Origin of the sequence: Pseudomonas entomophila (genome assembly GCF_013523125.1) — a bacterium.
Taxonomy (GTDB): domain Bacteria; phylum Pseudomonadota; class Gammaproteobacteria; order Pseudomonadales; family Pseudomonadaceae; genus Aquipseudomonas; species Aquipseudomonas entomophila_B.
The window spans coordinates 1-106,198 of sequence record NZ_JAAMQJ010000011.1 but is presented as its reverse complement, the minus strand read 5'-3'; the positions used below and the strand labels follow the sequence as shown (position 1 = coordinate 106,198).

95 protein-coding genes, 1 pseudogene and 1 riboswitch are annotated in these 106,198 nt (G+C 65.3%); of the genes and pseudogenes, 51 read left to right on the top strand and 45 right to left on the bottom strand.

Annotated elements, in window-relative coordinates:
* Nucleotides 1-168: 168 nt before the first annotated feature.
* The gene (locus G7007_RS08785; protein WP_181100857.1) at nt 169-1,485 is read right to left on the bottom strand and encodes an ATP-binding protein; all 1,317 of its coding nucleotides are present in this window, start codon (nt 1,483-1,485) and stop codon (nt 169-171) included.
* Nucleotides 1,486-1,491: 6 nt separating this feature from the next.
* Nucleotides 1,492-2,193 carry a response regulator transcription factor gene (locus tag G7007_RS08780; protein ID WP_181100854.1) on the bottom strand — a complete coding sequence of 234 codons (702 nt, stop codon included), beginning with the start codon at nt 2,191-2,193 and terminating at the stop codon, nt 1,492-1,494.
* Between the two features lie 236 nt (nt 2,194-2,429).
* Here G7007_RS08780 and G7007_RS08775 point away from each other — a divergent pair, with 236 nt between their 5' ends.
* From G7007_RS08775 to mobA, 3 genes are all read left to right on the top strand, one after another.
* Complete coding sequence (locus G7007_RS08775; RefSeq protein ID WP_181100851.1) at nt 2,430-3,599, top strand: efflux RND transporter periplasmic adaptor subunit; 1,170 nt, start codon at nt 2,430-2,432, stop codon at nt 3,597-3,599.
* Between the two features lie 11 nt (nt 3,600-3,610).
* A complete protein-coding gene (locus tag G7007_RS08770) occupies nt 3,611-6,736 on the top strand; it encodes an efflux RND transporter permease subunit (protein ID WP_181100848.1) in 3,126 nt (1,041 codons plus the stop codon).
* A 61-nt stretch (nt 6,737-6,797) separates the two neighbouring features.
* On the top strand, nt 6,798-7,361 hold the full coding sequence (gene mobA, locus G7007_RS08765; protein ID WP_181100844.1) for a molybdenum cofactor guanylyltransferase MobA: 564 nt from the start codon (nt 6,798-6,800) through the stop codon (nt 7,359-7,361).
* Between the two features lie 131 nt (nt 7,362-7,492).
* Here the strand turns inward: mobA and G7007_RS08760 are convergent, their stop codons facing one another.
* The 6 genes from G7007_RS08760 to G7007_RS08735 are packed head-to-tail and all read right to left on the bottom strand — an operon-like array spanning nt 7,493 to nt 12,914.
* Nucleotides 7,493-9,439, bottom strand: coding sequence for a response regulator (locus tag G7007_RS08760; RefSeq protein WP_181100841.1), 1,947 nt, complete (start codon nt 9,437-9,439; stop codon nt 7,493-7,495).
* Nucleotides 9,429-10,301: a sensor histidine kinase gene (locus G7007_RS08755; protein ID WP_181100838.1), complete on the bottom strand. Its 873-nt coding sequence runs from the start codon at nt 10,299-10,301 to the stop codon at nt 9,429-9,431. Before G7007_RS08755 ends, G7007_RS08760 begins: the two co-directional genes overlap by 11 nt.
* On the bottom strand, nt 10,294-11,304 hold the full coding sequence (locus G7007_RS08750; protein WP_181100885.1) for an ATP-binding protein: 1,011 nt from the start codon (nt 11,302-11,304) through the stop codon (nt 10,294-10,296). The genes G7007_RS08755 and G7007_RS08750 overlap by 8 nt, the downstream gene beginning before the upstream one ends.
* Nucleotides 11,301-11,705: an anti-sigma regulatory factor gene (locus tag G7007_RS08745; RefSeq protein ID WP_181100835.1), complete on the bottom strand. Its 405-nt coding sequence runs from the start codon at nt 11,703-11,705 to the stop codon at nt 11,301-11,303. Before G7007_RS08745 ends, G7007_RS08750 begins: the two co-directional genes overlap by 4 nt.
* The gene (locus G7007_RS08740) at nt 11,702-12,064 is read right to left on the bottom strand and encodes an STAS domain-containing protein (RefSeq protein WP_181100832.1); all 363 of its coding nucleotides are present in this window, start codon (nt 12,062-12,064) and stop codon (nt 11,702-11,704) included. The genes G7007_RS08745 and G7007_RS08740 overlap by 4 nt, the downstream gene beginning before the upstream one ends.
* Nucleotides 12,065-12,068: 4 nt before the next feature.
* The gene (locus G7007_RS08735) at nt 12,069-12,914 is read right to left on the bottom strand and encodes an STAS domain-containing protein (RefSeq protein WP_181100830.1); all 846 of its coding nucleotides are present in this window, start codon (nt 12,912-12,914) and stop codon (nt 12,069-12,071) included.
* A gap of 219 nt (nt 12,915-13,133) precedes the next feature.
* Here G7007_RS08735 and yghU point away from each other — a divergent pair, with 219 nt between their 5' ends.
* The gene (gene yghU / locus G7007_RS08730) at nt 13,134-13,973 is read left to right on the top strand and encodes a glutathione-dependent disulfide-bond oxidoreductase (RefSeq protein WP_181100827.1); all 840 of its coding nucleotides are present in this window, start codon (nt 13,134-13,136) and stop codon (nt 13,971-13,973) included.
* A 430-nt stretch (nt 13,974-14,403) separates the two neighbouring features.
* Here the strand turns inward: yghU and G7007_RS08725 are convergent, their stop codons facing one another.
* On the bottom strand, nt 14,404-16,374 hold the full coding sequence (locus G7007_RS08725) for a BCCT family transporter (protein WP_181100824.1): 1,971 nt from the start codon (nt 16,372-16,374) through the stop codon (nt 14,404-14,406).
* A 510-nt stretch (nt 16,375-16,884) separates the two neighbouring features.
* Here G7007_RS08725 and G7007_RS08720 point away from each other — a divergent pair.
* Nucleotides 16,885-19,041, top strand: coding sequence for a GAF domain-containing hybrid sensor histidine kinase/response regulator (locus tag G7007_RS08720; protein ID WP_181100822.1), 2,157 nt, complete (start codon nt 16,885-16,887; stop codon nt 19,039-19,041).
* On the opposite strand, the pseudogene G7007_RS08715 reads toward G7007_RS08720, so the two are convergent.
* A pseudogene (locus tag G7007_RS08715) lies at nt 19,038-21,552 on the bottom strand (PAS domain S-box protein). The gene G7007_RS08720 and the pseudogene G7007_RS08715 sit on opposite strands and share 4 nt — an antisense overlap.
* Before the next feature lie 157 nt (nt 21,553-21,709).
* On the opposite strand from G7007_RS08715, the gene G7007_RS08710 reads away from it, so the two are divergent.
* Nucleotides 21,710-22,108: a heme-binding protein gene (locus G7007_RS08710; protein WP_181100819.1), complete on the top strand. Its 399-nt coding sequence runs from the start codon at nt 21,710-21,712 to the stop codon at nt 22,106-22,108.
* 10 nt (nt 22,109-22,118) lie between these two features.
* Here G7007_RS08710 and G7007_RS08705 read toward each other — a convergent pair whose 3' ends face one another.
* The 6 genes from G7007_RS08705 to G7007_RS08680 are packed head-to-tail and all read right to left on the bottom strand — an operon-like array spanning nt 22,119 to nt 29,242.
* Nucleotides 22,119-22,700 (bottom strand): flavin reductase family protein, encoded by a 582-nt coding sequence (locus G7007_RS08705; protein WP_181100817.1) that lies wholly within the window; start codon nt 22,698-22,700, stop codon nt 22,119-22,121.
* A 35-nt stretch (nt 22,701-22,735) separates the two neighbouring features.
* Complete coding sequence (locus G7007_RS08700; RefSeq protein ID WP_060394135.1) at nt 22,736-23,113, bottom strand: response regulator; 378 nt, start codon at nt 23,111-23,113, stop codon at nt 22,736-22,738.
* Nucleotides 23,114-23,158: 45 nt separating this feature from the next.
* Nucleotides 23,159-24,385, bottom strand: coding sequence for a hybrid sensor histidine kinase/response regulator (locus G7007_RS08695; protein ID WP_181100814.1), 1,227 nt, complete (start codon nt 24,383-24,385; stop codon nt 23,159-23,161).
* The gene (locus tag G7007_RS08690; protein WP_181100813.1) at nt 24,379-24,954 is read right to left on the bottom strand and encodes a chemotaxis protein CheB; all 576 of its coding nucleotides are present in this window, start codon (nt 24,952-24,954) and stop codon (nt 24,379-24,381) included. Before G7007_RS08690 ends, G7007_RS08695 begins: the two co-directional genes overlap by 7 nt.
* On the bottom strand, nt 24,951-25,772 hold the full coding sequence (locus G7007_RS08685; RefSeq protein ID WP_181100810.1) for a CheR family methyltransferase: 822 nt from the start codon (nt 25,770-25,772) through the stop codon (nt 24,951-24,953). Before G7007_RS08685 ends, G7007_RS08690 begins: the two co-directional genes overlap by 4 nt.
* Nucleotides 25,769-29,242: a response regulator gene (locus G7007_RS08680; RefSeq protein ID WP_181100808.1), complete on the bottom strand. Its 3,474-nt coding sequence runs from the start codon at nt 29,240-29,242 to the stop codon at nt 25,769-25,771. Before G7007_RS08680 ends, G7007_RS08685 begins: the two co-directional genes overlap by 4 nt.
* A 256-nt stretch (nt 29,243-29,498) precedes the next feature.
* On the opposite strand from G7007_RS08680, the gene G7007_RS08675 reads away from it, so the two are divergent.
* The gene (locus G7007_RS08675) at nt 29,499-29,846 is read left to right on the top strand and encodes a response regulator (RefSeq protein ID WP_181100805.1); all 348 of its coding nucleotides are present in this window, start codon (nt 29,499-29,501) and stop codon (nt 29,844-29,846) included.
* Nucleotides 29,847-29,873: 27 nt separating this feature from the next.
* On the opposite strand, the gene cobF is transcribed toward G7007_RS08675, so the two are convergent.
* Nucleotides 29,874-30,620: a precorrin-6A synthase (deacetylating) gene (gene cobF / locus G7007_RS08670; RefSeq protein WP_181100802.1), complete on the bottom strand. Its 747-nt coding sequence runs from the start codon at nt 30,618-30,620 to the stop codon at nt 29,874-29,876.
* 226 nt (nt 30,621-30,846) lie between these two features.
* Here cobF and G7007_RS08665 point away from each other — a divergent pair, with 226 nt between their 5' ends.
* The 3 genes from G7007_RS08665 to G7007_RS08655 all read left to right on the top strand — a co-directional run bounded on the left by G7007_RS08665 (nt 30,847) and on the right by G7007_RS08655 (nt 32,295).
* Nucleotides 30,847-31,221: a histone-like nucleoid-structuring protein, MvaT/MvaU family gene (locus G7007_RS08665; RefSeq protein ID WP_181100800.1), complete on the top strand. Its 375-nt coding sequence runs from the start codon at nt 30,847-30,849 to the stop codon at nt 31,219-31,221.
* A 221-nt stretch (nt 31,222-31,442) separates the two neighbouring features.
* Nucleotides 31,443-31,964, top strand: coding sequence for a lactoylglutathione lyase (gene gloA, locus G7007_RS08660; protein WP_181100797.1), 522 nt, complete (start codon nt 31,443-31,445; stop codon nt 31,962-31,964).
* Between the two features lie 91 nt (nt 31,965-32,055).
* Complete coding sequence (locus tag G7007_RS08655; RefSeq protein ID WP_181100795.1) at nt 32,056-32,295, top strand: hypothetical protein; 240 nt, start codon at nt 32,056-32,058, stop codon at nt 32,293-32,295.
* Nucleotides 32,296-32,315: 20 nt separating this feature from the next.
* Here G7007_RS08655 and G7007_RS08650 read toward each other — a convergent pair whose 3' ends face one another.
* Complete coding sequence (locus G7007_RS08650; RefSeq protein ID WP_181100793.1) at nt 32,316-33,140, bottom strand: shikimate 5-dehydrogenase; 825 nt, start codon at nt 33,138-33,140, stop codon at nt 32,316-32,318.
* Nucleotides 33,141-33,283: 143 nt separating this feature from the next.
* Here G7007_RS08650 and G7007_RS08645 point away from each other — a divergent pair, with 143 nt between their 5' ends.
* The 3 genes from G7007_RS08645 to pvdM all read left to right on the top strand — a co-directional run bounded on the left by G7007_RS08645 (nt 33,284) and on the right by pvdM (nt 36,531).
* The gene (locus G7007_RS08645) at nt 33,284-33,661 is read left to right on the top strand and encodes a hypothetical protein (protein ID WP_181100779.1); all 378 of its coding nucleotides are present in this window, start codon (nt 33,284-33,286) and stop codon (nt 33,659-33,661) included.
* Between the two features lie 321 nt (nt 33,662-33,982).
* Nucleotides 33,983-34,912 carry a D-alanyl-D-alanine endopeptidase gene (pbpG, locus tag G7007_RS08640; RefSeq protein ID WP_181100776.1) on the top strand — a complete coding sequence of 310 codons (930 nt, stop codon included), beginning with the start codon at nt 33,983-33,985 and terminating at the stop codon, nt 34,910-34,912.
* Between the two features lie 266 nt (nt 34,913-35,178).
* A complete protein-coding gene (gene pvdM, locus G7007_RS08635; RefSeq protein WP_181100774.1) occupies nt 35,179-36,531 on the top strand; it encodes a pyoverdine-tailoring dipeptidase-like protein PvdM in 1,353 nt (450 codons plus the stop codon).
* A gap of 158 nt (nt 36,532-36,689) precedes the next feature.
* Here pvdM and G7007_RS08630 read toward each other — a convergent pair whose 3' ends face one another.
* Nucleotides 36,690-38,027, bottom strand: coding sequence for a lysine N(6)-hydroxylase/L-ornithine N(5)-oxygenase family protein (locus G7007_RS08630; protein ID WP_181100772.1), 1,338 nt, complete (start codon nt 38,025-38,027; stop codon nt 36,690-36,692).
* Between the two features lie 406 nt (nt 38,028-38,433).
* On the opposite strand from G7007_RS08630, the gene G7007_RS08625 reads away from it, so the two are divergent.
* The 10 genes from G7007_RS08625 to G7007_RS08580 all read left to right on the top strand — a co-directional run bounded on the left by G7007_RS08625 (nt 38,434) and on the right by G7007_RS08580 (nt 47,435).
* Nucleotides 38,434-39,588 carry a membrane dipeptidase gene (locus tag G7007_RS08625; RefSeq protein ID WP_219859004.1) on the top strand — a complete coding sequence of 385 codons (1,155 nt, stop codon included), beginning with the start codon at nt 38,434-38,436 and terminating at the stop codon, nt 39,586-39,588.
* Nucleotides 39,589-39,609: 21 nt separating this feature from the next.
* On the top strand, nt 39,610-40,884 hold the full coding sequence (pvdN, locus tag G7007_RS08620) for a pyoverdine-tailoring periplasmic protein PvdN (RefSeq protein ID WP_181100769.1): 1,275 nt from the start codon (nt 39,610-39,612) through the stop codon (nt 40,882-40,884).
* Between the two features lie 455 nt (nt 40,885-41,339).
* On the top strand, nt 41,340-42,530 hold the full coding sequence (locus tag G7007_RS08615) for a PepSY-associated TM helix domain-containing protein (protein ID WP_181100766.1): 1,191 nt from the start codon (nt 41,340-41,342) through the stop codon (nt 42,528-42,530).
* The gene (locus tag G7007_RS08610; RefSeq protein ID WP_181100763.1) at nt 42,527-43,066 is read left to right on the top strand and encodes a thiamine pyrophosphate-binding protein; all 540 of its coding nucleotides are present in this window, start codon (nt 42,527-42,529) and stop codon (nt 43,064-43,066) included. The genes G7007_RS08615 and G7007_RS08610 overlap by 4 nt, the downstream gene beginning before the upstream one ends.
* Entirely contained in the window at nt 43,063-43,383 is a 321-nt protein-coding gene (locus tag G7007_RS08605) for a hypothetical protein (RefSeq protein WP_181100761.1), read from the top strand. The genes G7007_RS08610 and G7007_RS08605 overlap by 4 nt, the downstream gene beginning before the upstream one ends.
* Nucleotides 43,380-43,949 carry a DUF6162 family protein gene (locus G7007_RS08600; protein WP_181100759.1) on the top strand — a complete coding sequence of 190 codons (570 nt, stop codon included), beginning with the start codon at nt 43,380-43,382 and terminating at the stop codon, nt 43,947-43,949. Before G7007_RS08605 ends, G7007_RS08600 begins: the two co-directional genes overlap by 4 nt.
* Nucleotides 43,950-43,964: 15 nt before the next feature.
* Nucleotides 43,965-44,882 carry a metal ABC transporter substrate-binding protein gene (locus tag G7007_RS08595; RefSeq protein ID WP_181100756.1) on the top strand — a complete coding sequence of 306 codons (918 nt, stop codon included), beginning with the start codon at nt 43,965-43,967 and terminating at the stop codon, nt 44,880-44,882.
* On the top strand, nt 44,879-45,637 hold the full coding sequence (locus tag G7007_RS08590; protein ID WP_181100753.1) for a metal ABC transporter ATP-binding protein: 759 nt from the start codon (nt 44,879-44,881) through the stop codon (nt 45,635-45,637). The genes G7007_RS08595 and G7007_RS08590 overlap by 4 nt, the downstream gene beginning before the upstream one ends.
* A complete protein-coding gene (locus G7007_RS08585; RefSeq protein WP_181100752.1) occupies nt 45,637-46,536 on the top strand; it encodes a metal ABC transporter permease in 900 nt (299 codons plus the stop codon). Before G7007_RS08590 ends, G7007_RS08585 begins: the two co-directional genes overlap by 1 nt.
* Nucleotides 46,533-47,435 (top strand): metal ABC transporter substrate-binding protein, encoded by a 903-nt coding sequence (locus G7007_RS08580; protein ID WP_181100748.1) that lies wholly within the window; start codon nt 46,533-46,535, stop codon nt 47,433-47,435. Before G7007_RS08585 ends, G7007_RS08580 begins: the two co-directional genes overlap by 4 nt.
* A gap of 507 nt (nt 47,436-47,942) precedes the next feature.
* On the opposite strand, the gene G7007_RS08575 is transcribed toward G7007_RS08580, so the two are convergent.
* From G7007_RS08575 to G7007_RS08555, 5 genes are all read right to left on the bottom strand, one after another.
* Nucleotides 47,943-49,001 (bottom strand): DUF1615 domain-containing protein, encoded by a 1,059-nt coding sequence (locus G7007_RS08575; RefSeq protein ID WP_258198520.1) that lies wholly within the window; start codon nt 48,999-49,001, stop codon nt 47,943-47,945.
* 20 nt (nt 49,002-49,021) lie between these two features.
* A complete protein-coding gene (locus tag G7007_RS08570) occupies nt 49,022-49,573 on the bottom strand; it encodes a hydrolase (RefSeq protein ID WP_181100742.1) in 552 nt (183 codons plus the stop codon).
* 95 nt (nt 49,574-49,668) lie between these two features.
* The gene (locus tag G7007_RS08565; protein ID WP_181100739.1) at nt 49,669-50,388 is read right to left on the bottom strand and encodes a thioesterase II family protein; all 720 of its coding nucleotides are present in this window, start codon (nt 50,386-50,388) and stop codon (nt 49,669-49,671) included.
* 5 nt (nt 50,389-50,393) lie between these two features.
* Entirely contained in the window at nt 50,394-50,618 is a 225-nt protein-coding gene (locus tag G7007_RS08560; protein ID WP_181100736.1) for an MbtH family protein, read from the bottom strand.
* A gap of 124 nt (nt 50,619-50,742) precedes the next feature.
* Entirely contained in the window at nt 50,743-51,147 is a 405-nt protein-coding gene (locus G7007_RS08555; protein ID WP_181100867.1) for a hypothetical protein, read from the bottom strand.
* Nucleotides 51,148-51,452: 305 nt separating this feature from the next.
* Here G7007_RS08555 and G7007_RS08550 point away from each other — a divergent pair, with 305 nt between their 5' ends.
* The 6 genes from G7007_RS08550 to csgH all read left to right on the top strand — a co-directional run bounded on the left by G7007_RS08550 (nt 51,453) and on the right by csgH (nt 55,370).
* Complete coding sequence (locus G7007_RS08550; protein WP_181100734.1) at nt 51,453-51,896, top strand: CsgE family curli-type amyloid fiber assembly protein; 444 nt, start codon at nt 51,453-51,455, stop codon at nt 51,894-51,896.
* 11 nt (nt 51,897-51,907) lie between these two features.
* Entirely contained in the window at nt 51,908-52,336 is a 429-nt protein-coding gene (locus G7007_RS08545) for a curli assembly protein CsgF (protein ID WP_181100731.1), read from the top strand.
* Between the two features lie 123 nt (nt 52,337-52,459).
* Complete coding sequence (locus G7007_RS08540) at nt 52,460-53,608, top strand: hypothetical protein (protein ID WP_181100728.1); 1,149 nt, start codon at nt 52,460-52,462, stop codon at nt 53,606-53,608.
* A 70-nt stretch (nt 53,609-53,678) separates the two neighbouring features.
* On the top strand, nt 53,679-54,545 hold the full coding sequence (locus G7007_RS08535) for a CsgG/HfaB family protein (protein WP_181100726.1): 867 nt from the start codon (nt 53,679-53,681) through the stop codon (nt 54,543-54,545).
* 16 nt (nt 54,546-54,561) lie between these two features.
* Nucleotides 54,562-55,071 (top strand): curlin-associated protein, encoded by a 510-nt coding sequence (locus G7007_RS08530; RefSeq protein ID WP_181100723.1) that lies wholly within the window; start codon nt 54,562-54,564, stop codon nt 55,069-55,071.
* Nucleotides 55,068-55,370: a curli-like amyloid fiber formation chaperone CsgH gene (gene csgH / locus G7007_RS08525; RefSeq protein ID WP_219859003.1), complete on the top strand. Its 303-nt coding sequence runs from the start codon at nt 55,068-55,070 to the stop codon at nt 55,368-55,370. Before G7007_RS08530 ends, csgH begins: the two co-directional genes overlap by 4 nt.
* 277 nt (nt 55,371-55,647) lie before the next feature.
* Here csgH and G7007_RS08520 read toward each other — a convergent pair whose 3' ends face one another.
* Both G7007_RS08520 and G7007_RS08515 read right to left on the bottom strand, forming a co-directional pair.
* A complete protein-coding gene (locus tag G7007_RS08520) occupies nt 55,648-56,574 on the bottom strand; it encodes a bestrophin family protein (protein WP_181100721.1) in 927 nt (308 codons plus the stop codon).
* Nucleotides 56,575-56,667: 93 nt separating this feature from the next.
* Entirely contained in the window at nt 56,668-57,378 is a 711-nt protein-coding gene (locus tag G7007_RS08515; RefSeq protein ID WP_181100718.1) for an NUDIX hydrolase, read from the bottom strand.
* Between the two features lie 131 nt (nt 57,379-57,509).
* Between G7007_RS08515 and G7007_RS08510 the strand changes: the two genes are divergently transcribed.
* Nucleotides 57,510-58,160: a nicotinamidase gene (locus G7007_RS08510; protein WP_181100716.1), complete on the top strand. Its 651-nt coding sequence runs from the start codon at nt 57,510-57,512 to the stop codon at nt 58,158-58,160.
* The gene (gene pncB, locus G7007_RS08505) at nt 58,157-59,356 is read left to right on the top strand and encodes a nicotinate phosphoribosyltransferase (RefSeq protein WP_181100713.1); all 1,200 of its coding nucleotides are present in this window, start codon (nt 58,157-58,159) and stop codon (nt 59,354-59,356) included. Before G7007_RS08510 ends, pncB begins: the two co-directional genes overlap by 4 nt.
* A gap of 126 nt (nt 59,357-59,482) precedes the next feature.
* On the opposite strand, the gene arfB is transcribed toward pncB, so the two are convergent.
* Nucleotides 59,483-59,896, bottom strand: a complete 414-nt coding sequence (arfB, locus tag G7007_RS08500) for an alternative ribosome rescue aminoacyl-tRNA hydrolase ArfB (protein WP_181100711.1) — start codon at nt 59,894-59,896, stop codon at nt 59,483-59,485.
* 193 nt (nt 59,897-60,089) lie between these two features.
* On the opposite strand from arfB, the gene G7007_RS08495 reads away from it, so the two are divergent.
* Nucleotides 60,090-61,304, top strand: coding sequence for an aldose 1-epimerase family protein (locus tag G7007_RS08495; protein ID WP_181100709.1), 1,215 nt, complete (start codon nt 60,090-60,092; stop codon nt 61,302-61,304).
* A gap of 48 nt (nt 61,305-61,352) precedes the next feature.
* Here G7007_RS08495 and G7007_RS08490 read toward each other — a convergent pair whose 3' ends face one another.
* Nucleotides 61,353-61,586, bottom strand: coding sequence for a hypothetical protein (locus G7007_RS08490; RefSeq protein WP_181100706.1), 234 nt, complete (start codon nt 61,584-61,586; stop codon nt 61,353-61,355).
* A gap of 120 nt (nt 61,587-61,706) precedes the next feature.
* Nucleotides 61,707-62,486 carry a helix-turn-helix transcriptional regulator gene (locus tag G7007_RS08485; protein ID WP_181100704.1) on the bottom strand — a complete coding sequence of 260 codons (780 nt, stop codon included), beginning with the start codon at nt 62,484-62,486 and terminating at the stop codon, nt 61,707-61,709.
* 185 nt (nt 62,487-62,671) lie between these two features.
* Here G7007_RS08485 and G7007_RS08480 point away from each other — a divergent pair, with 185 nt between their 5' ends.
* Nucleotides 62,672-63,496 (top strand): carbon-nitrogen hydrolase family protein, encoded by an 825-nt coding sequence (locus tag G7007_RS08480; RefSeq protein ID WP_181100701.1) that lies wholly within the window; start codon nt 62,672-62,674, stop codon nt 63,494-63,496.
* 95 nt (nt 63,497-63,591) lie between these two features.
* Nucleotides 63,592-64,914, top strand: a complete 1,323-nt coding sequence (locus G7007_RS08475) for an APC family permease (RefSeq protein ID WP_181100698.1) — start codon at nt 63,592-63,594, stop codon at nt 64,912-64,914.
* A 193-nt stretch (nt 64,915-65,107) separates the two neighbouring features.
* On the opposite strand, the gene G7007_RS08470 is transcribed toward G7007_RS08475, so the two are convergent.
* The gene (locus tag G7007_RS08470; RefSeq protein ID WP_181100696.1) at nt 65,108-66,520 is read right to left on the bottom strand and encodes an amino acid permease; all 1,413 of its coding nucleotides are present in this window, start codon (nt 66,518-66,520) and stop codon (nt 65,108-65,110) included.
* Nucleotides 66,521-66,974: 454 nt separating this feature from the next.
* Here G7007_RS08470 and G7007_RS08465 point away from each other — a divergent pair, with 454 nt between their 5' ends.
* Nucleotides 66,975-68,411: an aminotransferase-like domain-containing protein gene (locus G7007_RS08465; protein WP_181100695.1), complete on the top strand. Its 1,437-nt coding sequence runs from the start codon at nt 66,975-66,977 to the stop codon at nt 68,409-68,411.
* A gap of 128 nt (nt 68,412-68,539) precedes the next feature.
* On the opposite strand, the gene G7007_RS08460 is transcribed toward G7007_RS08465, so the two are convergent.
* Nucleotides 68,540-69,193, bottom strand: a complete 654-nt coding sequence (locus G7007_RS08460) for a TenA family protein (RefSeq protein WP_181100693.1) — start codon at nt 69,191-69,193, stop codon at nt 68,540-68,542.
* A 3-nt stretch (nt 69,194-69,196) separates the two neighbouring features.
* Nucleotides 69,197-69,844, bottom strand: coding sequence for a TenA family protein (locus tag G7007_RS08455; RefSeq protein ID WP_181100691.1), 648 nt, complete (start codon nt 69,842-69,844; stop codon nt 69,197-69,199).
* A 79-nt stretch (nt 69,845-69,923) separates the two neighbouring features.
* Nucleotides 69,924-70,029, bottom strand: a riboswitch (TPP riboswitch).
* Nucleotides 70,030-70,199: 170 nt separating this feature from the next.
* Between G7007_RS08455 and G7007_RS08450 the strand changes: the two genes are divergently transcribed.
* The 5 genes from G7007_RS08450 to G7007_RS08430 all read left to right on the top strand — a co-directional run bounded on the left by G7007_RS08450 (nt 70,200) and on the right by G7007_RS08430 (nt 73,790).
* Nucleotides 70,200-70,760, top strand: a complete 561-nt coding sequence (locus G7007_RS08450) for a WYL domain-containing protein (protein WP_181100690.1) — start codon at nt 70,200-70,202, stop codon at nt 70,758-70,760.
* A 193-nt stretch (nt 70,761-70,953) separates the two neighbouring features.
* On the top strand, nt 70,954-71,595 hold the full coding sequence (locus G7007_RS08445) for a hypothetical protein (protein ID WP_181100689.1): 642 nt from the start codon (nt 70,954-70,956) through the stop codon (nt 71,593-71,595).
* Nucleotides 71,595-72,023, top strand: coding sequence for a phage holin family protein (locus G7007_RS08440; RefSeq protein WP_181100688.1), 429 nt, complete (start codon nt 71,595-71,597; stop codon nt 72,021-72,023). Before G7007_RS08445 ends, G7007_RS08440 begins: the two co-directional genes overlap by 1 nt.
* Nucleotides 72,020-72,943, top strand: a complete 924-nt coding sequence (locus tag G7007_RS08435) for a DUF3618 domain-containing protein (RefSeq protein ID WP_181100687.1) — start codon at nt 72,020-72,022, stop codon at nt 72,941-72,943. Before G7007_RS08440 ends, G7007_RS08435 begins: the two co-directional genes overlap by 4 nt.
* A gap of 670 nt (nt 72,944-73,613) precedes the next feature.
* Entirely contained in the window at nt 73,614-73,790 is a 177-nt protein-coding gene (locus G7007_RS08430) for a hypothetical protein (RefSeq protein WP_181100685.1), read from the top strand.
* Between the two features lie 46 nt (nt 73,791-73,836).
* On the opposite strand, the gene G7007_RS08425 is transcribed toward G7007_RS08430, so the two are convergent.
* A complete protein-coding gene (locus G7007_RS08425; RefSeq protein ID WP_181100684.1) occupies nt 73,837-74,583 on the bottom strand; it encodes a hypothetical protein in 747 nt (248 codons plus the stop codon).
* Between the two features lie 220 nt (nt 74,584-74,803).
* Here G7007_RS08425 and G7007_RS08420 point away from each other — a divergent pair, with 220 nt between their 5' ends.
* The 4 genes from G7007_RS08420 (at nt 74,804) to G7007_RS08405 (ending at nt 78,537) form a co-directional block, all read left to right on the top strand.
* Entirely contained in the window at nt 74,804-75,463 is a 660-nt protein-coding gene (locus tag G7007_RS08420; protein ID WP_181100683.1) for a DUF2238 domain-containing protein, read from the top strand.
* Nucleotides 75,464-75,580: 117 nt separating this feature from the next.
* The gene (locus G7007_RS08415) at nt 75,581-76,102 is read left to right on the top strand and encodes a DUF4142 domain-containing protein (RefSeq protein WP_181100682.1); all 522 of its coding nucleotides are present in this window, start codon (nt 75,581-75,583) and stop codon (nt 76,100-76,102) included.
* 83 nt (nt 76,103-76,185) lie between these two features.
* Nucleotides 76,186-77,493, top strand: coding sequence for an APC family permease (locus G7007_RS08410; RefSeq protein WP_181100681.1), 1,308 nt, complete (start codon nt 76,186-76,188; stop codon nt 77,491-77,493).
* 126 nt (nt 77,494-77,619) lie between these two features.
* Complete coding sequence (locus G7007_RS08405; protein ID WP_181100860.1) at nt 77,620-78,537, top strand: alpha/beta hydrolase; 918 nt, start codon at nt 77,620-77,622, stop codon at nt 78,535-78,537.
* A 210-nt stretch (nt 78,538-78,747) separates the two neighbouring features.
* On the opposite strand, the gene G7007_RS08400 is transcribed toward G7007_RS08405, so the two are convergent.
* Both G7007_RS08400 and bla read right to left on the bottom strand, forming a co-directional pair.
* Entirely contained in the window at nt 78,748-80,601 is a 1,854-nt protein-coding gene (locus G7007_RS08400) for an ABC transporter ATP-binding protein (protein ID WP_181100679.1), read from the bottom strand.
* Nucleotides 80,602-80,886: 285 nt separating this feature from the next.
* Complete coding sequence (gene bla, locus G7007_RS08395) at nt 80,887-81,759, bottom strand: class A beta-lactamase (protein ID WP_181100677.1); 873 nt, start codon at nt 81,757-81,759, stop codon at nt 80,887-80,889.
* Nucleotides 81,760-81,913: 154 nt separating this feature from the next.
* On the opposite strand from bla, the gene G7007_RS08390 reads away from it, so the two are divergent.
* Nucleotides 81,914-82,672: a class I SAM-dependent methyltransferase gene (locus G7007_RS08390; protein WP_181100675.1), complete on the top strand. Its 759-nt coding sequence runs from the start codon at nt 81,914-81,916 to the stop codon at nt 82,670-82,672.
* A 58-nt stretch (nt 82,673-82,730) separates the two neighbouring features.
* Here the strand turns inward: G7007_RS08390 and G7007_RS08385 are convergent, their stop codons facing one another.
* The 4 genes from G7007_RS08385 to G7007_RS08370 form a co-directional block, all read right to left on the bottom strand.
* A complete protein-coding gene (locus G7007_RS08385; RefSeq protein ID WP_181100673.1) occupies nt 82,731-83,813 on the bottom strand; it encodes an aldo/keto reductase in 1,083 nt (360 codons plus the stop codon).
* A 287-nt stretch (nt 83,814-84,100) separates the two neighbouring features.
* Entirely contained in the window at nt 84,101-85,345 is a 1,245-nt protein-coding gene (locus G7007_RS08380; RefSeq protein WP_181100671.1) for a lipoprotein-releasing ABC transporter permease subunit, read from the bottom strand.
* Between the two features lie 71 nt (nt 85,346-85,416).
* On the bottom strand, nt 85,417-86,100 hold the full coding sequence (lolD, locus tag G7007_RS08375) for a lipoprotein-releasing ABC transporter ATP-binding protein LolD (RefSeq protein WP_181100670.1): 684 nt from the start codon (nt 86,098-86,100) through the stop codon (nt 85,417-85,419).
* Nucleotides 86,101-86,107: 7 nt separating this feature from the next.
* Nucleotides 86,108-87,358, bottom strand: coding sequence for a lipoprotein-releasing ABC transporter permease subunit (locus tag G7007_RS08370; protein WP_181100668.1), 1,251 nt, complete (start codon nt 87,356-87,358; stop codon nt 86,108-86,110).
* A 94-nt stretch (nt 87,359-87,452) separates the two neighbouring features.
* On the opposite strand from G7007_RS08370, the gene G7007_RS08365 reads away from it, so the two are divergent.
* Nucleotides 87,453-88,040: a PilZ domain-containing protein gene (locus G7007_RS08365; RefSeq protein WP_181100666.1), complete on the top strand. Its 588-nt coding sequence runs from the start codon at nt 87,453-87,455 to the stop codon at nt 88,038-88,040.
* 34 nt (nt 88,041-88,074) lie between these two features.
* Entirely contained in the window at nt 88,075-88,797 is a 723-nt protein-coding gene (locus tag G7007_RS08360; RefSeq protein ID WP_181100664.1) for a glycerophosphodiester phosphodiesterase, read from the top strand.
* Nucleotides 88,798-88,839: 42 nt separating this feature from the next.
* On the opposite strand, the gene sthA is transcribed toward G7007_RS08360, so the two are convergent.
* Both sthA and G7007_RS08350 read right to left on the bottom strand, forming a co-directional pair.
* The gene (gene sthA, locus G7007_RS08355; RefSeq protein ID WP_060394202.1) at nt 88,840-90,234 is read right to left on the bottom strand and encodes a Si-specific NAD(P)(+) transhydrogenase; all 1,395 of its coding nucleotides are present in this window, start codon (nt 90,232-90,234) and stop codon (nt 88,840-88,842) included.
* 401 nt (nt 90,235-90,635) lie between these two features.
* A complete protein-coding gene (locus G7007_RS08350) occupies nt 90,636-92,099 on the bottom strand; it encodes a glyceraldehyde-3-phosphate dehydrogenase (RefSeq protein ID WP_181100663.1) in 1,464 nt (487 codons plus the stop codon).
* Nucleotides 92,100-92,266: 167 nt separating this feature from the next.
* On the opposite strand from G7007_RS08350, the gene mfd reads away from it, so the two are divergent.
* From mfd to G7007_RS08335, 3 genes are read left to right on the top strand one after another with little or no spacing between them, the layout of a single operon-like run.
* On the top strand, nt 92,267-95,716 hold the full coding sequence (gene mfd, locus G7007_RS08345) for a transcription-repair coupling factor (RefSeq protein WP_181100661.1): 3,450 nt from the start codon (nt 92,267-92,269) through the stop codon (nt 95,714-95,716).
* Between the two features lie 9 nt (nt 95,717-95,725).
* Nucleotides 95,726-96,298 carry a CsiV family protein gene (locus G7007_RS08340; protein ID WP_181100660.1) on the top strand — a complete coding sequence of 191 codons (573 nt, stop codon included), beginning with the start codon at nt 95,726-95,728 and terminating at the stop codon, nt 96,296-96,298.
* A gap of 1 nt (nt 96,299) precedes the next feature.
* The gene (locus G7007_RS08335) at nt 96,300-99,611 is read left to right on the top strand and encodes a DEAD/DEAH box helicase (RefSeq protein ID WP_181100658.1); all 3,312 of its coding nucleotides are present in this window, start codon (nt 96,300-96,302) and stop codon (nt 99,609-99,611) included.
* A gap of 569 nt (nt 99,612-100,180) precedes the next feature.
* On the opposite strand, the gene G7007_RS08330 is transcribed toward G7007_RS08335, so the two are convergent.
* The gene (locus G7007_RS08330; RefSeq protein ID WP_181100656.1) at nt 100,181-100,906 is read right to left on the bottom strand and encodes a dienelactone hydrolase family protein; all 726 of its coding nucleotides are present in this window, start codon (nt 100,904-100,906) and stop codon (nt 100,181-100,183) included.
* A gap of 86 nt (nt 100,907-100,992) precedes the next feature.
* Entirely contained in the window at nt 100,993-102,900 is a 1,908-nt protein-coding gene (gene htpG, locus G7007_RS08325; protein WP_181100655.1) for a molecular chaperone HtpG, read from the bottom strand.
* 295 nt (nt 102,901-103,195) lie between these two features.
* Here htpG and G7007_RS08320 point away from each other — a divergent pair, with 295 nt between their 5' ends.
* Complete coding sequence (locus G7007_RS08320) at nt 103,196-103,471, top strand: hypothetical protein (protein WP_181100653.1); 276 nt, start codon at nt 103,196-103,198, stop codon at nt 103,469-103,471.
* Nucleotides 103,472-103,549: 78 nt separating this feature from the next.
* Here the strand turns inward: G7007_RS08320 and G7007_RS08315 are convergent, their stop codons facing one another.
* Together G7007_RS08315 and brnQ are read right to left on the bottom strand one after the other, a co-directional pair.
* Nucleotides 103,550-104,290, bottom strand: a complete 741-nt coding sequence (locus G7007_RS08315; protein WP_181100651.1) for a DUF599 domain-containing protein — start codon at nt 104,288-104,290, stop codon at nt 103,550-103,552.
* Between the two features lie 173 nt (nt 104,291-104,463).
* Entirely contained in the window at nt 104,464-105,777 is a 1,314-nt protein-coding gene (gene brnQ / locus G7007_RS08310) for a branched-chain amino acid transport system II carrier protein (RefSeq protein ID WP_181100650.1), read from the bottom strand.
* Between the last annotated feature and the right edge of the window lie 421 nt (nt 105,778-106,198).

The window sequence follows — 106,198 nt, the reverse complement described above, 5'->3', positions numbered from 1 at the left end:
ATTTTATGTTCTATGAGAGCGGGCTTGCCCGCGATAGCGTCCGGTCCATCACCGCCTGCATCGCGGGCAAGCCCGCTCCCACACAGGAGTGAACCGCTCTGCCAGATCGGCATGTGATCTACATCGTGTTAGTTAAAGACGTTGAAAGGCCTGCTTTGCACGCCTCGTTCATGCCGGTGCGACACCTCTGGCCACCGGCAGGCGGATGCAGAAGCACGCGCCGCCAAGTGTCGAGGGCGTGACGTTCAGGGTCCCGCCCTGACCTTCGATCGCCCGTCGGCTGATCGCCAGACCCAGGCCGAAGCCACCCGTGGCGCGGTCACGGCTGCGGTCGAGCCGGTAGAACGGTTGAAAGATCCGTTCGCATTCCTCCATCGGTATTCCGATGCCGTCATCCTCCACCGTCAGGCGACACGCGCCATCGGTCTCCAGCGCCAGGCTGATGCGCAGGTAGCGATCGCAATAGCGCATGGCGTTGCGCACCAGGTTCTGCACGGCACGGGCAGTCAGCCGCGGGTCGAGCACGAAGGGCCGCAGGTCGTCGCCCAGGCACACGTCCCACTGCACACCCCGGTTGTCCAGCTCCTCGGCGAAGGCACCGAGCACGCTGTCGAGAAACGCTGGCAGCTCGACCTCGACCTGCTCGCGCGCCTGTTCGGCGTCGTGCAGGCGGCTGTAGGACAGCAGCTCCAGCACCAGCGCGTCCAGTTCGCGCACGTGCCCGACCATTTCCAGCAGACGCTTGCGACTGCTGGCGGGTACTTCGTCGAACAGCAGCACCAAGCCGAAGTCCAGCCGCGCCAGGGGGGTGCGCAGTTCATGGGAGACCGCGTCGAGCAGCTCGCGCTGGTGGTTCAGGTGCCGCTCCAGGTCGCTGGCCATGGTGTCGAACACGCCGGCCAGTTCGCCGATGTTGGAATGCCCGCCGATCCCGGTGCGCGCGGCCAACTCCCCACGCCCCAGGCGCCGCGCGGTGTTCTTCAGCCGCTCCAGGTCGCGCCAGTGCGGCCAGACCCAGATCAGCAGCCCGCCGAGCAGCACGGCGCCGATCAGCACCGTGACGCCCCAGGACAGCAGGTTGATGTCCAGTGGGTCGGGCGGTGAGTGCAGTTGCACCAGCCAGGTGTCGTTCAAAGGCGCCAGCACCGTCTCGTAGTAGCCCCACTCGCCGATGCGCACGGTGAACAGCCCCTGGTCCAGCCGCGCGCGCTCGGCGGCCGACAGTGCGGCCTGATCACGCCGGATCAGGTGCAACTGCAAGGGTGCGAAGTCCTCGGCCAACTGCCGCTCGACCTCCGGCCACTGGGCGTCGGACACCTGCTTGAACTGCCTGACCACCAGCGCCTGCACGCCCTTGGCCTGGTCCAGGTTGTAGGCCATGAAGCGCGCCTGAAACGCGCCGAAAATCGCCTCGGGCACCAGCAGCAAGGCCCCCGCATAGGCGACGATGATCAACAGGTACAGGCGCACCAGCAGCTTGAACATGGCCGGTCAGCACTCCCACTCGCTGCGACTGAACAGGTAGCCCTTGCCCCACACCGTCTTGATCTTGCGCGCCTCTTCGGCATTGTCGTCGAAGCGCCGACGCAACTTGGAGATCGCCACGTCCACCGAGCGGTCAGTGCCGTTGAACTCGATGCCCCGCAACTGCTGGAGGATCCTGTCCCGGCTGAGCACCTCACCGGCATGCCGGGCCAGCACCACCAACAGGTCGAACTCGCCCCGCGACAGGTCCACCGCTGCACCACCCCACGTCACCTGGCGTTCGGTCAGGTCCAGGCACAGGCCGCCGATGACGATGCGCAGGGGGTCCAGGCGTGGCTCGTGGATGTTGCTGCGACGCAGCAAGGTGCGCACGCGCGCCAGCAGCACACGCGGCTCGCAGGGCTTGGTCACGTAGTCGTCGGCGCCGAGTTCGAGCCCCAGCACCTGATCATGGCTGTCGTCCTGGGCGGTCAGCATGAGGATCGGCAGGGTTTGCGAGGCCTGGCGCAGCTGGCGACAGACCTGCAGACCATCGAGCCCCGGCAGCATGAGGTCGAGAATGACCAGGTCGGGCGGGTCGCAACGCACGTCGTCCAGCACCTGGTCGCCGCGTGCCAGGCAACGGACCTGGAAGCCGTTGCGGTGCAGGTAACGGGCGATCAGCTCGGACAGCGCGCTGTCGTCCTCGACCAGGAGCAGAGTGGGCATGGTGGCGGTCACGTGGCGTCGAAGGCAGCCAGGATAAAGAATCCTACAGGTGAGCCGGATATTTCTTCACAATTTTTCACACATGACCTACAGAGGTTCACAGGCCTGATGGGGCGTGGTGACGTAGCATGGCAGCGTTGCACAGGCAGGCAGCCACGGTCATCGACACGCCGCTGCCCGTGCTCATCCACGCCGTCCTGTTTCGGCGATTCGCATGACCTTTTCGGACCCCTTCTATGTTGCCCTCCCCCTGCACCTTGCGCACCTGCACCTTGGCCCTGTCGGCCCTGCTGTGGCTGACCGGTTGCGACGACGCCGCCGAGCCGACGCCGCCCACCCCGCCTGCCGAGGTACGCGTCGAAACCCTTCATACCCAGCCGTTGGCCGTCAGCAGCGAACTCAGCGGCCGCCTGCTGGCGCCTCGGGTTGCCGAAGTACGAGCCCGAGTGGCCGGTGTGGTGCTCGAACGGGTGTACCGCGAGGGCAGTGACGTCAAGGCCGGCGACGTGCTGTTCCGCATCGATCCGGCGCCGTTCAAGGCCGACCTCGACAGCGCCCAGGCAGCCGTGAAGCGCGCCGAGGCGACGCGCTACCAGGCCCGCCTGCAGGCACGCCGCTATGGCGAACTGAGCGAGATCGAGGCGATCAGCCGACAGGAATACGACAATGCCCGTGCCACCTTGATGCAGGCCGATGCCGCCGTGGCCGAGGCCAAGGCCGCGTTGGAGCGGGCCCGGCTGAACCTGGGCTATGCCACCGTCACCGCACCGATCGCCGGACGCATCGGCCGTGCCCAGGTCACCGAAGGCGCGCTGGTCGGCCAGGGCGAGACCACGCCGCTGGCGACCATCCAGCAGCTCGACCCGATCCATGCCGACGTCACCCAGTCGCTCGGCGAGCTGACCGCCCTGCGCCAGGCCCTGCGTGCCGGTGAACTGCGCCAGACGGGCGAGGCGGCAGCCACGGCCACGTTGGTGCAGCCCGATGGCAGTGTCTACCCGCACAGCGGCACGCTGCTGTTCACCGACCTGCGGGTCGACCCGAGCACCCAGCAGGTGACCCTGCGCAGCGCCTTTCCCAACCCGGACCTGGACCTGCTGCCCGGTGGCTACGTGCGCGTACGCCTGGCCCAGGCCGTGCAGCCCGAGGGGCTGAGCGTGGCGCAGCGGGCGATCCTGCGCGACAGCGCCGGGGTACCGAAGGTGCTGGTGGTGGACGCCGACGACAAGGTCAGCGAGCGCACCCTGGTGCTGGGCAGTGTCCAGGGCGATCGCTGGGTGGTGCTCGACGGCCTGGCAGCCGGCGAGCGCGTGGTGGTCGAGGGCCTGCAGCACGTCAAGCCCGGCGACCCGGTCCGGATCGCCCCCGAGCCGACGTCGTCGGCATCCGCCGCCAGCGCACCCTGAGGACCTGAGCCATGCCGCATTTCTTCATCGACCGCCCGGTCTTCGCCTGGGTGGTGGCCTTGTTCATCCTGTTGGCCGGCGCGCTGGCGCTGCCGCAGTTGCCCGTGGCCCAGTACCCCGACGTGGCGCCGCCACAGATCGAGATCTACGCCGTCTACCCAGGCGCCTCGGCGGCGACCCTGGACGAAAGCGTGGTCAGCCTGATCGAGCAGGAACTCAACGGTGCCGACCACCTGCTGTACTTCGAGTCGCAGAGCAGCCTGGGCAGCGCCACGATCAAGGTCAGCTTCGCGCCCGGCACGAACCCCGACCTGGCTCAGGTCGACGTGCAAAACCGATTGAAGGTGGTGGAGTCACGCCTGCCCCGCCCGGTGACCCAGCAAGGCCTGCAGGTGGAGAAAGTCTCCACGGGCTTTCTGTTGCTGGCGACCCTGACCTCCGAGGACGGCCGCCTGGACGAGATCGCCCTGAGCGACTATCTGGCACGCAACGTGATGAACGAGGTGCGCCGCCTGGAGGGGGTCGGCAAGGCGCAGTTGTACGGTTCGGAGCGGGCCATGCGGGTCTGGATCGACCCGCGCAAGCTGATCGGCCTGGGCCTGACGCCCACCGACGTGGTCGACGCCATCACCGCGCAGAACGCCCAGGTGGCACCGGGCAGCATCGGCGATCTGCCCGGGCGTGCGACCCAGGAAATCACCGCCAACGTCATCGTCAAGGGGCAGTTGAGCGACCCTGCCCAGTTCGCCGCCATCGTCCTGCGGGCCAGCCCGGACGGTGCGGTGGTGACCCTGGGGGATGTCGCCCGCGTCGAGATCGGCGCCCAGGAATACCAGTACGGCACCCGCCTCAATGGCAAGCCCTCCAGCGCCTTCGCCGTGCAGCTGTCGCCCGGCGCCAATGCCATGGACACCGCAACACGGGTGCGCGCGACGCTGGAGCAGTTGTCGCGCCAGTTCCCAGAAGGCGTGAAATACGACATCCCTTACGACACCTCGCCCTTCGTCAAGGCCTCGATCAAGCAGGTGATCATGACCCTGTTCGAGGCCATGGTGCTGGTGTTCGCGGTGATGTACCTGTTCCTGCAGAACCTGCGCTATACGCTCATCCCCACCCTGGTGGTGCCGGTGGCCCTGGCCGGCACCTTCGCCCTGATGCTGGCGCTGGGGTTCTCGGTCAACGTGCTGACGCTGTTCGGCATGGTGCTGGCCATCGGCATCCTGGTCGACGACGCCATCGTGGTGGTGGAGAACGTCGAGCGCATCATGGCCGAGGAAGGTCTGGGCCCGCGGGAGGCGACGCGCAAGGCCATGGGCCAGATCAGCGGGGCGATCATCGGCATCACCCTGGTGCTGGTGGCGGTGTTCCTGCCGATGGCCTTCATGAAGGGCTCGGTGGGGATCATCTACCAGCAGTTCTCGGTGTCCATGGCCGTGTCGATCCTGTTCTCGGCCTTCCTCGCCCTGAGCCTCACGCCGGCCCTGTGCGCGACCCTGCTCAAGCCGATTCCGGCCGACAGCCATGGTCGCCGCGGCGGCCTGTTCGGGGCGTTCAACCGCGGCTTCGAGCGCATGAGCGACGGCTACCAGCGCTGGGTCGGCCAGGCGCTGGCGCGCAGCGGGCGTTACCTGCTGGTGTACGGCGTGCTGCTTGCGGTGCTGGGGTATGGCTTCAGCCAGTTGCCCAGTGCCTTCCTGCCGACCGAAGACCAGGGCTACACCATCACCGACATCCAGCTGCCGCCGGGCGCGAGTCGCCTGCGCACCGAGCAGGTGGCCGCGCAGATCGAGGCGCACAACGCAGGCGAGTCTGGGGTGGGCAACACCACGGTGATCCTGGGCTTCAGCTTCTCCGGCAGCGGCCAGAACGCTGCGCTGGCGTTCACCACCCTCAAGGACTGGGCCGAACGCGGCGCGGCGGATGGCGCCCAGGCCATCGCCGACCGTGCCAACCAGGCCTTCGGCCAGCTCAAGGACGCGGTGGCCTTCTCGGTGCTGCCCCCGCCGGTCGACGGGCTGGGCGAATCGGGCGGCTTCGAATTCCGCCTGCAGGACCGCGGCGGGCTGGGCTACCAAGGGTTGATGCAGGCCCGCGACCGCTTGCTGGCGCAGACCCGGGACAACCCCCTGCTGACCAACGTGCGTGAAGCGTCGCTGGCCGAAAGCCCCCAGGTCGAGCTGGAGATCGACCGCCGTCAGGCCAATGCCCTGGGCATCGCCTTCAGCGACATCGGCGCGGTGCTCGACACGGCGGTCGGCTCGACTTACGTCAACGACTTCCCCAACCAGGGTCGCATGCAGCGGGTGGTGGTGCAGGCCGAAGGCGATCAGCGCAGCCAGGTCGAGGACCTGCTGAAGATCCACGTGCGCAACGCCAGTGGCCAGATGGTGCCGCTGGCCGCGTTCGTCCAGGCGCGCTGGGTCAGCGGGCCGGTGCAGTTGACCCGGTACAACGGCTACCCGGCCGTGTCGATTTCCGGCGAACCGGTGGCCGGGGTGAGTTCCGGGCAGGCCATGGCCGAGATCGAACGCCTGGTGGTCGCGTTGCCGGCGGGCGTCGGCCTGGAATGGACCGGCCTGTCGTTGCAGGAGCGACTGTCGGGCAACCAGGCGCCGCTGCTGATGGCGCTATCGTTGCTGGTGGTGTTCCTGTGCCTGGCGGCGCTGTACGAAAGCTGGTCGATTCCGACGGCCGTGCTGCTGGTGGTCCCGCTCGGGATCCTCGGTGCGATGCTGGCGGTCAGCCTGCGCGGTCTCCCCAACGACGTGTTCTTCAAGGTCGGCCTGATCACCTTGATCGGCCTGTCGGCGAAGAACGCCATCCTGATCATCGAGTTCGCCAAGCACCTGCTCGACCAGGGCCACAGCCCGGCCGAGGCGGCGCTTCAGGCGGCCCGTCTGCGTCTGCGGCCGATCGTGATGACCTCGCTGGCCTTCATCCTCGGGGTCGTACCCCTGGCCATCGCCAGCGGTGCAGGGTCGGCCAGTCAGCAGGCGATCGGCACCGGCGTGATCGGCGGCATGCTCAGCGCCACGTTGGCGGTGGTCTTCGTGCCGGTGTTTTTCGTGGTGGTGATGCGCCTGGCACGGCGGCGGCCCGTCGAGGCACCTTCGGTGGCGTCACCCGATGAGCGCTGACCTGGACAAGCCGGGCCGGGCGTGGGAGGGTCTGGGCAGTCATCGCTCAGGAGTCCGCCCCATGTCCCCGCCCCTTTATTCAGTGCTCATCCTGGCCGGTGGTCGCGGGCAGCGCATGGGTGGACGTGACAAGGGATTGGTCGAGTGGCAGGGCGAACCGCTGGTGGCGCACCTGCACCGTGTGGTGCGTCCGCTGACCGATGACCTGGTGATTTCCTGCAACCGCAACGCCGCTCGCTATGCCCGCTATGCCGACCGTTGCGTGGCCGATGCCGAGACCGACTTCCCTGGCCCGCTGGCAGGCGTCATCGCCGGGCTGACTGCCGCGCGGCATGCCTGGGTGGTCTTGCTGGCCTGCGACGCACCGCGCCTGGATCGAGCCTTGGTCGAAGCGCTGGTGCAGTTGGCGGTGACCCATGATCAGCCGGCCATGGTGCGCCAGGACGGGTATTGGCAGCCGATGTTCAGCGTGTTGCCGCGCGCGCTGCTGCCCCAACTGGAGCGCGCGTGGACAGAGGGCGAACGAAGCCTGCAACGGATCCTGCGGCAGATGCCCTTGCAGGCGCTGGAGTGCGCCGAGGGCGATGCGCGGCTGGATAATTTCAACAGCCCGGCGTGGTTGTAGAACATCGTGGGGCGGGTTGGGCGTGGTACAGGCTGCGTCGTGTGAGGGCGGGTTTTATGGGCCCTGCGGGCCCATGAAATCAGCCCCGCCGTATGTCAGGCAAGCATGAACTTACCGCCCCCCCGGAACACTCATCCCGCGCGCATCATCCCCTGCCCCACCTTCTCCAGCAGCTCTCCAACCTGGAACGGCTTGATCAGCATGTCCATGCCCTCGCCCAGGAACGCCTGACGATCCAGGGCGGTTTCGGCGTACCCGGTCATGAACAGCACCGGCAAGGCCGGCTGCAAGGCCCGGGCGCGGTCGGCCAGTTCGCGACCACTCAGCACCGGCAATCCGACGTCGGTGAGCAGCAGGTCGATGCTGTGATCGGCCTCCAGGTGCGCCAAGGCCTGGGCCGCGCTTTCGGCGAGGGTGCAGCGGTAGCCGGCATCGCGCAGCACTTCGGCTACCGACAACCGCACCGAGGCCATGTCTTCGACGATCAGTATGTGCTCGCCCGACCCGCAGTGGTCGGGTAATGGCTCAGGGCGTGTTTCGGCCGCAGGCTGCGTACTGGCCGGCAGCAGCAGCGTCACCTCGGTGCCGCGTCCGATGGCACTGCGGATGGCCACGTGACCGCCGGATTGACGGGCGAAACCGTAGATGGTCGACAATCCCAGCCCGGTCCCCTGTCCCAGGGGCTTGGTGGTGAAGAACGGGTCGAACACCTTGTCCAGCACGCCCGGGTCTATCCCCGTGCCGTCGTCGCGCACGGTCACCGTGACGTACGTGCCGTCCGCCAGGTTCGGGTCGCCCAACGCGCGCGTGGTTGCGGTCTGTACCCAGATCCGCCCGCCTCGGGGCAAGGCATCGCGTGCGTTGATGACCAGGTTGAGCACCGCGCTTTCCAGCTGCACCGGATCGACCAGGGCCACCACCGGCTGGGCACTCAACTGCAGCCGGAGCTCGACACGTTCGCCGATGGTGCGGCCCAGCAACTCCTCCAGCGATTGCACGTGCTCGTTGACGTCCACCGGTCGGGTATCGAGCGGTTGCTGACGGGCGAACGTCAGCAGGCGGTGCGTCAGGGCAGCGGCGCTCTTGGCCGAATTGAGGGCCGCTTCGGTGTACATCGGCACCCGTTCGCTGCGGCCATCGGCCAGGCGTTTGCGAATCAGCTCCAGGCTGGTGATGATGCCGGTGAGCAGGTTGTTGAAGTCGTGGGCGATGCCGCCGGTCAGCCGACCCAGGCCATCCATCTTCTGCACTTGCAGCAGTTGCGCCTCGGTCCGGGCTCGCTCGGCCACTTCATGGGCCAGTTGGGTGGCGGCGTCATCGAGCTGGGCCAGGTGCGAGCGCTCGCGGTGGCGATGCTCGGTGACGTCCTCGATGAACGCCAGGCTCAGCCCCTGCTCGCGGTAGGGCGACAGTTGCCATTCGGCGTCACGCTGTTCGCCCTGCACGTTCATCACCAGGGTGCCCTTCCACCGCGTGCCCTGCAACAGGTGCTCGCGCAGTTCTCCGAGCATGGCGTCCTGGCCCACCACGAAGCACGCCTCGAGTCGTTCGTACCCCTGGTTGTCCTGGATCATCTCGGCGAAGGCCTCGTTGCACTCGTGGACCTTGAAGTCGGCATCGAGCACGGCGATCGGCGCCGAGACATGGGTGAAGATCTCGCGAAAGCGCGCTTCGCTTTCACGTAGCGCCCGTTCGGTGTCACGCACCCGCAACAGCGTACGCAAGGTCGCCAGCAGCACGTCCGCATCCACCGGATGCACCAGGTAGGCATCGGCGCCGGCGTTCAGGCCGGTGATGATGTCACCGGTCATGATCGAGGCCGCCGACACATGGATCACCGGCAGCAGCGCGGTACGGCTGTCGGCGCGCAGACGGCGGACGATGTCGAAGCCGCTCATGTCGGGCAGGTTGACGTCGAGGATCAGGGCATCGATCGGCTGACTGTCGAGCAGCGCCAGGCCTTCGGTGCCGGTGGCCGCCTCGAGGATATGGTAACCATGCTGGTCCAGCCGGCGACGCAAGGCGTAGCGAGTGGCCGCATTGTCATCGACGATCAGCAGGCGAACGTCAGAGACCATCGGCACCCTCCTGGGCCAGCGCCAACGGGATGATCACCGAGAAGGTCGAACCGACACCGGGCATGCTCTCGACCCGGACGCTGCCGCCGAGCAGCGCGGCGAACTGCTTGCACAGCGACAGCCCCAGGCCGGTGCCGCGCAGTTTCTTCTGCAAGGGCGAGTCGACCTGGGCGAAGTCTTCGAACAAGGTGCCGTGCAGCTCTTGGGCGATGCCGATGCCGGTATCGCTGACGGCGAAGCGGACTCGGTCGGTGCCTTCGAGCTGGGCCGAAATGCGTACCTCGCCACGCACGGTGAACTTGACCGCGTTGGAAATGAAGTTGCGCAGGATCTGCGCCAGCTTCTTGTCGTCGGTGTACAGCCGTGGCAGGCCCACGGGCTCCTCGAAGATCAGGTCGACCGCCTTGGTGTCGACGATCGGCCGGAACATCCCGCGCAAGGCGGCGAACAGGTCGAACATGTCGAACCAGGCCGGCGAGATGGTGATGCGCCCCGCCTCGATCTTGGCCAGGTCGAGCAGGTCGTCGACCATGTCGCTGAGCTCGCGCGAGGCATTGCTGATGAACGCCACCTGCTTGTGCTGCTCGGGGCTCAGCGGCCCGTCGAGTTCGTCGGCCAGCAGGCTGGTGATGCTCAGGATCGAGCCCAGCGGCGTGCGGAATTCGTGGCTCATGTAGGAGAGGAAACGGCTCTTGAGGTCCGAGGCCTGGCGCAGGTGCTCGGCCTGGGTGTCCAGCTCGGCATACAGCGCCAGCACGCCCTGGTTGGTTTCGTCGAGTTCGGCGCGCAGGGCCGCGTTCTCGGCCAGCAGGCGCTGGTTCAGCAACGCCTGTTCGGCGGCGTTCGCGCAGGGCTCAGCCATGGGGGCTCTCCAGGTCGATGACCACCACCGTCACGTCATCCCGCCCTCGGCAGAAGTCGCGGTGCAACACGGCAGCGATCACGGCCGGATGGCAGTGCACCAGGCCAGGGTAGTCGTTGAGGGTCCAGCGCGACTGCAAGCCGTCGCTGTGCAGGATCAGCCAGCGCGCGCTGGGGTCAGCGTAGTCGAACACGTGGGCCTTGCGGTAGTGCCCACCGACGATCCCTGGGTGCGAGGCCAGTCCCTGGCTGCGGGTGCCGTCGATCAGGCTGGCGCTGATGTTGCCGATCCCGACGAAGCTGAAGTGCCGGTGCGCCCGCTCGTAGCGCGCCACGGCCACGGCGCCGCCCCGGGTACCGGTCATGGCTTGGTGCATCGCGCCGATGGCGTCCTGCAGGTTGGCGAACGGCGCCGCCTCGAACACGCGTGCACCGGCGCGCGCCGCTTCTTCGGCGCCCTCGCCGTGGCCTAGCCCATCGATGACCAGCGCGGCGACGCCTTGCTCGGTCAATGCCAGGGCCCAGGTATCGCCACAGGCCGGGTCGTCGTACAGCGAATGCTGGCTGACGCCGAAACGCAGGTCGACACGAGGGCTGGCACGGGGGTACAGGCGCGCCAGCACGACGGTGCCGCGGGCGTCGCTGTAGTGATCGCAGACCTGGGTCAGGCGCGAAATGCTGCCCAGGCCCAGGCCTTGGGTGCCACAGGTGGAGTAGCCGTCGGTCATGCACACGGCGGCGTCGAACCCTTGACCGCGGTCGATGGCCAACAGCTCGAGGCCACTGCCCAAGGGCCCTGGCAAGGTACGCACATGCAGCACACCCTGGCCGGCGTGCTTGAGCAGGTTGGTGGCCAGTTCGGTGGCGACCAGCGCCGCACGGCCGGCATCCACCTCGTCGAAGCCCTGCTGCTCGGCCAGACGCTGCACGCTGCGCCGGGCATGGCCGACCTGGCTGTCGTCGTCGATCGGCAGCACCTGGGTCAGGGAAGCCGAAATGATCATGTCCATCGGGTGATCGTGATCCGGGTGCCTGCGCCAGGCGTGGTGTCGAGTTCGAACTCATCGACCAGACGGCGTGCGCCGGTCAGGCCCAGGCCCATGCCGTTGCCCGAGGTCCAGCCGTCGGTCAGGGCCAGCTTGAGGTCGGGGATGCCAGGGCCTTCGTCGCGGAACAGCAGCCGCACACCGACCTGCACACCGTCGTCCAGCACGCTCCAGTCCATGTCGCCGCCCCCGCCGTAGACGACCGTGTTGCGGGCCAGCTCGCTGACCGCCGTCACCAGTTTGGTGAGGTCGACCAGGCGCATGCCGGCCTCGCTGGCCAGCTTGCGCACCAGTTGCCGGGCCAGCACTACATCCTGTTCGAGACGCACCGGCAGCGTCCCGCTGTCACGCACGTTCATCGCGCGTTCACTCGCAGCCGCAGTTGCGCCATGCCACGCTCGACGTTCAGCGCCGTGCTCACGCCCGGCAGGGTCAGGCCCAGTTCGACCAGGGTGATGGCCACCGCCGGTTGCATGCCGACCACCATGGTCTCGGCGTCCATGATGCGCGACAGTGCGGACATGTTGGCGATCATCCGGCCAATGAACGAATCGACCATGTCCAGTGCGGAGATGTCGATCAGCACACCACGCGCACCCGTATGGCTGATGCGCTCGCTCAGGTCGTCCTGCAGGCGCAGCGCCAGTTGGTCGTACATGTCGACCTGGATGGTCACCAGCAGGAACTCGCCCATCTGCAAGATCGGGATACGTTCCATGCGGTTACGCCCGCCTGCCGATGTCGACGCCCAGACGGCCGAGTGCCAGCCTCAGGGCGTCGGCCAGGTTGGCCTTGGTGGTCAGGGTGCCGAGGTCGAGCCCCAGGTGCACGATGGTCTGGGCGATCTGCGGCCGCACGCCGCTGATGATCGCGTCGGCGCCCATCAAGCGGATGGCCGTGACGGTCTTGAGCAGGTGCTGGGCGACCAGGGTATCGACCGTGGGCACACCAGTGATGTCGATGATGGCGATTTCCGCGCCGGTGTCGACGATGCGCTGGAGCAGCGATTCCATCACGGTCTGGCTGCGCTGCGAATCGAGGGTGCCGATCAGCGGCAGGGCGAGTACGCCATCCCAGAGCTTGACGACCGGCGTCGACAGTTCGAGCAGTTCTTCCTGCTGGCGCTTGATCACCCCCTCGCGGGACTTCTGATAGGTGCGCACGGTATGCAGACCGAGGCTGTCGAGCAGTTCCGACAGGCTGAGCAGCTGACTGGCCAGCTCGGCCGGCTGCTCGCGCAGGGTGTGCTGCAACAGGCGGAACAGCGGGCCTTTCAAGGCGAAGATGAACGAAGCGGCCTGGTGCGAATCCTGCCCTTGTTGCGCGCGTGACGCCGACAGCTTCTCGAGGAAGCGCCGCGTCTGTTCCCACTGGACGGCGCCGATGTCGGTCTCGCCGCTCAGGCCTTCGAGCAACAGCTGCAGAAATTCGGTGGTCTGCTGACGAATGTCGTGCTCTCTGAGGTTGCGGGTCGCGCCGGTGGCCTCAAGGTCCGTGACCCATTCGCTCAGCAGTTGCGCCTGATGCTGCTTGAGGGTGTGCAACGTGCTGTCGTGCAGTACTGCCATGGTGCGCTCCTGAAAGGTGATGTGACCGGTGCCGAGGGACACGGGTCAACGTGCTGACAGTGACCACCGCGCGGCCGAATAGTTGTGCGCGGGGATAAATAATTGCAGTGTGCCATCCTAGCGCAAGACGCCACGCCGCGCTGCCCTTCACGAACCCCTGGCCTACCTGCGCGGTCCACCGTTTCACGCGACCTTTTTCGATCACAGGAGACCGAGTGCATGAGCGACCACGAGTATGTCCCACCACGCGTCTGGAAAGCGCCCTCTTCACCCGATGGCAAGTTCGCCAGCACCAACCGCGCCGTCGCCGGCCCGACCCACGACAAGACGCTGCCGACCGGCGAGCATCCGTTGCAGCTGTACTCGCTGGCCACGCCCAATGGTGTGAAGGTCACCATTGCCCTGGAGGAGCTGCTGGCCCTGGGGCATGAAGCGGCCGACTACGATGCCTGGCTCATCCGTATCGGCGAGGGCGACCAATTCTCCAGTGGTTTCGTCGGCGTGAACCCCAACTCCAAGATCCCGGCCCTGCTCGACCGCAGTGTCGAGCCGCCGGTGCGGGTGTTCGAGTCCGGTTCGATCCTGCTGTACCTGGCGGAGAAGTTCGGCGCCCTGTTGCCCCGCGAGCACGCGGCACGCACCGAAACCCTGAACTGGCTGTTCTGGCAGATGGGCTCGGCACCTTACCTGGGCGGTGGCTTCGGGCACTTCTACGTCTATGCGCCGCAGAAGATCCAGTACGCCATCGATCGCTTCAGCATGGAGGCCAAGCGTCAACTGGACGTGCTGGAACGACGGCTGGCCGAAAGCGCCTACCTGGGCGGTGACGACTACAGCATCGCCGACATCGCGGTCTGGCCGTGGTACGGGCAACTGGTGCTGGGCAACCTGTATGGGGCTGCGACCTTCCTGTCGGTGCAGGAGTACCCGAACGTGCAGCGCTGGGCCAAGACCATCGCCGAGCGTCCGGCGGTCAAGCGGGGGACGCGGGTGAACCGGGTGTGGGGCGAGGACGGCAGCCAGGTGCCGGAACGGCATTCGGCGGCGGATCTGGATTGATCGACGGTTGACCGTGAGGATGACCGCAGTGTCGGCTTGCCCGCGATGGCGGTAGTAGCACCGACCAAGACCGACAGGCCAAACACTGGCCTGTCAGCCCAGAGGTGAATGCACAGGCCCCATCGCTGGCAAGCCAGCTCCCACAGGTACCCATTTCAAGCAGGCAGCAGCACGATGGCGACGCCACCTGTGGGGCTTGCCCGCGATAGCGGTGCTCGCACCGGCCCATGACCGACAGCTGAACACTGGCCTGCCAGCCCTGAGGTGAATGCGCAGGCCCTATCGCTGGCAAGCCAGCTCTCATAGAACATAAAGTATGTTGTTGATTTTAAAGCAAATAACTTAAGGACTTTGTGGGCCCTGCGGGCCCACCGAGCAGGTGTCCACACTCTCCCGGCAAGCCCCATACAAGCGACTCGCCGGGATGCTATCACCCCACCAGGTGCAGGTAATGCATGTGCCGCTCGAAGTGATCGAGGATGTCGCCGATCACCTCATCCTTCGACCAGCCCATCACATCGTGGTCCTGCCCGCCTTCGCGCAGGTGCACTTCGGCGCGGAAATACTTGCGCTCCTCGTTCGGCGTGTCGCTCATCACGAAGCTCGGCATGGCGTAGGCATGAGGACGGATCTCGTAGAGGAACGGATCATCGATGGGACCGACCTTGAGGATCACGCTGCCCTCCTCACCCTCGTCCACGCTGCACTCGTACCCCTGACGACGCCATTCCTCGGCGACCGATTCGCAGGCCGGGCGACCGACGTCGGCGATGAAGCGCTGCACGTGCGAACGACGTGGGAACATCGCCAGGGTGCGCAGACGGCGCTGCCAGTTGCCGGCATTGCGCGAGGCCGTTGGCGAGATGGCCAGGGCCTGGTGACGCAGGCCCCGCTTGGTGGCATCGAGTTTGAGCGCCTTGAGCAGGCCACGCATGCTGAACAGCAGTGCGATGGTGAACGGCAAGGCACTGGCGATGGTGGCGGCCTGCAGCGCCTTCAGGCCATCGGCCAGCAGCAGCGCGATGGCTACCAGGCCCATGCTGGAGGCCCAGAAGATGCGCTGACGAATGGGTGTGTTGCCCTGTCCGTTGGATGCCAGCATGTCGACCACCATGGCCCCAGAGTCGGCCGAAGTGACGAAGAACACCACGACCATGACGATGGCCAGTGTGCTGATGACGGACGCGAATGGGAAGTGTTCGAGGAAGGCGAACAGTGCCAGCGATGTATCGGTGTCCACGGCCTGTGCCAGGTCGGTCAGCCCCTGGTCAAGGATCATGTGGATCGCGGTATTGCCGAACACCGTCATCCACAACAGGGTGAAGCCACTAGGTACGAGCAACACGCCGGTGACGAATTCGCGGATGGTACGACCACGGGAGATCCGCGCGATGAACAACCCCACGAACGGCGACCAGGCCAGCCACCAACCCCAGTAGAACAGCGTCCAGCCACCGATCCAGTCGCTTGGCTGATAGGCGTAAAGGTTCAGGGTACGGCTGACGATCTCGCTCAGGTAACCGCCGGTGTTCTGCACGAAGGTCTGCAGGATCAGCACGGTCGGGCCGAGCACGATCACCATCAGCATCAATAGCACCGCCAGCCCCAGGTTCAGCTCGGACAGTCGGCGTACGCCTTTGTCCAGACCGGACACCACCGACAAGGTCGCCAGGAACGTGGTGCCGATGATCAGCACGATCTGGATCGGCGTCGACACCGGTATCCCGAACAGGGCATTGAGGCCAGTGTTGATCTGCGCCACGCCGAAACCCAGGGATGTGGCCACCCCCAGCACCGTGCCGATGATCGCGAAGATGTCCACCGCATGACCGATTGGTCCGTAGATACGCTCACCGATCAGCGGATAGAGCGCCGAACGCAGGGTCAACGGCAGCCCGTGGCGGTAACTGAAGTACCCCAGGATCAGCGCCACGATGGCGTAGATCGCCCAGGCGTGCAGCCCCCAGTGGAAGAAGGTGATGCGCATGGCCTCACCGGCCGCCTGGACCGTTCCGCCGTCCCCGAAGGGGGGTTTGGCGAAGTGCATGACCGGCTCGGCGACGCCGAAGAACATCAGGCCGATGCCCATGCCGGCCGAGAACAGCATGGCGAACCAGGTGGTGCTGCTGTAGTCGGGCGTACTGTGGTCAGGCCCGAGCTTGATGTCGCCATAGCGACTGACCGCCAGGAACACCACGGTGCCCAGGATCACGGCGACGGCGAGAATGTAGAACCAACTGACGTTGCCGATGATCCAGCCCTGGATCGTGGCGAACAGGTTTTGCGCATGGGTATGAAAGAGGCTGGCGTACAGCACCAGGACTAGCAAGAGGATCGCCGAGATCCAGAAGACCGGCGGGTTGACTTTGGCAAGTTCAGCGGGTTCGTTCTTCTTGTTCATTAATAGGCAACTCCTTGATGCGACGGCAACGCTTTATGCTTGCGCTAACACTCCGACCGACGGCATGGTAGGACGTTCGCCCCCAGGAGGCGGGACGGTGGACGACGTCTGATGCACTGCGAAGCCGCTCGACAAACGTCGAGCGTGCGTTGCCCTGGGTACAATTCACCACGTCCGTGGCCTCCCGAGGGGGTGGCATGAAAACACAGGATGCCGTTGCAGGGCCACCCGCAGAGCAGTCGCAAGCCGATCGGCCCACGCCCGAAGGTCATGCTGCCGAGCGGACGAGCCAGGTGCGACACGGCGTCGCAGACGAGCGGAAAAACGCGTGCGCAATCGTTGTCGATGCGTGGAATAGAGCGGCCGAACCGCTGGCTGGGCACTGCGTCTCCGACGAAAACCACTCGCTTTGAGCAGGCCTCTCGGTGCACCCTATGGTTTGGTCAGTAGACGATTGAGCAAGCAGGAATCTTGATGTACAGGGCACGATGGCTGGAAGGTGGCGGTTTCATGGCGGACCGCATCGCGAATCACGACTGGACCGATTCCCCTCTCGGGCCGCTCGAGCACTGGCCGGACACGCTCAAGACCACTCTGGCACTGTGCTTGGCTTCCCGCTTTCCGCAAGCAGCGTTATGGGGGCCGGACCTGCTGACGTTCCACAACGATGCCTTCGCCACCATCCTGGGTGACAAGCCTTCCGCACTCGGCCGACCCTTCCGCCTGGTATGGGAGGAGGCCTGGAGCGAAATCGGCGACATGGCCCAGCGCACCCTGCAGGGCGAGGCGTTCTACATCGAGGACTTTCCGCTGGTCATCGACCGCAGCGGCAGCCCCGAACAGGCGTACTTCACGTTCTGCTACAGCCCCATCCGCGATCGCGAAGGTCACGTGGTCGGCCTGCTCGATACCGTCACCGAGACGACGGCGACCGTCATTTCCAACCAGCACCTGCGCTTTCTCGACACCTTGGGTCGGGCCGTTGCCAGCGCCACGGATCCGGCGCTGATCATGGCCATCACCACGCGCATGCTCGGCGAGCACCTGGGCCTGTCCAGCTGTGGCTACGGCATGATGGAGCCCGACCAGGACAGTTTCAGCATCGATGGCGACTGGGTGGCGGACGATGCACCACGCCTGGTGGGTCGCTATCACCTGTCGCATTTCGGCAGCCTGGCAATGAATCGTCTGCGCACCGGCGCACCCCTGGTGATCAACGCGCCTGGCGAGCTGCCTCCTGCGGATTTCGCCAGTTACCAGCGGCTCGGCATCTGCGCCTCGGTGTGCATGCCGCTGTACAAGGACGGTCGTCTGATCGCACTGATGGCCGTCAACGATCACACGCCACGTCGCTGGAGCCTGTCCGAGCAGACGCTGATCCGTGAAGTCACCGAACGCTGCTGGGCGCATATCCAGCGCGTGCAGTCCTTCTCCGAGGCACGCGCCGCGGCCACGGCCCTGGCCACGCTCAACGCCACCCTCGAACAGCGTGTCGGCGAGCGCACCGCGCAGCTGCAACACGCCGAGGCCGCCCTGCGCCAGTCACAGAAACTCGAGGCCATCGGCCAGCTGACCGGTGGCGTCGCGCACGACTTCAACAACCTGCTGACCATCATTCGTTCGTCGATCCACTTTCTCAAGCGGCCCGACCTCGACGAAGGGCGGCGTGCGCGTTACATCAAGACCATGGCCGATTCGGTCGACCGCGGCGCCAAGCTGACCGGGCAACTGCTGGCGTTCGCACGCCGTCAGGCACTGGTGCCGGAAACCTTCGCCGCCGCACCGCGTCTGACGGCGATCGCCGACATGCTCGACACCACCATCGGTTCGCGGCTGCGGGTCGAACTGGAGCTGCCCGATACGCCCTGCTACATCCATGCCGATCTGGCCCAGCTGGAAACCGCCATCGTCAACCTGGTGCTCAATGCCCGCGACGCCATGGGCGGCGAAGGCGTGCTGCGTCTGCGCCTGCAACCCGACCATACGGTATCCGGTGTCGGCGAACACCCACCGCTGCTCGGGCGTTTCGCGGCGATTTCGGTGATCGACAGCGGGACTGGCATTGCCCCGGAACTGCTCGAGCGCATCTTCGACCCTTTCTTCACCACCAAGGTCTCCGGCCAGGGCACCGGCCTGGGTCTGTCCCAGGTCTTCGGTTTCGCCAAGCAGTCGGGCGGCGAGGTGCAGGTACGCAGCGAGCCGGGACAGAGCACGACCTTCACCCTGTACTTGCCACAGGTCACTTCGCCAGCGCTTCTGGCGCCTGCGCAGGCCAGCGCTGCCGAACGCTCACCGCACGCGGCAGGCAGCCGTCATGTGCTGGTCGTCGAGGACAATCTGGACATTGGCAGTTTCGCCGAGCAGATCCTTCAGGACCATGGCTACCAGGTCAGCTGGGCACGTGACGGCGAAGCCGCGCTGGTGCTGCTGGACAGCCGCGTCAGTGAGGTGAACGTGGTGTTCTCGGACGTGATGATGCCAGGCATGAACGGCCTGGCGCTGGCCAAGGCGATCGGTCAGCGTCACCCGCAGCTGCCGGTGATCCTGACCTCGGGTTACAGCGATGTCATCGCCGAGCGCGGCGTGCAGGGCTTTCCCTTCATTGCCAAGCCTTATTCGGCCGAGCAGGTGTGCGCGATGCTGGAGAAGGCGCTGGATCGAGCCTAGGACATGACCGACAGGGTCGTCGTCAGGCGGGCCACGCTCTGCGCCAGTTCGGCCCGGCGGAACGGCTTGCGCAACACCTCGAAGTCCTGCAGTTCGTCAGGCGACAGGTTGGCGTAGCCGGTGATGATCAGCACCGGCAGCTCCGGTCGCTGTTGCCGTAACAGACAGGCCAGACGCGCGCCGGTCATGTCCGGCATGACGTGGTCGGTGACCAATACGTCCACCTCCAGCCCTTGTTCGATCCGCTCGCGTGCGCAGGCCGCGCTGGCGACCTCGGTGACGTCATAACCCAGGGTGCGCAGTTGCAGGCAGGTGGCGTGACGCACGATGTCTTCGTCGTCGACCAGCAATACACGGGTCGCCCGACGGGCCATGGGTGTGTCGCTGGACGGCTCGCACGCGTTGGCGCACTCGGCCTGGCTGACCGGCAGCCAGAGGGTGACCTCGGTGCCCTGCCCCTGCGTGGAGTGGATGCTGAAGTCGCCCTGGGATTGCAACGCCAAGCCTTGCACCATGGGCAGGCCCAGGCCTGTGCCCTTGCCAACGGTCTTGGTGGAATAGAAGGGCTCCATGCAGCGACCCAGCACCTCTTCGCTCATGCCGATGCCCGTGTCCGCAACGCGCAGCCAGACGCTCGGTGCGCCCTCCGTCGCCCCCTGTCTCCACGCCAGCGCTGAGGGTCAGCCGGCCGCCTTGAGGCATGGCATCGCGCGCATTGACCACCAGGTTCAGGATGGCCAGTTCCAGCTGGTGCGGGTCGACTATCACCGAGGGCAGGCAGGCATCGATGGCCAGACCGACCTCGATGGTCGGGCCCAAAGAGCGCCCGATCAGCTCACGCATGTCGCCGATGAGCGTGGCCAGGGAAACCGGCTGAGGCTTGAGCGTCTGGCGCTGGGCGAAGCTCAGCAGGCGACCGACCAGGGTGCGCGCGCGATCGGCGGCCTGCAGCGCGCCGTCGGTCAGCCGGGTGCTGCGCGCGTCGTCATGGCGCAGGCGCAGCAACTCCAGGGAGGCGATGATGGGCGTGAGCATGTTGTTGAAGTCATGGGCGATGCCGCCGGTCAGCTGGCCGACCATCTCCATCTTGCGGGTTTCGTGCAACTCGGCCAGGGTGGCTTCGCGCTCGGCCAATGCAGTGGCCACCCGTTCTTCCAGGCTTTCGTTCAAGGCCAGCAGTTCGGCCTGGGCCTGGACACGTGCCGTGACGTCGATACACATGCACAGCATGCCGGCCAGCTCGTCCTGCTCATGGAGCAGCCGCGTGACCTGCAGCTGCACCCACACCGGCTGACCGTCGGGACGCAACACGCAGCGCGTGACCTGTCGGGGGGCTGCCTGCCTCGCCATGCCCAGATCGGTCATCCAGGCATCGGGAAGGTCTTGGAGACGGGTACCGAGCACGTTGGCGCGGGTGCGTCCAAGCATGTCGCAGTAGCGATCGTTGGCCCGCGTGATGGTCCAGGTGCGGTCACACAGGACGATGCCCGCACTGGCCTGCTCGAACATGGCCGCCAGCTGCGCGGAACTGGCCTTGAGCGCCTGCTCGGCACGCGCATGCACAACGGCCGCCCAGAGGTGCTTGCCCGCCTCGTCCAACAGTTGCAATTCCTGCTCGCGTACCAGACGCGTATCGCGCAGGTGCACCACGAGCACGGCCTCCAGCCCCTCGGCGCGAATGATCGGTACGTACAAGGCCGTTGCGCGACGCCCCTGGCAGGTCACCTGGCCCTGAACCACGCGATCCTGATGCAGGGCCTCGAGCGTCGCCTCGTCGAACGCTGGGCACAATGGGATCTCGACTGGCCACACGTTCGCTTCGGCCCATACCTCGCACACGTGCCATGGCACATCGCGGGCGTCGCACCGCAGCAGGCTCAGGCGCGCGGCGCCCAGGTCCACACCCAGCTGACGCAGGCCGGCCTGCTGGATCTGCTCCGGCTCGCTCAGGGTAGGCAGCAATCGGCCCAAGGCCAGGAGCGAGGCCTGGCGTCGTTGAAACCGCACCCGTTCGGTGGTTTCGGTGACGATGCACAGCACCCCGCCGACGTCGCCGTGCTCATCGTGCACAGCGGAATAGGACACGTCGAACCAGACCGTTTCACCCAACCCGTGGCGCTCGATGTAGAACGGTCGGTCGGTGGCCGAGAACGTCTCGCCCGTCTCGCGCACCCCCCTCAGCAGTGGCTCCAGGTCGTCCCACAGCTCGTGCCAGTGCTCGATCGCCGGACGACCCAGGGCATGGGGGTGTTTCGCACCAATGGTCGGCGCATAGGCATCGTTGTACAGCGCGAGGTAGTCCGGCCCCCAGAACAGCACGATCTGTGCCTTGGACGGCAATAGCGTGGCCATGACGGTCTTGAGCGCCATGGGCCATTCGCGCGGCGCGCCAAGCGGCGTCGCCGCGGGATCCTGGTGGCACAACAAACGCGCGACCTCGCCACCGTGGCGCAGGAACCCCGGTTGCTCGTGATTGGTGCAGGTCATGCCTGAGGTAATGGATCGTGTCATGTCAGCGTGCCCGGCATGCTTCGGTCTGGACATCTGATGGCCGTCTGTGCATAGGAGCGTATTGTTGGCGGGACGTTCAATCCATCGGCACGTTGCCGTGCGACAGACCGTCGCGGGTGCGATACTGCCCTTCTTTTCCTGCGACACGGAGTGCGTCATGCACAGCAAATCGGTACTGGACCACAAGGACATCCTGCGCATGCTGCAGGCCGCACGCCAGCATGCCAGCGACCACCACTGGCCGGTGTGCATCGCCATCGTCGACGACGGCGGCCACCCCCTGGCCCTGGACCGGCTCGACGGCTGCGCCCCGGCCAGCGCCTACATCGCCCTGGAAAAGGCACGCAGCGCCGCCCTCGGTCGACGCGAGACGGTGCAGTACGAACGCATGGTCAACGAGGGCCGCACGGCCTTCGTGACCGCGCCTCAGTTGACCTCCCTCGAAGGAGGCGTGCCGGTGCTGGTCGATGGCTTGGTCATTGGCGCGATCGGTGTGTCGGGCGTGCAGGCCGCCCAGGATGCCGAGATCGCCAAGGTCGGCGTCGGCGCGCTGTAGGCCTGTCGGCTCACGCCTGCGGATCGACCACCACAGGCTCGCCAATGGCGTAGAACTGCCCGCCCGCCACATAGTGCAGGCTGCGCCAGACAGGCGAGGCCTGCTCGAACAGCCAATGCCCGTCGCAAAAGGCACGGTCGTCGGCCCAGGCCGCCACCACCTCGGCGATGAACAGGTCGTACGTCTGCTGGTTGTGCGGCTCGTCGATCACCCGACACATCAGCCAGGCCGAGCAGCCTTCGACCAGCGGCACCGGATAGTCTTCCACGGTGTGCAGCACCACGCCACTGGCGACCAGCTTGTCCGGTCGATCATGCAGGCTGTGCGTGCCGACCTGGTGGGTCAATGCCGCCTGCCCGACCGTCGGCACCTGGATCGCCAGCCAGCCGCTGGCCTCGACCAAGGCGCGCGTATGGGCGATCTTGTCGAGCACGATGGAGACCTTCGGCGGGGCAAAGTCCAGGGCACACGCCCAGGCAGCGGCCATGACGTTGTCGACGCCGCCGTGGCGGGCCGAGACCAGCACGGTCGGGCCGTGGTTGAGCAGGCGGTAGGCTTTTTCCAGCGCTACCGGTCGAACGTGTTCATTCATCGATCAGGCTCTGCCTCTCACCGACGCACGGGGCATCAGCGCAATTGGTCGTGGATCTTGCTGCGCAGCGTGTCGAGGTCGAACGGCTTGGCCAGGATCGGTGCCTTGCGAGTGATCGGGCTGTTGGACTCGAGGATCTCGGCCGGATAGCCACTGATGAAGATCACCTTCAGGTCAGGGCGCAACTTGACCGCAGGCTCGGCGATCTCCACCCCGGAAATGCCACCGGGCAAGCGGAAATCGGTGACCATCAGGTCGAGGTGCGGCTTGCTCGCCAGGATAGCGAACGCCTGTTCGCCGTTTTCCGCCACCAGCACGTGATACCCCTCGCCGGCAAGGTAATCGCGCAAGATCATGCGGATCGCCTCCTCGTCCTCGACGATCAGTACGACATCTTGTGCATCTTCACTCATTTCAAAACCTAGATATTCGACAGGATTGGCCATACGACCTTGGCGTCACGCAGAGGTTGCCTGCACCTGACCAGTTTCATGAAGGGTTTTCGGCAGCGGCAGCCAGATGCTGAACTGCGAGCCCTGGCCTTCTTCGCTGTGGACCTCGATGCGCCCGCCGTGGGCCTGAACGATCTGGTCGGAGATGTACAACCCCAGCCCCAGCCCGGCCACCGAACGGCTCTGGGCCACGCGCTCGAACTGCTGGAAGATCCGCTGCTGGTTGGCCAGGCTGATGCCGATGCCCTGGTCCTGGACCTGCACGCAGGCCATGCCGTCCTGTTCGAAGACGCGGACCTGCACGGGGCGTTGCTCGCCATAGCGCAGGGCGTTCGACAGCAGATTGGCCAACACCTGCTCGATGCGCAGCGCATCCCAGCAGCCGCACAGGGTTTCGCACGGCTCCAGTTCGATGGTCGTGCCGAGCGCTGCGGCCTGGGCTTCGAAGTTCTCCACCAGCGCCCGCACCACGCGGTCCAGCTCACAGGTGTCAGGCTTGATCGACAGCTTGCCGGTGCGGATGCGCGACACGTCGAGCATGTCGTCGATCAACCGGATGAGGCTGTTGATCTGACGCTCGTCCCGTTCGGTCATCGCTTTGAGCTTGTCGAACGAAAACGCCTCCAGATTGCCGTTGGTCAAGTGCATCTTGCGCAGTTGGGTTTCGAGGATCAGCCCATTGAGCGGTGTGCGCAGCTCATGCGAGACGATGGACATGAAGTCGTCGCGCATGCTGACCGCGCGCTCCAGCTCGGTCTGGGTGACTTGCAACTGCTCCAGCAAGACAGCCTGCTCCTGCCGGCTGCGCTCGATCGCCTCGAGTTGGCGCCCGAGAATCTGCCGCTGGCAGTACAGGTCGACGAACACCGAGACCTTGCTCTTCACCGCCTGGGTATCCAGCGGCTTGTGCAGGAAGTCCACTGCACCGCTTTCATAGCCCTTGAAGGCATAGTTCATCTCGCGCCCGGCGGCGCTGACGAACACGATCGGAATGTGCTTGGTCTTTTCCGCACCGCGCATCAGCTCGGCCAGTTCGAAGCCGTTCATGCCCGGCATCTGCACGTCGAGGATGGCCAGGGCGAACTCGTGCTCGAGCAGCAGCATCAGCGCCTGCTCGGCGGACAGCGCCTGATGGACCTCGCGGCCGTCGCCCCGGATCAAGGCGTCGAGTGCCAGAAGGTTCTCCGGCAGATCGTCGACGATCAGTAGCTTGGCAGTGATGTTGTTCAGCATGCGCTCGATTCCAGGGTAGCGAGCAACTGCCCGATACCGCTCAGGGTAAGAATATGATCAGGCTGGTGCCGGGCCAGTGCGGCCTCGGGCATCAGACTGACCTCGGCATCACGGGGGTCCTGGACCACGGTTCGCCCCCCGTTACGCTTGATGCAGGCCAGGCCATGGGCGCCGTCCTCGTTGGCCCCGGTCATCACGACCCCCAGCAAACCCTCGCCATAGGCATCGGCCGCCGACTCGAACAGCAGATCGATGGCCGGACGCGAGTAATGCACCGGGGGTTCCTGGCTCAGCGACAGGCTGAAATCACGCTCGACCGACACGTGATACCCCGGTCCTGCCACGTAGATCCAGCCGGCTTCGATCGTGGCCTTGTCCAAGGCTTCGCAGACCGGACGAGAAAAGCGCCGTTGCAGGACTTCGGCCAGGTGGCTGGGCCGCCCTTCGGGCAGGTGCAGCACGCACACCACCGGCAGGGCGAAGGCCGGCGGCAGTGCGCCGAGCACCTGGAACAGCGCCGAGACGCCGCCCGCCGAGGCACCGATGACGATGGCTCGTATGGCACTCATGACTTGCGGTAGATCCGTTCGGGCTTGACCAGCTGCGTGAAGCGATCGCCATAAGCCGAGAAGTCGACCGACTCCTTGCTGCCGAGCAACAGGAAGCCGCGATGGCACAACGAGTCATGAAACAGGCCGAAGGCGCGGTCTTGCAAGCTTTTATTGAAATAAATCAGCACATTACGGCAAGACACCAGCTGCGTTTCGGAAAACACGCTGTCGGTGGCCAGGCTGTGATCGGCGAAGGTGACGTTCTCGCGCAGGCTGCCATCCATGATCACGTGATCATAGGCCGCCGTGTAGTAGTCGGCGAAATCGCGTCGACCGCCGGCCAGGCGATAGTTGTCGGCGTACTGCTCGATGTCGTTCAAGGCATAGATGCCCTGCTTGGCCTTTTCCAGCGAGCTGGGGTTGATGTCGGTGGCATAGAGGATCGTGCGCTCGAGCAGCCCTTCCTCGCGCAACAGGATGGCCATCGAATAGACCTCCTCGCCCGTGCTGCACCCGGCGATCCACACTTTGATCGATGGCCAGGTGCGCAGCAGCGGCACCACCTCGTTGCGCAGCGCCAGGAAGTGCCCCGGATCGCGGAACATCTCGCTGACCGGAATCGTCAGGTATTGCAGCAACTGCATGAACATCGCCGGATCGTGCAGCACGCGCTCCTGCAGGGCCGAGACCGTGCGGCATTCGAACTGGCCAAGCGCGTGCTGAATGCGTCGCTTGATCGACGCACCGGAGTAGTCGCGAAAATCGTAGCTGTACTTGAGGTAGATCGCCTCGATCAGCAGCCGGATCTCGATATCGGTATTGCTGTGGGTACTCAAATTCGCTCCAGTTGCGGTAGCCAGACGCGGATCAGGGAGAACAGGCGGTCAAGGTCGATCGGCTTGGCCAGGTAGTCGTTGGCACCGGCCTGCAGGCAGCGCTGCTGGTCGTCCTTCATGGCCTTGGCCGTGACGGCGATGATCGGCAGCTTGCGCCACTCGGGCCGCTGGCGGATCAGGCGGGTGGCCTCGTACCCGTCCATTTCCGGCATCATCACGTCCATCAGCACCAGGTCGATGTCATCATGCTGCTCGAGGCGCTCGAGGGCTTCGCGACCGTTGCGTCCGATCTCCACGCGAGCTCCCTTGTGCTCCAGCGCGCTGGTGAGCGCGAAGATGTTGCGCACGTCATCGTCGACCAGCAGGATCTTGCGCCCCTCGAACACCTTGTCGCGACTGCGGGCGGTCTTGAGCATGCGCTGGCGTTCGTGAGACAGCTGCGACTCGACTTTGTGCAGGAACAGCGTGACCTCGTCGAGCAGCCGCTCGGGCGAGCGGGCGCCCTTGATGATGATCGAGCGCGAGTACTTGAGCAGGTCGGTTTCTTCGTCGCGGGTCAGGTTGCGCCCGGTGTAGACGATCACCGGCGGGAATACGCGGATGTCCTCGGTGGTCATGCGCTTGAGCAGCTCGTTGCCAAGCATGTCCGGCAGCTTGAGGTCGATGATCATGCAATCGTAGACATGGTCGCGGAGCAGTTCCAGGGCTTCGCCGGCCGTCCCCACCGCCGTGATTTCGACGTCCTCGTCGCCGATCAGCATGGCGATGCTTTCGCGCTGCAGCGCGTCGTCTTCCACCAGCAGGATATGCTTGAGCTTCTGCGTCAGCTTGGCCTCGAGACGACCGAACACCTCCTTGAGCTGCTCGCGGCTGGCCGGCTTGACCGCGTAACCCACCGCTCCCATGTGCATGGCCGCCTCGACGCGGTCCTCGACCGAGATGATGTGCACCGGAATGTGTCGGGTGCTGGCCTGTTCCTTGAGGCGTTGCAACACGGTGAGGCCGGAATGGTCCGGCAGACGCATGTCCAGCAGGATGGCATCGGGCACGTAGCGAGCGGCCAGCTCGAAGCCGTCATCGGCGGCATGGGCGACCAGGCAGTGGTAGCCCAGTTCGTGGGCCAGGTCATACAGGATGCGGGCAAAGTTCGGCTCGTCCTCGACCACCAGAATGCACCGCTTGTCGAACGGTGCCTGCTGACGGTCATCGCTGAAGGTCGGCGCGACCCGCACCGCTGGCGCCTGTGGCAACGCCGCGGGCAGCACCGGTGCGGGGGGCAGGGCCGCAGGCACGGGCACATCTTTCTTGGGCGCGGCCGCTTCGTCGGGCTCGTAGTGCTCCGGCAACGTCAGGCTGAACAGGCTGCCCTCGCCCGGCGTACTGCTGACCTGGATCTGCCCGCCGAGCAGGCGTGCCAGGTCGCGGGAAATGGACAACCCCAGACCGGTACCGCCAAAGCGTCGATTGCTGGTGCCATCGACTTGGTGGAAGGCACCGAAGATGGCCTCTTGCTGATCGGCGGGAATGCCGATGCCGCTGTCACGCACGGCGAACACCAGGCCCTGGCCAGGCGCCGGGCTGACCGTGAGGCTGACGCGCCCCTTGTCGGTGAACTTGATGGCGTTGGACAGCAGGTTCTTGAGGATCTGCTCCAGGCGCTGGCGATCGGTGAACAGCGCCGCGGGCAGGTTCGGTTCGAGGACGACCTCGAAGGTCAGCCCCTTGTCCTGGGCCAGCGGTTCGAACATCGACTGCAAGCCGCCCACCAGGCGCGTCACCGGCGTGTGCTCCGGGCGCATGTCGAGCTTGCCGGCCTCGACCTTGGCGATGTCGAGGATATCGTTGATCAGGTTGAGCAGGTCATTGCCGGCCGCATAGATCGACTCGGCGAATTTCACCTGATCCGCACTGAGGTTGCCTTGGCCGTTCTCGGCCAGCAGTTTGGCCAGGATCAACGAGCTGTTGAGCGGCGTGCGCAGCTCATGGGACATGTTGGCGAGAAACTCGGACTTGTAGCGGCTGGACTGCTGGAGGGCATCGGCCCGGGCCTGCAGCTCGACCTGCGCCTGGTTGAGCTCGTTGTTCTTGAGGTCGAGCGCATCGGTGCGTTCGGCGAGCTGTTCGTTGGTCTGCTCCAGCTCGGCTTGCTGGGTCTCCAGGTAGGCCTGGGACTCCTTGAGCACGCGCGACTGCTCTTCGAGCTCTTCGTTGGCGGTCTTGAGTTCTTCCTGCTGGACCTGCAACTCTTCGTTGAGTTGCTGGGTCTCGGCCAGCACTTCCTGAAGACGCTGGCGGTAGCGGGCGGTCTCGATCGACAGGCCGAGGTTGTCGGCCACCTGCTCGAGCAACTCTGCGTCGCGCTCCGACAATGGACGCAGGAAGCCGAGTTCGAGTACGCCGTTGACCTGGCCATCGTCACGGGTCGGCACCAGCAGCGCACTGCGTGGCAGGCCTTCGCCGATGCCGGAGCTGAGCCGGTAGTAATCCGCCGGCAGCGTGTCGAGCCGCAGCAGGCGCTCCTGCCCCACGACCTGGGCCAACAGGCCCTCGTGGCCTTGGAACACCTGTTCGCGTGCCTGGGCCTCGGCGCCCAGGCCATAACTGGCCACGCGTGTCAGTTGGCCATGCTGGTTGCGCACGTAGAAGGCGCCGACCACGCTGCCCAGGTAACTGGCAAAGAAGCGCAGCGTGTTGTCCCCGAGCATTGCCAGGGTGAGCTGGCCAAGCACCTGCTCGGCCAGTTGCGTCTGCCCGTTGCGTAGCCAGGCCTGGTGCTCCAGGCGTTCGGCAGCACGCTGCTGAGCCTGCAGGTTGGCGACATAGCTGTCCGACAGGGCCAGCAGATCGCGGCGCCCCAGGTAAGCCAGCAGGCCGCTGAGCGAGACCAGCAACAAGATGAAGGTAGTGATGCCGGTCACGGTGGCTGTGCTGACCGTGTCGTGCCGCGTCGTGCGCAGTTGCTGCTCTTGGGTGATGAAGGCGTCGAATTCGCGGCGAATCTCATCGGTCAGGCGCTTGCCACGGCCATTGCCGATCGCCTGCTGGTAGTCGCCCTGGCTGCGGCGCAGCGCGATCATCTCGCTGGCGAACTGGGTCCAGGCGTTCTGCAGCGCGATCAGGCGATTGACCCGATCGACCTGCTGCGGGTTGTCGTCGACCAGCTCACGCAGGTCCTTGAGCCCCTCGAGCACGCGCGGCTTGGCCACTTCGTACGGGTCCAGGAAGCTTTCATTGCCAGTGATCAGGAAGCCGCGCATGCCGGTTTCCAGGTCGATCGACAGCTTGACCGCCTCGTTGGCGTTACCGATGGTGCGGTCGGTGTGCTCGACCCACTGCATGGCGGACAACAGGTAGGCGACGACACCGACGAAGACGATCGTGCCGAGCAGGCCGAGGCCCAGCGGCAGTCCGACGTTACGCGCCAGCAGCTTGCGGAAACTGCGCTGGTCCATGGAAGCGGCTTGAATCATGTAGTGAGGCCCGAACGAAAGATCCAAAAGAGAAATGAAGCATGATCGAACTGCGTGCGCCTGACGCCCTCTAACGCTGGCGTCGACACCTGCCCGACCGCCCGGCCAGACGCGTGCCATCGGGCTGCCCTCGACCGGAATCAGAAACCCACGTGCGACAAACGTTCCCTCGCTGCGACGGCAACGTTATGCTGACGGAACTTCTGCCTCGTCGCGGGGCACAGAATATAGATTATTTGCGCACAGGATCCTAATGATGCCCACCCTGCTCGTCGTCGAAGACGACGATATCGTCCGCATGCTGACGGTCGAAGTGCTCGACGAACTGGCCTATTCCGTCCTCGAAGCCGAGGATGCCGCCACGGCGCTGAAGATCCTCAGCGATCCTGGGACGGTGGTCGACTTGATGATGACCGATGTCGGCCTGCCCGACATGAACGGTACCGACCTGGCCCGCCGGGTACGTGACGAACGCCCTGATCTGCCCATCCTGTTTGCCAGCGGCTATGCCGACAGCCTCGAGGTGCCCGAGGGCATGCACTCGATCGGCAAGCCCTATAGCATCGACGCCTTGCGCGACAAGGTGCAGAGTATCCTGGCCTGACGTAGCGCGCCTGACGGATGGCCCTGCTCAGATCCGCCTGAGCAGGTAGATGTCCATGATCCAGCCTTTCTGTTCCCGCAGGCGCTTGCGGACGTCGAGAATACGCTCGCGGACCTCGAACAACGGGCCGGCAATGAGTACCTCGTCTGCGCTGCCCAGGTAAGCCCCCCAGTAGATGAGCAGGCCAGGCTCGTCGAGTTCGGCGAAGGCGCACTGCCCATCGAGCATCACCACCCGGTCGTCATCCGATGGGTACCGCGCCAGCTGTCGGCCAGGCAGAATCGTCAACGGTCGGCCCAGACGGGTCAAGGGTACCCGGTGGCGCGCCGCCAGGGCCTGGACGCTGCTGATGCCGGGGATGATCTCCAACGTGTACGTCCCGCAGTGGCGGGCAACCGCCTCGAGCACGCGCAGCGTGCTGTCGTACAGCCCTGGATCACCCCACACCAGGAATGCGCCGACCGACTCCGTCATCAGTTCGTCCTCGAGCGCCTTCGCATACAGGACGGCGCGCTGGCGGTGCCATTCGCGTACCGCGCCGGGGTAATCGTCCACAGGCGTTTCGCGTTGCGGATCCTGAAGCTCGACCACGCGGTACCGATCGGGCTCCAGGTAGCGACGCAGCATCTCGTGGCGAACCTGAAGCAGCTCTGCGGTCCGCGGCCCTTTGTCGTGCACGAAGAATACCGAGGCACGACGCATCGCATCGACCGCTTCAAAGGTGATCTGTCGTGGGTCGCCAGGTCCCATGCCGATGAGCAATAGATGTTTCATGAAGGCGTTTTCCTCAAAGAGGGAGAAGCACTCGCCCGCCCCGACAAGTGTGCAGGCTAGTGCATTACACAGCGCACGTATGAAAGTTCCTTTCAGACACACAGCATGTTTTAGTTTACCTGGCGTATTGGCGCTACTACACTCGATGTTGTCCACGCGTTTGAAGTAGCGTGCCTTCACTGTCTTCGTACTTCATCTTATTGATCGACGCCCAGGAGTATCCCTCGTGTCCAGACTTGTCGAGTTCCGTGCTGCCGAAAAAGCCCTGCAGGCGCAAATTGCGCAACTTGAATCGATGAAACAAGACAGCAGCCTCAAACGCGAAATCGAGTTCGAAGAAAAACTGCTGGACCTGATGAAGGCCTACAAGAAAGGCCTGAACGACATCGTCGACATCCTCGACCCGCACCAGCGCGAGCAGGCGTCGACTCGGTCCGGCAGCGCGCCCAAGAAAGCCACACGCCGCGCCCGTCAGGTCAAGGTCTACGAAAACCCGCATTCCGGTGAGTTGATCGAGACCAAAGGGGGCAACCACCGAGGCCTGAAAGCCTGGAAACAGGAATATGGTGCCGACACCGTAGAAAGCTGGGTTCGCTCATGATTCATCGACGCAGGCTTCACACTTTTTTCACAGCGCCTCTTTCATCATTGAGCCAGCTAACGGATTAGCGACCCCATCACGCGCCCGCACACGCGGGCCTCTCTTCCGGCGCCCTGCTCCTCTCGAGCAGGGCGCTTTCATTTGCGCAATCGATTCACTGCCGTATCATGAACGCTCGTCTGACTGCCGGACACGTCGTCCGGCCTAGCCCTGGAGCCTCCATGAGCCTGCAAACCCTCGCCACCCTGCCTGGTGTCACCGCGCAACCGGATGCCGCCACTGCGAAGTTCGTCTTCAACCACACCATGTTGCGGGTCAAGGACATCACCCGTTCGCTGGACTTCTACACGCGCGTGCTGGGGTTCACCCTGGTCGAGAAGCGTGATTTTGCCGAAGCGCAGTTCAGCCTGTACTTCCTGGTACTGGCAAACGCCTCTGACATTCCGCAAGACGATGCCAAGCGCACCGAGTGGATGAAGTCGATTCCGGGCGTACTGGAACTGACCCACAACCACGGTACCGAGAATGAAGAAAGCGCCGTGTACCACGACGGCAACAGCGATCCGCGTGGTTTCGGCCACATCTGCGTCTCCGTGCCGGACATCAAGGCTGCATGCGAGCGTTTCGAAGCACTCGAGGTGCCTTTCCAGAAGCGCCTGACCGATGGCCGCATGAAGAGCATCGCCTTCATCAAGGACCCGGATGGCTACTGGGTCGAAATCATCCAGCCTACCGCACTGTAAGCACGTTCGTCGGGCCAGGCTTCCCTGGCCCCGTTCGCGTGGTATATCGAGGAGACCGCACTTCCCGACCATCTTTCACGAGGTAAGGACGATGCACACTCTACGTTGCCACTACCGCGACCATCTGATCACCGCACGCGTCGAGACTCACCCTGGGCTCATCACCCCGTACGCAGGCGGCTGCGCCATCACCGATCCGGACGGCCATACCAGCCGACGTATGCCCTTGCCCTACAGCGGTCATTTCATGGCCGACCTGGACAATGCGCAACACGCCTCCCTGGCCCACGGCCGCTGGTTGGTGGACCAGAGGCTCGACCGCCCTCACTGACGCTGACCACTTCTGCTAGGTCAGGCCTGTCGCGCATAGGCCACGGCGGCGGCCACCTGATCGTCGGTCGGGCGAATGCCGGTGTAGAGCACGAATTGCTCCAGCGCCTGCAAGGCGATCACGTCGAGCCCGGTGATGACCGGTTTGCCGGCGGCCTGCGCACGCCGGATGAACGGCGTCTGCGCGGGCAGCGCGACCACATCGATCACCCGTTCGGCCGCATCGACGGCGTGTTCGGGGAATGGCAGTCTTTCGGCTTCGGGGCCGCCGCTCATGCCGATCGGCGTGACGTTCACCAGCATGGGCGGACACAGGTCGCCCAATTCATGCTGCCAGCGATAACCGCACAGGTCGGCCAGGTGACGGCCGGCCTGTTCGTTGCGCGCGACGATCATGCCCTCGGTGAAGCCTGCATCCCGCAAGGCACAGGCGACGGCCTTGGCCATGCCGCCGCTGCCGCGCAAGGCGAAGGCAGTAGCGGGATCGACCTGATGCAGGTCGAGCAGTTGGCGAATGGCCAGGTAATCGGTGTTGAAGGCCTTGAGATACCCGTCGGTGTTGACCAGCGTATTGACCGACTCGATGGCGGCTGCCGAAGGATCCACCTCGTCCACCAGGGCCAGGCAGGCCTCTTTGTAAGGCATCGACACGCCGCACCCGCGAATGCCCAAGGCCCGGATGCCCGCCACGGCTGCGGGCAGATCGTCGGTGCTCATGGCCTTGTAGTAGTAATCCAGGCCGAGCTGCTGGTACAGGTGATTGTGAAAGCGCACCCCGAAAGTGCCGGGCCGTCCGGCCAGCGATATGCACAATACGGTGTCTCGGCTAGGGGGGACGGCGGTCATGGAAGCTCCTTCGAGTGACGGGTAGGTAACATCGGCCGCTGGTCGGGCCTTACACAACCTTTACCGATCACGCGTGTTCCGGCAAGCGGTTTGACGGTCAAATAGACAGTCCCCGAACGTGGGGTTTAGCGAGGATAGCAGCAATGAACCGTCTTCTTCCCGGCGTGGTCCTGTTGACCGGCATCCTGGCCTTCAGCGGTCCGGCGGCCGCCCATGGCGGCGGCTGGCGCGGCGCGGGCCCGGTGCTGGGCGCTGCCGTGGTGGGTGCCGTGGTCGGCGCCGTGGTCTCAGGAGGGCATGATCGGCCGGCGTACGTCGAGCGACAACCGGTGTACATCGAGCGACAACCGGTCTATTACGAGCCTGCGCCGGTGTACATCCAGGCGCCACCGCCGCCGGTGTACTACCAGCCCCAGCCCTATGTGGTGGAGCGTTACACCCGTGTACCGCCGCCACCGCCGCCGCAGTACTACCGCCATTATGGCCCGCCGCCGGTCTATTACGGTCCGCCGCGCTGGTGAGGGAGGTAAGCTGCAAGCTATCAGCTTGAACCTGTCGGAGCTGGCTTGTCAGCGATGACGGCGGTGCCGGCACCATCGCTATCGCTGGCAAGCCAGCTCCCACAGGTTGCCTGTAGCTTTCAGCTTATGGCTTGAAGCTTGAAGCTTGAAGCTTGAAGCTTGAAGTCTGCGGCCCACCCTCTCAATTAACTTTCCTTCATCTATCCTGCTTCTTTCACGCGGCAATCGACAGCCTCTCGGCCATCCTCCAGAATGCCAGCGCTTCGTCAGCGGGCCCTCCCTGACAGGCCAATGACAGACTCTTTTCTAGTGAGCTTCGATGTGAAAACCGCTCTTCCTTTGCTCAGCCTGCTTGCGTTGCTCACGACTTCGACCCTGCTGCCCGGCACGGCGCTGGCCGCCCAGCCAGCAACGGCGACCCAGCGCGACCCGAGCGCGTTGCACCTGGCCTCGGGCAGTGCCCTGCTGATCGACCTGAACACGCGCAAGGAGCTCTACGCCAGCCATGCCGACCGGATCGCGCCCATCGCCTCGGTGACCAAGCTGATGACCGCCATGGTGGTGCTGGACGCCAAGCAGCCGATGAACGATAGGCTGACCATGACCATCGCCAACAACCCCGAGATGAAGGGGGTGTACTCGCGCGTGCGCCTGGGCAGCGAGCTGGACCGTCGCGAGACCTTGCTGATCACCCTGATGTCATCGGAAAACCGCGCCGCCAATACCCTGGCCAACCATTATCCGGGGGGCTACCCGGCCTTCATCAAGGCCATGAACGCCAAGGCCCGCAGCCTGGGCATGAGCCACACGCGCTATGTCGAGCCCACCGGGCTGTCGACCCAGAACGTCTCCACGGCCCGCGACCTCAGCAAGCTGCTGCTGGCCGCGCGCAACTACCCCTTGCTCAGCGAGCTGTCGACCACGCGGGAGAAGACCGTGGCCTTTCGCAAGCCCAACTACACGCTGGGCTTTCGCAACACCGATCACCTGGTCAACAAGAGCAACTGGGACATCACGCTGACCAAGACCGGCTTCACCGACGAAGCGGGCCACTGCCTGGTGCTGTTGACGCGCATGGACAACCGCCCCGTCGCCATGGTCATCCTCGATGCGTTCGGCAAGTACACACACTTCGCCGACGCCAGCCGCCTGCGCCAGTGGCTGGAAACCGGCACGGCCAAGCCCGCCCCAGCTTCTGCCCTGCAATACAAGGCCGACCGTCATGCGCGTAATGGGTTGGCGGCGGACTGAGCCACAAGCCACAAGCCACAAGCCACAAGCCACAAGCCACAAGCCACAGCATCGCGATAGAGATCTCCTTCATCTACACCTTTCTCACCGCCCTGCTGTTTGCTTGAAGCTTGAAGCTTGAAGCTCAAAGCTTGAAGCTCAAAGCTCGCGCCCCCTGCCCCATAAATTTACCCGAAGACCACTCGTTCCCCTGATGACCCGAACCCTGCGCAGCGTGCTGTCTCGCGCTGGCAGGCCGTTCTGCATCCGCCCGCAACGAGATGGCCATGACCCCGACCCGTTCTCGCAACGCCCTGCTCATCGGCGCGCCACTGGCCCTCGCGGTCGCCGTGGGCAGCGCGCTCACCTACCACTTCTGGCCCCGCGAGCCGGCCTATCCGGTGAAGATCGTGGAGCAGGCCGAGCGCCTGCATCGGCACATGCTTTCTTTCGACAGTCGGGTCACCGTGCCGCTGGGCTTCGGCAGCGCCGGGCAGGAGGCGGACAAGGACGGTCCGGAACAGTTCGACCTGGTCAAGGCCGGCAAGGGGCGTCTGTCGGGTGCAGCGCTGGCCATCTTTGGCTGGCCGGAGATCTGGAACGGACCGAACGCCCCGCACCGGCCCACGGCCGGATTCGTCGAAGAAGCGCGCCATCAGCAAGAGGTGCGCTACCAGATCATCACCGGGATGGTGCGCGACTTTCCGCACCAGGTCGGTATCGCCTACACCCCGGCGGACTTCCGACGCTTGCACGACGAAGGCAAGTTCGCCGTGTTCATCAGCCTGCTCAACGCCTACCCGCTCGGCCATGACCTGTCGCAGTTGGACCGCTGGACCCAACGTGGCATGCGCATGTTCGGCTTCAGCTACACCGGTAACAACGACTGGGCCGATTCCTCGCGCCCACTGCCGTTCTTCAACGACACCGCCGATGCCTTCGGTGGCCTGTCTCCGTTGGGCGAGCAGGCCGTCACCCGGCTCAACGACCTGGGCGTGATCATCGACGTGTCGCAGATGTCGACCCCGGCCCTGGAGGACGTCGCGCGCCTGAGCCGCGCACCCTTCGTGGCCTCGCATTCGGCGCCACGCGCCCTGGTGGACATCCCGCGTAACCTCAGCGATCGGGAAATGCGCCTGATCAAGGACAGCGGCGGCGTCATCCAGGTGGTCGGCTTCGGCCAGTACCTCAAGCCACTGAGCGCGCCGGTGCTGGACAAGCTCGACACCCTGCGCGAACGGTTCGATCTGCCGCCGTTGCAGGGCAACCTGACCAATGCCTTGATGCCAGGCGATGCGGTCATCGCCGGCTGGTCCGAAGCGCGCTTCGGCGACTACGCCAGCCAGCTGTACGGCATTCTCGAGGAGGAACCCAAGGCCACGGTCGCCCAGTTCGTCGACGCCATCGACTACACCGTCGCCAAGGTCGGCATCGACCATGTCGGGATCAGCTCCGACTTCAACGACGGCGGTGGGCTGGACGGCTGGAAGGACGAGAGTGAAATTCGCAACGTCACCGCGGAGCTGCTCAGCCGCGGCTACAGCGAGACCGACATCGCCAAGCTGTGGGCGGGCAACTTTCTGCGGGTCTGGGAGCAGGTCGAGCGGCTGGCCACGCCCGTGGCGATGCGAGCGCCTTGAGGGCCCATCGCACCGGGCGAAGCGTGCGAGCTTTTCACGCGCAGCCATGAGAACGGGGCCCTGGACGGCCCCGATGCAAATGTTCAGCGGCGGCAGGCGAGCCTTGCACAGGGACGAAGGCTGCGGCGAGGCTCTGTCAGGGCCCTCGCCTCGCTCGCCTAGCCTGCTGCCGCCAGCCGTGCCTCCTGCCGCGCCTCGGCATGGCTGCGCGCACGCTCCTGCTCGTAGACCGACGCTGCGATCTCGTCGGCGCGCACCGGCAGGATCGACAGCAAGGTATCGCTCAACCCATGGCTGGCCTGGCTGAACCCTTGCATGTAGATGGCGGCCTGGCAACGCTCGTCGGTTCGCAACCGGTAATCGCGATCGACCTCGAAGCCCTTGAGGTAGCCCTCCAGCGGCGCCAGCAGCTGGCGATGCAACTGCCGCTCGTAACCGGTGGCCAGGACCACCGCATCGTAACGTTCGACGTCCACCTCGCTGGTGGCGTTGTTGCGCAGGGTCAGTTCGACGCCCTGCTCGGTGGCGCGGGCCTGCTGCAGCGTGGTTAGGGTACGGAACGCATGGCGTGCGATACCGGAAACCTTCTGCCGGTAGAAGATGCCGTAGATGCGCTCGATCAGGTCCAGGTCGACCACCGAGTAGTTGGTGTTGTGGTACTCGTTGACCAGCCGTTCGCGTTCGTCGGCGGGCTGCTGGAAGACCAGGTCGGTGAACTCGGGCGAGAAGACTTCGTTGACGAAGGGGCTGTCATCGGCCGGCTTGAGCGCCGAGCCGCGGATGATCATGTCCACGTGCACGCCCGGGTAGCTGTCGTTGAGGTCGATGAACGCCTCGGCCGCGCTTTGCCCACCGCCGATGATGGCGACGCGCATGGGCTGACCGTCGGCGCAGGGCTGCTCGGCCATGCGTGCCAGGTAATGGGAGTGGTGGAAGACGCGCGGGTCGTCCTTGAGCGCGGCGAAGGCCTCCGGGATGCGCGGCGTGCCGCCGGGGCTGACCACCAGCGTACGGGTGATGCGGGCGATCTGTCGGCCCTGGACGTCACGGGAGACGACCCGTAGCGCCTCGACCGTGTCGTCGCGCAGGACCGGCTCGACCCTCAGCACTTCTTCGCCATAGCGGCTGTGCGCCTCGAAGTGCGCGGCAACCCAGCGCAGGTAGTCGTTGAACTCCATCCGGCAGGGGTAGAACGTGCCCAGGTTGATGAAGTCGACCAGGCGGCCGTGGTGCTTGAGGTAGTTGACGAACGAGTACGGGCTGGTCGGGTTGCGCAGGGTGACCAGGTCCTTGAGGAAGGAGATCTGCAGCTCGCTCTGGGTGACCAGGGTGTTGCCATGCCAGCGGTAGTCGGCCTGCTTGTCCAGGAACAGCGCATCCAACGGCCCCTGGACCTGGCCGCGCTCTTCCAGCGCGATGGCCAGCGCCAGGTTGGAGGGGCCGAAGCCGATGCCGATCAGATCGTGCACGACGGTCGATTCGGTTGCCTGAGTCATGTCCAGCGTCCTCTATGGGGTCTCCCCGAAAGGAGAAAGAAGTTGACCTTGTGACCGGTCGGCCAGGAATCAGGCGGCAGGTCGCATGTGTCTAGGGGACGACGCAGATGTAAGAAAATTTAACTGGCAGAAGCGTCATGCGACGGGTAAATGGCAGGCCCTGATTGCAGTGATGCAGTCCGAATACCCACGATCACGCAGTGGCGGGACCGGCCGCCACGGACCTGTGGAAGCGGGCTTGCCCGCGATAGCGTCCGGTCCGTCGCCGCCTGCATCGCGCACAAGCCCGCTCTTGTAGGTTCGGGGTTCCAAGCGCGTATCCGTCGATGATCGAGTACGCCTAAATTTTCCACGTGCACGCTCGTTCATCGAGCAGCTCCTCTATTGCCCCACGAGACCGCCCCGCATGGCCATTTCCCGTCCCCGCTGGCGCGTACGCGCGATCCTGGGCTTGCTGCTGGTGCTGGCGGCGACCGTCGTCTGGCTGACCTGGATCCCGGACAACCCAGGCTACTCGCGGGCGATCATTCGTCAGGCCGACGCCTTGCAGGCGCGCCTGCTGACCTTCGATGGCCAGGTGACGGTCTCGCCTGCACTGGGCAGCGCAACCCCCTCCTCCAGCCATGAGGGCCCTTCCCCATTCGACCTGCGTACCCTGGAGAAAGGGCACCTGTCGGGCGCGGCACTCAGCCTGACTGACTGGGCGGGCGACGGTGCGTCGCAGCCGCCCGAGGCCTGCCTCGCTGAGCCTGCCCAGGCGCGGCAGCTTGCCCGTTTCACCGCCCTCGCCCACCAGGTCCGCGACCATCCCGAGCAGCTGGCGTTCGCCTACGGCCCCGAGGATGTCCGCCGACTGCACGGCGAAGGCCGCTTCGCCGTGGTGCTTGGCCTGCTGGACGCCGCCTCGTTCAGCACCGACCTCGATCAGCTCGACGCCTGGACGGCACGCGGCATGCGTCTGTTCGGTTTCGCCTGCGCAGGTGACACGGCCCAGATCGACGCCGCACAGGCGACGCCGTGCGCGAACGTCGGGGGGTCGGGCGGCCTGTCGCCACGGGGCGAGCAGGCGGTCGCCCGGCTCAATGACCTGGGTGTGATCATCGACGTGTCGCAGCTCTCGAGCCAGGCTCTGCGTCAGGTGACCCGGCTCAGCCGTGCCCCACTGGTCGCCTCACGCACGGTGCCGGACCTGCAGCGCAGCTCCGGCGACAAGGACCTGCGGTCGATCGCCGCCACGGGCGGCGTGGTGGTGATCCCGGTCTACGGCGATGAATCGCGCCCGTTGGAGGCAGCCACGCCCAGGGCCACCCTGCGTGCCTACGGCGAGACCATCGACCATGCCGTGAAAACCGTCGGCATCGCGCATGTCGGCCTCGCTTCGGGCTCCGACGCCAGGAGCGGCGTGACCGGCTTCGCGCCGGTCGGCCAGGCACGCAACGTCACTGCCGAGCTGCTGCGCCGTGGCTACGACGAAGCCGACATCGCCCAGCTCTGGGGCGGCAATTTTCTTCGCGTCTGGGCGCAGGTCCAGCGTTCTTCCATCTCCCTGATCACCCGTTGACAGGCGTACGGCGCACTTTCCATGTCCAATCGCAGAACCTTCATCAAACAGGCCGGCCTGCTGGCCGCCTCGCTGCCGTTCACCAGCCTGGCCAGCGAGCCGCCCATGGCGCACGCTCCCCAGGGCGCGGCCAAATGGACCTGGTTGCGCTCGCTGTTCGAACAGGACCCGCGCTACCTGCATTTCGCCAACTTCCTGATCACCTCGCACCCGCGGCCCGTGCGCGACGCCATCGCCCGCCATCGCGCCGACCTCGACCGCAACCCAGGCCTGCTGATGGACTGGGACCTGGAGGAGGGCTGGAAGCGTGAGGATCAGGTGCGCCGCGCCGCCGGTGCCTATCTCAAGGCGCACCCTGCCCAGATCGCGCTGACCGGCAGCACCACCGATGGCCTGGCCATGGTGTTCGGCGGGATCCATGTGCGCTCCGACCAGGAAATCCTCATCACCCATCATGAACACTACTGCGTGCAGAACGTGCTGGACTTCCGGGTGGCGCGCGAAGGCACCCAGGTACGTCGCATCGGCCTGTTCGACGACCCGCGCCAAGTGAGCACCGACGAAATCCTCGGCAACATCGCCAAGAGCCTGCGCGCCAATACGCGAGTGCTGGGCATGACCTGGGTGCAATCGGGCAGTGGCGTGAAGCTGCCGATCGGCGAGATCGGTCAGCTGGTGGCCGAGCGCAACCGGGACCGTGACGAGAAGGACCGGATCCTCTACGTGATCGACGGCGTGCACGGCTTCGGCGTCGAGGCGCTGGACTTTCCCGACATGCACTGCGACTTCTTCATCGCCGGCACGCACAAGTGGCTGTTCGGCCCGCGCGGTACCGGGATCGTCTGCGCGCGCTCGTCCCAGGTCAAGGACCTCACCCCCCTGGTGCCGACCTTCTCCGCCGACAAGGACTTCGCCACCACCATGAGCCCCGGGGGCTATCACAGCTTCGAACACCGCTGGGCCCTGGACCAGGCATTCGACCTGCACCTGCAACTGGGCAAGGCCGAGGTGCAGGCGCGGATCCACCAGCTCAACGGCTACCTGCGCGAGCGGCTGGTGGCGATGCCCCAGGTGGAGCTGGTGACCCCCCTGGACCCGGCCTTGTCTTCGGGTTTCAGTTTCTTCCGGGTCAAGGGGCAAGACTGCGATCGCGTGGCGGCGGAGCTGATGCGCCAACGGGTGGTGGTCGATGCGGTGGACCGAGACGTCGGGCCAGTGGTGCGCACGGCGCCAGGGTTACTGAATGACGAGGCGCAGGTGGAGGGGTTGCTCAGGGCGTTGCGAACGGTGGTGTGAGACAGGGGATTGCTGATCGATCTTAGAGCTGCTTCGCGGCCGGTCCGACGCCACAGTGGTACAGGCAAGCGTAGCCCTGTGGGAGCGGGCTTGCCCGCGACAGCGCCCGGTCCATCACCGCCCAAATCGCGGGCAAGCCCCACACACAAAAGGCGAACCGCTCTGCCAGGTCAGCGATAGGATCCACATCGTGTTAGGTAAAGACGTTGAAAGCACCAGGACCCATGACACCCGCGAGCGACGCTTCACGGACCGAGAGAACACGACAGACACACCTGTCCTCCGATCCTTTCCAGCAGAAACATTTGCTTGCACTTAACCTGCGAGGAATTTCGATTCTCGTTCGTCTTTAGGGTTAAATCCCCAAGCTTCGCCCAGGGTGCGCTTTTCCCCTGCGTGCGTTGCGCCGCGCTCATCCTCCATCGACACCGCGACATCCAGGTTGCCCGCTCATCATGTCCAAAAAATCACGCTCGAAACTCTGGTTCCTGGTCCACAGCTGGCTCGCGCTGCCCATCTGGTTCTTCGTGCTGATCGTCTGCTTCACCGGCATGCTGGCGGTGGTGAGCCAGGAGATCGTCTGGCTGGCCAACCCGGACGTGCGGGCCAGCAAACCGAACGACGAGGCCGAGCGCCTGAGCTATCAGCAGATCCTCGATGCCCTGCACAAGGCCGAGCCGGACATGGCCGTGCGCTCGCTGCGCCAGCCGGACGGTTCGCACTTCGCGCTCAACGTCGACGTGACCTTTCCCGACGGCACCGCGCCGACGCTGTACGTGAACCCCTACACCGGCGCGATCCAGGGCAAGAGCCCGGACTTCAGCTTCGAGCAGTTCACCCGGGCGCTGCACGGCTGGTGGCTGGTGCCGTTCACCAACGGCTACAGCTGGGGCTGGTACCTGGTCTCGCTGCTCGGCCTGCCGATGCTCGCCTCGCTGGTCACCGGCCTGGTGGTGTACAAGAAGTTCTGGCGTGGCTTCTTCAAGCCCGTGCGCACCGGCCAAGGTTCACGCATCTTCTGGGGCGACGTGCACCGCCTGGCCGGCGTCTGGTCGATCTGGTTCATCGCGGTCATCTCGATCACCGGTACCTGGTTCCTGATCCAGGCGATCCTTGGCGACAACCACATCACGATCTCCAGCGAACCGGTAGTACCCGTGATCGCCCGCGAGGACGTGCCGCGCACCGTCGACGGCACGCCCGCGCCACGCATCGACCTGGACGAGGCGGCACGCATCGCCAGTGCGCAGGTCCCGGGCCTGGACATCAGCTTCGTCGCCCTGCCCGCCACCGCCTACAGCCATGTCAGCCTGGGCGGCCGCGGCTGGTATCCGCTGATGTTCCAGAGCGCCGACGTCAACCCCTACACCCGCCGCGTGGACAGCCAGTTCCTGCTCGAGGACCGCTCGGCGCTGGAATTCGTCACCGAGTCCATGCGCCCCTTGCACACCGGCGACTTCGGTGGCCTGCCGATCAAGCTGATCTGGTTCTTCTTCGGCCTGGTCCTGACGCTGATGGTCCTCAGCGGGCTGCTGATCTGGACCAAACGCACCGCCCAGGCCACCGCCGCTGCACTCAAGCGCAACGAGCGCAGCGTACGCCCGCGCACCGCGCGTCTCGAGACCGCCGTGGAGGCGCAACCATGAGCCAGGCTACTGCCGTGCACCACAGCCCCGTGCGCCAGTTCTGGCTGAAATGGCGCTTTCACCTGAACATCCTGCTGATCCTGATCCCGTTGGGCTTCATGCCCAAGTACTTCGCCGATGCCAAGCTGTTCCGTGGCGAAGGCGGTCTGGGTGCGCACCTCGTCAAGGACATCCAGGTCGGCCCCTACCGCCTCGACCTGGCAGAGTTTCGTGACGAAGCGCCCCAGGCCGATGGCCCGGCCGGGCACTTCAAGCTGTTCAACGCCGCCTTGTGCACGACCTGTATCGAGGGCGCCAAGGCCGTCTATCTGCGCATTGGCAAACCACGCAGCCTGCGCACCGCCGGCACGATCTTCTTCGGCCCGCCATACCGCATGATCACCTCATTGCCCATCCCACCCCGCACCCGCCCCGACGCCGAACTCTGGATCAGCATCGAAGGCTGGGACGGCAGCCTGCACCAGGCCTCGATTCCGCTGGCCCAGGCCTCGCCCGCCACCGTGGCCTGGTTGAACCGACAAGGAGCCAAGAAATGACCCGTCCATTGCGCATCCTCACCCTGCCGCTTCTGCTGCTGGCCGCGACACCCGCCCTGGCGCACAACCCGATGTGCGAATGCGCACCGGTGGCGGCCGACCAGATCAAATGCACCGGCGGCTTTTCCGACGGCAGCGGCGCGCCGGGGGTGACCCTCGACGTGATCGGCTACGACGAGCAGGTGCTGGTCGGCGGCAAGCTGGGCGACGACTCGAGCCTGACCTTCAAGCGCCCCGACGGTGAGTTCTACGTGCTGTTCGACGCCGGGCCTGGTCATGTGGTGGAAGTCGATCACGCCGACATCGGTGAGCCATGAGCCGTACCCAGGTCGTTCGCCCGGCCGGTGCCGGGCATGAATCGCTGTACGTGCTGCTGGTCGCGCTGCTGATCGTGATCGTGGCCGGTACGGTGGTGACGCTGCGCGGCGAGCGCGAAGACGAGGTCCGCGTCGCCGCGCACCAGATCGACGCGCGCCGCGACCTGAGCGCTGCCGAGCAGGGGCTGTTCACCGACCTGCACGTGGCCTTCGACGAGATCCGCCTGCTGCACGAGGAAGAGGGTCGATTGCCCGATGTCGCGCAGCTGGCCGACGAAGGCCTGCCGCCGTTCGTGACCGACACCAGCAGCGCCACCCGCGGTGGGCATCGCTGGACCCTGCTCGACTCGGGGGCCTACCTGGGGCGCAGCCAGGACCGTCAGATCGCGGGCGACCTGCTGATGCTGCCGCCGGGTGCGCCCGAGGCATCGGCCGAGGTCTGGCTGCTGCGCGAGCCCGGCGGACCGCTGCCCGATGCGTTGACGCCAGAGGCCCTCGCCGCCCAGGGCTGGCGCCAGATCACCACGCACTACGACGCCGGGGTCACCCGCCAACACCGCCACTGAACCCAAGGACTCCCCATGCTCCGCTCCGCCTTCGCTCGCCGCCTGCTCGGCCTGTTCCTGGCCTGTGCCCTGCCTGCCGTGGCCCTGGCCGACGGCGACAAGCCGCTGCGCATCGGCATCACCCTGCACCCGTACTACAGCTACGTGAGCAACATCGTCGGCGACAAGGCCGAGGTGGTACCGCTGATTCCGGCCGGCTTCAATCCCCACGCCTACGAGCCACGCGCCGAGGACATCAAGCGCATCGGCACCCTCGACGTGATCGTGCTCAACGGCGTCGGCCATGATGACTTCGCCGACCGCATGATCGCCGCCAGCGAGACGCCCGACATCAAGACCATCGAGGCCAACGCCAACGTGCCGCTGCTGGCGGCTACCGGCATCGCCGCGCGTGGGGCCGGCAAGGTGGTCAACCCGCACACCTTCCTGTCGATCAGCGCGACTATCGCCCAGGTCAACAACATCGCCCGCGAACTGGGCAAGCTGGACCCGGACAACGCCCGCTACTACACCCAGAACGCCCGCGCCTACGCCAAACGCCTGCGGGCCCTGCGCGCCGAGGCCCTGGCCAAGGTGTCCCAGGCCCCGGACGCGACCTTCCGCGTGGCCACCATCCATGCCGCCTACGACTACCTGGTGCGTGACTTCGGGCTGGAAGTCACGGCGGTGGTCGAGCCGGCCCACGGCATCGAGCCGAGCCCGGCGCAGTTGAAGAAGACCATCGACCAGCTCAAGGCGCTGGACGTGAAAGTGATCTTCTCGGAGATGGACTTCCCTTCTGCCTACGTCGAAACCATCCAGCGCGAGTCGGGCGTGCGGATCTACCCGCTGACCCACATCTCCTACGGCGAGTACACCGCGGACAAGTACGAGGTGGAGATGAAGCGCAACATGGACACCGTGGTCCGCGCCATCGAAGAGCGTCGCACATGACCGCCGCCGCCCCTATCGCCGAGCGTGCCGGTCTCGCCTGCGGCCCGCGCATCGACTTCGACGGCATCGACCTGACGCTCGGGCGCACGCGCATCCTGGACCAGGTGCGCTTCAGTGTCGCACCGGGCAGCGTGCACGCGATCGTCGGCCCCAATGGTGGCGGCAAGAGCTCGTTGATCAAGACGCTGCTGGGGCAGATGCCCCATCGCGGGCGCTTGACCCTGGAGTGGCCGGGCGAGGCCCAGGTGATCGGCTATGTTCCCCAGGCCCTGGAATTCGACCGGGGCCTGCCGATGACGGTGGACGACTTCATGGGCGCTTTGTGCCAGCATCGCCCGGCCTTCCTGGGGCTGTCCCGGCGGGTGCGTGCGCCCATCGACGACGCCTTGGCGCAGGTGGGCATGCTCGACAAGCGCACGCGGCGCATGGGTGCGCTGTCCGGTGGCGAGCGCCAGCGCGTGCTGCTGGCCCAAGGGCTGGTGCCCACGCCGCAGTTGCTGGTCCTGGACGAGCCGATGTCGGCGTTGGACGAGGCCGGTATCCAGGTGTTCGAGCGCCTGCTCGACGGCTGGCGTCGGGCGGGTACCACGGTGCTGTGGATCGAACATGACCTGCAGGCCGTCCTGCGCCTGGCCGACCGGGTGACCGGGCTGAGCCGCCAGGTGCTGTTCGACGCGCCGCCGGCCCAGGCCCTGACCCCCGAGCGTCTGCTGACGCTGTTCTCCGTCCACACCCGCAGCGAGGGCACCGCCTGATGAGCCTCGATACCGTTCGCCAACTGGTCCAGGACTGGGCACAGGCCGGCTGGTTGCCCGAGGCCTTGGCCTACGGCTTCGTGGTCAATGCCCTGCTCGCCGGCCTGATGATCGGCCCGGTGCTGGGCGGGCTCGGGACACTGGTGGTGGTCAAGCGCTTCGCGTTCTTCTCCGAAGCGGTGGGCCACGCGGCGCTGACCGGTGTCGCCATCGGCATCCTGCTGGGCGAGCCGTACACCGGTCCTTATGGCAGCCTGTTCGGCTACTGCCTGCTGTTCGGCCTGCTGCTCAATTACCTGCGCAACCGCACCGGCCTGTCGCCCGACACGCTGATCGGGGTCTTCCTGTCGGTCTCACTGGCCCTGGGCGCGAGTCTGCTGCTGATGCTGGCGGGCAAGATCAACGTGCACATCCTCGAGAACGTGCTGTTTGGCTCGGTGCTGACCGTCAGCGGCCAGGACCTGCTGGTGCTGGGCATCGTCGCGTTGCTGGTGCTGGGCCTGGCGCTGCCGCTGTACAACCGCATCATCCTGGCCAGCTTCAACCCCCAGCTCGCGGCAGTACGGGGTGTGGCGGTGAAGCGTCTGGACTACCTGTTCGTGGTGCTGGTGACCTTGGTCACGGTGGCGGCGGTCAAGGTCATCGGCGCGATCCTGGTCGGCGCCCTGCTGGTGATCCCGGCGGCGGCGGCGCGCCTGGTCAGCCAGTCGCTCAAAGGGTTCTTCTGGCTGTCGGTACTGATCGCCACCCTCAGCACCCTGCTGGGGATCCTGCTGCCTATCATGGTCGACCTGCCCGTGCCCTCGGGCGCCGCGATCATCCTGGTGGCCGGTGTCTGCTTCGCCCTGGCCGCCCTGGCCCGCGCCCTCGTCCCTCGCCTGCAAGGAAACCCGGCATGACCTTCGATCTCAAGCCTCTGACCCTGGCTCTGGCCTTGTCGCTCTGCCCAGGCCTGGCGCTGGCTGCCTCCTCTGCACCCGGCCCTGAAGCGGTCAGCGTGCTGACCACCCTGCCCGTCACCCACAGCCTGGCCAGCGCCCTGCTGGTGGACACCTCGGTGCAGGTGAGGCGCGCGGCACCCGCCACCCTGCCGGCCAGTCGCCAACCGTCGTATTTCGAAGGACGCGGGGGCGCCAGCCTGGTCAAGGCCGCCCAACAGGCAGACGCGGCGATCGGGCTGCGTTCGATCTGGCACGACGATCCGCTGTACCCCATGGCCCGACGCAGCAACCTCCGCATCGTCGAGATCGACGCGGCCCGCCCGGTCGATGGCGCTCTGCCGGGCATCGCCGTGCAAGGCGAAAACGCCTTCGCTCACTACCCCTGGCTGCATCCGACCAATCTCGGGCGCATGGCCGACGTCCTGGCCAATGACCTCGAGCGCCTGGCGCCCGCTGACAAAGCGAAGATTCAGGCGAATCTGGCGAGCATCAAGCGTGAACTGCTGACGCTGACGGCCAACAGCCAGACGCGCCTGGCCGAGGTCGACAACCTCAGCGTGGTGAGCCTGTCCGAACGCCTGGGCTACTTGGCCAGTGGCTTGAACCTGGACGTGGTCGAGCAGCCGTTGCCGGCCGACGACGCCTGGGATGAAACGTCGCTCAAGGCACTGACCGAGCAGCTCAAGGCGCAGGACGTGGCACTGGTGCTGCATCACCGGCAGCCGACCCCTGCACTGGTGAGCGCCATCGAGGCAGGCGGTGCGCGCCTGGTGGTGGTGGACAGCGATGCGCCGGATACGCTGGCCGGGTTCAAGGGGGCGGTGGATCAGGTGGTGAAGGCGCTGGTAGAAGGTTGATTACACGAGCGATGTTGGGCGGGTCTTGATCATCCGAGAGTTCTAGGCGCCGTCGTCAAGGGCTATACAATCGATGAACCATCAAACCGATACGCGCCTGGAGCTCAACCTAGGGGAGCTGACTTGCTCGCGATGCAGGCGGCGCTTGACAGGGCCCTATCGCTGGCAAGCCAGCTCCCACCCAGACCTCTTTAGCCTGTCGATGCAGGCATGGCTGTGCCAGCACCCTGTGGAGGCCTGTCGATGCAGGCATGGCTGTTCAAGCACCCTGCGGAAGCCTGTCGATGCAGGCATGGCTGTTCAAGCACCCTGTGGGAGCGGGCTTGCCCGCGATAGCGCCCGGGCCGTCACCGCCTGCATCGCGGGCCAGCCCACAGATAGGTTGTGCCGGTCTGACAAACCAGCGTTGACATCAACCGAGGCGGCGTGCCAAAGCCCTGGTCCAATCCTGACCAGGCCTGGAGGGCCTGCCGCTCAAGCAGGCCGAAAGGGCATGGCGCATGGTGTCTACCGCGCCATGCACCGCTGGTAACGCTGATCCACCCGTTCGGCGAACCAGGCGGTGGTCAGCTTGCGGGTGATCTTCGGGCTTTTCAGCTCGATGCCCGGCAGGATCGCCCTGGGCACGGGCTTGCCGGCCTTGGCGTCGGCCAGGGCGAACACACGCTCGTGAATCACCGTCTGCTCGAAGCTCTGGTCGTTGCCCTTTTCCAGCTGGCTGCGGATTTGCGGGTTGCGTAGCCCCAACTGGCGCCCCAGCAGGCGCGCTGCCTTTTCGGTCGTGCCCGGCAACAGCGAGCCGGGCGCGATCAAGTCACCGTCCAGTGCCAGCTCGACCCCGGTGACCTGGCTCAGCGCCGCCTGGAACGCCGCGTTGCGACTGGCATACCAGCCGGCATTGAAATCGGCGAAGCGGTACAGCGGACGCGGATAGTCGACCGGATAGCCCAACAGGTGCGCGATGCCGAAGTACAAGCCACCGCGCCGGGTGAACACCTCCTGGCGAATCGTGCCTGGCACGCCGTAAGGGTAATCCTGGGCATGATGTTCGGCGAAATCGACGCTGACCTGCATCGGGCCGCCCGTGTGCACCGGGTTGAGGCCGCCGAGCAGGGTGTTGCCCAAGGGCAAGCCACTGATCACGTCGTCGTACAGCGCACTGAGCTGCTTCTCGCTGCGCACCGCCTGCAACCGCTCCTCATAGGTCTTGCCATTGCTCGAACGGGTGCGCAGTGCGGCATTCACCAGGGCGCCCGGAATCAGCACCCGCTTGGCGCGACGCTCGATTTCGGCGCGGGCGATGCGCCCCAGGCCTGGCACTTGCGGGTCGGCGTTGAACGTGGACTCCTGCTCGACCACCGCCAGGACGGCGCACAGGTTGTCCTGACTCGGCTCGAGACGCTGGGCCGCGAAGGCCACCTGAATGTCCTGCGCCCAGCCCGCACGATCCTTCACGCTGGCCGGCAGCAGGCGCAACACGGTCTGGCGTACCTCGGCCGGGTCGGCCGGTGGCGTACGGTCCTGACGCCCGGCGCACCCTTGCAGCAGCGCCAGGGCCACCAGCAGCCCGCCCAGGGCCCTGCGGTTCAGGGCTGTTCTCCGACCAGGTAGGTCTTGCTGATGTGGCGAAACGCCGGATGCGCCGAGCTGCCGAGCAGTTCGAACAGCACCATCTCGCGGGTGACGATCTGGGCGCCAGCATGGCGCATGCGTGCCAGGCCCAGCTGCTTGTTCTCCGCTCGGCGGCTGTCGCAGGCGTCCTCGACGACGAACACGGTCTTGCCCAGGGCCAGCAGGTCCATCACCGTCTGCAGGACGCAGACATGGGTTTCCATGCCGCACACGATGACCTGTTGGCGCGCCAGCAACGCGGCAGGCAGACATTCGCCGGCCACGCAGGAAAAGTGCACCTTCTGCACCACCTCGGCCTGGGGCGCCACGGCCGTCAGCACGGCGACGGTCGGCCCCAGGCCCTTGGGGTACTGTTCGGAAATGACCACAGGCAGCGCCAGATCGGTGCACGCCGCCAGCAGCCAGCGCGTGCGCGCCAGCATGCCGTCGGGGTCGCTCATGGAGCCGATGAGTTTTTCCTGGATATCGACGACCAGCAACGTGGCCTGTGCGGGATCGATCAACATGTGCGGTCCTTGCCTGGGTGCGGTGCCGTCAAGCCTCCATCAACCCAGGGGCCGGCGTCAATCCAACCGCCGAGGGCGGCGGAAGTTCCCCAGGCTCAGGCGTGCCCGCGTAGCGGCTCCAGCGCGGCGGTGAGCGCGCCCAGCACATCGGCTTCCTGCTCATGGATGAAGAAATGCCCACCGGGGAACAGGCTGAGGGAGAAGTCGCCCGCACTCTCCTGACCCCAGGCCCGCAATTGCGCTTCGTTGGCCTTGTCCTGCTCGCCGGCGAACACGTGCACGGGGCACTGCAGCAGGGGTCGCTGGCGATAGGCATAGCGGCCGCACAACAGAAAGTCTGCGCGCAGGACCGGCAAGGTCAGGCTCATCAGTTCCTCGTTGGCCAGCACCTCTTCGGGCGTGCCCTGCAAGGTGCGCAACTCGTCGATCAACACGGCGTCGGACTTGGGTTCGCGCCAGTCGGCCCCGTCGTAGCCTTCACGGCGCGTCGGCGCAGCCGTCCCACTGGCGAACAGGGCCACCGGTGGCGGGCATCCCAGCGTGCGCAGGGCGTGCACCAGCTCGAAGGCCAGCAGCGCGCCCAGGCTATGGCCGAGCACGGCATAGGGTGGCTGCGCGTGATGACGGACCTCTTCGGCCAGCTGCCGGGCCAGTGCCGACAGATCGGTCTGCAACGGTTCGCCCAGCCGCGCGCCACGTCCCGGCAACTCCACGGGCGTCACCCGCACCCAGGCAGGCAGCGTGCGCCGCCAGCGGCTGTAGACCATGGCACTGGCGCCGGAGTACGGCAGGCACAACAGGTTGAGGATGGACATCGCGGTTATGGCGCGCTGGCCGATTCGGCCATCTTCTGGCGCAGGCTCAGCGGACGCATGTCGGTCCAGACCTCTTCGATGTAGGCCAGGCACTCGGGCTTCAGGCCGCTCTTGCCGACCGCGCGCCAGCCGTTGGGAATCTCCTTGTAGTCGGGCCAGATGGAATACTGTTCCTCATGGTTGACCACTACCTGGAACACGATGTCGTCGCGATCGAATACGGAAGTCATTGCCTGTCTCCTTGATTGTCAGGGGCGCGCGAGGCGGTTGGGCGTTCGGCGGCTATGGGGGAGACGAGCCGGACGACCGGGAATTTAACCCGGCACGCGCAGGTGCCCGTTTCGCCGGCTCCCCTCAAGCCAGACCACCGAGCAGGTCGTGCGCATCGAGCAACCGGAACGCGACCTCCGGGTTGCGTTCCAGCCCACGCCGGATCGCTGCGGGGATCGCCTGGCGGGTGCGTCGGCACAAACCCGGTTGTGGTGGGATCTCGATGACGATGCCGCGCATGCTGCGCACTTCGTTCACACCGGGCGCGATCCGTACCTCGATGCCCAACTGCTCGCGCAAGCGACGCTGCAAGTGCTGCAAGTCGTCGAAATCCCGCAGGTGCTCGAGCCGCTCGATCAGGCGCTTTTCTTCCGGACGCGTCAGCAGCAGCACCCGACAGGCTTGGTCGGGGGCCTGGTCAAGGAGCGCTCGGCCGCAATCGCAGACACCGGCCGGACAGGAGGGATGCACAGGCATGGAAGACGTCATGGGACTGAGCATAGCGTGATTCGAGTTCGTGGGGTGGAGTCGTCAACATCGCAAGAAACGGCACGAGGGCATTCTCTGTACTTTTTATTGACGTCAATAAAGTCTTTTTATTCATTTCATTCTTCGTTACCGACGATTTCACGCGTAACACACGCAGTTTTTCAGTCACATTGACGCCATTAAGTCGGCACGTCTCATCAACTTTACTGACGTCAAAATAGTGTAAATAAAACATTACACGATTAATGGCGCATTGCCATTTTCTCGCATACAGTGGCTCCAACTTCACGGAACTACTGCCCCTTATGAACGTCGCCGTCCTGACCACTGTGATCGCATTGTCCGTGTGTGCGGTGTCCGTCGCTCACGCGCAGACCGCGCTCGAAGCCACGGGCAGCCTGACCGACCCGCGCCCCCTGAACCGCGAGCACTTCGGCGGCCTGGTGGTCGGGCAGACGGTGACGCTGGCAGGCCGGGCCTTCTACGACAGCTTCGCCGCCGCCTGGCAGGAGCTGGACGAGCCGGGTCGGTTCAACGTGGCCATCAGCGAACGGCCGACTGCCCGCCTGGGCAGCCAGGTGTTCGTCGACTACGGCAACCGCCGGCTGTTGCAGATGTTCATTCCGCCCAACCGCGCCTTGATCCCGGCGATTGGCGCGGAAGCCGCGGCGCAGGTGTTCCAGGCGATTCTCGATTACCAAGTGGCCCAGGTGTTCGGCGACCCCGACCTGGCCCGTGACGAACTGTGAAAGGAGGTCGAATGTCTCGCCTATCCCCTGCCCTGCTTGGCCTGGCGCTGAGCCTGGCGATCGGCGCCGCGGCCCAGGCCAGCGAGCTGGTCTACGTGCCCAACAACCCATCGTTCGGTGGCAACCCGCTCAACGGCCCGGTGCTGCTCAACCAGGCCACGGCGCAGAACACGTTCACCGAGAAGTCGGCCTCCGGCTCGGCTTCCGCACAGAATGCCCTGACGCAATTCAACAGCATGTTGCAGAGCGCCATTCTCAGCCGTGTGTCGTCGGCCGTGACCTCCAGCATCGTCGGGGCCGATGGACGCCTGACACCGGGCACGGTGGAAACCACCGACTTCACCATCAATATCACCAACTTGTCCGGCGGACTGTTGCAGATCGTCACGACCGATAAAACCACCGGACAAACGACTCAGTTCCAGATCAATCAGCCATAACGCTTTCGTTGTAACCCCCCGCTGTACCGTTGTGTGGTGCGTAGTGCTGTGCAATCGACGGGCAGGCCCGCCTGTGCAAGAAAAACCGACATTCACTTGAATACGAAACATAGGAAGTCAATCATGAACGCACGTAAATCCCTTCTGTCCATGGCTGTCCTGGTCGCGGTCTCCGGCGTGGCCTTCGCTGACGGCGGTTCGGTCAACACCTCGCAGATCGGCGACAAGAACCTGCTCAACGTCCTGCAGTCCGACGCCAACGGCTCGAACGTCACGGTCAACCAGACCGGCGCGCGCAACGACTCGATCGTCAACCAGAACGGTGCCCGCAACAGCGCCAGCGTCAACCAGAACGGCGGCTCGCTGCAGGACGGCGTCGAGCAGTCGGCGCGCCTGAACCAGGGCGGCGATCACAACGATGCCAAGATTCGCCAGGAAGGCACCACCGCCTCCAAGGTTGGCGCCACCATCAACCAGGCCCTCAATGGCGGCAGCTTCAACAAGGCGAGCATCACCCAGGTCAGTGGTCGTGACGATGCCCAGGCCCGTGTCGACCAGGCCGGCAGCGCCAACAAAGGCTACATCTACCAGGAACAGACCGTCGGCGGCGTGGCCAGCGTCAACCAGTCGGGTCAGTTCAACCAGTCGCAGATCAACCAGAACGACAGCTACTACAGCCAGTCGGTCAAGGTGAACCAGAACGGCTTCGCCAACAAAGGCCTGATCACCCAGACCGACACCGACTTCAAGAACGCCAGCATCCGCCAGAACGGCCATGGCAACTACGGCTACGTCGAGCAGACCGGCACCAACTTCGGCAGCGCCGACATCACCCAGAACGCCTGGGGCAGCGAAGCGACCGCCACCCAGCGCAATGGCAACAACCTCAACGCCAGCATCTCGCAGACGGGCCTGGGCAACCGCGCCATCACCGACCAGACCGGCCACAACCACACTGCCACGGTCAAGCAGGAAGGCGCCAGCCTGGGCTTCGCCTCGGTCGACCAGAGCGGCCTGAACAACACCGCCAGCGTGACCCAGAGCTGGGGCAGCAACAACGCCGGCTACGTCACCCAGTCCGGTGCCTACAACGAAGAAGCCCTGCTGCAGAGCGGCCGCAACAACACCGCCAGCATCACCCAGAGCGGTTTCGGTGGCGCCGGCCAGTCCCTGGTCAACAGCGTGAGCGTGACCCAGACCGGCAACCTGCACTCGGCCACCGTCAGCCAGGCCGGCGGTGCCAGCAACAGCGCCGTGGTCGTGCAGCGCTGATCGCCCCACCGTTCTCGATGATGCCGTTCCCTGCCGCGCCATGCGGCAGGGAGTTCACTGGAGTAGACCCATGCGTGCCCGCACCCTTTCACTGATGATCCTCGCGGCGGTTCTGGCCAGCGGCTGCGCCACGTCCCGCCCGGCCGGCACGACCTCGGCGGCCAGCATTTCACCGCCGACCCACAGCACCCGTGACCTGATGCGCCTTCCAGCTCCCGCTGGCCCGATCGCCGTTGCGGTGTATGGTCTGCGTGACCAGACCGGCCAGTACAAACCGTCTCCGGACAGCTCTTTCTCCACCTCGGTCACCCAAGGCGCCGCGTCGCTGCTGGTGACCGCGTTACGCGACTCGCGCTGGTTCAAACCGGTCGAGCGTGAAAACCTGCAGGACGTGCTCACCGAGCGCAAGATCATCCGCGCCCTGGAGCAACCACAGGATCAGGCCCAGGCCATGCTGCCGTCGTTGCGCCCGGCCAACCTGTTGATCGGCGGCGCCATCGTCGCCTACGAAAGCAACGTGCGCACCGGCGGCATCGGCGTGCGCTACCTAGGCATCGGCCCGTCGGAGCTGTACCGCCAGGACCAGGTCACCATCAACCTGCGCGCGGTCGACATCCGCAGCGGCGAGATCATCCAGAGCGTGACCACCACCAAGACCGTGTACTCGACCCAGGTCGACTTCGGCGTGTTCAAGTTCGTCTCGCTCAAGCACCTGCTGGAAGTCGAGACCGGTTTCTCGCGCAATGAACCGGTCCAGCAGTGCGTGCGCGAAGCGATCGAAAGTGCGCTGATCCACCTGATCGCCCAAGGCGCCCGCGATGGCAGCTGGCGCCTGCGCGATCCCGAGGCACTCAAGCAGCCGTTGCTGCAAGGCTACCTGAGCAGCTACGACGAACAGACCATGACCCGACCGGTCGCACCGACCCAGGTCAACTGACGTGACGGAGGCATCCATGACTCAGCACAGGCTACGCTGGTCTGCGGCCCTGGCGGCGGCCCTCTGGCTGTACGCCGGGTCAGGCCAGGCGAACGACCTGGTCGCCGAAGGCCGCTATGCCGGTCTGGGCACTGGCCATCGCGTCGAACTGGAGCAGGCGGGCGGCCTCAACCGTGCGCGCATCGATCAGGCCGGCGTGGCGCAACGGCTGGTGCAGTCACAGGCCGGCCTGGCCAACGTCGCCCGGATCGACCAGCGCGGGGCCCACAACCTGGCGGCCGCCTACCAGGTCGGGCTGGGCAACACCCTGAACCTCGACCAGTCCGGCAGCTACAACCAGGCCGCCATCGTCCAGGCCGGGACCCGCAACCAGGCCAACGTGGTGCAGAGCGGCGCCTACAACCAGGCGTTCGTCGGCCAGTACGGCCAGGGCAACCAGGCCAGCGTCACCCAGAGCGGCTTCGGCGGCACGGTGTCGGTGACGCAGTACGGCAATCATTCCACGGCCACGGTGACGCAACAATGATCATGGACTATTCGCACCTGACGGTGAGCATCGACACCGAGCGCAGCGACAACGCCGTGCTGATCCGCCCACGCATCGACAACCCGGTGCCGCTGACCTTGGGCTACCGCATGACCATCCGCCAGGACCGCGGCGGCAACACCTCGAGCATCGATCAACAGGGACAGTTGCAGACGGGACAGGCTTCGTCGAGCGTGCGCCTGGGGTGGGTCGACGGTGGGTCGTGCTCGGTGCACCTGGAGGTGTTCGCCGATCAGACCCTGATCACGGCGATCGACCGTGATTGCGCGGTGCGCTGAAGGGGACGGGTCTGGCACTGTCGGGGCACTTTCCGAGGTTGGACGTACCGGCCTCATCGCGGGCAAGCCCCACAGGCCAGCATTCCAGGCTGCCGACGCAGCGCAGCAGGTTTTGTTGTACAACTTGCAGGCCCCTATAGACCCACACCTCAACCTGCCCGCGCAGCGCAGCAGGCCTGTGGGAGCTGGCTTGCCAGCGATGAAGCCACCCTCTCTCCAGGTGGACGGCCCCTTGGATGCCGAAGCAGGCCTTGATCCTTGACCCTGGATTTACTGCTCACGCAGGCCGCAGGCGCGCCACGGCACGCTTGCCGGCCAGACGCGAGGCGCGGCGCTCACGGTCGCCATCGCACATCGAGCGCAGGTTCTGCTCGATGGTCCGGCACAGGTCTTCGGTACGGATCCGGTGCTGGCTGTCGCCGAACGGCGCCTGCAGGTCGGTGCCGATACGCTCCATGGCCAGCAGCATGCAGCCCACCACGGTAGACACCACCGGCGTGAACCAGCCCAGCGACGGCACCAGGCTCAGCGGCATGATCACGCAGAACAGCGTGCTGAACAGCCGTGGGAAGTACACATATGGATACGGCAGCGGCGTGTTGGCGATGCGCTCCATACCGCCCTGCCAGTTGGACACGTCCACCAGCGTCGACTCCAGCCGCGCCAGCCGCACGCTGTCCAGGTGCCCGGCCTTGAAGGCCTGGGCGATGAGGTCGGCCGAGCCGCTGAGGATGTCGTTGGGCAGGTTGCTGGCCCCGTCGAGCTGGCGCAGCTCCTGTTCACCCAGCAGCCCCATCAGCGCCGAAGGATCGCGCTCGCCCTTGAGGTGCAGACGCAAGGCATGCAGGTACGCCACATGGCGCTGGATCAGGCGGGCCTTGAGCGGCTGGGTGGTACGGTCGTCATCGATCAAGGTCAGCACCTGGCGACCGAAGCTGCGCGAGCTGTTGACCATGGCGCCCCACAGGGTACGGGCTTCCCACCAGCGGTTGTAGGCGCTGGAGTTCCTGAAACTGATCAATACCACCAGCGCCGAACACAGCAGCGTCAGCGGCATCAGCGGCAGTTCGAGGCCCAGCCCTTCGGCGAGCATGGCCTCGGCCGTGACCACCACGTCCCACAGCAGCAGCCAGAACAGCGACCAGCCGACGTACCCGAGCGTACGTACCAGACACTTCCATTTGTTTTCCAGTGCGATTGCCATCGCCTTACTCCTGTCCGAACCGTGCGACGCTGCGTCCCGGCTTCCTGACTGGCATCGTAAGGCGCGATGCTTAAATGCAGCTTAATCTCATTTTCAGCTGGCATTGCCCTCCGGCAGCAGGCTGCGTTCGAAGGTGAAGACCTCTCCCGCGCAGGGGATATGCACATAGACCTGCTGGGGTCGGCCGAGCTTGGGTTGCAGGGTTTCGCCGGTGGCCTGGATCCAGCCCGCCGTCCGTAGGCGCTCGAGGCGCTTGCGCAGCGAGGTGTTGTTGACCGGCGCACCTAGGCAGGCCTGGGTGGCCTGCAGCGCATCGAGCACGGTGAACCGTGTAGGCGTCAGGTACAGCGGTAGGCTGCTGTAGACGGTCTTGCTCGCCAGCCGCTCGCGGGCCAGGCGCACCAGCACGGCATGGTCGAACGGCAGCGCCAGCTCGCCGCCGAGGATGCGTTCGAGGTCGAAGAAGGCCAGGCCTTCCCCCTCCACCGGCACGTCGGGGTCGAGCAGCGCCAGGTAGTACGTGCTCATCGACCAGCCGCGCGGATCGCGCTGGGCATTGCCTTCGGTGCCGACCTGCTCGACATGACGGGGCGTCACCTGGGCCTTCTCGCGCAACGCACGCTCGGCCGCAGCCGCCAGGCTGGCGTCGGCACTGCGACCGTTGACCAGGACGCCCGGCAGGGCCCACTGGCCTTGGTACGGCGTGCGCTCACGCCGGTGCAACAGCACTTCCAGGGCGGGCGCACCGGCAACCTTGCGCATGGCCACGATATCCACGCTGGCCAGGACTTCGGCACGGCTCATCATTCACTCCTACGGGTTCGGACCGACATATTCCACCAGGAACATAAAGTTTGGCAAGCCGACGCACAAGGGCTTGACAGACTTATATCACCAGGTGAAATATATAGCCATTCCCGCACAGGAGCTTTCCGATGAAGATCGCCAGTTTCGACGTCGACGCCCAGAACGGCTTCACCCGCAACGCCCCGGACGAGCTGCCCGTACCCGGTGGTCACGAGATCGCGCCCGCGCTCAACGCCATGGCCCGCCGCGCCAGTCTGCGCCTGGGCAGCAAGGACGCCCACCCACGCAACGCCGCCTGGGTCGTGTCCGAACACGCCCAGATGCTGCAGCCGCTGACACTGCCCAACGCCGACCTCACCTGGGTCAGCCACTGCGTGCCCGGCACCTACGGCTTCGAACTGCTCGAAGGCCTGCCGGCGCCGATCGACTACGACTACTTCGTCTGGAAAGGCGTCGAGCCCGACCTGCACCCCTACGGCGCCTGCTACCACGACCTGGCCGAGCGTCGCTCGACCGGTGCCATCGAATACCTCAAGGCCCAGGGCGTCGGCCTAGTGATCGTCGGCGGCCTGGCCCTGGACTACTGCGTCAGCACCACCGCCCGGCAGCTGCGCGAGGCCGGCTTCGAGGTGCTCTTGTTCCTGCCTGCCTGCCGGGCCCTGAGCCAAACGGGTGCCGATGGCGCCTGCACCACGCTGGCCACGGCCGGCATCCGCCTGTGCGCCGACGAAGCGGCACTGGACCAGGCGATCAGCGATTATCAGGAGGCACGACCATGAGCGAAGGCGTCTTTGGCGAGCGGATCGTCCAGAACCTGCTGGACACCGACTTCTACAAGATCACCATGATGCAGGCGGTGCTGCACAACTACCCCAACGCCGAAGTGGAATGGGAGTTCCGCTGCCGCAACGACGAAGACCTCTCCCCCTACCTGGCCGAGATCCGCTATCAGGTCGAGCAGCTCGCCGACGTCTCGGTGACCCACGACCAGTTGGCCTACCTGGAGAAGATTCCGTTCATCAAGCCGGACTTCATCCGCTTCCTGAGCCTGTTCCGCTTCAACCTGCGTTACGTGCAGATCGGCCTCGACGACAGCGGCCAGCTGGCGATCCGCGTGCGCGGCCCCTGGCTGCACGTGATCCTCTACGAGATCCCGCTGCTGGCGATCGTTTCGGAAGTGCGCAACCGCTACCGCTACCGCGACGTGACGCTCGAGCAGGTCAACGAGCGCCTTTACGAGAAGCTCGACTGGCTGCGCCGCGAAGCCAGCGCCGATGAACTGGCCGGCTTGCAACTGGCCGACTTCGGTACCCGTCGGCGCTTCTCCTACCCGGTGCAGGAAGAAGTCGTGCACACCCTCACCCGCGACTTCCCCGGCCGCTTCGTCGGCACCAGCAACGTGCACCTGGCCCGCGAATACGACCTGCGGCCCATCGGCACCATGGCCCACGAGTGGTTCATGGCCCACCAGCAGCTCGGCCCCCGGCTGGTCGACAGCCAGGTCGCCGCGCTGGAGTGTTGGGTCCGCGAGTACCGCGGCCTGCTCGGGATCGCGTTGACCGACTGCATCGGCATGGACCCGTTCATGCGCGACTTCGACCTGTACTTCGCCAAGCTGTTCGACGGGTTGCGGCATGACTCGGGCGACCCGCTGGTGTGGGCCGAGAAGGCCATCGCCCACTACCAGCGGCTGGGCATCGACCCGGCGAGCAAGACGCTGATCTTCTCCGACGGGCTGGATTTCGCCAAGACGCTGGAGCTGTACCGCGCGCTGCACGGGCGGATCCACGTGAGCTTCGGGATCGGGACGAACTTGACGTGCGACATCCCCGGGGTCAAGCCGATGAACATGGTGATCAAGATGACGGCGTGCAACGGGGCGCCGGTGGCGAAGATCTCGGACAGCCCGGGGAAGACGCAGTGTCGGGACGAGAATTTCGTGGCGTATTTGCGGCATGTGTTTGGGGTGCGGTGAGAGGGTGTTGCGCTACGCGCTGAATGAAACAGTGGCATTGCGCTTACGTAGCTGGACTGCTCAATAACCCTTCCAGTTGATCGAGCGATGTTCTCTTTGCCCAGGAGTGATGCCTGCCACCACGCACTAGAACTGCACCTTCCCCCGGCCCGCCTTGACAGTACCGCGCCGGGCCTTCCCCTCGAGACGACGGGTCTTCGAACCGAGGGTCGGCTTGGTCGGCCGGCGTTTCTTCTCGGTCTTGCCGGCCGCGATGATCAACTCGGCAAGACGCGCCAGCGCGTCGGCTCGGTTCTGTTCCTGGGTGCGGTACTGCTGGGCCTTGAGGATCAGCACGCCGTCGCCGGTGATGCGACTGTCGCGCAGCGCCAGCAGCCGCTCCTTGTAGAACGCGGGCAGCGACGAGGCAGGAATGTCGAAGCGCAGGTGCACCGCGCTGGACACCTTGTTGACGTTCTGCCCTCCTGCGCCCTGCGCGCGGATGTAGGTCAGCTCGATGTCGGCATCTGGCAGGTGCACGGTATTGGAAATGGTCAGCATGGCATGGCCCTTGTGATTGCCTTCTATTATCACAGCCTTCACTGCGCTACCCCAGCACAAAAAACGAGCGGGCCTCTGCGCGCCACTCACTGCCACAAGCCCCCTGGCGAATCTGCAAAGCGTTTCCTTCCTGCTTGCTGAAACGTTTCCTCCAGTCTATAAAACGGCACAACCCCAAGAAAGGCCACCCGCCATGACCTTGCTCAGACTGTCCCTTGCCCTCGCCGTCCTGTCCGCCACGCCCTACGCCATGGCCTGGGACTACGTCCTGCTCGACACCGACAAGGCCGCCCAGCCCTGGCAGGTCACCAGCGCGCAGCTGGGCGTCAAGACCGACAAACCCTTCAGCGTCACGCTGCGTACCCTGCATGGCGGTCGCCAGGAAGGCGTCAGCATCGTCGACATCGACAACGGCACGATGAAACTCTCCGTGGTACCGACCCGTGGCATGAACGTGTTGCAGGCGTCGGTCGGTGACGTACGCATGGGCTGGGACTCGCCGGTCAAGGAGGTGGTCAACCCGTCCTTCATCGAACTCACCGGCCGTAACGGCCTGGGCTGGCTGGAAGGCTTCAACGAGCTGGTCGCCCGTTGCGGCTACGAATGGGTCGGCCATCCTGGCGTCGACAACGGCGAGCTGCTGACGCTGCACGGTCGGGCGGCCAACATTCCGGCGAGCACGGTGACGCTGCACATCGACGAGACGCCGCCCTACGCCATCACCTTGCGTGGCGAGCTGAAAGAGCAGGCCTTCAAGAAGGTCGATTTCTCGGTCGCGACCGAGCTGGTCACCGAACCCGGCAGCGTGACCTTCACGCTCGACGACACCCTGACCAACAACGGCGACTACGCCAAGGAGTACCAGGCGCTGTACCACAGCAACTTCGGCGCCCCGTTCCTGGAGCAGGGTGCGCGCTTCGCCGCCCCGGTGAAGCAGGTGTCGCCGTTCAACGACAAGGCCAAGGGCGACCTGGCCGACTGGCAGACCTACCGTGCGCCGACCCAGGATTACGACGAGACGGTCTACAACGTGGTGCCATACGCCGATACCAAGGGCGACACGCTGACCGTGCTGCACAACAAGGCGGGCACGCTGGGCGTCTCGGTCGGTTTCAACACCGGCACGCTGCCGGTGTTCTCGCTGTGGAAGAACACCGACACCCAGGGGCAGGGTTACGTCACGGGGCTGGAGCCAGGGACGAGCTTTTCCTACAACCGTCGGTATCAGCGGCCGCTGAACCTGGTGCCGAGCATCGAGCCGAAGGCACACAAGCAGTTCCGCATCCAGTACAGCCTGTTGGCGGACAAGGGGGCCGTGGATAAAGCCCTGCAACAGGTGAGCGACATCCAGGACGGACGCGAGACCGAGGTACGGCAGGCGCCCTTGGTGGACCTGAGCAAGGAATGATGTCCTTCTGAAGGCGCGAAAGGACCGCCTGGAGTCAGTCTCCAGGCATCACGGTGTCGGCGCCGCTTCCCGCTTCTGCTCGGAGAGCGCCTTGACGGCGCGGTACAGCTCGCCCACATCGGCTTCGAGCGTCTTCAGGCACTGGTCTTGCTCGGCGATGCGCTCATGCGTCATGCACCGCGCCGCTTCCTGCGCGATACCCTGCTCGCCAGCGCCGAGTTTGTAGGCCAACACCATCGCGCACACGGTGATGAACAGGTACACACCATACAACGTCTTCACGATCACCTCTTAACCATGCCAAGCGCCTCCATCGGCGCTGGACGTTCGATCTCCAGCCGGTTTCTACTCGGATCTGGCATCACGGGCTTGCTTCCACCGAATCTCGAAGCCTCCATCGCTTCACGCCTGCGCCTTGAGGAACAACGCGAACAGCTCGGACTGCGACTTGATGCCCAGCTTGCTGTAGATGTGCTTGCGGTGAACCCTCACCGTTTCCGAGGAGATGGCCAGCTTGCGGCCGATCTCCTTGCTCGAACACCCACTGAGCACCATGCGCCCGACCTCCAGTTCCCGAGCCGTGAGCGGCGCATCGAGCCTGCCACTGCCCTGCTCCAGCTGATGTTGCCACTGCGGCGCAGGGGCCACCTCGAGCGCAGCCTTCTCGAAGCGCAAGCGCTGGCGCATCATCGCCAGCACCCAGGGCTGCGCCAGGTGCAGCAACGCGATCTGCGGCCCGCTGAACGCCGAGCGGCTGCCCAGCGACAGGCACAGCGTGCGTCCTCCCTCGAGCGGGACATTGTACTGCACCTCGTCGGCCACCACGTTGAGGCGAAAGTAGCGCTGGTAGTAGTCGGTGCGCTCGAAGCACTCCGGGGCCACGTCGGCCAGGTGCACCAGACCGCCGGTTCGCGCTTCCCGGCTGGCGATGTAGAACGGGTCGAGCAGGTAGAGGCCCTTGAGGTAATCCTGGAACAAGGGGTCTTCGCCGCCGTCCGCGCCCGGGCATTCCGCATACACCAAGGGCCGTCCTTCACTGAAGAGCAGCGCCACCCAACTGTCGAACGCGACGTACTGCCCCAGCAGACGCACCAGGCGAAGCCAGAACGACGGTTGGTCCAGCACCTCGATCAATTGCCCGACCGAGCGGTGCCAGGCGATGTCCTGCAGTGTAAGGTTCATCTCTACCCCATCTGGGTTACCACAAGGGCGTAATTACCCCGGCCGGCGCAGCGGCGGCATACTCGGTCGAGCATGGCCGACCCCCGGCGCGCCGTGGCCATGTTACCTCAAAGGTGCATGGACACTGTCGCCAGGCCTTTTCGCTGTCAGAACGTTCGGCCACCACCGTGTTGTCAGGAGCAGACATGAACGTAGAACTCGTCCAACTGGCCGGTCGCGATGGCGACACGGCCCATAACCTGGCGCGCACCCTCGAGGCGATCCGCGCCTGCGCGCCCGGCACCGACCTGGTGGTGTTCCCCGAAACACAGCTGATGGGCTTTCCCACGGCGCAGAACATCGCCCACCTTGCCGAGCCGCTCGATGGCCCGACCCTCACGGCCGTGGCGCACGCGGCGAAAGAAAAAAACCTGGGGGTGGTGGTCGGCCTTGCGGAAGCCGGCAACGACGGCCGCTTCTACAACACGACCGTGCTGGTCACGCCCGAGGGCATCACCCTGACCTACCGCAAGACCCACCTGTGGGCCTCGGACAAAGGCATCTTCAGCGCAGGCGACCGCTACGCCACGACGCTGTTCAAGGGGGTGCGGGTCGGGCTGCTGGTCTGCTTCGACATTGAATTCCCCGAGAGCGCGAGGGCGCTCGGTCAGCTCGGCGCCGACGTCATTCTGGTCACCAACGGCAACATGGACCCCTACGGCCCGACCCACCGCACGGCCATCAGCGCACGCGCCATGGAAAACCAGGCGTACGCGGTCATGGTCAACCGTGTCGGCGTCGGCGATGGCGACCTGGTATTCGCCGGCGGCAGCGCGGTGGTCGACCCTTATGGGCAGGTGCTGTGTGAAGCAGGACGCGAACCGTGCCGGCTGCAGATGGCCCTCGACCTGGCGCGTGTGCAGGAGGCCCGCCAGGACTACAGCTATCTGGCCGAGCGACGCGTCACATTGCCTGGCCAGCACATCGAGCATGCCTGCGGCCTGCGGGAGCTGCTGATCCAGACCCACTGATCGCCAGCGCCCGGCCGCTCGGATCTGCACACGCCAGGGTCACGGCTGGCCTTGGCGTCTTCACTCCATAACAAACACAATCCGGAGTCACGCACATGCCCCAATTGAAGCGCACCTTGTCGCTGGGTGCGGTCACGCTGTTCGGCATCGCCTACATGACGCCCATCATCGTCCTGGGCACCTTCGGCATCCTGGCCGACACCACCGGCGGTGCGGTGCCTGCCGCCTACCTGGCCGCCGCCATCGCCATGCTGTTCACCGCCCTGAGCTACGGAAAAATGGCCAAGGCCTTTCCGGTCGCCGGTTCGGCCTACACCTACGTACGCAAGTCCATCAGCCCCAAGCTCGGTTTTCTCGCCGGTTGGGCGGTACTGCTCGACTACCTGTTCCTGCCCATGGCGATCTGGCTGATCGGGGCGGCCTACCTGCACTCGGCCTTCCCGCACGTGCCGCAGTCGATCTGGGTGATCGCCTTCATCGCGGTCACCACCGCGATCAACATCGTCGGCCTGCAACTGGCCAAGACGGTCAACGGCGTGCTGATGCTGCTGCAGTTCCTGGTGCTGGCGGCGTTCGTCGGGCTGGCCGCCCACTACGCCACGGGCGACCTGCGTCAGCCGTTCTGGACGCTCGCGCCGTTCTACCAGGACGGGTTCCAGCTCCCGCTGGTGATGAGCGGTGCGGCCATCGCCTGCTATTCGTTCCTGGGGTTCGATGCGGTCAGCACCCTCACCGAGGAAACCCATGAGCCGCGCAAGACCATCCCGCGGGCGATCCTGCTGATCACCTTGCTGGGGGGCATCCTGTTCATCGGCGTCAGCTACGTGGTCCAGCTGGCCCACCCCTCCTCCGAGTTCGCCAACGCCGATTCGGCGGCCTATGAGATTGCCCAGGCCATCGGCGGTGACGTCTTCGTCAGTGTCTTTCTGATCGGCCTGATCGTAGGGCAATTCACCTCGGGCCTGTCTGCCCAGGCGAGTGCCTCGCGGCTGCTGTTCGCCATGGGCCGGGACGGCGTGCTGCCCAAGCGCTGGTTCGGGCGCCTGAGCGAACGCTTCGGCACGCCCGTGATCAGCCTCGTGCTGTGCGGCGTCGTGGCGCTGCTGGCGTTGCGCATGGACGTGACCACCTCCACCTCGTTCATCAACTTCGGCGCATTCCTGGCCTTCAGCCTGGTGAACCTGTCGGTGGTCTTCCACTACTGGATCGATCAGGGCGCGCGTGGTGCCAAGGCTGCGGTGATCTACCTGCTCTTCCCACTGATCGGCCTGGTCGCCGATCTCTGGCTGATGGCCAGTCTGGATTCCATGGCCCTCTACCTGGGTGGGGTCTGGCTGGTCATTGGTATGGTCTATCTGCTGGTGCTCACGGGCGGCCTGCGTCGGCAGCCGCCGGAAATGCAGTTCGAGGAGGCCTGATCGGGGAGCCTGGGCCCGCAGCTTCAGACCGATGTCCTGCCAGGTCTGGATCGTGCTCGCCCACGAGGGGCCGCGCTCGCCGCCCTTGGCACGCGAGCCACGCGGTCGCAACGACAGAAGTTAGCGGCGAAATGCCACAAAAAAACCCGCGTTCACCTCCCCAGGCGAGCGCGGGTTTTTCATCACGCCCAAATCAGACGCGCTTGGCACCCCGGATCTGGTGCACCACACCCATGGCCACCACGATGGCCGCCGCAGCGCCCGTGGAGATCACCAGGATCTGGTAGTCCGGCAGGAAGGCCATCACCACCAGGCAGACCACGATGAACGCGATCACCAGGTAGGTCAGCCAGGGGAACAGCCACATCTTGAGCTGGATCTCCTTGCCCTCGGCGATCAGCTTGCGGCGCATGCGCAGCTGCGAGAAGGCGATCACCAGGTACACCAGCAGGGCGATCATGCCGGTGGTGTTCATCAGGGTTTCCAGCACGTCCTGCGGGCGCAGGGTCTCGCTGAAGTTGATCAGGGCGCAGAACACCGCGACCAGGCACGAGCCGACGATGGCGAACACCGGCACGCCGGAGTTGGCGCGGGTACGCTTGAAGATCGACGGCGCATCGCCGCGCTTGGCCAGGGAGAACAGCATGCGCGAGGCAGTGTAGTGGCCGGAGATCAGGCAGCTGCTCACCGAGGTCAGCACCACGAAGTTCATCAGCAGCTCGGCGTACGGCACGCCCAGCAGTTCCAGGGTACGGCGGTAGGCGCCATAGCCGGAGACGCCCAGGTGCGGGTCGTTCCACGGCACCAGGCAGACGATCAGGAAGATCGAGCCGACGTAGAACAGGCACACGCGCCAGACCACGGAGTTGGTGGCCTTGACGATCTGACGGGCCGGGTCCTTGGATTCGGAAGCGGCGATGGTGACGATTTCCGCGCCGAGGAAGGCAAACATCACGCCGAGCAACGCGCCGACCACCGTGGTGATGCCGTTGGGCATGAAGCCTTCGGCGGTCAGGTGGGTCATGCCGCGCACTTCGCCGAACTGCCAGATGTTCATGACGGCGGCGGTGCACACGATCAGGAAGCAACAGATCGCCACGACCTTGATCAACGCGAACCAGAACTCGAACTCACCGTAGTGCTTGACGTTGAAGAAGTTTACCGTGATCAGCAGCAAGGTGGTCGCCAGGACGAACACGTTGACGCTCACGTCGGGGAAGAAGCCGTGCAGGATCTTGCCTGCCACGTAGGCTTCCCAGGCCATCAGGATCACCCAGTACCACCAGTACAGCCAGCCGATGGTGAAACCGGCCCAGCGGCCGATGGCGCGGTCGGCGTAGGTGGAGAACGAGCCGGTGTCCGGCGAGGAGGTCGCCATCTCGCCGAGCATGCGCATGATCAGCACCACCAGGATGCCGCCGGCCAGGTAGGCCAGCACGGCGGCTGGGCCGGCGCTGTGAATCACGCTGCCGGAGCCGACGAACAGGGCGCCGCCGATGACCCCGGCGATCGACATCATCGTCAGGTGGCGCGGCTTGAGGGTGGCACTGAGCTTGCTCTCGTGCGCCTCGTTCGCGGCGAGGGTGGAGGAGGATGTTGCGTCCATCAGTTGTGTACCCCGTGTTTCTTTTTATCCAAGGAAGATCCGTGAAACCCCGATGGCTATCGGTTTCACCCGTACATCAGTGCCAAGCGAGCAGGAGGGCGTGCACAACGCACACGCAGGCCTTCCATGGCGGCCTGCCTACGCGTCCGGAGAGCGATCCCCGGACGAACTGAACCGTGCAACGGCCGAATGACGGCTAGACTCCGTCATACCCGGCCTGGAACAGGACGCGAGGCGGACCTCGGCCGTACTGCGGCGGTCTCTTTGCTGTCGTTCACGACGCATTGTCATGCTGGGTGTGGCGATAACTGACACCTAATGTAAAAATGTCCGTCGCAATGAGCCATGCACAGGCAGGTGAAATCTTCACTGCACTGTACAGGCCACCCATGCAATACACCCGCGATACCCTGCTGGCGCCTGGTTGCCACGCCCTCCCCTGAAGGCCTACCCCATGCTCGAACTTCACCCCGACTCACCCATCCCGCTGGTCAACCAGATCATCGACGGGCTGCGCGAGCGGATCGACGACCAGACCCTCAAGCCGGGTGCCAAGGTGCCTTCGATCCGCGCCTTCGCCGTGACCTATTCGGTCAGCACCTTCACCGTGGTGGAGGCCTACGATCGCCTGGTTGCCCAGGGCCTGTTGGTGAGCCGCGGCAATGCCGGCTTCTTCGTCAATCGTGCGGTGAACGAGCTGCTCGAACAGCACGCGCACCGGCCCGACACGCCACGTCCGCGCTTCAACTCGGAGTGGTACCTGCAACAGATCTTCGAGACCCGCCAGTTGCCCTACAAGCCCGGCTGCGGCTGGCTGCCCAACGACTGGATGTACGAGGACGGCCTGCGCCGCGGCATGCGTCAGGTCGCAGGCAGCCCTCTGGAATTGTCGGGCTATGGCGATCCGATGGGCCTGCCCGAACTACGGGCCTTGACCGCGCAGAACCTGCAGCAGGAGTTGAGCATCGTCGCCAACCCGACGCAGCTGCTGCTGACCCACGGCGCCAGCCAGGCCTTGGACCTGGCGGTGCGCACACTGGTGCGGCCGGGCGATGTAGTACTGGTGGATGACCCCGGTTATCCCAACCTGATGAGCATCCTGCGCTTTCAGGGCGCGACACTGGTCGGGGTGCCTCGGACACCGGCCGGCTATGACCTGGACCAGCTCGAGCACTTGCTGGACCAGTACCGTCCGACCGTGTTCTTCACCCAGCCGCACCTGCACAGCCCGACCTGCTCGCGCACGCCCCTGCCCCAGTTGCACCGGCTCTTGCAACTGGCCTCGCAGCATGGGTTCCGACTGGTGGAGAACAACCTCTACGCCGACATGATGGCCGAGCCCCAACCTTGCCTGGCCAGCCTGGATCACTTGCAGCAGGTGGTGTACGTCGGCAGCTACTCCAAGAGCATTTCACCGAACGTGCGCGTCGGCTACCTGCTGGCCAATGCCGAGTCGATCCAGCAATTGCTGCGGTTGAAGATGCGTTCAGGGCTGACCACCTCGCAGGTGATGGAGCGGGTGGTGTATGCGGCGGTCATCGATGGACGCTGGCGCAAGCACCTCAAGCGTCTGCGCCAGCGACTGGCCGACGCGCACCGGGTGGTCGGCCAGCAGTTGCATCGCCTGGGCTTCGAGCTGTTCGTCGAGTCGGACGAGGGCCTGTACATCTGGACGCGTCACCCTGACCTGCCCGACAGCGCCGCGCTGTTGGACGACACGCTGGAGCACGGCATCATGCTGGGGCCAGGCCAGCTGTTCATGGTCGATGCCCAGGCGAGCGGCTGGATGCGGTTCAATGTGGCGTTCAGCACGGAGGCGGCGATGTGGGGCCTGTTCGAACAGGTCCTGGCGCGGCATGTGCGTTCGGGAACGACCCCCGCAAAGGCGTAGGTTCGCTCCTGGAAACCGACGCACCGCCCAACGCTGCAGCGCGGTTCATCGCAGGCTTGCCCGCGATGATGGACGCAGCCTCACCGCAGCGCCAAGACTGCCCCACTCGTCCGCGGCGCCCGCGTGCGCTACTCGTCGTACCCCATCGACCAGAAGTCGGCCTCCAGCCGTGAGGCCTGAGCGAAAGTCGCGGCCAGTTCGATGAAGCGCTGTTCGGTCATGCCACGACTGGCCAGTTCGTCCAGATGGGCACGGGCTGCCGTCGCGACGCCTTGGTAGGCTTCGCCGGCATACTCGCCGATCCATTCGCCGTAGGGATGGCTCGCCAGATCCGGCACATCGCGCGCCAGGCGCTCGCCGATCTCGGCGTAGCCCATCACGCAGGGCGCCAAGGCCACCTGCAAGTCGAGCAGGTCGCCGGCGGCGCCGCAGTCGAGCACGAAACGGCTGTAGGCCACGGTGGCGCGGTGCTCGGGGGCATGCTCGACATCGTCCCGGGATAGCCCCCAGCGCGCACAAAGGCGCAGGTGCAGTTCGGTCTCGTCGAGGATCGCCGCCAATCCCGCCTGCGCCGCCCGAATGTCGTCGGGACGCCGGCTCTTGTAGGCGGCCAGGGCCCAGGCACGGGCGAACTGGATCAGGAACAAGTAATCCTGCACCAGGTAGGTGCGGAACACCGGCTCGGGCAAGCTGCCCTCGCCCATCTGCCGCACGAAGCGGTGATCGACGTAAGCGCTCCAGTCGGCCGCTGCAGCGGCCTTGAGGCGATCGAACAGGTCCATGGGTCACGCCTCCTCGGCATAGGCAGCATCGAAGAAGGCTCGCTCCAGCGCCACTGCCCGCCGGAAGAAGTCCTGGCTGATCTCGGCCTGCTCAGGTCCGACCCGGTCCAGCTCGGCGCGCAGGAAGGCGACGACGTCATGGAAGGCCGGGTTGTCGTGCAGGGTGATCCACTCGGCGTGCTCGAAGCGCGTGGGCAACGGGCGAGGCGCGCGGCTGGCCCAGTCCAGGTACAGCCATTCGGCGACCACGAGCACCGACAGCGCAGCGGCATAGCAGCGGGACTGCGCCGCGTCGCGCATCAACGCCTTGAAACCGGCGGTGGGCGTTGTATCCGCAGGGGCATGGCGTTGCGCCTCGTCCACGCCCAGCGCGGCGAATGCTCGCAGGAAATAGGTGTTCTCTTCGCCAGCGATCAGCCCGACGAAACGCCCCAGCCGAAGTCGGGCCTCGACATTGTCGGCACTGGCGATGGCGGCGCCGAGCAAGGCCAGGAAGCTGTCGAGAAAGCGGTGGTCCTGCACCAGATAACGGGCCATGGTCGTATCGGCCACGCGCCCCTCGCACAGCTCGGTCACGAACCGGTGTTCGACGGCAGCTGCCCAGTCAGGCGCGTTCTGGTGACGCAGGGTATCGGTGAAACGTTCGGTCATCGGGCTGTCCTCGTGCAGGTGACAGCGAGACCCTGAGGGTGTGGCATGGGGCTGGCCTCGCAGTGAGGCCGGCAGAAAGGCAGGTGCTTGCGCCCATCCCTTCGCCGGCATGATCCGGATCAGGTTCGAAGGGTCACCGCGCCAGCGGTTTCTCAGCCCCTTGCAGGACTCCCCTTGGTACAGGCTCTGTATACAGCAGACTGGCACTGACGTCATGCATGGACCGACTGGACACGGCTGTCGTGCATTGATACAGATGCACGGAACGGAAAACTTGGATCCGATCCATGGGCAGGGTAAGCTGCGCGATAGCTATATGCCACCATCTACACCAACGTCTTGTCGAGACTTCGCCTTGCCCAGCCACTCCACGCGTCAGACCCTCGCCCGCCAGTGGGCCATTCTCACCCTGCTGCCTGACGCAGCGCCTGGCCTGAATGCTCGCGTACTGCAGCAGCTGCTGCTGGAGGTCGGCCACGACACCAGCAAGCGCACCGTGGAACGTGATCTGCTGGAGCTGTCGAAGGTGTTTCCGTTGCGCTGCGAAGACCAGGCCTTGCCTTATCGCTGGTCCTGGCAACCCGGCTGCAAGCCTGCCTCGACATGCCCCGCCGTCGATCGCGCTACGCCCGAAGCATCCCGTGCGACGCTCATCGAACCTCGCCACATCCGTGTGACCTTCAAGGCTGAGCCAAGGCTGACGCAGGATTTCGCCCGGACCTTCGGCATCTCGGACCTGACCCTCGAATCCACGCCAGAAGGCGACACGCTGACCTGTGCAACGCTGGAAGACACCCCGAAACTGTTGCACTGGCTGTTGTCCCAAGCGGGTGCCTTGCAGGTGCATGCACCCACTGCGCTGCGCGATGCCATGCTGACGCGGTTGCGCCAGGGCCTGGATCTGCACGAGCGCTAAGGCCTCATCGCCTCGCCTATCGCCGGATTTTGAAACACTCTGAAACGTTTGCATGCGCTATTCGTGCCGCTTGTCCGTGCAGGCGAGCCCACCACGCCATCGGACTGAACTTCTTTCGCTGACGCCTCGTCCCCTTTTGTAGCGGCACTTGAACCGGCTACACGCCGGGACCACTCATCGAAGGGAGATCATCATGGACAAGACCGATCGCGATCCAGCCGCCTCGGCGTCTGCCGGGAGTACGCAAGATCACGTGCACGCCATCGCCGACGAGGCAGGTTCCTTGCTCAACGAGGCCAAGGCCCAAGGCACCGAGCACTACGAGCAGTACCGGGACACGGCCGCCGACCAGCTGGAAACGCTCAAGCAAGGGGCAAAATCCGCCGCCGAGGCCCTCCAGGGCAACGATACGCTCGGGCTGTCGCAGTATCTGGGCCAACTGGCTGGCTACCTGGGCACCTTCGCCGAGCAGGTGCGTCACCAGAGCGCCGAGGAACTGCTGCAGAAAGGCTCGCGCCTGGCCAAGGACAACCCAGGGCTGTTCATCGCCGGCAGTGTCGCGATCGGATTCGGCCTGTCACGTTTCCTTCGCGCCAGCGAGCATGGCCACAGCGCATCGTCCGGCAATCATCCGCCAGCGGCCTACGGAGCCAGTGAACCCTTCCACAGCACGCCACCGACGCCGGATCGTTCCAGCGACGTGTCCACGCACAAGCCCTACACCCCCGTCGATGCCCAGGGCAGCGCAGCCTCGGTCGATCCGATCGGCGCGACCCACGTGAGCCCGATCACCGGCTCGAGCCGTGACAACGACCCGCTCAAAGGAGGCCTGTGATGAACCACGATCCGCTCAACCCTACGCCGCCCGTTCCTCCCCATGCAGAAGACTCGGTCGGTATCGGCGGCCTGTTGCGCCAATTGATGCATGAAGTCCCGGCGCTGTTCACCAAGGAACTGGCCCTGGCCAAGTCCGAACTTCAGCACAACCTCAATACCCTGAAGGCAGGCACCGCAGCTGTAGCCGCCGGGGCGATCGTGCTGCTGGCCGGTTTCATCATCCTGCTGCTGGCCGCCGTCTATGCCCTGGCCATCGTCGTGGCGCCCTGGCTGGCCGCGCTGATCGTCGGCGCCATCACCGTGATCATCGGCTTCATCATGCTGCAGTCGGGCAAGAAGCAATTCGAGCCTTCGCACTTGACGCCGGACCGCACGCTCAACGCCATGCACCAGGACAAGGAAGCGATCAAGAGGAAACTGCCATGAGCCCGTCGTTCGAACACGAGTCGCACAAGAACCCTGACCAGCTGGAACAGGAAATCAACGCCAAGCGCGAGCACATCAGTCACCTGGTCGATGCCATCGAGCAGCGCATGACCCCTGGCCAGCTGTTCGACCAGGCGCTGTCCTATACCAAGGGCAACGGCGGTGAGTTCTGCCACAACCTGGCGCTCACGTTGAAGAACAACCCGCTGCCCACCACGTTGACGGCCATCGGCCTGGGCTGGCTGGCGCTCAACCAGAACAGACCCTTCAATCCGGGGCCGGCCTCCCACGGGCCGGGGCTGGGCGACAAGCTCGGCGACATGGTCGATACGGTCAAGGGCGCCTTCGCACAAGCGGGCGACAAACTGCATGACGCGGGCGACAGCGTCCGCGCCAAGGCCTATGACCTGCGTGACAAAGCCAGCGGCATGAGCGAAAGCACACGCCATTCCGCAGGCGACACCGCGGACTCGCTGCGTCGTACGGCCCACGACACCACCGACTCGCTGCGCCGCACGGCCCACGATGCACGGGACCAGATCAAGCAGCAGACGGACGTGGTGAAAGGCCAGTTCGACACCTTGCTCAAGGAACAACCGCTGGTCCTGGCGGCCATCGGTATCGCCCTGGGTGCGGCCATCGGTGCTGCCTTGCCGTCGACGCGCAAGGAAGACCAGTTGATGGGCAGTGCCAGCGATCGCCTGACCGACACGGTCAAGGCCAAGGGTGAGCAAGCCTACAAGCAAGCCAAGGACACCGTGACGCAGACCGTGGCCGAGCAGAAGACGCCTGAAACGCACGAAAAGAGCGGCACGGCTCAGTCCGTGAGTTCGGCCGCAACGACGCAGTCGTCGTCCACCCAGGCCGGGACCGATCTGTCGTCGGGGCTGGGCTTTGCGCCGGAGAACGACAAGCCGTAAGACCCCACTGTACTTCGCCAAGGCCTGCTTTGAAGCAGGTCTTGGTGAAGTGTGAGGTCGACCCTGCCGGCAGAGGGGACCGTGCTCTGCCTGCCGGCCAACAGCCTTGAGCGACTGCACAGGCTGGCCATGGCGTTGGGCCTGCAGGTGCTGGTCGAGACGTTCGATGAAGCGGACATCGACCAGGCATTGGCGATGGACGTATTTCTTACGCCCGGCACCTTGCCCAGGTCGATGCTTGCAACCTGTCTTTGGACGAGTAGACGGCCATCACGCGCTTCATGGGCGAGCCCTGCGCGCTGGAGGCAGGCCGATGCTCGAAGTGATTGTGGATAATCGCGGACAGATGTACCCCTCAGTGTGTTCGGCGTTGACACGAACCGCTACGAGGTGTTCGTCGAACCGATGCATCATGCCGGTGAATCTGTGGCTGCACCCACGATCCTATCCTGGGTTTTTTCCAAAGACGTTGAAAGGCCTGGCCCTGAAAGGCTCATGAGCCGGGCTCACCTCTCCTGCTGCACCCTCAGGCTCACGACCGTCCATCGCCTGCCCCGAGCAAACAGCGCGCCAATCATCCTGCCATAGCACATTTCATGGAATTTCGCCGTCGCCCAGGCAGTCAGCTAATTACATGCAAGAGAAGTGACCAAAGCACAGGGGGTATTTCATGAGCCTTGCGATGATACTTTTCAGCCTGATCAGTGCCTGGATGGCGGTTGCGCTGGCGATGGTGTGGGGTGTGTTGCGAATTGCCAGACGGCATCAGGGGACGACAGCCATGGCACCTGCCGAACGCGAAAGACGACCGGCGAATCGCGCGACGCCTGCCTTGTCGCTGCACTGATGTCTCTTGCCGGTAGGGCCAGGGGCGGCAACCGAATGCTGACCTGTCAGACCGTGTGACGAGCAGAAAGACGAAGACGCCGCCGTTGCGCCAGACACAGGCAGGTCAGGCCGACCACGCCTGCCAATGAACAGCCGAGCAGCCACAAGAGCGGTGTGCGGTACTGCGCCACATCGGCGTCCAACCCCGTGAAGGCGCGGTAGATGTGCAGATCGGCCTTGCCCTCGGCATCGCGAATCGAGAGGCTGCCCTGGCGGATCTCGCTGTAGTCACTGTCGAAATAGACCCAGACCTTGGCATTCCCACCGGGGCTGATTTCAGGAATGTCCACCGCACCGGCCGGCAGTTCGTGGACCTCGTCGTTTCCGGCGTCGTTGCGCACCTGCACCAGCCCCTTGGCCGGCAGGCGGATGTGAATGTCCCTGACGGTCTGCTCGCTGGTGTTGTTCAGGTCGATGTACAAGGCCGTGCGATGGTCCACCAGCCCAGCTTCGAACGGTTTGGCGAACATCTGCCGAAACGGCGCCTGGGACACTTCGACCAATTGCGCCACCTGATCCTGATCGAGTGCGCCAGCGCCGATGCGCTGCACCTGTCGTGCCAGCACGTCGTACTTGAGTTGTTCGCTAGCGGCACTGATCCGTGCGCTGAACTGGGTGGGATAGGTCAGGCTGTCGTACGTCAAGTAGGCCTGGAGCCTGGCATCGGCTCGGGTGAGCACGAACCCTGCGATCGCCAGGGTCAGTACGGCCAAGACGCCCACGAGGGATTTTCCAACTTTTTCCCAGCTCAACGGTACGCTCCCTTCTATGAACGGCTTAGGGGTGGTCGATTGCGGGCAAAGCGTGCCAACTTCGACGCGCCTGGGCAAGCACAGACTTGCCTCCATCGCGAAAACCCCGCCTCTTCGTCGCAATGCGCCGTAACACGCCACTCCCGCCAGGACGGAACAGGCCTGCCCGCAGCGCACTCCACTGTGTCAGTACCTGCGCCACACATCCAAAGGAGCCTGTATGCCGCCCAAGACCGGATTCACCTGCAAGCAAGCGCTCTTCGTGGGTTTCGCGGGGGTCTTCATCGTGTGTGGCTGGGCACCGCTGGACCGCACCACCTGGTTGGTGGAAAACGCCCTGGTGCTGATCGGTGCCGCACTGGCCTGGATGTACCGGGATCGCCTGGCGCTGTCCACTCCCGCCTGGGCGATGATCGTGGTCTTCCTCTGTCTGCACGAGATCGGCACGCACTTCACCTACCCCAAGGTGCCGTACGACGCCCTGGCGCTTCGGTGGTTGAACGTCAGCCTCGATCAGGCTTTCGGTTGGCCGCGCAACCAGTACGACCGGCTGGTGCACCTGGCCTATGGCCTGCTGCTGGCCCTGCCCTTTCGCCAGCTGCTGGTGGCGCGCTGTGCGCTGCAAGGCGCCTGGGCATCGCTGATCGCCTGGTCCTTCATCCTGGCGACGTCCCTGCTCTACGAACTGATGGAGTGGGTCGGTGGTGCCTACCTGGGCGGTGGCGATTCCTCGTTCGTCGGAGCCCAGGGCGACTTCTGGGACGCCCAGAAGGACATGGCGTTGGCCACGGGCGGCAGCCTGCTGGTGCTCGTGTTGCGCGGTCGGCAGATCCGGGCCAAAGCCTCTGCACTGGTCCAGCATTTTCAGCGGCCTACGTAGGTGTCCTGCCCCGAAGTGACAACGCATCAACATTTTTCTGAACCTCGCGCGCATGCCCCCAGTCACACGAATGCGGACCCCACCGCCACATGGATATGACTTAAGGAGCTATCGCCCATGAACAAGAAACTTCAAGCTGGTATCTGCAGCGTCCTCTTCGCCTTCGCCGCTCAGGCCGTCATGGCTGCCGACCCTGCCGATTTCGTCGATGAAGCCTCTGCCAAGGGCATCGCTGAAATCGAAGCCGGCAAGCTGGCCCTGGAAAAGAGCCAGTCCGCCGACGTGAAGACCTTCGCCCAGATGATGGTCGATGACCACACCAAGGCCAACGAACAACTCAAAGGCATCGCTCAGACCAAGAACATCAAGGTCGCGACCGACGCCGAATTGATGGACAAGGCCAAGAAGCTGATCCTGGACATCCGTGAGGACTCGTTCGATCGCTCCTACGCCAACAACCAGGTCAAGGCCCACGAGCAGACCATCGAACTCTTCAAGGAAGAGATCAAGGATGGCAAGGACGCGGACGTGAAGAAATTCGCGACCGACACCCTGCCCAAGCTCGAAGCTCACCTGACCCAGGCCAAGAAACTGGCCGCTGCCCACGGTGGCGACGCTGCCCACGACAAGACCCAGTAAGCTCCAAGGGTTGGTCGACGAGGCGCCGTGATCACGATCCGGCGCCTTTTTTCATTGTTCATTGTCTCGCCAGGATGCCCCCGATGAATCCACCGCCTGCCCGTGCTCTCAAACGCGTCGTCACCTTGCCACTGCTGGTGTTCTTCATCCTGGGCGATGTACTCGGCGCGGGCGTCTACGCCCTGGCAGGCGCCATCGCCGACCGGGCCGGTGGCGCGATCTGGGCGCCGCTGGCGGTGGGCCTGCTGTTCGCCCTGTTCACCACAGCGTCCTATGCCGAACTGGTCAGCAAGTACCCACGGGCCGGTGGCGCCGCGGTCTTCGCCCAGCGCGCCTTCGGCTCGCCGCTGCTGTCGTTCCTGGTCGGCTTCGCCATGCTGGCAGCCGGTATCACCAGCGTGGCCGGCCTGTCATTGGCCTTCGCCGGGGAGTACCTGCGCGTGTTCCTGGACTGGCCGACCCACGTGCTGGCACCTTTGTTCCTGCTGCTGATCGCCGCGCTCAACCTGCGCGGCATCAAGGAGTCCCTGGGGGCCAACCTGGTGATGACCGTGATCGAGCTCAGCGGCCTGGTGCTGGTGATCGTCGCGGTGGCCGCGTTGTGCGGGCAGGGTCGTGCCGAGCCTGCGCGGCTGCTGGACTTCGGTGGCCACGCGCCGGCCGGCGCGATCCTCGGCGCGGCGCTGCTGGCGTTCTACTCCTATGTCGGCTTCGAAACCTCCGCCAACCTGGCCGAGGAAGTGCGTGACGTTCGCCGCACCTACCCCAAGGCCCTGTTCATGGCCCTGTTGATCGCCGGCCTGGTCTACCTGGCCGTCGGCGCCGGAGCTGCCCTGGTGATGCCGGCCACCGACCTGATCGCCGCCAAGGCCCCGCTGATGGACATCGTCGGCGACTCGGGCCTGGGCATCCCCCGCAGCTGGTTCGCGGTGATTGCCCTGGTCGCGGTCGCCAACGGCGCGTTGCTGACCATGATCATGGCCAGCCGCCTGACCCTGGGCATGGCCCGCGAAGGCCTGCTGCCGGCCTGGCTCGGCCAGGTATCGCCAAACCGGCGCACACCAGCACCGGCCATCCTGGCGACCACCGTGCTGGCCGCGCTGCTGACCCTCACCGGCACCCTCGAAGTGCTGGCCGAGACCGTGGTGCTGTTGCTGCTGTTCGTGTTCCTGAGCACCAACCTGGCGGTGCTGGTTCTGAAGAAAGACACGATCGACGAGCCCCACTTCAGCATTCATCCGATCGTGCCGCTGCTGGGCATTCTCTCGTGCCTGGTGCTGCTGACCCAGCAACCGGCCGGGAACTGGTTACGGGCTGGCGTCCTGTTGGCCGTCGGCGTCGGCCTCCATGCCCTGGCGCGCCGCTACGGCAAGCAAGCGATCGCGCACTGAGAACGCCACGGCCATGACCGGCTGCAAGCGCCCTTTCAAGACCTGCTGGTGCATGCACCGGCCGAACGAGGACCTGTGAACGTGACCCCTCAAGCCCCCTGGCACGCTGCAGACACGATCGCCCAGATGCAGCGCTTCAACCGTACACTGGCCTGGCTGCCGCGGTTCCGTATCCGCAATCGTCTGGCGCCGACGGCGATCCAGACCCTGCTGCGCGCCGGCCAGCTCGCCGGCCTGCGAAGCCTGGCCAAGCAGGGATTGCAGGCCCGCACGCGCCTGGGCGGCCTGGCGGACACCCCCGTGCCGGTGCGCATCATCCGCCCGGACGGTCCGTCGAAAGGCCTGGTGCTGGACATCCACGGCGGGGGCTGGGTCATCGGCAACGCGCAGATGAACGACGACGTCAATGCGGCGCTGGTCAAGGCCTGTCAGGTGACGGTGGTGTCGGTGGACTATCGTCTGGCGACCACGACTCCGCTCCAGGGCCTGCTGGACGATTGCCTGTCGGCCGCACGTTGGCTGCTGGAGAGCGAGGACGAAGCCTTCGCCGGCCTGCCGGTGATCGTCGTCGGGGAATCGGCCGGCGCCCACCTGGCCGCAGCGACCTTGTTGTCGCTCAAGGCCTGGCCCGCCCTGCTGGCACGTATCACGGGGACGGTGCTCTACTACAGTGTCTACGACCTCACCGGCACGCCCAGCGTGCGCAGCGCCGGCCCCGACACCCTGGTGCTGGACGGTCCGGGCATGGTCGAGGCGCTGCGGCGCCTGACCCCAGACATGAGCGACCAGCAACGCCGTAGCCCACCCCTGTCGCCGTTGTACGGGGCTCTCGAAGGCCTGCCGCCGGCCCTGTTGTTAGTCGGCGAACTCGACCCGCTGCGCGACGATACGCGGCTGATGGCCGAACGCTGGTCGCAGGTGGCGGCGGTCGAAACGCACCTGCTGCCCGCTGCCCCCCATGGTTTTCTCCACTTCCCGGTGCCGCTGGCTCAGCAGGTGCAGGCGCACAGTCACGCCTGGGTGAATCAGCGTCTCGCCGGCTGAGGTGCTGTCTTCGCTCAGACGACACGACCAGGCGTCGCATTCGGGTGCAGCCAACCGAAGACGTCATGGAGGCTGTGGCATGACGCCATGTCGAAGGCTCACCCTTGACTCGAGAAAGGTGTTGCCGGGCACCTGCGGGCGCCCGGCCAGGTGGCGCTGAATCTCAGGGCTGCGCCGAGGCTCTTGTCCGGCACCGCCCTGTCGTGCAGGTCATTCCACGCTGTCGAGCACGCCCTGGTCCTCACCCAGGAATCCGCCGCTCTGGTGCTGCCAGAGCCGTGCGTAGACGCCGTTCTTGCGCAGCAGCTCGGCATGGGTGCCCTGCTCGAGGATCCGCCCGGCATCCATCACGATCAGGCGATCCATGGCCGCGATGGTCGAGAGCCGGTGGGCGATGGCGATCACGGTCTTGCCTTGCATCATCTCGTCCAGGCTTTCCTGGATGGCCACTTCGACCTCCGAGTCCAGTGCACTGGTGGCCTCGTCGAGCAGCAGGATCGGCGCGTTCTTGAGCATCACCCGGGCGATGGCGACCCGTTGACGCTGCCCGCCGGAGAGCTTGATGCCGCGCTCGCCGACCAGGGTGTCGTAGCCAGTGCCGCCCTGACGGTCGCTGAGCTGGCTGATGAACCCATCGGCCTGGGCGGCGACCGCGGCTTCGTGGATCTGCGCATCGGTGGCATCGGGCCGGCCGTAAGCGATGTTGTCGCGGATCGAGCGGTGCAGCAGCGACGTGTCCTGGGTGACCATGCCGATGGCGCTGCGCAAGCTGTCCTGGGTCACCTTGGCGATGTCCTGCCCGTCGATGCGGATCTGCCCGCTGTCGACGTCGTAGAAGCGCAGCAGCAAGTTGATCAGCGTCGACTTGCCCGCCCCGGAACGCCCGACCAGGCCGATCTTCTCGCCCGGGCGGATGTCCAGGTTCAACCCCTGCAGGACCTGACGCTCACCGTTGTAGTTGAAGCTGACGTTGTCGAAGGTCACCGCGCCGCCATGGGTCACCAAGGTGCCGGCGTCGGGCGCATCCTGCACCTTGGGGCCCCGGGTGAGCGTGTCCATGCCGTCCTGCACGGTGCCGATGTTCTCGAACAGCGAGGTCATCTGCCACATGATCCAGTGCGACATGCCGTTGATGCGCAGCGCCATGGCGGTGATCGCAGCCACTGCCCCAGTGCCGACGTCACCCTGGTGCCACAGCCACAGGGCATAGCCGCCGGCGCCCATGATCAGCCCGACCACCAGCGCCTGGTTGACGATCTCGAACTGGCTGACCAGACGCATCTGGCGGAACCCGGTCTGCTTGAAGTCCTCCATGGCCGCGCGGGCGAAGTGGGCCTCGCGCTTGGAATGGGAGAACAGCTTGACGGTGGTGATGTTGGTGTAGGCGTCCGATACTCGGCCGGTCATCGACGAGCGTGCGTGCGCCTGCTCCTGCCCGACCTTGCCCAGGCGCGGCACGAAGTACGCCATGGCCAGCCCGAAGAGCACGATCCAGGCCAGGAACGGCAGCATCAGCTTGAGCGCGAAGCCGCCGGCCAGTGCGACGATCGCCACGAAGTAGACGCCGATCCCCGGGATGATCTCGACCAGCGTGAACAGCACCTCGCGCACCGACAGCGCGGTCTGCATCACCTTGGTGGTGACCCGACCGGAAAATTCGTCGGAGAAGAACGACAGGCTCTGGCGCAGCATCAACCGGTGAAAGTCCCAGCGCAGCCGCAGCGGCAGGTTGATCGCCAGGATCTGGTGCTGGACCATGGTACGCAGCGCCACCAGCCCGACGCTGGCCACCAGCACGAGGCCGATGCCCCAGAGCACGCGCTGCTCCTGACCGCTCGCCTCGCCCCCGGCCTGCCAGGTGGTCAGCAGGTCGACGACCTGGCCGAGGAAGGCGAACAGCCAGGCTTCGTAGATCGACACGCCAGCGCTGAGCACGGCGAAGGCCAGGATGTACCGGCGCGCGCCACGGGTGCAGGCCCAGAGGAACCGCGCCAGGCCAGCGGGCGGTGGCGGTGCCTCATCGGGCGGAAAAGGGTCGAGCCGTTGCTCAAATACACGCAGCATGAGGGTCTCCAAAACGATCGAATCAAAGGCATTGTGCCACCGAAGGGTTGGAATGCCGTCCGGGTAGGTCACTGTCGCCTGAAGGTAGGACCGTGTGCGGCGGTGTGTGTGCCGTCGAGCTGCAAGCTGCAAGCTGCAAGCTGCAAGCTGCAAGCTGCAAGCTGCAAGCTGCAAGCTGCAAGCTGCAAGTCAGAGCGTCAGCGCCGTATCAATGTCCTGTCAACACCTGGCGTATCGCACTACTGTCCGCTTGTAGCTTGTAGCTTGCAGCTTGTGCCTTGCCACTCACCCCCAAGCGCCGACGACCTCGCGCATCGCTGCGGCGATGAGCGCACTGTCACCAGGCGATGAAGGATCCGGGCCTCGGGTGAACGCCACCACGATCCATGGCGCGCGGCCAGGGGGCCAGACGATCGCCACATCGTTGGCCACGCCGTAATCGCCCGTGCCGGTCTTGTCGCCGACGCGCCAGTCGTTGGGCACACCAGCGCGGAGCCGGGTGGCGCCGGTGGTGTTGCCTTCGAGCCAGGTCTGCAACTGACGGCGGCTTTCCAAGGTCAGTGCCTCGCCGAGCAGCAGCCGCTGGAGCGTCATGCCCATGGCCAAGGGCGTGGTGGTGTCGCGGGGATCATCTGGCAGCGCAGTGTTGAGCGTCGGCTCGTCACGGTCCAGGCGAAACACGGCGTCGCCCAGCCGTCGGGCGAACGCGGTCAGGCCGGCAGGCCCGCCGACCTGCGCCAACAGCAGGTTGGCGGCCGTGTTGTCGCTGTACTGCAACGCCGCAGCGCACAGGTCGGCCACGCGCATGCCGGTCTCGAGATGCTCCTGCGTGATGGGCGAATACGTGACCAGTGTGGCGGCGTCATAGTCAAGATGCTGCGCCAGCAGGCCAGGTTCGGCCTCGTTGCGTTGCAGGATGGCGCCGGCGAGCAGCACCTTGAACGCGCTGCAGAAGGCGAAGCGCTGGTCGGCACGGTAGGCCAGACGCTGACCACTGCCGGTATCGAGCGCCCAGAGGCCGAGCGTTCGGTCGTGGGTGCGTTCAAGTGTCGCCAGGCGTTGACGCACGGCGTCGTCGGCCCAGGCCGGTAGCGTCAGGGCGGCAGCACCACCCACGGCGCCGGCCAGCAAGTGCCGGCGGCTGATGACAGGGCGCATCGTCTTTCCTCAAGATGTCCAGAGGGCGCCGAGACTAGAGCCTGGGCGCACAAAAGCCAAGCACGCACCACACGCGGGCGCGTCCTCGGGCTGACCAGCAGACGCCCGAGGGCTACAGTGAGGGGCACGTTGTCAGCCATTGGAGACCTGCCGAATGACCACCCCTGCCCTGCCCTCACAAAACTGGTTCGACCAAGGTGGCCAGGCCTACGCCAGCTTCAGGCCTGAATACCCCGCCACGCTGGCTGCGTATCTGGCCAATGCCGCCCCTGACCGCCGGCTGGCCGTCGACGTGGGGTGTGGCAACGGCCAGCTGACCACGTTGCTGGCCGAGCATTTCGACACCGTGTGGGGGTTTGACCCCAGTCAGGACCAGCTCGATCATGCCCAGGCGCACGGCAACCTTCACTACGCCTGTGCCCCGGCCGAAGCCTTGCCGCCGTCGGCCCAAGGCGCCCAGCTGATCACCGTGGCCCAGGCCGCGCACTGGTTCGACCTGCCCGCCTTCTACGCCCAGGTGCGCACCCGCGCCGCACCGGGCGCCGTACTGGCGTTGATCAGCTATGGGATGCTGCGCCTGGAGGATGACCTGCAAGGGCGTTTCATGGACTTCTACCACCACGAGATTGGCCCGTTCTGGCCACCCGAGCGGCAACTGGTCGACAGCGGTTACGCCACCCTGGACTTCCCGTTCGCCGAGTTCAAGGCACCTGTGATGAGCATCGAGCTGACCTGGACCTTGGAGGCGTTTCTGGGCTATGTCTCGACATGGTCGGCAGTGCGCCATGCGCGCGAAGCAGGCGAACAGGCCTTGTTCGAACGGTTCGCCGCCGACCTGGCGACCTTTTGGGGGCAGGCGCAGGTCCAGCGGTTGGTCCGTTGGCCGATCAACCTGCGGATCGGCCAGGTGTAAGGCCAGGCGACCAAAGGCTCGCCTCGCAGGGAAGCGGCTCTCTGTGCCGCACGGGCTGTCAGCCGTTCTCGGACGTGTTGTCGGCCATGGTCTGACGGTACAGCTCGATGAACGGTGCCTCGGCCGGGTCGATGCGGTCCATCTGGGCGGCGATGCGGTGCCAGTACGGGTACTGGGGCGCCAGGCGGGTCGCCCGTTCGAGCTGGTCGAGGTCTTCCGGCTGCAGCACCAGTTCGACCGCCTTGAGGTTGTCCTGCAACTGGTCCTCGGAGCGTCCAGCGGTGATCACGCTGGTGATGCCGGGGCGGTCCTTCAACCAGGCCAGGCACACGCGCGAGGGCGAGCAGTCATGGCGCTTGCCGACCTCGATCAGGGTCTCGATGATGTCGTAGGCGCGTTCGCGGTCATGCACGTAGGGTTCCGGCCAGTCGTTGCCCTGGCGGGTGCCTGGCGGGGTCTTCTGCCCGCGGCGGACCTTGCCGGTCAGCAGACCTTCGCCCAACGGGCCCCAGACCAGGGTCGCGACGCCCTGGTCGAGGGCCATCGGCAGCAGCTCGTACTCGGCCTCGCGGGCTTCGGGGGTGTAGTAGATCTGCTGCGACACCGGTTGCTGCCAGCCATGCAGGCGTGCGCTGCCCAGGGTCTTCATCATTTGCCAGGCGGTGTAGTTGGAGGTGCCGAAATAGCGGATCTTGCCGCTCTGCACCAGGTGATCCAGCGCGGCCAGGGTCTCTTCGATCGGCGTGACGCCGTCCCAGTTGTGCATCTGGTACAGGTCGAGGTGGTCGGTGCCCAAGCGCTTGAGGCTGGCCTCGCAGGCGCGGATCAGGTGATAGCGCGAGGCCCCGCTGTCGTTGGGGTTATCGCCCATCGGGCTGCGGGCCTTGGAAGCCAGGATGATCGACTGGCGACGGGCACCGAGCGCCTTGCCGACGATTTCCTCGGCCAGCCCCTGGGAGTACAGGTCGGCCGTGTCCACCAGATTCACGCCGGCCTCGAAGGCCAGGTCGAACATGCGGGTGGCTTGACCGACGTCCACGCTGCCGGTCTTCTCGAAGGCACCACGTCCGCCGAAGGGGACGCTGCCGATGACGAGTTCGGACACGAACAGGCCGGTATTGCCGAACGCACGGTATTTCATTGAAGCCTCCTGGATGCCGTTGAGTCATGAAGGCGGCCGGTAGGGCGTGGCGGCCTTCACAGGTACGGACGGCAACGCAGGGAGGAACGTTCAACTGGATACAGACGGCGCGTGACCGGGCCCTATCGCTGGCAAGCCAGCTCCCACACCCGTAGCCACACCACGCTAAGGCAGGCTCTCACACCCGTAGCCATACCGCGGTAAGCCAGGCTCCCACGGGCCCTGTGGGAACGGGCTTGCCCGCGATACAGGCGACGCATGACCGGCTCCTAGCTCGGCTGCACACCTCACTCATACCGCAGCGCATACGCCGGCTCGACCTGCGAGGCCCGGTATGCCGGGTACAGGGTCGCCAGGAAGCTCATCACCAGCCCGGCGCAGCAGATCAGTCCGACATCCCCCCACTGCAGTTCGGAGGGCAGGCTGCTGACGAAATACACGTCCGAGGTGAAGATGTGCTGCCCGGTGGCCCGCTCCAGCGCCCCGACGATCGCACTGACGTTGAGCGCGGCGATGACACCGAGCACCCCGCCGATAAGCGTGCCGACGATGCCGATCAGGCTGCCCTGGACCATGAAGGTCCCCATGATCTGCGCCGGCGTGGCGCCGATCGTGCGCAGGATGGCGATGTCCGCGCCCTTGTCGTTCACCACCATCACCAGCGTGGCGATGATGTTGAACGCCGCCACGGCGATGATCATCAGCAGCAACAGGCCGATCATGGTCTTTTCCATCTTCATGGCACTGAACAGGCTACCCTGGGTGTGCGACCAGTCATCGGCGCGGTAGCCCTCGCCCAACTGCGCCGCGATGGCCTTGGACACCTGGGGCGCGGCATACAGGTCGTGCAGCTTGAGGCGCACGCCCTGCACCTGCCCCGGCGCCCAGCGCTGCATCTCGCCCGCATCGGCGACGTGGATGTACGCCTGGGAGCCGTCCAGCTCGGCGCCGACCTTGAACACGCCGACCACCGTCAGGCGCTGCATGCGCGGGGTGATCCCGCCCGGCGCGCTGCTGATCTCGGGCACGATCAGGGTCAGCTTGTCGCCGCCACGCAGGCCGAAGCGTCGCGCGGTCAGCTCGCCGACGATCACGCCGTACTCGCCGGGACGCAGGTCTTGCAGGCTGCCCCTGAGAATATGCTGGCCGACGATGGACACCTTGCCCTCCTCGGCCGGGTCGATGCCGCTGACCTGGATCGGCTGCATGGCGCCCTTGTAGGAGAGCATGCCGTCCAGCTCGGTCAGCGGCGCGGCCGCCATCACCGCCGGGTTCTTCAAGGCGGTGTCGGCAACGTGGCGCCAGTCATCGAGGGGGCGCTCGCCCAGCAGGCTGGCATGAGGCACCAGCCCGAGGATGCGTGAACTCATCTCGCGCTGGAAACCATTCATCACCGACAGCACGACGATCATGGCCAGCACGCCCAGCGCCAGGCCGATCATCGAGGTCATGGAGATGAACGAGATGAAGTGGTTGCGGCGCTTGGCACGGGTGTAGCGGGCACCGATGAACAAGGGCAAGGGTCTGAACATGTACGAAAGCACCAGTTGAACGGGTAGACGGACCGCGCGGCGGCCCGTGGGGTCGACTCGGATCGAGCGCTCTAGATCGGAACCAGGCGGCCATCTTCCAGGCGCAGCACGCGGTCCATCTGCCGGGCCAGGCTCAGGTCATGGGTGACCACCAGGAACGCCGTGCGCGAGGCACCGGACAGTTCGCGCATCAGTTCCTGGATGCCCTGGGCCGTATGGTGGTCGAGGTTGCCGGTCGGCTCGTCGAGCATCACCAGGCCGGGCCGGTTGACCAGGGCACGGGCGATCGCCACGCGCTGACGCTCGCCGCCGGACAGTTCGGCCGGCTTGTGGCTCAGGCGGTGGCCGAGGCCGACGCGCTCGAGCAGGGCCTGGGCCCGCTGGCGGGCTTCGGGAATCGGCGTGCTGCCGATCAGCAGCGGCATGCAGACGTTTTCCAGCGCGGTGAATTCCGGCAGCAGGTGGTGGAACTGGTAGACGAAACCCAGGGCGCGGTTGCGCAGCAGGCCACGGGCGCGTTCGCCGAGCGCCGACAACTCCTCGCCGGCCAGCCAGACGCTGCCCTCGGTCGGGGTGTCCAGGCCGCCCAGCAGGTTGAGCAAGGTGCTCTTGCCCGAACCGGAACTGCCGACGATGGCCACGCGCTCGCCCGGCTGGAGCTCCAGCTGCAGGCCGGACAGCACCTGCACCCGCTCCGGGCCTTCCTCGTAGGACTTGCCCAGGTTGCGGCAACTCAGTACGGCTGTATCACTCATGCGCGACTCACTCATAACGTAGCGCCTCCGCCGGCTGCGTGCGCGAGGCGCGCCAGGCCGGGTAGAGGGTGGCGAAGAAACTCAGGATCAGGGCGGCGCCGCAGACCATCCAGACGTCGCTGGCCAGGATCTGCGACGGCAGGTAATCGATGAAGTACACATCGGCATTGAGGAACTTGTGGCCGATGAGCCGTTCCAGCCCGGCGATGGCGGCGCTGACATTGAGCGCGGCGAGAATGCCCAGCACTCCGCCGATCAAGGTGCCGAGCACGCCGATGATGGTGCCCTGGACCATGAAGATGCCCATGATCTGCGCCGGCGTAGCGCCCAGGGTACGCAAGATGGCGATGTCGCCCTTCTTGTCGTTGACCACCATCACCAGGGTGGAAATGATGTTGAACGCCGCCACGGCGACGATCAGCAGCAACAGCAGCCCGATCATCGCCTTCTCCATGCGGATGGCCTGGTACAGGTTGCCGTGGGTCCGGGTCCAGTCGCGCGAGTAGTACTGGTCCTCGCCCAGCTGCTGGGCGATCTGGTAGGCCACACGCGGGGCCTGGAACAGGTCGTCGAACTTCAGGCGCAGGCCCTGGACCTGATCGGCCTTCCAGCGGTGCAGCCGGGACAGGTCGGACAGGTTGGTCAACCCCAGGTAGCCGTCGATCTCGCCGGCCCCGACGTGGAAGATGCCGACCACGGTGAAGCGCTTCATGCGCGGGAACATGCCGGCGGGTGTCACGCTGACTTCCGGGGCGACGAAGGTGAGCTTGTCACCCACGCCCACGCCCAGCTTGGCAGCGGCCTTGTCGCCGATCATGATGCCCCAGCTGCCGGGTGCCAGCTGGTCCAGGCGGCCCTGGCGCACGAACTGGTCGATGATCGAGACCTGCCGCTCGCGGGCCGGATCGATGCCGTTGAGCAGCACCTTCTGCACCTTGCCGTCGCTGGTCAGCAGCCCCTGCATCTGGGTGAATGGCGCCACGGCCGTCACCTGCGGGTTCTGCTGGACCTGTTTGGCCAGGGCCGGCCAGTCGTCGATGGCCTGCCCGGTCTCCAGCGTGGCATGGGGCACCATGCCCAGGACGCGGGTGCGCATCTCGTGGTCGAAACCGTTCATGACCGAGAGCACCACGATCATCACCACCACGCCGAGGGCGAGGCCGATCATCGAGGTCAGGGAAATGAACGAGACGAAATGGTTGCGTCGCTTGGCACGGGTGTAACGTGTGCCGATGAATACGAAAAGAGGTCTGAACATGAGGGGGCTTGTTCGGATGAAAGGGAACGTCCTTGGTGGCGAGGCGCCCAAGGCGGCTTTACACTCGGACCATCGCCGCCACCTTGGGTTCGCCATGACGACAACAGACGAAGAAGATCGCCGCGAATACTACCGCATCGAAGATCACGTCGCACTGCAAATCAGCCCGCTGAGCGCGTCCCAGGCCGACCCGGCCACTGTGTTACGGGATGCGTCGCCACTGTTCAATCTGCTGGGCGAGCTGCACGTGGCCGAATTCGAATCCCAGCACCTGCTGCGCCAGCTGAGCGACAAGGACCGCACATTGGCGGCCTTCCTGCGCGCGCAGAACAAGCGCATCGACCTGCTCGGCGCCGTGCTGGCGCAGACGCTGCTCGGCGAGCTGGGCGAACCGCGCCGGGTGATCCTCTCCGAAGGCGGCATCGAGTTCACCCAGGCCGAGCCGTTGCAGGCTCAGGCACGGGTGGCGGTGCGCATGCTGCTGATGCCCCAGGGCCTGGGCCTGCTACTGCGTGGCCGCGTGGTGCACTGCCAGGGCAACGCCCAGGGCGGGCATGACGCCGCCGTGGAGTTCGTCGACCTCAGCGATGCCCAGCGCCAGCTGCTGGCGCGCCATGTCCTGCAACGCCAGCAGCAGCAACGCCGAGACGCGCTCGATCACCCGGCGGCCACGGCCGACTGAGCCCTACCCCATTCCCCTGACTGAAGGAACGAACGTGACCCTGATCTACGGCCATCGCGGCGCCAAGGGCGAAGCCCCCGAGAACACCCTGAGCAGCTTCGAACAATGCCTCTCCCACGGCATCGACCGGTGCGAGCTCGACCTGCACCTGTCGGCCGACAATCAGCTGATGGTGATCCACGACACGACGCTCAAGCGCACCACCGGGCGTCGCGGCAAGGTCGCCGAGCATACCGCCGAGGCGCTGGTGGCGCTGGACGCACGGGCCAGCGGTCCGCAGTGGCCCCGTCCCTGCCCCGTGCCACGGCTCGAAGAGCTGTTCGAGCGCTGCGCGTTCACCCACTGGCAGCTGGAGGTCAAGAGCGCCTCGCGCACACGCGCCGCCAGCACGGTCCTGGCGATCCGCGACATGGCCGAGCGTCATGGCCTGCTGGACAAAGTGATGGTGACGTCAAGCTCGCGTACCGTACTGCGCGCCGCCCAGGAGCTGGTGCCGGACTTGGCGCGCGGCCTGGTGGCCGAATACGCCTGGCTCGACCCGCTCAAGGTCGCGCGCAACTACGGGTGTACGCTGCTGGCGCTGAACTGGACGCTGTGCACGCCCGAGCGCCTGCTCAAAGCGCAGAAGCAAGGGCTGCACGTGTCGGTGTGGACGGTCAACGAACCGGCGCTGATGCGCCGGCTCGCCGACTTTGGCGTGGACAGCCTGATCACAGACTTTCCCGGTTTGGCCAAAACCACCCTTGGGAAGGACTGAAGCCATTCTCCCCGGCCGGCTCAGGCAGCCGGCCGGAGCCGCTCAAAAAAGCCGATTCAGGCCGTCGTAGGCGGCGACCCGGTAGGCCTCGGCCATGGTCGGGTAGTTGAAGGTGGTGTTGACGAAGTACTTGAGGGTGTTGAGTTCGCCCGGCTGGTCCATGATCGCCTGGCCGATGTGCACGATCTCCGAGGCCTGGTAGCCGAAGCAGTGCACGCCGAGGATCTGCAGCGTCTCACGGTGGAAGAGGATCTTCAGCATGCCTTGCGGCTCGCCGGCGATCTGCGCGCGGGCCATGGACTTGAAGAACGCCTTGCCGACTTCGTAAGGCACCTTGGCCTGGGTCAGCTCCTGCTCGTTCTTGCCGATCGAGCTGATCTCGGGAATGGTGTAGATCCCGGTCGGCACGTCGTTGACGAAACGCCAGCTGCCATTGTCGACGATGCTGCCTGCTGCCGAGCGGCCCTGGTCGTGGGCAGCGCTGGCCAGGCTCGGCCAGCCGATCACATCGCCGGCGCCATAGACGTTGGCGACACCGGTGCTGTAGGTCTCGTCGACCTCGATCTGGCCACGGCTGTTGGGCTTGATGCCGATGTTCTCCAGCCCCAGACGATCGGTGTTGCCGGTCCGGCCGTTGCACCAGAGCAAGGCGTCGGCCTTGATCTTCTTGCCGGACTTCAGGTGCAGGATCACCCCGTTGTCCAGGCCTTCGACCCGCTCGTACTCCTCGTTGTGGCGCACGGTGATGTGGTTGTTGCTGAAGTGGTAGCTCAGCGCCTGGGAGATCTCCGAGTCGAGGAAGCTCAGCAGCTGGCTGCGGTTGTCGATCAGCTCGATCAGCACGCCCAGGCCGCTGAAGATCGAGGCGTACTCGCAGCCGATCACCCCGGCACCGTAGACGATCAGCTTGCGCGGCGTGTGGCCGAGGCTGAGGATGGTGTCGCTGTCGTAGATGCGCGGGTGGTTGAAGTCGATGTCCGCCGGACGATAGGGGCGCGAGCCGGTGGCGATGATGATGTGCTTGGCCACCAGTTTCTCGACCACGCCGTTGGGGCAGACCACTTCGATGGTCTGCTCGTCGGCAAAGCTGCCAGTGCCGAAGAACACGTCCACCCGGTTGCGCGCATAGTAGCTGGTGCGCGACGCCACCTGCTTGGCGATGACCGTCTCGGCACTCTTGAGCACGTCGGGGAAGGAGAACCAGCGGGGGTCGCCAATGGCGCGGAACATCGAATTGGTGTTGAAGCGCATGATCTGCCGCACCGAGTGGCGCAGCGCTTTGGACGGGATGGTACCCAAGTGGGTGCAGTTGCCGCCGACCTGGCGGCGGCTGTCGACCATCGCGACCTTGCGCCCCGCCTTGGCGGCGTTCATCGCCGCGCCTTCACCGGCTGGGCCGGAACCCAGCACCACCACGTCGTAGTTGTAGACAGCCATGCGTACTCCTTCAGAACTGGCCTGCGGTCACGGTGGCCGCAGGACTCGCTCATGCCGCCGTCGGCGCCATGAAAAAAATTCGCGTACAGTCTACTCAAGACCGGACGATGTGCACATTAACCCTTGGTCGTGTCGTAGGCCATTTTCGGCTGCACTACATCGCCTGGGGGCAGCGGCAAGAGGGGGAGCTGCAAGCTGCAAGTAAAAGCGGCGGCTGGTTGCCTGGTGGAGCGCTCTCGCTTCTCGCTTCTCGCTTCTCGCTTGTAGCTTCTCGCTTGTAGCTTGTAGCTTGTAGCTTGTAGCTTGTAGCTTGTAGCTTGCAGCTTGCAGCTTGCAGCTTGCAGCTTGGCCCCAACGAGAAACGGGAGCCCATGGGCTCCCGTTTCTCGTGAACGCTTCGCTTAGCGTGGGAACGCTGGCGGGTTGACCCCGGCCATATCTTCCATCACGCGCACGACCTGACAGCTGTAGCCGAACTCGTTGTCGTACCAGACGTAGAGCACGACACGGTTGTCGTTGCTGATGGTGGCTTCGGCATCGACTACACCGGCGTAACGCGAGCCGACGAAGTCGGTGGAGACCACTTCCTGCGAGCTGACGTAGTCGATCTGCTTGTGCAGTTCCGAGTGCATGGCCGTCTGGCGCAGGTACTCGTTGATCTCTTCGCGGGTGGTGGCCTTCTCGAGGTTGAGGTTGAGAATGGCCATCGAGACGTTCGGCGTGGGCACGCGGATGGCGTTGCCGGTCAGCTTGCCCTTGAGCACGGGCAGGGCCTTGGCGGCAGCGGTGGCGGCACCGGTTTCGGTGATGACCATGTTCAGCGGTGCGGCGCGACCACGGCGGCTACCCTTGTGGAAGTTGTCGATCAGGTTCTGGTCGTTGGTGAACGAGTGAACGGTTTCGACGTGACCGTTGACGATGCCGTACTGGTCGTTGACGGCCTTGAGCACCGGCACAATGGCGTTGGTGGTGCAGGAGGCCGCCGAGACGATCTTGTCGTCCGCGGTGATCTCGCCGTGGTTGATGCCGTGCACGATGTTCTTCAGCGCGCCCTTGCCCGGTGCGGTGAGGATCACGCGGTCGACGCCCGGGCACTTGAGGTGCTGGCCCAGGCCTTCGGCGTCTCGCCACTTGCCGGTGTTGTCCACCAGCAGGGCGTTCTGGATGCCGTACTGGGTGTAGTCCACGGTGGTCGGATCGTTGGAGTAGATCACCTGGATCAGGTTGCCGTTGGCGGTGATGGTGTTGTTGGCTTCGTCGACCACGATGGTGCCGTCGAACGGGCCATGCACCGAGTCGCGGCGCAGCAGGCTGGCACGCTTGACCAGGTCGTTGTCGGCGCCCTTGCGCACGACGATGGCACGCAGGCGCAGGCCGTCGCCACCACCGGTCTTCTCGATCAGGATGCGCGCCAGCAGGCGGCCGATGCGACCGAAGCCGTACAGCACCACGTCGGTGCCCTTGCTCGCGGCGGTGCTCTGCTGACCGACGACATCGGCCAGTTCTTCACGCACGAACTGCTCGGCGCTGCGGCCATTGCCTTCGCGCTTGAACTTGTTCGCCAGCTTGCCCAGGTCGACCGAGGCGGCGCCCAGCTTCAGCTCGCTCATGGCCTTGAGCAGCGGGAACGTCTCGTGAACCGACAGCTCGGCTTCGTCGCTCTGACGGTGACGGGCGAAGCGGTGGGCCTTGAGGATCGAGATCACCGAACGGTTGATCAGGCTGCGGCCGTAGATCGAGCTCACCACGTTGTTGTTGCGGTAGAGCTGACCGATAAGCGGGATCATCGCTTCAGCCAGGGCTTCACGGTCGATCCATTCACCAAGACACTGGTCGGGCTTCTGATTCACGTTAACCTTCCACACGTAGGGACAGAAAAAAGGGGCTACATTATGACGCCCCGCGCTGCATCGGGCAATGCGTCCCTGCCAGGGTCGTGAAACCCGTGCACCGACCGAGCACGAACCTGACAGCAGGCACGCGCCCCGGTACAATCGACCTCTTTGCCGAAACGCTGGGAGTCCGAGAGACCGTGTCAGTTCTGCGCCTACCGCACCTGTCGGCCACGGCCGGCAAACAAACCTGGGGCAACCTCCCCGGCGCCTCCCTCAGCCTGGCCATCGCCGAGGCCGCCAGCAGCGCCAAGCGCTTCACGCTGCTGCTGACCGCCGACAGCCAGAGCGCGGACCGTCTCGAACAGGAGCTGCGCTTCTTCGCGCCCGACCTGCCCGTGCTGCCGTTCCCCGACTGGGAGACCCTGCCCTACGACCTGTTCTCACCGCACCAGGACATCATCTCCCAGCGCATTGCCAGCCTCTATCGGTTGCCGGAGCTGCAGCACGGGATCCTCGTGGTACCGATCACCACCGCCCTGCACCGCCTGGCACCGACGAGCTTCCTGCTCGGCAGCAGCCTGGTGCTGGACGTTGGCCAGACCCTCGACGTCGAGCAGATGCGCAGCCGCCTGGAAGCGAGCGGCTACCGCTGCGTCGACACCGTCTACGAGCATGGCGAGTTCGCCGTGCGCGGCGCGCTGATCGACCTGTTCCCCATGGGCAGCCGCCAGCCCTACCGCATCGACCTGTTCGACGACGAGATCGAAACGCTGCGCACCTTCGACCCGGAGACCCAGCGCTCGATCGACAAGGTCGAATCGGTGCGCCTGCTGCCGGCGCGCGAATTCCCTCTGCAGAAGGAGGCCGTAACCCGCTTCAAGGCCCGCTTTCGCGAACGCTTCGACGTCGACTTCAGACGCAGCGCGATCTTCCAGGACCTGGCCAGCGGCATCATCCCGGCCGGCATCGAGTACTACCTGCCGCTGTTCTTCGAAGAGAGCTCGACGCTGTTCGACTACCTGCCGGCCGACACCCAGGTGTTCTCCCTGCCCGGCGTCGAGCAGGCCGCCGAGCACTTCTGGAACGACGTGCGGGGCCGCTACGAAGACCGGCGCGGCGACCTGAGCCGGCCGCTGCTGCCGCCGGCCGAGCTGTTCCTGCCGGTGGAAGACTGCTTCGCCCGTCTCAAGCAGTGGCCGCGGGTGGTGGTCAGCGCCGATGACCTCGACAGCGGCGCCGGGCGTCAGCGCTTCCCGGCGCGCGTGTTGCCCAACCTGGCGATCGAAGCCAAGGCCAGCCAGCCGCTCGCTGCGCTGGCGGGCTTCCTCGAGGGGTTCGACGGGCGCGTGCTGTTCACGGCCGAATCGGCGGGCCGTCGCGAGGTGATGCTGGAGTTGCTCGAGCGCCTCAAGCTGCGCCCGCGCACGGTCGATGGCTGGATCGACTTCGTCACCGGCGACGAGCGCCTGGCGATCACCATCGCGCCGCTGGAAGACGGCCTGCTGCTGGAGGACCCGGCCCTCGCGCTGGTGGCCGAAAGCCCGCTGTTCGGTCAGCGCGTGATGCAGCGCCGCCGTCGCGAAAAGCGCGGCGAGGTGGCCAACGACGCGGTCATCAAGAACCTCACCGAACTGCGTGAAGGCGCGCCGGTGGTGCACATCGACCACGGGGTCGGGCGCTACCTGGGCCTGGCCACCCTGGAGATCGACGGCCAGGCCGCCGAATTCCTCACCCTCGAATACGCCGAGAACGCCAAGCTGTACGTGCCGGTGGCCAACTTGCACCTGATCGCCCGCTACACCGGCAGCGACGATGCCCTGGCGCCGTTGCACCGCCTGGGCTCGGAAACCTGGCAGAAAGCCAAGCGCAAGGCCGCCGAACAGGTACGCGACGTGGCCGCCGAGCTGCTCGACATCTATGCCCGGCGCGCGGCACGCAAGGGCCATGCGTTCGCCGACCCGGCAGCCGACTACGCGACCTTCAGCGCCGGCTTCCCGTTCGAGGAGACCCCCGACCAGCAGAACGCCATCGAGGCGGTGCGCCTGGACATGCTTGCCGGCAAGCCGATGGACCGCCTGGTCTGTGGCGACGTCGGCTTCGGCAAGACCGAAGTGGCCATGCGCGCAGCCTTCATCGCCGTGCACAGCGGGCGCCAGGTGGCCGTGCTGGTGCCCACCACCCTGCTCGCCCAGCAGCACTACAACAGCTTCCGCGACCGCTTTGCCGACTGGCCGGTGACGGTCGAGGTGATGAGCCGCTTCAAGTCGGCCAAGGAAGTCTCGGCCGCCGCCGCGAGCCTGGCCGAAGGCAAGATCGACATCCTCATCGGCACCCACAAGCTGCTGCAGGACGACGTCACCTTCAAGGACCTGGGCCTGGTGATCATCGACGAGGAACACCGCTTCGGCGTGCGCCAGAAGGAGCAGCTCAAGGCCCTGCGCAGCGAGGTGGACATCCTCACCCTGACCGCCACGCCGATCCCGCGGACCCTGAACATGGCCGTGGCCGGCATGCGCGACCTGTCGATCATCGCCACGCCGCCGGCGCGGCGCCTGTCGGTGCGCACCTTCGTCATGGAGCAGAACAACAGCACGGTCAAGGAGGCGCTGCTGCGCGAACTGCTGCGCGGCGGCCAGGTGTACTATCTGCACAACGACGTCAAGACCATCGAGAAATGCGCCGCCGACCTGGCCGAACTGGTGCCCGAGGCGCGCATCGGCATCGGCCACGGGCAGATGCGCGAGCGCGAGCTCGAACAGGTGATGAGCGACTTCTACCACAAGCGTTTCAATGTGCTGGTGGCCTCGACCATCATCGAGACCGGCATCGACGTGCCCAGCGCCAACACCATCGTCATCGAGCGGGCCGACAAGTTCGGCCTGGCCCAGCTGCACCAGTTGCGCGGTCGGGTCGGGCGCAGTCACCACCAGGCCTACGCCTACCTGCTGACCCCGGCGCGCCAGGGCATCAGTGCCGACGCGGAGAAGCGTCTGGAAGCGATCGCCAACACCCAGGACCTGGGCGCAGGGTTCGTGCTGGCCACCAACGACCTGGAAATCCGCGGCGCCGGCGAGCTGCTCGGCGAAGGCCAGAGCGGCCAGATCCAGGCGGTGGGCTTCACCCTGTACATGGAAATGCTCGAGCGTGCGGTCAAGGCCATCCGCAAAGGCACCCAGCCGAACCTGGAACAGCCACTTGGCGGCGGCCCGGAAATCAACCTGCGCCTGCCGGCGCTGATCCCGGAAGACTACCTGCCCGACGTGCATGCCCGCCTGATCCTCTACAAGCGCATCGCTTCGGCCGCCGACGAAGAGGGCCTCAAGGACCTGCAGGTGGAGATGATCGACCGCTTCGGCCTGCTGCCGGAGCCGACCAAGAACCTGATCCGCCTGACGCAGCTCAAGCTGCAGGCCGAAACGCTGGGCATCAAGAAGGTCGACGCCGGCCCCCATGGCGGCAAGATCGAGTTCGAGCCCGACACGCCGGTGGAGCCGATCACGCTGATCAAGCTGATCCAGTCCCAGCCCAAGCGGTACAAGCTCGAAGGCGCCACGCAGTTCCGCTTCATGGTGCCCATGGAACGGCCGGACGAGCGCTTCAACACCCTGGAGGCGCTGTTCGAGCGCCTCGCCCCACAGCCTGCCTAAGGACGAGCCATGCGAACCTTGCGTCTTCTGATCCCGTTGCTGGCGCTCGTCGCCCCCGCCGCCTTCGGCGACACGCTGTACCGCGTGGAGATGGTCCTGCTGCGCCAGAACGGCGTACCGGCCATCACCAGCCCCTATGCCCCACCGCGCTGGGGCAGCGATGTGCTGCGCCTGGGCGAACGGGACAGCCGGCCCACCACGCTGGACGAGCGGATCGAGCCGCTGGCGACCAACACCGACTACAGCTTCCTGCTGCACCGTGCCTGGCAACAGCCGGTGGGTGCCGAGCCGGTGACCGTGGCCGTCAGCGCCGGTGATGAACAGTTCGGGCGCTTCCCCATCGAAGGCACCTTGTCGATCGCCCAGGCGCGTTTCGTCGAAGTGCAGGCGCACGTGCGGGTCAACCAGCTGGACGGCAACGGCAGCGTGGTCCAGAGCGAGCTGTTCGACCAGAACAATCGCACGATCAAGCACAATCAGCTGATCTACCTCGACGGCGGGCACCTGGCCATGCTGTTGAAGATCGCTCCGGTCGGCGCACGCACCGCGCCCGTGCCGGACGAGCAGCTGCTGGAGCCTTGAGGTGAGCGAAACCGACCTGCCGGACCGCCTGTTCAAGTACGACACCTGGTTCAGATCCTTCGACCGCGCGACCCTGGGCCGCGCTCGACACTATGCTTCGCAAGGCCGGGTGACCTTGACGCGGCTGCAAGCGCATCACGTCGAGGCCACCTGCGAAGGCTCCGCCGGCCAGCGCTACACGCAATCCATCGAGATCTCGAGCGGCCGTGACTTCACCGTCATGGGCGCCTGCTCGTGTCCGATCGGCCTGAACTGCAAGCACTGCGCCGCCGTGCTCTTCACGTTGCGCCAGGGGGCCTTCAAGGACACGCCCGTCGAACAGGCCCCGGCGCAACTGTCGCCGCGCCTCAACCACTGGCTGTCAACCTTCACTTCAGCCGGTACCGACTCGTCGGCGTGCGTCGACAAGAAAGGCCGCGCGCTGTTCTACCGCGTCGGGATGGACGAGGACGTGTGCGTGCTGCAGGTCTGCAAGGGGACGCGGAACAGTAGCGGCGAGCTGCACCTGGCCCGGCAGACTTCACTGGTCGACCTGCTCTATTACCCGCCCAAGTTCGTCACCGAGGACGATGCGCGGCTGCTGCGGCTGATGGAAACGCAACGGGTCGAGCACCGGCACGTCGATGGCGTCGTTCTCGACGGCAAAGCCGGGGCCGAGCTGCTCGAGTATGCGCTGGCCACCGGACGCTTGCTGCACGACGAGCAGACGCTGACGCTGCAGGCTGGCCAGGCGCAGTCCGCGGAATTTCGCTGGGTACGCCAGGACGACGGCAGCTACCAGGGCGCCTGGCATCCCATCGACGGTGCCTTCGACCATGTGTTGCCGCTCAATCCGTTGTACTACATCGACAGCGCAACGTCGCGGGTGGGCAAGCTGCGCCACGACTTCGACCCGTTCATCGCCAGCCAGCTGGCCCGTGCGCCCCGGGTGCCCGAACACCTGATCGTGCCGCTCAGCCTGCGCCTGAACGAGCTGAACCGGCAGGTGCCGACCCCGACCCAGGTCAAGACCGAACAGCTCGACGACATCATGCCCACGCCCTACCTGGCGTTGGGCAGTGTCGAATTCAGCGCCTATGCGCCCAAGAGCGGGCGCATGCAGCGGCAGATGCAGCACCGGGCCGCGCTGGCGTTTCTCTACGATGGAACACGGGCCAATGGCGAGGCGAACCAGCCGTTGACGCGCATCAAAGGCGACGTCAACCAGCGTATCCAGCGCCAGCCTGCCGAGGAAAAGCGCCTGCGCCAGACTCTCAAGGCATTGGGCTTCACGCCCGCCACACGCCAGAGCAAGGCCCTGCCCGTACAGGCCGGCGAAATGCTGCAACTGCCTGACGACGAGGCGTGGCTGCGCTTCGTTCGCGATGACGTGCCCGCCCTGCGCGACGCCGGCTGGGAGGTGCACGCCCAACGCGATTTCGCCTTCGACCTGCGCCCGGTACAGGACTGGTACGCGGACATCGACGAAGCCCAGGGGCGCGAGTGGTTCGACCTGGAGCTGGGGATCGTGGTCGATGGCGAGCGTCACAGCCTGCTGCCGATCCTGCTCCACCTGCTGCGCAGCAACCCCGAACTGCTCCGGCCCCACGAGCTGGCCAAGCGGGGCGATGAGGAACACTTGCTGATCGACCTCAACCGCGTGCGCCACGACAGCCCGCCCTTGCGCGTCGCCCTGCCCTATGGGCGGATCAAGGCGGTGATGGGCACCCTGGCCGGGTTGTACATGGACGATCCCGTTCACGGGCCGAGCATCCGCCTGGACCGTGCGGACGCCTCACGGCTCGACGCCCTCGAAGGCGTGCCGCTGCAGTGGCAAGGCGGCGAAAAGACCCGCGCCCTGGCCACCGGCCTTCGTCAAGCACGCGAGCGCCAGGTACAGCCTCCGACGGGCCTGAATGCCACCCTGCGTCCTTACCAGCTGGAAGGGCTCAACTGGCTGCAAGCCCTGCGCGAGCTTCAGATCGGCGGCATCCTTGGCGACGACATGGGGCTGGGCAAGACGCTGCAGACGCTGGCGCACCTACTGCTGGACAAGCAGGCCGGGCGGTTGACCGCACCGGCCCTGGTGGTCCTGCCCACCAGCCTGATCCCCAACTGGCTGGATGAAGCGCAGCGCTTCACGCCGCAACTGAAGGTGCTGGCCGTGCACGGTCCTGGCCGCGCCAAGCTGTTCGACCAGCTGCACGAGCAGGACATCGTCCTGACCACCTACGCACTGCTGCCGCGTGATCTCGAGCACTTCAAGCCGCTGACCTGGCATGCCCTGATCCTGGATGAAGCGCAGAACATCAAGAATGCCCGCAGCAAGGCCGCACTGGCCGCACGCGAACTGCATGCCGGGCAGCGCCTGTGCCTGACCGGCACGCCGATGGAAAACAACCTGGGCGAGCTGTGGTCGATCTTCCACCTGCTCATGCCGGGCTGGCTGGGTGACCAGAAGCACTTCAACCAGGCCTATCGCAACCCGATCGAAAAGCATGGCGACAACGAGCGCCTGGCGCACCTGGTGGCGCGGCTACGCCCGTTCCTGCTGCGCCGTACCAAGGAGCAGGTGGCCCGCGAACTGCCGCCCAAGACCGAAATGGTGCACTGGGTCGAACTCAGCGATGCCCAGCGCGACACCTACGAGACCGTGCGCGTGGCCATGGACAAGAAGGTTCGTGACGAGGTTTCGCGCAAGGGCGCGGCGCGCAGCCAGATCGTGATCCTCGACGCCCTGCTCAAGCTGCGCCAGGTGTGCTGCGACCTGCGCCTGGTCAAGGGTCTGGAGCCACCGGTCAACCAGACCGACAAGGGCAAGCTGGGCAGCCTTTTGCAGGTGCTGGACGAGTTGCTGGGCGAAGGGCGGCGGGTGCTGGTGTTCTCGCAGTTCACCTCGATGCTGGCCTTGATCGAAGAGGAACTGATCAAGCGCCAGGTGCGCTATACCGTGCTGACGGGCGATACCCAGGACCGGCGTACGCCGGTGCGGCTGTTCCAGGAAGGCGAGCGCGACGTGTTCCTGATCAGCCTGAAGGCTGGTGGCACCGGCCTGAACCTGACGGCGGCCGACACGGTGATCCACTATGACCCGTGGTGGAATCCGGCCAGCGAGAACCAGGCCACCGACCGCGCCTACCGTATCGGCCAGGACAAGCCGGTGTTCGTCTACAAGATGATCACGCGCGGTACCGTCGAAGAGAAGATCCACGCGCTGCAGCAGGAAAAGGCGGCGCTGGCCAACAGCCTGCTCGAGGGTGGCGAAGCCAACCAGTGGAAGCTGGGCGACGACGACATCGACGCCCTGTTCGCCCCACTGCCCAAAGCGCGCTAGGCGCCGGACGCCCGTATCGGTTCGACAGGGAATGCAGCCTGCGATGCAGGCGGCGCCTGACAAGGCCCTATCGCTGGCAAGCCAGCTCCCACCCAGATCTCGGCAACCTGTCGCTGTGGACATGGCTGCGCAAGCAACCTGTGGGGCTTGCCCGCGATGCAGGCGGCGCCTGACAGGGCCTGTCGCTGGCAAGCCAGCTCCCACCCAGACCTCGACAGCCTGCCGGTGTAGACATGGCTGCGCAAGCAACCTGTGGGAGCGGGCTTGCCCGCGATGCAGGCGGCGCCTGACAGGGCCTGTCGCTGGCAAGCCAGCTCCCACCCAGATCTCGGCAACCTGTCGCTGTGGACATGGCTGCGCAAGCAACCTGTGGGAGCGGGCTTGCCCGCGATGCAGGCGGCGCCTGACAAGCCCTGTCGCTGGCAAGCCAGCTCCCACACAGATCGCTGCAATCTGCCATGTAGGCATAGCTGCGCTCGCAACCCTATGGGAGCTGGCTCAAGCCAGTTCAGCCTGCCAGTACCTGAATGACCTGAGGTACCCCTACACCGACAAACCCGCCACTGGACTCAGAGCGGGAACACTTCATCCAGCAGGTTGTACATGGCGCGGAACGCCCGTGCCGAGGTGCGGGGGTCGTACTGGGTCTTGCCGGGCACGTTGGCCTGCGGGTCGGTGAACGAATGCACCGCGCCGCCATAGCTGACCAGCTGCCAATCGACCTGGGCGGCGCTCATTTCCTGCTCGAACGCCGACAGCTGCTCTTTGGGGACCAGCGGATCGTCTGCCCCGTGCAGCACCAGCACGGAGCCTTTGATGCGCTGAGCATCGGACGGGTCGGGCGTGTCCAGCGTACCGTGGAACGACACCGCTGCCTTGAGCTCGGCACCGGCACGCGCCAGTTCCAATGCGCAGCAGCCACCGAAGCAGAACCCGAACGCGGCGACCTGCCCCGGCTCCAGCACGGCCTGGGACTGCCCGAGCAGTTGCGCCAGCGCAGCCTCCATACGTGCGCGCAGCTCGGCGCGGTCGTCCTTCAAGGGCATCATGGCTGCGGCCGCCTCATCGGCATTCGAGGGCCGCACCGACTGCCCATACAGGTCGGCGATCAAGACCACATAGCCCTGTTCGGCGACCTCCCGAGCGATGCGTTCGGCGCCTTCACCGATCCCCATCCAGTTCGGCGCCATGATCAGCGCCGGACGGGGCACGCCGTCCTGCTCATAGGCCAGCCGGCTCTCGTAGACCTGGCCGGCGACGTGATACTTCAGCGACTCGATGATTACCTTGCTCATTGCATTCTCCTGGTCCATGAAAAAGGCCCGCCAGGGCAACGCGCTACGCGTCACCCTGGCGGGCCTCTTGTACGTCAGACGTCACTTCAAGCAGACAGCTCGACCAGCAGCTTGTTCAGACGGCGCACGTAGGCGGCCGGATCCTTCAGGCTGTCGCCTGCGGCCAGGGCAGCCTGGTCGAAGAGGATGTGCGACAGCTCGGCGAAGCGGTCCTCGCTCTGTTCGTGATCGAGCTTCTCGATCAGCGGGTGCGTCGGGTTGAATTCGAAGATCGGCTTGGACTCCGGTACCTTCTGCCCGCTGGCTTCGAGGATCTGACGCATCTGCAAGCCCAGGTCCTGTTCGCCGATGGCCAGGATCGCCGGCGAGTCGGTCAGGCGGTGCGAGACACGGACTTCGGCGACGCTGTCGCCCAGTGCGCTCTTCAGGCGCTCGACCAGCCCTTCCTTGTCCTTGGCGACTTCTTCCTGGGCCTTCTTGTCTTCCTCGGAATCCAGCTGCCCCAGGTCCAGGTCGCCACGGGCCACGTCGACGAACGACTTGCCGTCGAACTCGCTCAGGTAGCTCATCAGCCACTCGTCGATGCGGTCGGTCAGCAGCAGCACTTCGATGCCTTTCTTGCGGAAGACTTCCAGGTGCGGGCTGTTCTTGACCTGCGCGTAGGACTCGCCGGTGAGGTAGTAGAGCTTGTCCTGACCGTCCTTGGCACGGGCCAGGTAGTCGGCCAGGGAGACGCTCTGCTCGCCGCTGTCGTCGTGGGTCGAGGCGAAGCGCAGCAGGCCGGCGATCTTCTCCTTGTTGGCGAAGTCTTCGGCCGGGCCTTCCTTGAGGACCTGGCCGAAGTTCTTCCAGAAGCCCTTGTACTGCTCGGGGTCGTTCTTGGCCAGCTTCTCCAGCATGTCCAGCACACGCTTGGTCAGCGCCGACTTCATCGAATCGATGATCGGGTCTTTCTGCAGGATCTCGCGCGAGACGTTCAGCGACAGGTCGTTGGAGTCGACCACGCCCTTGATGAAGCGCAGGTACAGCGGCAGGAAGGACTCGGCCTGGTCCATGATGAACACGCGCTGCACGTACAGCTTCAGGCCGCGGGGCGCTTCACGCTGGTACAGGTCGAACGGTGCACGGGCCGGCACGTAGAGCAGCGAGTTGTACTCGAGCTTGCCCTCGACCTTGTTGTGGCTCCAGGCCAGCGGGTTTTCGAAATCGTGGCCGATGTGCTTGTAGAACTCCTGGTATTCCTCGTCCTTGATCTCGGTACGCGGACGGGTCCACAGGGCACTGGCACGGTTGACGGTTTCCCATTCCTGGGCCGGCTGTTCCTCGCCTTCGGCCGCTTCGGCCTGCTCCTTGGGCAACTCGATCGGCAGCGCGATGTGGTCGGAGTACTTCTTGATCACGTTGCGCAGGCGCCAGCCATCGGCGAAATCCTGTTCGTCCTTCTTCAGGTGCAGGACGATGCGGGTGCCGCGCTCGGGCTTGTCGATGGTGGCGACTTCGAACTCGCCCTCGCCCTTGGAGGACCAGTGCACGCCTTCGGAAGCCGGCGTGCCGGCACGGCGGGTGTAGACGTCGACCTGGTCGGCGACGATGAACGCGGAGTAGAAGCCCACGCCGAACTGACCGATCAGGTGCGAATCCTTCTTCTGGTCACCGGTCAGGTTCTTCATGAAGTCGGCGGTGCCGGACTTGGCGATGGTGCCCAGGTGCGCGATGACGTCATCGCGGTTCATGCCGATGCCATTGTCTTCCAGGGTGACCGTGCCGGCCTCCTTGTCGAAGCTGACGCGAATCTTCAACTCCGAGCCGTCTTCGAGCAGCTCGGGCTTGGCCAGGGCTTCGAAACGCAGCTTGTCGGCGGCGTCCGAGGCGTTGGAGATCAGCTCCCGCAGGAAGATTTCCTTGTTCGAGTACAAGGAATGGATCATGAGGTGCAGCAGCTGCTTCACCTCGGTCTGGAAGCCCAGGGTTTCTTTTTGAGTATCCACACTCATGGTCTTCAAACTCCGATCAATGGCAGATGTCGCCATACGCCAGGTGGGCGTGATGGGCGCGATGACTTCCAGATGGGGGCAGCCGAAAACTTTTCAAGTGCGCGATACGCGACAGGGTGAAAACCGGTTCGTTTCGCGAGGGTGCGCCGCCTGAACAGGCGGTGTGATGCAAGTGCGCGGGACGCCTTGAAACACAGCACCGCACCGACGCCAGATATCTTTTGAGCGCGTGGAACTAATGCCTCAGGCCCAAGCTCGAAGGAACAACTCACTTATTCAACAAGGAGAAACACCCATGCGTAAACCTTTTGCTTTTGCTCTGATGCTGGCTGCTGCCATGGGCCTGGCCGCGTGCGATAAGGCAAGCGAAAACAAGGCGCAGGACGCTCAAGAGCACCGTGAAAATGCTCAAGAGAAAATGAACAACGCCCAGGACAAAGTGAACGACGCTGCCGAAGAAAATGCCGAAGCCGCCAAAGACCAGGCCGAAGCCAACCGCAAGGCCGCTCAAGAAGCTTCGCCGAACACCACCGCTCCGGTGACTGCTCCGGCCGAGCCTGCTCGTCAGTAAGACGGCACGCTGTTCAAGAAAACCCGACGCTGTCGGGTTTTTTTATGGGCGATCGTCGCCCTTCTGCTTCACTGCTGACTACACGACCGGCTCTTTGCCAGGCTCGGAAACCTGCAACTGCGTCGGGGTGAACACCATGACCGACAGCACGTCCGAATGAAACTCCCGCCGATACAGAATGAACACCACGCCGATGCTCATCGCCATGAACAACCACGGGCTGATGAACCAGCTCAACATCACCATGCCGAAGTAATACGAGCGCAAGCCGAAGTTGAACTGGTTGGCCGCCATCGACAACACCCGCGCCGCCCGGGTGGCGAACGCCTGGCGCTCGAGGTCGCTGACGTTACGCTCGCTGATCATCGGCGCCGAGCCTACCAGGGTGGCGGCGAAGTTGTACTGACGCATGCACCAGCTGAAGGTGAAGAAGGCATAGACGAACACCGTGGCCAGGCACAGCAGCTTGAGTTCGGAGACGCCTTGCGAGGTCGGCTGCACGAGTGGCAGGTCGGCCAGCAACGACAGCGCACGGTCGGACGCGCCGAGCACGGTCAGGATGCCGGCCAGGATGATCAGGGTGCTGGAGGCAAAGAACGACGCATTGCGCTCCAGGTTGCCGATCACGCTAGCATCGGCGATGCGGTTCTCGCGCAGCAGCATGCGGCGCATCCAGTCGTGCCGGTACAAGTGCAGGACACTGGCCAGGCAAGCCGTGTCGCGGGCCTTCCAGCTGGCATAGCGGGTGTAGCCGGCCCAGCAGGCGATGAACCAGCAGGCGGCGAGCAGGTTGGCCAGATTGTTGTTCAGGTAGTCCATGGCGTTCTCGTGCGTGTTCGGTGCAGGGGAATGACGTCGGCATTCGACAGCGTGAAGGGCGTGAACGACACCCCGATGGGCATAAAAAAACCCCGCCTCTGCACGAGACGGGGTTGGATCGACTTACCGAAGAGCGCGACAGGGCTTGTGGCCAGCGCCATTCGGGTTACCCATCAGACCAGCACGTGGCGGGGCTTGCCAAGCATCAGGTCGATGACGACCACCACAGCGAGTGTCGCCACCGACGGCACGAGCCAGGCCAGGTTCTGCTCGCTCAGCGGCAGCTGGTTCACGACCTCTGGCAAGTAGACCTTCAGGCCGGTGCCCTTGAGCGCATCGATCAGGCCGAAGATCAGCGAGACCAGCATGACTGGGCCGAAGATGCGTGCGGGCGACTTGAACAGACCCTTGCAGAAGCTCAACGCCACCACCACGATGCATGGCGGGTAGATGGCCGTCAGGACGGGCACCGAGAACAGGATCAGCTTGGTCAGGCCCAGGTTCGACACCAGCAGCGAGAAGCCTGCCAGGATGATCACCAGGGTGCGATAGGACAACGGCAGCACCTGGCTGAAGTACTCGGCGCAGGCGCAGGTCAGGCCCACGGCCGTGACCAGGCACGCCAGGGCGATCAACACCGCCAGGAAGCCGCTGCCCAGGGAGCCGAAGGTGTGCTGCACGTAGGCATGCAGGACGGCTGCACCATTGCTGGCACCGGCAGCGATCGCGTGGCTGTCGGAGCCCAGGCGGAACAGGCTGACGTAGACCAGTGCCAGACCGACACCCGCGATCAGGCCGGCGATGATGGCATAGCGCGTGATCAGCTTGGGCGACTCGACGCCGCGCGAGCGAATCGCGTTGACGATGACGATGCCGAAGACCAGCGCACCCAGGGTGTCCATGGTCAGGTAGCCGTTGATGAAGCCGTTGGAGAACGGCGCCGCCACGTATTCCGGCTGAGCCTCACCGACGCTGCCTGCCGGCAGCATGAAGGCCGCGATGCCCAGGGTCGCCAGGGCGACGATCTTCAGGGGCGCGAGGAAGCGGCCCACGGTGTCGAGCAGCTTGCCCGGGTACATGGACACGGCCAGCACGATCAGGAAGTAGACCAGGCTGTAGAGGAACAGCGCCGTCGGGCTCTCGCCGGTGAGCGGCGCAATGCCCACTTCGAAGGACACGGTCGCGGTGCGCGGGGTGGCGAACAGCGGCCCGACCGACAGGTAGCACACAGCCGCCAGCAGCCCACCGAAGAACTTGCCGATCGGGCTGCTCAGGGCATCCATGCCACCACCGACCTTGGCCAGGGCGATGACCGTGACGACCGGCAGGCCGACGGCGGTGACCAGGAAGCCAAGCGCCGCCATCCACACGTTCGGACCGGCTTGCAGGCCGACGATGGGCGGAAAGATGATGTTGCCCGCGCCGACGAAGAGCGCGAACGTCATGAAACCAAGTGCCAGGATGTCCTGGCCTTTTAAGACTTTCATCGAAAGAAGTACCACACTGCTGAAATCGGGGTTCGAGAGGGGAATTCCCATGGGATAGCGGGAATGCTGCCCGGCTTGGTTGAGCCAGACCCGTTTAGCGTGTCGTCCCCTTTTGGGAGACGGGCACAGAGTGGCGCGTAGGGTACCGAATTTGCCGGCCGAACGCACTGAAACAGTGACGGGAAGCGCGGTTTGGGAAGCCTTCGCCGTCTGTGCTGATGACGATAGGCGCCATTATCGAGGGTTTGGTGGCGGTGTCTGTCGGAAAATTCCTATCATGGCGATAGAAGCAAGCTGCAAGCTGCAAGCTGCAAGCTGCAAGCTGCAAGCTGCAAGCTGCAAGCTGCAAGCTGCAAGCTGCAAGCTGCAAGCTGCAAGCTGCAAGCTGCAAGCTGCAAGCTGCAAGCTGCAAGCTGCAAGC

Bases quoted from the DNA above. Each gene is read 5' to 3' on its own strand.
- G7007_RS08785 (WP_181100857.1), bottom strand. From the start codon at position 1,485: ATGTTCAAGCTGCTGGTGCGCCTGTACCTGTTGATCATCGTCGCCTAT.
- G7007_RS08780 (WP_181100854.1), bottom strand. From the start codon at position 2,193: ATGCCCACTCTGCTCCTGGTCGAGGACGACAGCGCGCTGTCCGAGCTG.
- G7007_RS08775 (WP_181100851.1), top strand. From the start codon at position 2,430: ATGTTGCCCTCCCCCTGCACCTTGCGCACCTGCACCTTGGCCCTGTCG.
- G7007_RS08770 (WP_181100848.1), top strand. From the start codon at position 3,611: ATGCCGCATTTCTTCATCGACCGCCCGGTCTTCGCCTGGGTGGTGGCC.
- mobA (WP_181100844.1), top strand. From the start codon at position 6,798: ATGTCCCCGCCCCTTTATTCAGTGCTCATCCTGGCCGGTGGTCGCGGG.
- G7007_RS08760 (WP_181100841.1), bottom strand. From the start codon at position 9,439: ATGGTCTCTGACGTTCGCCTGCTGATCGTCGATGACAATGCGGCCACT.
- G7007_RS08755 (WP_181100838.1), bottom strand. From the start codon at position 10,301: ATGGCTGAGCCCTGCGCGAACGCCGCCGAACAGGCGTTGCTGAACCAG.
- G7007_RS08750 (WP_181100885.1), bottom strand. From the start codon at position 11,304: ATGATCATTTCGGCTTCCCTGACCCAGGTGCTGCCGATCGACGACGAC.
- G7007_RS08745 (WP_181100835.1), bottom strand. From the start codon at position 11,705: ATGAACGTGCGTGACAGCGGGACGCTGCCGGTGCGTCTCGAACAGGAT.
- G7007_RS08740 (WP_181100832.1), bottom strand. From the start codon at position 12,064: ATGGAACGTATCCCGATCTTGCAGATGGGCGAGTTCCTGCTGGTGACC.
- G7007_RS08735 (WP_181100830.1), bottom strand. From the start codon at position 12,914: ATGGCAGTACTGCACGACAGCACGTTGCACACCCTCAAGCAGCATCAG.
- yghU (WP_181100827.1), top strand. From the start codon at position 13,134: ATGAGCGACCACGAGTATGTCCCACCACGCGTCTGGAAAGCGCCCTCT.
- G7007_RS08725 (WP_181100824.1), bottom strand. From the start codon at position 16,374: ATGAACAAGAAGAACGAACCCGCTGAACTTGCCAAAGTCAACCCGCCG.
- G7007_RS08720 (WP_181100822.1), top strand. From the start codon at position 16,885: ATGGCGGACCGCATCGCGAATCACGACTGGACCGATTCCCCTCTCGGG.
- G7007_RS08710 (WP_181100819.1), top strand. From the start codon at position 21,710: ATGCACAGCAAATCGGTACTGGACCACAAGGACATCCTGCGCATGCTG.
- G7007_RS08705 (WP_181100817.1), bottom strand. From the start codon at position 22,700: ATGAATGAACACGTTCGACCGGTAGCGCTGGAAAAAGCCTACCGCCTG.
- G7007_RS08700 (WP_060394135.1), bottom strand. From the start codon at position 23,113: ATGAGTGAAGATGCACAAGATGTCGTACTGATCGTCGAGGACGAGGAG.
- G7007_RS08695 (WP_181100814.1), bottom strand. From the start codon at position 24,385: ATGCTGAACAACATCACTGCCAAGCTACTGATCGTCGACGATCTGCCG.
- G7007_RS08690 (WP_181100813.1), bottom strand. From the start codon at position 24,954: ATGAGTGCCATACGAGCCATCGTCATCGGTGCCTCGGCGGGCGGCGTC.
- G7007_RS08680 (WP_181100808.1), bottom strand. From the start codon at position 29,242: ATGATTCAAGCCGCTTCCATGGACCAGCGCAGTTTCCGCAAGCTGCTG.
- G7007_RS08675 (WP_181100805.1), top strand. From the start codon at position 29,499: ATGCCCACCCTGCTCGTCGTCGAAGACGACGATATCGTCCGCATGCTG.
- cobF (WP_181100802.1), bottom strand. From the start codon at position 30,620: ATGAAACATCTATTGCTCATCGGCATGGGACCTGGCGACCCACGACAG.
- gloA (WP_181100797.1), top strand. From the start codon at position 31,443: ATGAGCCTGCAAACCCTCGCCACCCTGCCTGGTGTCACCGCGCAACCG.
- G7007_RS08655 (WP_181100795.1), top strand. From the start codon at position 32,056: ATGCACACTCTACGTTGCCACTACCGCGACCATCTGATCACCGCACGC.
- G7007_RS08650 (WP_181100793.1), bottom strand. From the start codon at position 33,140: ATGACCGCCGTCCCCCCTAGCCGAGACACCGTATTGTGCATATCGCTG.
- G7007_RS08645 (WP_181100779.1), top strand. From the start codon at position 33,284: ATGAACCGTCTTCTTCCCGGCGTGGTCCTGTTGACCGGCATCCTGGCC.
- pvdM (WP_181100774.1), top strand. From the start codon at position 35,179: ATGACCCCGACCCGTTCTCGCAACGCCCTGCTCATCGGCGCGCCACTG.
- G7007_RS08630 (WP_181100772.1), bottom strand. From the start codon at position 38,027: ATGACTCAGGCAACCGAATCGACCGTCGTGCACGATCTGATCGGCATC.
- G7007_RS08625 (WP_219859004.1), top strand. From the start codon at position 38,434: ATGGCCATTTCCCGTCCCCGCTGGCGCGTACGCGCGATCCTGGGCTTG.
- pvdN (WP_181100769.1), top strand. From the start codon at position 39,610: ATGTCCAATCGCAGAACCTTCATCAAACAGGCCGGCCTGCTGGCCGCC.
- G7007_RS08615 (WP_181100766.1), top strand. From the start codon at position 41,340: ATGTCCAAAAAATCACGCTCGAAACTCTGGTTCCTGGTCCACAGCTGG.
- G7007_RS08610 (WP_181100763.1), top strand. From the start codon at position 42,527: ATGAGCCAGGCTACTGCCGTGCACCACAGCCCCGTGCGCCAGTTCTGG.
- G7007_RS08605 (WP_181100761.1), top strand. From the start codon at position 43,063: ATGACCCGTCCATTGCGCATCCTCACCCTGCCGCTTCTGCTGCTGGCC.
- G7007_RS08600 (WP_181100759.1), top strand. From the start codon at position 43,380: ATGAGCCGTACCCAGGTCGTTCGCCCGGCCGGTGCCGGGCATGAATCG.
- G7007_RS08595 (WP_181100756.1), top strand. From the start codon at position 43,965: ATGCTCCGCTCCGCCTTCGCTCGCCGCCTGCTCGGCCTGTTCCTGGCC.
- G7007_RS08590 (WP_181100753.1), top strand. From the start codon at position 44,879: ATGACCGCCGCCGCCCCTATCGCCGAGCGTGCCGGTCTCGCCTGCGGC.
- G7007_RS08585 (WP_181100752.1), top strand. From the start codon at position 45,637: ATGAGCCTCGATACCGTTCGCCAACTGGTCCAGGACTGGGCACAGGCC.
- G7007_RS08580 (WP_181100748.1), top strand. From the start codon at position 46,533: ATGACCTTCGATCTCAAGCCTCTGACCCTGGCTCTGGCCTTGTCGCTC.
- G7007_RS08570 (WP_181100742.1), bottom strand. From the start codon at position 49,573: ATGTTGATCGATCCCGCACAGGCCACGTTGCTGGTCGTCGATATCCAG.
- G7007_RS08565 (WP_181100739.1), bottom strand. From the start codon at position 50,388: ATGTCCATCCTCAACCTGTTGTGCCTGCCGTACTCCGGCGCCAGTGCC.
- G7007_RS08560 (WP_181100736.1), bottom strand. From the start codon at position 50,618: ATGACTTCCGTATTCGATCGCGACGACATCGTGTTCCAGGTAGTGGTC.
- G7007_RS08555 (WP_181100867.1), bottom strand. From the start codon at position 51,147: ATGACGTCTTCCATGCCTGTGCATCCCTCCTGTCCGGCCGGTGTCTGC.
- G7007_RS08550 (WP_181100734.1), top strand. From the start codon at position 51,453: ATGAACGTCGCCGTCCTGACCACTGTGATCGCATTGTCCGTGTGTGCG.
- G7007_RS08545 (WP_181100731.1), top strand. From the start codon at position 51,908: ATGTCTCGCCTATCCCCTGCCCTGCTTGGCCTGGCGCTGAGCCTGGCG.
- G7007_RS08540 (WP_181100728.1), top strand. From the start codon at position 52,460: ATGAACGCACGTAAATCCCTTCTGTCCATGGCTGTCCTGGTCGCGGTC.
- G7007_RS08535 (WP_181100726.1), top strand. From the start codon at position 53,679: ATGCGTGCCCGCACCCTTTCACTGATGATCCTCGCGGCGGTTCTGGCC.
- G7007_RS08530 (WP_181100723.1), top strand. From the start codon at position 54,562: ATGACTCAGCACAGGCTACGCTGGTCTGCGGCCCTGGCGGCGGCCCTC.
- csgH (WP_219859003.1), top strand. From the start codon at position 55,068: ATGATCATGGACTATTCGCACCTGACGGTGAGCATCGACACCGAGCGC.
- G7007_RS08520 (WP_181100721.1), bottom strand. From the start codon at position 56,574: ATGGCAATCGCACTGGAAAACAAATGGAAGTGTCTGGTACGTACGCTC.
- G7007_RS08515 (WP_181100718.1), bottom strand. From the start codon at position 57,378: ATGAGCCGTGCCGAAGTCCTGGCCAGCGTGGATATCGTGGCCATGCGC.
- G7007_RS08510 (WP_181100716.1), top strand. From the start codon at position 57,510: ATGAAGATCGCCAGTTTCGACGTCGACGCCCAGAACGGCTTCACCCGC.
- pncB (WP_181100713.1), top strand. From the start codon at position 58,157: ATGAGCGAAGGCGTCTTTGGCGAGCGGATCGTCCAGAACCTGCTGGAC.
- arfB (WP_181100711.1), bottom strand. From the start codon at position 59,896: ATGCTGACCATTTCCAATACCGTGCACCTGCCAGATGCCGACATCGAG.
- G7007_RS08495 (WP_181100709.1), top strand. From the start codon at position 60,090: ATGACCTTGCTCAGACTGTCCCTTGCCCTCGCCGTCCTGTCCGCCACG.
- G7007_RS08485 (WP_181100704.1), bottom strand. From the start codon at position 62,486: ATGAACCTTACACTGCAGGACATCGCCTGGCACCGCTCGGTCGGGCAA.
- G7007_RS08480 (WP_181100701.1), top strand. From the start codon at position 62,672: ATGAACGTAGAACTCGTCCAACTGGCCGGTCGCGATGGCGACACGGCC.
- G7007_RS08475 (WP_181100698.1), top strand. From the start codon at position 63,592: ATGCCCCAATTGAAGCGCACCTTGTCGCTGGGTGCGGTCACGCTGTTC.
- G7007_RS08470 (WP_181100696.1), bottom strand. From the start codon at position 66,520: ATGGACGCAACATCCTCCTCCACCCTCGCCGCGAACGAGGCGCACGAG.
- G7007_RS08465 (WP_181100695.1), top strand. From the start codon at position 66,975: ATGCTCGAACTTCACCCCGACTCACCCATCCCGCTGGTCAACCAGATC.
- G7007_RS08460 (WP_181100693.1), bottom strand. From the start codon at position 69,193: ATGGACCTGTTCGATCGCCTCAAGGCCGCTGCAGCGGCCGACTGGAGC.
- G7007_RS08455 (WP_181100691.1), bottom strand. From the start codon at position 69,844: ATGACCGAACGTTTCACCGATACCCTGCGTCACCAGAACGCGCCTGAC.
- G7007_RS08445 (WP_181100689.1), top strand. From the start codon at position 70,954: ATGGACAAGACCGATCGCGATCCAGCCGCCTCGGCGTCTGCCGGGAGT.
- G7007_RS08440 (WP_181100688.1), top strand. From the start codon at position 71,595: ATGAACCACGATCCGCTCAACCCTACGCCGCCCGTTCCTCCCCATGCA.
- G7007_RS08435 (WP_181100687.1), top strand. From the start codon at position 72,020: ATGAGCCCGTCGTTCGAACACGAGTCGCACAAGAACCCTGACCAGCTG.
- G7007_RS08430 (WP_181100685.1), top strand. From the start codon at position 73,614: ATGAGCCTTGCGATGATACTTTTCAGCCTGATCAGTGCCTGGATGGCG.
- G7007_RS08420 (WP_181100683.1), top strand. From the start codon at position 74,804: ATGCCGCCCAAGACCGGATTCACCTGCAAGCAAGCGCTCTTCGTGGGT.
- G7007_RS08415 (WP_181100682.1), top strand. From the start codon at position 75,581: ATGAACAAGAAACTTCAAGCTGGTATCTGCAGCGTCCTCTTCGCCTTC.
- G7007_RS08410 (WP_181100681.1), top strand. From the start codon at position 76,186: ATGAATCCACCGCCTGCCCGTGCTCTCAAACGCGTCGTCACCTTGCCA.
- G7007_RS08405 (WP_181100860.1), top strand. From the start codon at position 77,620: ATGCAGCGCTTCAACCGTACACTGGCCTGGCTGCCGCGGTTCCGTATC.
- G7007_RS08400 (WP_181100679.1), bottom strand. From the start codon at position 80,601: ATGCTGCGTGTATTTGAGCAACGGCTCGACCCTTTTCCGCCCGATGAG.
- bla (WP_181100677.1), bottom strand. From the start codon at position 81,759: ATGCGCCCTGTCATCAGCCGCCGGCACTTGCTGGCCGGCGCCGTGGGT.
- G7007_RS08390 (WP_181100675.1), top strand. From the start codon at position 81,914: ATGACCACCCCTGCCCTGCCCTCACAAAACTGGTTCGACCAAGGTGGC.
- G7007_RS08385 (WP_181100673.1), bottom strand. From the start codon at position 83,813: ATGAAATACCGTGCGTTCGGCAATACCGGCCTGTTCGTGTCCGAACTC.
- G7007_RS08380 (WP_181100671.1), bottom strand. From the start codon at position 85,345: ATGTTCAGACCCTTGCCCTTGTTCATCGGTGCCCGCTACACCCGTGCC.
- lolD (WP_181100670.1), bottom strand. From the start codon at position 86,100: ATGAGTGATACAGCCGTACTGAGTTGCCGCAACCTGGGCAAGTCCTAC.
- G7007_RS08370 (WP_181100668.1), bottom strand. From the start codon at position 87,358: ATGTTCAGACCTCTTTTCGTATTCATCGGCACACGTTACACCCGTGCC.
- G7007_RS08365 (WP_181100666.1), top strand. From the start codon at position 87,453: ATGACGACAACAGACGAAGAAGATCGCCGCGAATACTACCGCATCGAA.
- sthA (WP_060394202.1), bottom strand. From the start codon at position 90,234: ATGGCTGTCTACAACTACGACGTGGTGGTGCTGGGTTCCGGCCCAGCC.
- G7007_RS08340 (WP_181100660.1), top strand. From the start codon at position 95,726: ATGCGAACCTTGCGTCTTCTGATCCCGTTGCTGGCGCTCGTCGCCCCC.
- G7007_RS08330 (WP_181100656.1), bottom strand. From the start codon at position 100,906: ATGAGCAAGGTAATCATCGAGTCGCTGAAGTATCACGTCGCCGGCCAG.
- htpG (WP_181100655.1), bottom strand. From the start codon at position 102,900: ATGAGTGTGGATACTCAAAAAGAAACCCTGGGCTTCCAGACCGAGGTG.
- G7007_RS08320 (WP_181100653.1), top strand. From the start codon at position 103,196: ATGCGTAAACCTTTTGCTTTTGCTCTGATGCTGGCTGCTGCCATGGGC.
- G7007_RS08315 (WP_181100651.1), bottom strand. From the start codon at position 104,290: ATGGACTACCTGAACAACAATCTGGCCAACCTGCTCGCCGCCTGCTGG.
- brnQ (WP_181100650.1), bottom strand. From the start codon at position 105,777: ATGAAAGTCTTAAAAGGCCAGGACATCCTGGCACTTGGTTTCATGACG.